The organism is Ruegeria sp. CE8, assembly GCF_056537465.1.
Genome location: NZ_JBQFRP010000015.1, coordinates 1 through 104,071, shown reverse-complemented (window position 1 = coordinate 104,071; position 104,071 = coordinate 1). Strand labels below are relative to the sequence as shown.

The following is a 104,071-nucleotide window of genomic DNA, read 5'->3' as shown; positions in this document are numbered from 1 at the left end:
CGGCATACCGAATGTCGATTGGCTACTCGGAGCTCGCGGATACGATGCCGATTGGTTCCGAGAAGCGTTACAAGACAAAGGGATACGCGCTTGTATCCCCGGCCGGAAGCAGCGCAAGACAACGGTGAAGTACGACAAGCGCCGATACAAACGCCGCAACCGGATCGAGATCATGTTTGGCAGGCTCAAGGATTGGCGCCGTGTGGCAACCCGGTACGACAGGTGCCCGAAGGTCTTCCTCTTAGCAATCGCCCTCGCAGCTCTCGTCATCTATTGGCTATGTGTCCTGACCCTAGAAATGGGCGTTCATCACTTGCAAGACGCGTTTCAAGCTGGGCCAGTGCTTCAAAGTAATTTTTGAACGCTTTGGCATATATTGCCTGATCTGAAGAAAAACCTGCTTTGTAAGCGCCATTGTTAATATTGATGTATATCAGCTCGTTCAATTCGTCGATTTCACTCCGAAGCTCCGGCTCGTCGGGGTACAACTTTTGCTGTTCAGGAACGCTGCGCGAACTACCCAGTTCCGCTGCGTGTTGGTCGAGCATCCGAATGATCTCTGCGCTTTCGTTGTTAACGATGCGGTTCGTCTTTTTATCGTAGAGTACAGGCACCGATCGTTCGTCCGCTCCTTCGGCCCGATAGATTTCCCGCACCAGTTTAAAGCCCTGACCCGTGCCGGTTTCAGCCGTACACTCCGATAAGGGATTGCCAGTCAGCGATGCCACTTGTTCGGGCGCAAACTGCCAGTGATTGGGGCCGTCAGGATGGTCTTCGCCCGTACGGTTTGGAAAGGCCACGTCCATCGAGATGCTACCCTGCAACCCCAACAAATTGCGTGCCAAAATTACACGATGGCACCAAGGACAGTTCAAGGCGACAAACAAGTGATAACGGTTTGGTTCAGCCGGGAAATCCGGATCGCCAATCGAATGCCGAAAACCGCTGACGCCGCGCACGAATTCTCCTCGTGCGCGGCGAGTTTCCGCGTTTGACTGATCTTCCTGTTTAGAATGGTCGGTCATTCGGGTGGCCTTACCCTCTCAGGCGGTGATGGAGGATGATCGGAACGGCAAGTTCCTCTTCATCGCTCAGGTGGCGTTGTAGAAAGGCCTCGATGGCCTCAGAGGTATCGCGCAATGCCCCCACTTCCGAGCGGGCCTGAGACTCGTCCAGATGAATGAGCTTTATCACACGATTGGCCGTCCGGGTGTATTGGTCAAGCACCAGATCCAGATCAGCGTGGTCCTTTTCCAACACTTCTAACCCGGCATCAAAGCGGGAATCCGCGGCAGAAAGCTCGGGGAAGTAGCTGCGATCTTCCCACCCATGATGTCCATGCAGATTCCCGACGAGGGCGTTGCCATAATAGGACAGGCGCGCTGCGTACTCATCTGGCGACACGTCCTTTTCCAGGTAATCCTCTGCATCCGCCCGAACCAGTTCGGCAAGGCGCCGGAACATCTGGTGCGCACCCAGCCAGTGACGCGTTTTCTCCTTGAAGCCGGGGTGAGCGTCCCAGCTGTCACGAGGATACTTGTCGAGCAAGATCTGCATCTCACTCGGCATGTCTGCGGTGCGGATATTGTAAGTATCAAGCATGAGCTTACTCCTTTCCGCAGTAATTTGTGTGCCGTGATTTCAATCTGTTAGGCACAGGAATGCACAGGTGATGTCCATCTTTGCACACCATCAGAACCGCGGCCAATCAGTTCAACTCCAACTCCTTGTCAGGGCCTGAAGCAAGCAACAAAAAATTTTCCTTTCGGTCACCTGTGGCGGGCAGTCGACCATTAAGGTGAGGTGCTGAACGCTGTGGTGACCAAAGGCCTAAAGGACAGCGTCATTGGCCAAACAGAGACGAGTTCGAATTCGTCTGACGGCACCGCCACTCACACCATTTTCGACACATCTGCGTTTTCATCTTGTCCATAAACTGCGGCGCAGTTCCGTGGGGTTGATACATCCGGAACCCGTCAATCAATTACTCCGGATTGAGGAAGATTGCGTCAAATCGAATGCGTCGGATCTTTCCGCAGTCCCCGGCGATTTCAAGATAATCACCGTTCAGGCTTAGCGATTGAATGGCAGACCCTGTCGGCCACGTTATTGCGCCGATGGCATGTGTGACGATGGAAGGGGCGTCTAGCGAAAGGTTCAGAGCACCCGGACCGGAGAGTTCTGCATCGCGATTTGATCCCAGAACATGCGCGGCCGCGCCTTCTTCGATGCCCAGGCATCCGAAATGGCGACCGGACCAGGGCGGATAATCTCGACCTCCGTTGGAATGCCACAACATCGTCATGGGTAGTGAGGCAGACTGCTTCAGCGACAGAAAAAGGTCGCCCTCGACCGGTCGGGTCACGGCGGTCCACCCTAGTCGGTATCCTGGGGCATCGATTCCGACTACGAAATCCTCGTGCTTGGGAAACCAGGGGTAACGTGTCAGGTCCGTGGTTCCGTCAATCGATGGGAACCGCGTCGGATCGCTGCTGGATGCTGGATAGATCAATCCTGACCGGCCTCGGGCAGGATCGCTCTCTAGGGGCATCGGCGAGGTCTGCCAACCGGATTTGGGCGATGTCCGAATGATGCCGCCGTTCGGCAGAGACAGGTTTGCATGGTTGGCGACAGGGATTTGTCCGTTGCCGCCGTTGAATGTATGCCGCTGATAGACAAACGGGTGCTCAGGGCAAAGCCAAAGCTCTTTGACCAACTCAGCGTTGTTCACGCGACGGTCCAGCCGCGCGGACAGGTAGCCGGTTGAGGTGCTGGTGACAGACCATGGCGCGTTTGCCGGCCAACCATGCAGCGGAGCGCCGTCTTTTTCCTGCCCGAATGGGGCACAGAAAAAATCTCCGCCGAGTGTATACATGTGCGGTGCAAGACCTTTGGGAAGGACTTCGTCCGTTCCAACCCACGGTGCCCGATGCATAGGAGAAATCTCTGTGTCGCCGTCAGCGACGGTGAAGCTTTCGATCAGGCCGGTTTGGGGGTCGAACGACAGTTGGATGCCGTCTGCTGACAGGTGGAACATGTTTTCTGGCCTTCCGTCAACGAGAGCGCGCTTTCAAGGTTACAGATTTGTGGCAGCGCAGGATAGGCTTCTCAAGGAATCAGAACGAAAACGCGCCCGTCCTCTGACTTTGTCTGATAACTTCCGAGGCTGTCGCAGGCCGGTGCGCGCAACGCTTCACCAGACCGGTAATCGAAAAGCCCGTTATGCCGTGGGCATTCGATCTCATGATCCATGACCAAGCCATCAGCTAAATGCACCTTTTCGTGCGTGCACAGCCCGTCTGTGCAGAAGAAGGCACCTTCCGGACTGCGGACTATGGCGAAGGTCTGGCCATTGTGATCCCACCGAAGGACGTCTTCTTCGTCAACGTCGTCGACAGCGATTGCATCGATCCAGGGCATTCCAGCCTCCTTTCCTTTATTGGTCGGATCAACTCGAGCGGCGATCCGGCACATGCGAATGCAAGTGTTCCTTGTACGGTCTTGCGGTCGACGGAAGCTTTTTCCTCAACGCATAGCCGGGATCTTTTCGCTGCCGCATCACAGCGCCCAACATTTCCTTGTAACCATCCCAAATGGACGTGTTGGGTGCCGGCAGATCATCCTTGATCTCTTCGTGCAAAGCCGGAAGCGCGTAATACGGGACCATCGGGAACATGTGATGTTCAATGTGGTAGTTCATGTTCCAGTAAAGCCAGCGACTGACCGGGTTCATGTACAACGTGCGCGAGTTCAGGCGGTGATCAATGACGTCTTCGGGCAAACCGCCGTGTTGCAGCAAGCCTGTCATTACAAAATGCCAGCATCCGTAAACTCGGGGGGCGCCGATCAAAAGGACCGGAATTGCCGATTTCCAACCCATTCCGTTCACCAGCATCAAGACTGTGCTTAGCAATACCGCGGCGTAGATCAGCATATGAACGCGAGCCCAAAACACGGCTCTGGGCCACTCGGTCTCGGGAATGTAGTCCTTTTCGTCGGGTGATAACTGACCCAAGGCGTTGCGGAACAGACCGCGCAACGACAGCCAGGTCTCATAGATGCCAACAAAGGCAAGGGCCTTCAGCGTAAGGTTTATCGGGTGCATCCAGGCGATCTCTGGATCGCGGCCGACAATCAGCGTGTCGGTGTGGTGGCGCGCGTGACTCCATCGCCAGTTCACCGGGTTTCGCATGATCTGAAACGACGCGATTTGGTACACGACATCGTTCATCCAGCGGGTGCGAAAGGCCGTCCCGTGTCCGCATTCGTGCCAGCGGCTGTCGCAGGCAGAGCCATAGATTACCCCATACGCCATCCAGAACGGCAGCGAGAGCCATGTTCCCCAGAAATAGATGGCGCCTGTCGCGAAGATGATATGAAGCGCAATCCACAATGCGGTGTCGCGCAGGGCGGGGGCATCACGGCGTTTCATCAGGGACTTCATCCTCTTTCGCGGTACGTCGCTGTGATACCACTCGGCTGCGGCAAGCCCGATCTCTTGGGCTTGCCGCCCAGATGCACCAGTCAGAGAATAATCCCGGTCTGCTTTGGGCGGTGCCATTTTATGCTCGGCGTCGTTCATTGGTCGAAGTGCTCCTGTGCAAGTCCCCGTACTTGGACGTGTGAGTGACTTGCTTTCTGTTGAAACAGCTTCGACGGGATGAGCCCCTGCTTCAAGCTGGGTTGCCATCAGATCACATCAGATTTGGTTCAACACTTCCTCTTTGTAGAAAAAAGACCTTGTTTCAGGGGCTACTTTTGAAGCCAGTACAACTCAGCTGATGTAAACTGATGTGCCATGAACAGGACTAAACTCGCGGATCGCGCTACAATCGTGCGGAAACTTGCATCATCGGGAACACACTGCGCATGGCACACGTGACCATAGCTGATATTTCGAAACGGGCAGGGGTCTCGACGGCTACTGTTGACCGGGCCCTCAATGGGCGCAAAGGCGTCAGCGCGGCCAACCGGCAACGTGTGATGCGGGCGGCACGGCTGCTTGGTTACCTCCCGTCCGAGGGCATTGTTGCGCTGCCGTCCCGGCCCGCGCGTCTGAGTTTTCTTATCCCGTACGGCGGAAACGCGTTCTTGCAAGAACTCGCAGACAAGATTGCCCAGTTCGCCCAAACGCAACCGTTGGTCGAGAACTGCAATATCGTTGCCCTCAAAGGCATTGGACCCGACCCGCTCGAAGAGGCCCTGGATGATTTGCCGCCAGATACCGAAGGGATCGGGGTGGTCGCTATGGATGATCCGCGAAGCCGCGACGCTCTGCGTCGGGTTTGCGAGGCCGGCATTCGCGTGATTACCCTTGCGTCTGACGTGTTGGCCACGCCCAGATCGGGGTACGTGGGTGTCGACAACTTGGTTGCCGGGCGTACGGCCGCACAAATTCTCGGGATGTTTGCAGGGGGCCGTGCCGGAGACGTTGCCGTGTTCTCCGGGAGTCATTTCTATCATGGCCATAGCGAGCGTGAGGCCGGATTTCGAACCTGCCTGTCAACTTACTATCCGTCGCTGCAGGCCCTGCCGTCGATTGAGACCGGCGAGAATGGCGAGCGGTTGTATCAGGAACTGACCCGGTTGTTTCGGTCACAGCCCAATCTGCTTGGGGTCTATTGCGTCGGTGCCGGTCGGAAAGGTCTCGTGCAGGCCCTGGAAACCATTCCCCAGACCTCTTGGCCATATGTCGTGATGCATGACCTGATCGAAGATACGCGGCGGTGGCTTGCCGAAGGCATGATCCATGCGGTGATCGACCAGAACGCCCGTCTGATCGGCGAACAAGCCGTCATCCGGTTGCTAGGTGCCATCGCGTCTGGTCCGGTCCAATTGCCGCTTGAACAAATCGATCCAAGGATCATCCTGCGAGAGAACATTCCGGCCGGTCGGGTGTCGGCGTGACAATTCGGCTTGAACATATGGCCCTTATCGTCACGGGCGCGGCTCGGGGTATCGGTCGGGCGATTGCGCAAGAGGCCGCCGCGCAGGGTGTCCGGAGTATTCTTGCGACGGACAGGGATCAGGTTGGTCTCGAAAGCCTTGCGCGCGACCTGTCGGACCATGCTCGGGTTGAGATCACCGTCGCAGACTTGTCTGAGGCCAAAGCGTGCGTCGACGTTGCAACGGTCGCGCAGTCGGCTTTCGGCCGGATTGATGGGCTGGTCAATGCGGCCGGAATAACGAACCGAGCCAGTTTTCTGGATGGTACCGCCAGCGGCTTCGATCAGGTTTTTTCCATCAATGCTCGCGCACCATTTCTATTGATGAGCGCGGCAATCCGGGACATGCAGGCCCGTGGCGAAGGCGGTGGGATCGTGAACATCCAGTCCGTGAATGCGCATTGTGGCGCGCCGGACCTGGCCATCTACGCGGCCTCCAAAGGTGCGTTGCAGACGCTGACAAAGAATGCGGCCAATGCGCATCTGCGCGACGGAATTCGGGTGAACGGCATCAACCTTGGCTGGGTGAACACGGAATCCGAGCACGAAATGCAGACCGAGAGGTTGGGAGGGCACCCGGACTGGGCCGAGCGGGCGGGGCGCGGCCTGCCCCTTGGCCGCCTGATCACTCCGGAAGAAGCGGCGCGGGTCACCGTCTTTCTGCTTAGCCCCGCGTCCTTCCCGATGACAGGAGTGAGTGTCGATCTGGAGCAATCGATACTTGGTGCGCCGCCCTAGACTGTCCTCCTCAGGGTTTCGGGGCTGCAGTGCTCGCGCGGTCGATCAATTCGACCGGTACCGGTGTTTCGGGTTCACTTGCAAACCGGCCTCGGGAAAGTCTGCCAAGCAGCAGTTCGGCAGCTCTTTGCCCCAGTAGGTGCCTGTCCTGTCGTATCGTGGTCAGTGCCGGAACGTAGTATTCCGACATTTCAATGTCGTCGAATCCGACAACCGACATGTCCTCAGGTACGCGAATGCCGCCTGCCTGCAGTCCAGCGATCAAACCAAATGCAACCATATCCGCCGAGCAAAAGACCGCTGTGGGCTTATCCTGCATGGCGAGAATGCGTGAGGCGGCCTCGAACCCGGATTCAAGCGAAAAATCACCGCGGATTATCCATTCGGTCGGGGCAGGCAGTCCAAGACGCGTTCGTTCCGCGACCATCCCTTCACGTCGTGCCGTTGTCAGAACATTTCCCTCAGGGCCGGTTACATGCGCGATTTTCCGATGGCCAAGATCATGTAGGTGACGGATTGCAAGCCGCGCGCCTTCGACGTTGTCGCTCTTGATAACCGGGAATGACTGGTCTTCTACCCACTCGCACAGAAACACGATTTTATTGCCAGCACCGGCTTGAACGCATTCTCTGAGAACCGTCTCGGAAAGCTGTCCGTCAAGTGAGATGGCTCCGTCAATTCGACCGTCAAGAAAGTAACCAGCCAGCGCGGAATCATGTATAGGATTGCTTTCTGTATCGGTGATCAGAACGGCATATCCGGTATTCGAAAAGGCTTCGCTGATGCCTGCAAGAATGCCCGAGTAGAACGGTTTCCCCAAGTTTGGAACAAGAACTAATACTGCGTTCGCCCGCTGCATCCTAAGGTTTCTGGCCGCCTGATTGACCCGGTAACCAGTGCTCTGGATGGCCTGCAAAACGGCGTCTTTCGTGGATTTTTTGACCAGATCAGGGTTGGACAAGACCCGGCTGACCGTGGCGGTTGAGACCTTGGCCACACGTGCGACATCCTGGATTGTTGCGGTTTTTTGAATCATGAGCCTTGGTTGCAAAGTGAGATTCCAGTTGACTCGAATCCCTGACGCTGCCGATTATGTAATCGATTTCATTTGTTGAAAAGGTCGAATTTTCGAAAATGTAATCGATTGCAATGCGCGGATCGCGCAAAATGGGGGAGAGTAATGATCGCTGCAATAAGCAACGCATCGACCGGAGAGAACCTTTGACTGCCACAGCAGAGTTCGATTTCTCCGGTGCGCGGGTCACCGTGATCGGAGCAAGCCGTGGCGGTATCGGTGCGGCCATCGCGCGCGCGTTCAAGGACGCTGGCGCCAATGTCGAGATCACGGGCGCCGAGCCCGAATGTCTGCCCGAGGACGCGACGCGTTTTCCCTACACGCAACTCAACGTCACTGAAACTGAGGCCGTGCAGGCTTTTGGTCGCGAACGGGATGAGTTGGACGTGCTGGTCAATTGCGCGGCGATAACGCGACGCGATGAAGAGATGGAGCCGGGGTTCTTCAGCCACGTGTTGGATGTGAACCTGGTTGGGACACTGCGGTGTGCACAGGCCCTGCATTCCGCCTTGCTGGCCCGCCGGGGTCGGGTGATCAACATTGCATCAATGTATGCCCGCTTCGGATCGCCGCGGAACCCGGCTTACGGGTCATCCAAGGCTGGTGTCGAGCAATTGACGAAATCCCTTGCGATTGCATGGGCGTCGGACGGCATCCGCGTGAACGCCATCGCACCGGGTTTCATCGTTACCGAGCAATCCGCCCGGGCCAGACGGGACCCCGAATTTGTCGACGCTATCGAGGCGCGAACACCGATGGTGCGCTGGGGTGTGCCAGCAGACATTGTCGGCGCCGCTCTGTTTTTGGCGTCCGACGCGGCGGCCTTTGTCACCGGCATCTGTATGCCCGTCGACGGAGGGTATTCGGTTGTCTGAGGGAGGGGATCATGTCTGACGTTTCGCAGGTGCGCGCTGCAGTTATCGGTACGGGTTTCATCGGGACGGTGCATGTTCAGGCTCTGCGTCGTCTTGGGGTCAAGGTGGCTGGTGTTCTTGGCTCCTCCGCAGAAAGAGGGGCGGCCCGTGCGGCAGAAATCGGTGTGGCGCAGGCCTATGCATCGCTGGACGCGCTGCTGGCGGATCAGAGCGTCGACGTGGTTCACGTCACATCGCCGAACCACGCGCATTATCCGCAGGTGATGGCGATTCTAAAGGCGGGAAAACATGTGATTTGTGAAAAGCCGCTGGCGATGACTAGTCAGCAATCTGCCGAAATGGCCGAGATGTCGGTGGCTTCGGGAAAGGTATGCGCCGTTTGCTACAACATCCGGTTCTACCCCTTGAACCAGCAGGCGCACGAAATGGTCGCGAAAGGAGAGCTGGGTGATATCCGGTTTGTGACAGGTCACTACCATCAGGACTGGCTTGCGAAACCGACCGATTGGAACTGGAGGCTACAAGCCGAAGCCGGAGGCTCACTGCGATCAGTCGGGGATATTGGTACGCATTGGGTTGATCTGACCAGTTTCATAACCGGGCTGAAGGCCAAGTCTGTTTTTGCCGATCTGACCACGTTCATACCAGAACGGCAGCGCCCCAAGGGTCCTGTCGAAACCTTTTCCAATGCACAGGGCGCAACGGAAACCGTGGAAATAGATACAGATGATGCCTCGGCGATCATGATCCGATACGACGGCGGGGCGAAAGGCGTAATGACCACCTCGCAGATCAACATCGGGCGCAAGAACTCGTTGATCTGGGATATCGCAGGAAGCCGTGCCAGCGCGGCGTGGAACAGCGAAACTCCAGATCATTTGTTTGTCGGGCATCGCGATGCGGCCAATCAGATTTTGATGCGTGATTTCACACTGATGAATGAGACCGGAACAAGGGCTGCGTGCTTGCCACCGGGCCATGTGGAAGGGTTCGCAGACAGTTTTTTCGGCTTCTTTCGCGCCGTGTACGCCGACATTTGCGCAGGTGCCCGGGGGCAAGACAGCACATGGGCGACGTTTGAAGACGGCCACTATGAAATGCGCTTTTGCGACGCCGTCGTGAAATCGGCCCGCGAAAGTCGCTGGGTCGATCTGGACGAGGTTTGAGGGGAACGCAATGAAACTTGGACTACTGACCGCGCCGTTCGAAGATACCGAATTGATGGAGGTTGCCACTTGGGCGGCGGGCAATGGGTTCTCGGCGCTAGAAATCGCGTGCTGGCCGTCCTCTGGCGGTGAAAAGCGGCGTTATGCCGGTACGAGCCACATCAATGTGGATGGGCTGACCGAGGCGCAGGGCAGGGACATCGTTGAGGGGCTGAAGGACAAGGGCATCGAAATTTCCGGACTGGGGTATTATCCCAATCCGCTCCACGCCGATGGGTCGCACCGGGACGAAGTGATCGAACATCTTAAAAAGGTGATAACGGCGGCCGGGGCAATGGGCCTGTCAGTGGTCAACACGTTTGTCGGGGGCGACAGGTCTCTGACCGTAGACGAGAACTGGGCGCGGGCGCGGAATATAATCTCACCCATCGTGGACCACGCCCGTGGGCATGGTGTTCGTTTGTGCTTTGAGAACTGTCCGATGATCTTCAGCTATGATGAATGGCCCGGTGGTCATAACATTGCCTACTCACCAAGAATCTGGCGCAGAATTTTCGAAGAGTGGGGCGACGATGTCGGCATGAATTTCGACCCGTCTCATCTGATCTGGCAGTTCATCGACCAAACCCGCTTCATAAAAGAGTTCGGCCCCAACATTGCCCATGTGCACGCCAAGGATCTGATGGTGGATCGCGACGGGCTTTACGAGCACGGGATCATGTCGGCGGGCATGGGGTGGCAGGTTCCCCGCCTGTGCGGGCTGGGCGACGTCGACTGGTCCGGTTTCTTCTCGGGCCTTTATCACGCGGAGTACGACGGACCAATCATTATCGAGCATGAAGACAGGCTGTTTGAAGGAACCGACGAAAAGGTAAAGCGCGGGTTTTTGCTGGCACGCGACGTGCTGCAACCCTTCATCAAATAGAAGAGCGAACAGCTCCGGTCACATCAAAGATTGATCAACTGGGAGGAACCAGAAATGAAAAAACTACTAACGGGTGCGGCTGCCCTGGCTGTTGCGGCGGCGTTTTCACCGGCAGCGTTTGCCGCTGATTATACAATCGGCGTGTCCAACACTGTGCAGGGCAATGGATGGCGCGAGCAAATGATCTGCGCGATGCGGGCACAGGCCTTGGTGGAAGGCGATGTGTCCAACCTGATCGTGGCCCACCGAAATACCGACTCCGCCGGTCAATTGGAGGACATCAACAACCTGATTGAAGCCGGTGTCGATGCGATTGTCTTGAACCCGTCGAACCCAGATGCGCTGAATTCGGCGCTGGACGCGGCGATGGAGAAGGGCATCGTCGTGGTTGCTGTCGATGCGGGTGTGACGGCGGACGGCGCGTACATCCTGTCAAACAATCAGGAAGAATACGCTTATCTCGGCGCCAAATGGCTGTTTGAGCAGTTGGGCGGGTCTGGCGATGTGGTCTATATGCGCGGCATTGCCGGGGTCTCGGCGGATACCGACCGCGACAATGGATTCAAGCGCGCCTTGGCAGAGTATGACGGCATCAACGTTGTGCACGAAGTATTCACGGGCTGGCAGCAGGACCAGGGTAAACAGCAGATTTTTGATTTTCTGGCCACCGGCGTTCCGTTCGACGGCGTCTGGACCAGCGGGATCGACAATGTGATCGTTGATGCGTTTGTGGAATCCGGAGCACCGCTTGTACCGATCGTCGGTGCGGACAACGCCGGGTTCGTGCAGTATCTGACCGAGGTCGACGGGCTGCAGGGCGCGGCGGTGACGAACCCGGGATCGGTCGGTGGGGCAGGGATTGCTCTGGCGGTCGATATTCTGAATGGCAACGCCCCGGCAGATAAGACCGTTCTGGTTGACCCGGTGCTTTGGGAAAACGCCACCGACGAAGGCGTCGCGACAATAACTGCCGCGCAAAACCCGAACCTTGATCCGGAATGGCCGGTTTCTGTCACCGTTCCCGGTTGGACGGACTACACGATGGATCAGATCATCGAATGCAAAGGACCGGGCGATAGTTAAGATCGCAAGGAACCCGCGGGCACTCCCCCCGTCCAAACGGGTGGGGGGACGGCAATACGTTGGAAATGCAGGCATATATGACGAAAACGTATCTTCTTGACGCCTCAGGGATCGCCAAAAACTTTGGCGCGGTTCGTGCTTTGACAGAGGCCAGTCTCTGCGTTTCACCTCGCGAAGTTGTCGCGTTGATGGGCGCGAACGGGGCGGGGAAATCTACATTCGTAAAAATCATCACGGGCGCCTTGCAGCCGGACAGCGGGCAGGTGTTGATCCGTGGCCGCCAGGCGCGTGTCGGTAACCCGTCCGAGGCGCGCAAATCCGGGCTGGTACCGGTCTATCAGGAGCCGTCGCTCATTCCTGATCTGGACGTGAAGGACAACCTGCGCCTGACGGACACAGCGGTCCAGCCTTTCCGTCATTGGGTCAGTGAGCTTGGGGTCGGTGACCTGAAACTCTCAGACATGATCGGAGACCTGCCGCTGGCTACGCTGCGCATTTTAGATCTTGCGCGCGCGCTGGCTTCAAAGCCCGACGTGCTGTTGCTTGACGAGATGACGGCGGCACTGCCGACGGACCTAGTTGAGAGGGTGCTCAAGGTCGTACGCGAGCAGGCGGATGAGGGGATGGGCGTCATCTACGTGTCCCATCGATTCAGCGAAATCTCCGAACTCTGTGACAGGGCTTCGGTCCTGAGGGATGGGACGACGGTGGGTGATCTGGCCATTGAGCCCGGTGTGGAAGAACGTGCGGTTGAGCTTATGCTGGGGCAGAAACTGGACCTTGGGCGCCGCGCCGCGCAAGGAATGCGTACTGTCATACGCGATGAACCGCGCCTGCATGTCAGGGATATCGCCATTACACCAAAAGTTTCGAATATCTCGTTCTCCCTTTTTCCGAGAGAAGTGCTCGGCGTCGTCGCGCTGGAGGGGCAGGGACAGGACGAATTGTTCGAATGCCTGGCAGGTTTCATGCCGCCTACCGAGGGGGCGATCGAGGTAAACGGAAAACATGTTGCGTTCGGGCATCCGGCGGATGCGATCTCGGCGGGTTTGACATTTGTGCCGGGGGACCGGGCTGAGGCTTTGCTGGCGCAGAGGTCGGTGAAGGAGAACATCGCACTTCCATTCTCGGCTCGCATTCGCGATTGGGGGAGCCTGAAGCTGCGGCGCGAGCGCGAACGCGTGGATTACGCTATCGAAAAACTGCAGATCGACACGCGCGCGCAGGGAGAGGTTCAGCGTCTGTCCGGCGGGAACCAGCAGAAGGTGACAATAGGCAGGTGGCTTGCCACGGGGGTCGAAACGCTTTTGCTTTTTGACCCCACGCGGGGAATCGACGTGCGGACCAAGCGACAGATCTATCCGCTCGTTCGCGAATTGGCCGAAAACGGGGCCTCTGTTCTGTTTTATACATCCGAGCTGGAGGAGATCCCTCTTGCTTGCGACCGTGCGCTGGTCATTTTCAGCGGCAGGGTCGTCGATGTCATCGACGCGCAGGATGCCGATGAGCAGACGCTTTTGCGGGCGGCATATGGGTTGACGGAAAACGAGAGTGCGGCGTGACAGGGATTTTACGCAAACACTCCTGGCTCCTTGGGCTCGTTGCGCTGCTTCTGGTTCTGTTGATCATCACCAAAGCCATTCAGCCAACGTTTGGAACATCCGGTCTGGAAAGTATCGCGCGCGCCGCGTTGCCATTTGCCTTTGCAACTGCGGGTATGGCGGTGGTGGTCATCGTCGGTGGGATCGATCTGTCGGTCGCGTCCATGATGGCGGTGTGCGCAGTCTCGGCGGCCGTGTTGATGGAGAGAATGGCGGGGTTGCCTGCCATCCTGATTGTACTCGCTTTGGGGTTGGGCATGGGGCTGATCAATGGCGGTCTCATCGTCCTGACGCGCGTGCCGGACATCGTCGTGACGTTGGCGATGCTGTTCGTCTGGGAAGGGGTTGCACTGTTGATCCTTGAAACCCCGGGTGGTGCAACGACGGGTTGGGTGCAGCAGATCATTCGAGGCAGCATTTTCCCCGGTTTGCCCAGTGCTTTAGCGATCATTGTTGTTTGTATTGCCGCAATATGGCTGCCCGTTCGCCGGTCCAAACTGGGTGTCTCTATCTATGCGACGGGATCCGACGAGCGTGCAGCTTTTCGTTCGGGCGTCGCCGTTGGGCGGGTGAAAGTTGCGGCTTATGGCATTTGCGGCGTGTTCTGTGCCTTTGGGGGGCTGAGTCTGGCGGCCCTGACCGGGATCGGCGAACCGGTGCCAGGACCCTATCTGATGGCGTCCGTGGCCGCTGTGGTGCTGGGAGGGGTCGTTTTGGGCGGCGGCCGAGGAGGCCTGCTGGGGCCGATAATTGCTGTGTTCATTCTGCGGATCGTCCGAACGATCCTGACTCTGTTAGCTGTTGATCCCAACGTCACGACGATCATTGAGGGCACGATCATGGTGGCTGTCGTCTTGCTTGGCACTGCGGCAACACTGCGAGGGGCAAGATCATGAGCATGGCCGTGAACGACCCACCCATTGTCCGATTTGGTAGGTACCTGCGGGATAACCCCGTGATCCCGCTATTGGCGTTTCTGGTTTTGCTGATCGCGATACTCGAGGTGATGCGCCCCGGTATCGTGACGCCGTTCCGCGCTGGGCGAGACGGGATAATCTCGACCTTCTGGGTTGGAAACCTGATCAAGTTCGCGATCCCCCTTGCGATGCTAGCCGCTTGCCAAGTGTTGACGATGCTGACCGCCGGGATCGACCTTTCGGCTGGAATCGTAGCCACGGTCGCGGCATTCGTTTGCGCGACACTGAGCGCGCTTTGGGGCGTCACACCGGCGGTTCTGGTCGCTCTGGCGTCCGGCGTTGTTGTCGGGGTCGTCAACGGCCTTGGGGTCGGGTTGGTGCGGGTGCATCCGTTGATCATGACGCTGGGTACAGGCCTGATCGCCACCGGATGTCTTCAGGTGTATCAGCGCATGGTGATCAGCGCTGGTTCCCAGATTCCGACCTTTCTGACCTGGCTTGGGACTGGGCGCACATTGTCCTTGCCCAATGGCCTGTTTCTGTTCGTTCCGTTTGCCTTGTTTGTCTTCTGGCTGATGCGGTTCACGGGGTTCGGCAGGCTGCTTTTCGCGCTGGGGTCCAACGAAAATGCGGCCAAACTTTCGGGCGTCAAATCCTGGCAGGTGTATCTTGCGCTTTATGCCCTGTCCGGGTTGATCGCAGCCGTGGCCGGGTTGCTCTATCTTGGTATGATCCGCCAAACCTCATTGAGCTTGGCGAACCCGCTGTTGCTGCCATCCGTGGCCGCCGCAGTGATTGGCGGAACGTCAATTTTCGGCGGTCGTGGAAGCTTTGCGGGGGCCATCGTCGGTGCGCTGATCATCAGGGTTCTCGATACCATGCTGACATTGCTGCAGATGCCCGAAGGCGCAAGAACCGCCTTGTTTGGCCTGATCATCCTCGCCGTTACGGCAATTTACGTCAGGATCACCGGAAACCGCTAAAGGGAGGACACCCTATGCCCAGGTTTCGTATTGTTGGAATCAGTTTTGACCATATGCATATGGGCGACTTGCTCAGGATGGTGCATGATCACCCAGATGCGGAAATTGCGGGACTCTTTGACCCCGACCGGCAGAAAATGACGTCGGCAATCAATAACTTCGGTGTACCTGAAAACTGCGTTTTTACCGATCTCGATGACTGCATGGCCGCCGGGCCTTATGATATGGCCATTCTTTGCGTGGCCACGGCGCACCACGCCGAGTACACGGAAAAACTGGCGGCACATAACCTGCATGTGTTTGTAGAAAAGCCCTTCGCAGCCTCGGCGGATGACGCACGCCGCATGATTGCTGCCATGGAGGGCACCGGCCGGCAATTGGTCATCAACTGGCCGCTGAGATGGGTCGAAAGCCACGTCACTGCCAAGCGTCTGATCGACGAGGGAATGATCGGTGAGTTGCGGGAAGTGCATTTCTACGACGGCAACCGTGGTCCGCTTTTTCACCTTGCCGACAAGGTTGAAGTCAGCCCGGAAGAAGTTGAAAGCCAAAAGCCCACCTCTTGGTGGTATAAGAAGTCCTCGGGGGGCGGATCGCTTTTGGATTATTTCGGGTATGGGGCGACACTGGGAACCTGGTACATGAATGGTGAAGCCCCGCTCGAAGTGACCTGCGCCGTTGATGAAACGCCCGGAATCGAAGTCGATCAGCACGCAATTGCCGTCTGTCGGTATGCGAGCGGGTTGTCCAAGATGGAAACGCGCTGGGGAACGTTTACAGACCCGTGGACCACGCAACCGCAACCAACCTGTGGGTTTGTATTCGTCGGCGCCGATGGAACGATCGCTTCGCCTGATTACGCCGATCACCTTACTGTTCAGACGCGCGCCAGACCCGAACGACACAAGATTGCTGTCGATCCGCTACCCGAGGGGCAGAAGAATGCGATCGAATATGTGCTGGGGTGTATCGGGAACGGGCAGCCGGTGACGGGGCCATTGGACCCGCATCTGTGTCTGACGGCCCAACGGATCGTCGATACGGCGGTTCAGTCTGCCGCTCAAAAACGCACATTGGAGTTGTTGCCGTGAGTGATGATGCCGCCGACACAGATACATACGCTTTGAAGTCCAACAAGTTGCCGGAAATTGCCGCCCCGAAAGTTGCCTATCGTCCGCCGACCCCAAGGTCTTATCGCCCTCGGATTGGGATGATCGGGACCGGAGGCATTTCCAACAGCCATTTGGACGCGTATCGCACAGCGGAGTGGGAGGTTGCGGCTGTCTGGAACCGAACACGGGAAAAAGCGGAAGAGAAAGTTGCAGAATTCTGTCCGGACGCGCGGATCGACGACGATTTTCTGGACCTTCTGGCGGACAGTGAAATCGACGTGGTGGACATTACCCTGCCGACCGAACTGCGGGCCCCGGTGATCGAAGCGGCGTTGAAGGCGGGCAAGCACGTGCTCAGTCAAAAGCCGTTTGTGTCCGATCTGGCAACCGGTGAGGCACTGGTTCGGTTGGCCGATGATCAAGGGGTGCATCTTGCCGTCAATCAGAACGGTCGATGGTCTCCGCACATGGCCTGGATGCGCGAAGCCTGCCGGTCGGGTCTCATCGGAGAGGTCCAATCCGTGCACGCCGCTGTTCACTGGAACCATGGTTGGACCGCCGGAACCGCGTTCGATGAGATCGAAGACCTGATCCTTTATGACTTTGGCATCCACTGGTTCGATTTTGTATCCTCCATCGTCGGAGCCCGAGCCGAGGCGGTTTTTGCCACCGCGTCTCATGCCCGCGGGCAGGGCAACAAGGTTCCGCTTCTGGCTCAGGCGGTGATCAGGCTGGAGGGTGGGCAAGCCAGCCTCGTATTCGACGGCAATACGCAACACGGACCACAAGACACGACGTATATTTCCGGCACCACTGGCAGCATCGTTTCCATGGGTCCCGATCTTGGGCTGCAAACTATCACGCTGACGACCGCAGATGGGTTTTCCCGCCCTCAGTTGCAGGGCAAATGGTTCAACGATGGGTTTCGCGGAGCAATGGGAGAATTGCTTTGCGCGATTGAGGAAGACCGATCGCCGGATAACGCGGCCCGGAATAATCTAAGGTCGCTAGAGCTTACCTTCGCCGCGATCCGATCACGGAGCAGCGGCCAGGAAATTGCGCTCGGCAGGCAGTCCTGAAATGTTGGGGCCGGGCAAAGCATGCCCGCTGCGCGCGACAAGGATCGGTCGTTTGACCCCCGCCACTTTCACCGATGACGCAGCCTTATCACGCCAAAAAAGATCGGTCGAAGTTACTGGTCGAAAATTGTTCGAAAACACTCAGTTTTGCCTGAAATCGCATACTGGCATACAGTGCGGGCAATAAATTGTACGATTACGGCGTTTGAGTTTTGACCTATGAAAGCTGTTCTGGCCTGAAATGCTGAGGTGCATGCGGACCCATAAGATGTGGCGGCAGGCCCAAAAACCTTGCGGCAACACAGACAGGACAAGAGGGCGGGCAACCGCGCGACAGGTCGGCTCAACCAATCCTACATCCAGCTTGAACAGGTGCGTTTCTGATGCGTTAAATTGACAATATCAATAGGGTGGCTGAGCCACTGATTGAGGCGCAAACGCAGCCTGTGCAGTGGATCGAGCACGCAGAAGAAATTCACAAAAACGTGGTGCTGGTCGACTGGATGCTCGGCAATCGCTGCAACTACGCGTGCATCTACTGCCCGCCAGCACTGCATGACGGCACGAAGGGCTGGCAAAGGCTTGAAGATGTCGTGGGCATGATCGAGGCCTTGCATGAACATTATCAGGTCGGAATGGGAAGTCGTGTGTGGCTGCAACTGACTGGCGGCGAACCGACATTTCACCCAAAAATCAAAGATATTCTGGGTACTGCCCGCGCGCACGATATGAAGGTTAGCCTGATTTCAAACGGTTCACGGACCGAGCGGTTCTGGCAGGCCATTCGTGACAAGCTGGATTCTCTGATCCTGACGTTTCATCTCGAAGAAGCCGAGTTTGCACATGTACATCGGGTTATCGAAATTCTGTCCGAAGTCATTCACGTTCAGGTCAACATCACGATGCTGCCGGATCGGTTTGACGAAAGCTATGATGCCGCCCAAAAGCTTGGCTCGGATTTTCCGCGTATTGCAATCGTGATGAAGCCTTTGCGCGTTGGGTTTGGCAGTGCGCTGTACCCTTATAGCGAAGCGCAGATTGCCAAGATGCAAGAAAGGATGTCCAAGCCTTCGCGTTCAAAGGGATAGCTGCGGAATCCGCGCTGGATCATGGCCCGCGAGAACCCGGACGGAACCCGCGAGATCATTCGCCTCAACGAGTTTATTCTCAGGGGCGAGAACCGTTGGCGGGGTTGGACCTGCAACTCGGGGATCGTATCCCTGCGGATTGCCGGTGACGGCGCTGTGTACCGTGCGGTGTGTGGCGTAGGCGGTTGCATTGGTGAAATCGGTCGCGACATCAGGCTGCCGGAGGGGTCGGTAGTCTGCGATCGCGATGCCTGTTCCTGCGTCGCGGACATACTGATTTCGAAGGCAAGGTGGCAGTAACAAGCACCGCACCAAATTGCATGTACCGAACAGTGATTTTACGGAGCAAATTGAGGCTATCCGCGCGATGATTGCCCTTAGGAGAAGACGGTTCCCTGGCTAAAAACAGGCGACCTACCATCCAACTAAAACAGTAAGAGGTGCCGGTTTACTTGTTTTCGAGTGGTCAATTTTTTATACTCGATAGCGTATTTATTTTGGAATTTACGATGTTCACGAGTGTATTTGGTTTGCCCGAGTTGCAACAGCGTAGAGCGTGTTTCGGCGACCAGTTCGGGGGTATTAATGACAAAGGCCAGCGGTCCAAGAGCTCGACCTGAAGTTGCCAAAAAAGACGCTAATCGAGTGTCGGATCTCTATGATTTTGTGCAGTCTCCTGAATGGCAGGAGGTGCTTGAAAACGCTCGGAAAAAGCAGGAAATCAACCAGGCGGCGCTTAAGAAAAAGGCGCAGGCGGCGCAGCAGCCGGAAGAAGGCCGTAGTAAGGCGGGTCAATCAACTGCTAGAGCAAATTCACCAGAAGGACCAAACAAGGGGCCGGCCCAGGCAGAAGTGGCCAGCAAGCAAGGTGACGCAACAGGTGCCGGGCGTACCGGTGAGTCGGTGCAAAAGCCCACTCAAGCGCAGAATGGCGCCCAGAATGTGAAAACCAGCGGCAAAGTGGCCGGAACAGCCAGCACTTCTTTTGATGCCCAGAACCAGAACAGAGAACCCAACCCCGCGGATCAGAGTAACCGCGAGCACCCGCAACAAGAACCGGGTCAGGATACGGCTCAAGAGATTCAGGAAAGCCAAAGCGATCAGGCGTCCTCAGAGCCCAGATTGAAACTGTCCGCAGAGGAGGTAGCTGATCGCCTGCGCAAAAACGAGCTTGAAAGACTGGCGGATCAGAAAAGTACCCGCCGCAAAATGAAGTTGGGTCTGGTTGCTGTTGGATGTGCCATCGGAGTGGCGGCTTCGTCTTCGGTGTTTCTTGTTCTTTCCGAATGGACGTCGTCTGGTCCGGTCGAAAGTGCAGGATCGGCGATTGAAAGCACCGAAGTGACCAGTATCGCGTCACTGCAAGATTCAGAGATAGGTCCGTCCGATGGGCCGCAATCTGATCTATCTGGGGGCGCGGAGGATCAAACTGTTCTGTCCGCAACCATTTTTGATACGTCATCACGCTCGGTGCCGCCTGACGCCAAGTTAGCCGAGCCTGAGGAAACGGAAAGTCTTGCTTCCTTGACACTACCTTTGCCCGGATCTGCGGAAGGTGAGGGTGTTGTCGAGCCGAAACTGTTACGATTGGCCCCCAACGTTCAGTCATTTGTGCCGACACTTGCTCAACCACCGCTACCGATAAACCTGATAAGCTATCGTCCGAGGACAGAGTTGAATTTAGGATTTGTGCGGTTTCAATCCACGCCAGAGATTTTCGGTACGTCCGTCGCATTGCTCGAAGAGGCTGCGGCTGTTCCATTAAATCGCGCAGCTGAATTGACCGTTACGCCACGGCGCGCGCCTATCGTTCCAACGCAGCCTGGCGCGATGGTTTACGCGAGGCCCAGAATGAGTGGAGAAGTGGTCGCTGCACTTCCGAAACAAGCCAGCGCCTATCAGCCAGAAATACGCGGTTCAAATGTCCGCGAGATCAGCGCAGCGCTTTCGCTGCCCGAAATCATGGCTGCTCTTGAAATCGAAGAGCCGCCTGCGGTGCGCGTTTTGATCGACCCAAACGCAAGCGGATTGAAGACCGTGGCACTGGAGCCGATGGCACAACCGGACGAAACAGACCTTCCCCCGGTGATTACGCAACCTGAAAAAGCTGAGCCGGTGCCAGAACAACCAGATCTATCGGTCTTGTGGGCAACACCGGAGCCGCTGGAAACGTCCGCGCCATCCTATACTTCGGAACCATTAGAGGCACTGGTGCCAGATACGCCCGCGCCATCGGAGCCATCTGATCCCATCGAGCGCACGGCATTGCTTGATGATGCGATTGAGCCTCCGGAACCAGCTTCGGTTAGGGGGCAGGTGGCATTCCGGCTGTATGCGCCCCGCAGCCTGTCCGAGGATGCGGTCAACTCCGTCGTCACAAATCTGACGACAACCGGGCATGAGCTCAGCGGGACGGCGAGGGTTGGGTTCGGGATAAGCCAATCCAACGTCCGGTTTTATCATAAGCAGGACGAGGCGACAGCTGCAGCTCTTGCTCAAGATGCCGGTGCCTTGTTGCGGGACTTCACCGGTGCGGCAACCAAAACTCCAAGTGGGATCATAGAGTTATGGTTGGCTGGCGAAGGGTCCGGCGCGCTTGCGGTTAAGCGTACCGCGAAACGAAGCCGCGCCAAAGCACCGGCCACCAACCGTGTAAACCGACTGAGAAGTCAGGTTCTGAGCAAACTTAAGAAAGCGACGAACTAATGATCGTGTTTTTGGAGTATAATACGAAGGACTGAGTCTTTTCTGTGTAGCGTTAACAATTATAACCGGGTTTCCAAAGATGACTGATAGACGACTTATTGGAATAGTTACTGCCCTTTTGTTTTTATCTTCAACGCAGAGCGCGCGTGCCGAAATTACGCTTGAGCATCTGCTCGTTATAGATCAATTGCTGTCGACCAATGACATTCAGGCGCTTTATTCATACCTTGAGAAGAACCCGGATTTGTTAACGGGTGAGGACGAATTGTCGCTTGAGCTCAGAAGTTTTCACGAGGCCGCATCGGTTGGCGATGTGGATTTCAGCTATTCCACCAGTGCGCCAGCCAACACGGATGGCACCCTCAATGAAAACTCATCCTTCGCAAACTCGTTGCAGCACTGACACCAATGTCCGGAATGTATGCATTCAGGCGGTCGAGTTCTCCAAAGATCGCCTACGTCATTGAGCCGCGGTTTTCAGGAGGAACATCAGCAGCGGTGGCCGCAGAGTTGCCGGTGGCTGCGGAATTTGGGCAGGTCGTTGTTCACGCGATCACGTCCAGAACATTTGGCGATAACCAGTGTGTCGCGCCGGTTTTGCGCAAGGTGCTGGACGATTTGCAAATTCCACTGGTTTGGGACGCACCCTTTATAAGTGCGGATTTCGTGTTTTTGCACAATCCGTCCTTTTTGAAGTTTCAGGATACGTTGGGCACAAAGATCATTGCCCGTGATCTGTTCGTGATCACGCACGAGAATTTCCTGCGTCCGGGCGGTGAAGAGGGGTTCGACGTCTCAACCTGTTTGAGCCAGATCGAGGTCTCAACGATTTCTCTGAGGAAAACGCTTGCGCCGATTTCACCGTATAATCGAAAGGGCGTCGTCAACTGGCTGGCCACGTCTCGAATGGCGCGGCGTTGGAATGTGCTCGACTGCGACTGGTTCAACATTTGTCAGATCGAATTGAATACTCCGTGCGAAACTCCCCAAGATCGTCGGGGGCGGCATTCACGACCCGGGTTCGAAAAGTTTCCTGCGATTGCCGAACTGGACAGCTGTTTTCCAAAGCATTCTCAGTGCAATGTTATTCTCGGGGCGGATGCTTTGTTAGAGGCGCGCGTACTTCGCGCACATTGGAACCTGCTTCCCTTTGACGCCATAAGTGTGGAAGAGTTCTTTGGAATGATTGACTTTTTCGTATATTTTACAGCGCCGACCTGGCAAGAAAGCTTTGGGCGCGTTGTCGCCGAGGCACTTGCCGCCGGAAAAGTGGTTCTGGCGAACCCCGACACAGGTGCGACGTTCGGCGATGCCGTCCTGACCTGCCGTCCGGCAGAGGTTGACGCAATCATATCCGACCTCGTCGCCCATCCGCACAGATATCATGAACAGGTGTCCAAGGCCCAATCGGCGCTGGATCGCTATTCTGCAGAGAATTTCAGGACGATGCTGTCCGGCATTCTATCCGCTGACAGCGGGGTACTTAAATGATCTACATTGAGGCTGGCACGCGCTCGTTACGTTCGTTTGATGCGCAGTTGATCTTTGCCGAACAACTCTCGGCGCGCGGATACAGTGTTTGCATTGATGCCGAGTATTTGCCGGAAAATGCGGGCCGGGGCAGAATTTATGAAGCGGCCAAATATCTTGTTGATCCGGCGGAACATGCAGCCGAAACCGTTTTTGCCCTGGGTGCCGAGGAAATCGACGACTCGCTTCTTGCATCGATCCGGAAAAAGCAACTCGGCCCGGGCGTTCCTGTGATTGCGACGGGTCGCTTCGTGACCCAGCAAAGCTATATAGGCGCCAAGGCGCGGCTGGCTTATGCGCTTGGACGCGAAGCCATGGTCATCGACCTGACCGATTTTCAGCCACGGACTTTGATGCCGTCCAGCGTAAGCCCTTTGGTCGCGGATATTCGAACTGTTTCGCGGCGGCCTCAGAGGGAAATGCCGAACGTAACCGTTGTTCTGGGGTCAATGGAGTTGGACAACCCCGAGACGCTTTCCTGCTTTTCACGGATGAGCAACCAAGGTGGCTATAACCTGAAGCTGATTGTAAGCGGGGCACAGAACGACGCGATCAAAGCGTCGCCATTCCATGATTTGCCCACCTATCTTTATACCGGGCTTTCTCCTCTAACCTTGGCGAACACGACGGATATTCTTGCGATGTTCGGCCATGGTATCGCCGGTGTGCGTATGGCCGCGTTCGCAGTCGAACTGATTGCGGCAGGAGGAGTTGCAATTGACTGCACCGAGGATGAGATCCTCATGTCGTCGGGCGCGCCCGCCTTGCTGGGGCCAAAGACCCCTTTTGCCCTGGATGGGTATTTGATTGGCAAGGTTATTGGAAACACGCCGCAAATCGCGGAGCAGGCGTCAAAATCTCAGTGGCTGCATACGGTGGACATATCGCGGCTGGAAACCGCGGCAGGTCTAAAGCCCAAAAGGCGCGGACCGGCGCGAACTACGCCAAGAACCTTGTTTTTCCCGACGAACGGAGTGGGGCTCGGCCACGCGCAGCGGTGCGCTATCATCGCCAAGGAATTGCCGGACACGGTCTCTACGATGTTCGCAGCATTCCCCACTTGTGTCCCGCTTGTCCGCCGCGAAGGCATCGACTGCATTCCCTTGGTGCAGCGAACCGACACAAAGTCCAATTCCGACGGCAATGACATTCTGACCTATCGACGACTTGGCGCCACCCTTCAGGAAAACGACACGTTGGTCTTTGACGGCGGCTATGTCTTTGATTCCGTTTACCGGGTGATCCGCGAACGCAAATTGTCGGCTGTGTGGGTTCGGCGGGGTCTGTGGCCCGAGGGCCGGTCGAGGCAAACCATGCTCCGCCGCGAGGGCGTTTTTGATCAGGTCATCGTGCCCTCCGAGGCGTTTGAAGAACTGAACGACGCATACAGCTACGGCGATCACGTGCATTATGTCGGCCCGATCGTGCGCCAGGTAGAACAGTCTGCAGAAGAGAACGAACAGCTCAGAGCCCGACTGTCAGAACGGTTCGGGCGCGAGTTCAGGCAGTTGGTGGTCAGTATGCTGGGCGGCGGTGTGGCCTCTGATCGATCCGCCCAATTGCAGGCAATCTCCGGCATGCTCGAGGCGCGGCCCGACTGTCTGCATTTGGTCGTGACCTGGCCCGGAAGCACGGTTCAACCCGCCGCGTTTGGCTGGAAAAATACCCATGTCGTACAAACGCTGGAAGCCACAAAGCTTTGTATGGCTGCGGATCTGGTCATTTCTGCTGCGGGATACAATTCCGTGCTTGAAATGCTTTACCACAAGATCCCGGCGATCTTCATCCCGCAATCGGCGCCTTATCTGGACGACCAGACTCGGCGCGCAATGGCTTTGGCCGAACGCGACCTGTGCGCCATGATCACCGAAAAGGAATTCATGAAGTTGGAGCGTACAGTATCGGAATGGCTGGATCACGATTGTGCAGAGGTCTACCGCTCAGCGTTAAGCAAGATTGAACTGCCTGAAACGGGGGCTTCCAGAGCAGCTGAACTGTTGACAAAGGCTGGGTCCAGAAAATGACAGGTAACGTATGGTTCGACATCTTAAGCCGCGCGTCGCCAAATCGGCCTGAGCCCTTGGACGATTTGGTCAATGATAACCGCGCCTCGCAACCGCGCGGGAAAGTCATATTCCCCCAAATGGATCTGACGCCGTCTGTCGCCCTTTGGGAACGTGAACCGGGCGGTCCCATACATATCGGCGTCCGGATTTTTGAACCGCCAGAGGCCCCCTATAGCGTGGCCAGGCTTCTTGCTGCCGCCGCAATGGAGCGGGACGTGTTTCCGGTTCTTCTAAGCCGGGTCGACTACTGCGGGTTCGAACGGTTTGGCTTTCGTGTCGAACGCATCCCGGACGAGCCGACAGCGGCCGAAGCTGCTGAAGAAGAGATCAGAAAGTACTGGGATCTCGCAATTATCATCGACGGGCATGAAATTGGCCTACTAAGTTAGCAATTTCCCCAGACGTGCGACTGCCGCATGTCTCAAGTGTTGCCCGGACCGCAGTTGACCAAAAAAGGTCCCGGCCGGTTCACTGTTCGAGGCGCCACTTGAGGTTAGCCTTCACCGTTGGCCATTCGCACTGAATGATCGAGTAGACTGCGGTATCGCGAACCGTGCCGTTTGCCATGATCATGTTGGATCGCAATATCCCGTCAAGCTTGGCCCCAAGCCTTTCAATTGCGCGACGGCTTTGCGTATTTAGAAAATGTGTTCTGAACTCGACGCAGATGCAGCCGAGTTCTTCGAAGGCGTGCTGGAGCAACAACAGTTTGCACTCGGTATTCAGCGGAGTTCTTTGAACCGATTTTCGATACCAGGTCGATCCTATTTCCAGACGGCGATTCGGGGCATCTATGTTCATATAGGTCGTCATCCCGACGGCCCGCCCTGAGGCGGGTTCGATCACCGTGAATGGGAACATCGAACCCGCCTCTCGCAGGGCCAGTCGGCGTATGATTTCTGCGGGTACGTCTTCGGGTTTTGGGACCGTTGTGTACCAAAGGCGGTGAAGCGCGCCGTCAGCGGCGGCCTTGGACAGATCGGAATGATGCTCTTCGGCCAGAGGTTCGAGCAAGACATGTTGCCCCTGTGCGGAAAACGGTTCTACCCAGCCAGTTTTGTTCATCAGATCTCGTATCCTCATTAGTTTCAGCCGAACGTGGGGGCCACCTCAATCACTCTAAAGCGAAACGCTGAGAGAGCCAGATGCTGAGGCCGGAAGTCACGGGTTGGGCATGGCAGTTGCTAAATCGTTTCGGTAATTTTGAAAATCCGACGTTTGCCAATAGGATGCGCACATATCTTCTAACGAAATTTTTTGTGGGGAATGTGTTATGACCTCAGGACATTGGACGGTTGGCTCGTATTTGGCGAAGCGACTGCATGAGGCGGGGATCGCGGATTATTTTGTGGTACCCGGAGATTACAATCTGGTGTTGTTGGACGAATTGCTTGGCAACACGGACATGCGAATGATCAGTTGCTGTAATGAGCTGAATGCCGGATACGCCGCGGACGGCTATGCGCGCGCAACCGGGGGGCCTTCGGCGGCGGTTGTCACTTATTCGGTCGGAGGATTGAGCCTGCTGAACGCAGTGGCAGGGGCTTATGCCGAAGACCTTCCATTGATAGCGATTTCGGGTGGGCCAAACACCAACTCTGAGGCCGAATGGGAATACCTGCACCACACATTGGGCGAGGTCGACTATGGTTATCAACGTGACATGTTCGCGCGCGTTACGGCCGAAGCAGTCATAATTCACCACCCTTCGTTGGCACCCGTGGCGATTGATCGGGCCATCGACACAGCCATGTTGCGCCGAAAGCCAGTCTATATCGAAATAGCCTCGAACATTGCCGGCGCGCCCACATCCGCGCCCATTTCCCGAAGCTTTGCCAGACAATCGGCTAGCGACCCCAATTCATTGGCGGCTGCGGTTGAGCAAACCTCGGCCTTTCTGAACGCCGCGGAGCGGCCGGTGCTGGTCGCCGGTAGCAAGATCCGCGCGGGTCAGGCCGAAAAGTCGCTGCGCGGTCTGGCCAAGGCGTGCGAATATGCGCAGGCGTCGATGCCCAATGCGAAAAGCTTCCTGTCCGAAGAAGACGACAACTTTATGGGCATCTATTGGGGTCCTGTCAGCACACCGGGCTGTGGTGAGATCGTGGATGCCGCAGACGGGTTGCTGTTCGTCGGTCCCGTTTTCACCGACTACACAACGACCGGTCATCAGTTGAGCTTCGACCCCGGCAAGGCGGTCATGGTTCACCCGACGTCGGTTCAATTGGGCGAGACACATTTCAGCAATGTCCGCATGGACGAGTTTCTGGAAGCGCTGACCGATAAGCTTACGCCGAACAACAGTGCGATTACGGCCTTTGAGAGAGTCAGAACCGAACAAAGCGCGCCCGAGCCCGGCGCGGCAGAAACGCCCGTTACGGTTCGACAGTTGTTCGCCCGAATTCAGGGGATGTTGGATGGCAACAGTACACTGCTCGTGGAAACAGGGGATTCCTGGTTTAACGGGATGGAGACCAACTTGCCCGATGGCGCGCGTTTCGAGATTCAGATGCAGTACGGGTCTATCGGCTGGTCTGTTGGTGCTTCGCTGGGTTACGCGCTGGGCAGAGGTAATCGCCGGTTGATATCGTGCATCGGCGATGGGTCGTTTCAGCTAACGGCTCAGGAAATCTCGACAATGATCCGGTATGACGCAAAGCCGATTATTTTCCTGATCAACAACGGCGGTTACACGATCGAAGTGGAAATCCACGACGGCCCGTACAACACGATCAAGAATTGGGATTACGCAGGCCTGATCGAAGTGTTCGGCGCTGGCGAAGGCAATGCCTGGGGATGTCGCGTCGTGACCGAAGGCGAGTTGGACGCAGCCATCAAAAAGGCTGAGGGCCATGACGGTTTGTGCCTGATCGAGGTGTTGATCGACCGCGACGATTGCAACGTCAACCTTCTGCGGTGGGGCAATCAGGTCGCGCGGAACAACGGTCGGGCCAATCGATGCAGGTAAGGAGCGTTTTGTGAAGATCATGACAGGCGGACAGACCGGCGTCGATCTGGCTTCGTTGCAATTTGCGCTTGAGAACGACATTCCTTACGGCGGTTGGGTGCCCAAAGGACGCACGAACGAGGACGGCCTAATCCCAGAGCGGTTCACAGGGTTGGTCGAAACGTCGTCTGAGGATGTGAGTGAGCGGACAAAGCTGAATGTCCGAGACAGTGGTGCTTTGCTGGTGTTTCAGGACGGGGCGATCAGCCCGGGAACTCAGTTGACTATCGACTTTGCTCAAGAGGTCGGAAAACCGCACCTGGTCGTTGACCTTCGGAATGGGATAGATGCCTGCGCGCGTCAGGTGCGATCGTGGATCATGTCCCGCCCGGACGTGGTGTTGAACATTGCGGGGCCAAGGAATTCCGAAGCACCCCAAATCGGAGCAAAAGTGACGGCTGTTCTAAAGCGGTCTTTCGAAATCAAGGGCAGGTCAATCTAGGGTGGTGTGTGATCTGCGCTTACGACTTTCCGCCAGTAGGCGCAGTTCCATTCGGTTGCTAGGATTGGTTAGGGTGTGGCAACTTGATTGCAAAGGCCAGATTTCATGCACGCAAAAACTGCCGGACAAAGCGAATTCGACAAGGTTTTGATCGTCGATGATCATCCTCTGTTCTGTGACGCGTTGTCGATGACGCTGCAAAGCGTGGCCGATATTGGCGAAATCCACACCGCCGACAGGCTTGAAAACGCGATTGCGCTGATTGCCGACGGGCTCAAGCCTGACGCGGTTATGCTGGATCTGAACTTGCCGGATGTGGACGGGCTTGAGGGGTTGGTTAGGCTGAAGTCTGCGACCAACGCGCCGGTCATCGTGGTGTCATCGATTTCCGAAAACCGCGTGGTCAGCCAGGTGATCCATGCCGGAGCTTCGGGCTACGTGCCAAAACACAGTCAACGCGACGTGTTTCGTATCGCCATTGAGACGGTGCATTCCGGCGACGTTTTCGTGCCTGAGGGTTGCGTACTGATCAAAGCTGACGGAGACAACGAACACAACGACGCGGTCAATCGCCTTGCCACTTTGACAAATCAGCAATCGCGCATCCTGCAACTGATCTGTGAGGGCAAGCTGAACAAACAAATCGCGTTCGACTTGTCCATCGCAGAAACCACAGTAAAGGCGCATGTGACCGCGATTATGCGCAAGCTTGGCGTGCAGAGCCGAACCCAGGCTGTGCTGATCGCCAAGAAAGCGTCCCTTGCAAGCGTCTTGCAAGAGTAAGCCTTGGCACCATATCCTATGAAGACGTCGCGCTTTTTAGGGAGGAAGGCACGATGAACCAAGCAATCGGGTGGGCAACAGCCACCGCCCGTACGTCAGGTATCGTCAAAACAGGATTTGTACATTGTAAGACGGATCAGGCGATAGCAAAGCTAGCCGGATCCTTGGGCGAAGACGCCTTGTCATTTGTCATTCTGTTTGTAAGCCCCAGCGCGGACGCTGCGGCCGTTATTGCCGAGGCTAAGTCAATCTTTGCGCCAACGCCCGTGATCGGATGTACGACGGCGGGTGAGCTTGCGGATTGCGGTTACAGTGAAGATCAGATCGTTGCCATCGGTTTTCCGAGCTCGCATTTCGAGACGCGGACCCTGCTGGTTCCCGACCTTGGGGATTTTTCGGCGCAGGAAATTATCGATCAGATGATCCGCAATCGTAATGACATGACGGTGACGACACCGGATTGGAGGCACGAGTTCACTTTTTTGATGATCGACGGGATGTCTACGAAAGAGGATGTTCTGACGTCGGAGCTGGCCATCGGTTTGGGGCCGGTGCCCCTGTTCGGCGGATCCGCCGGGGACGGGACCCGATTTGGCAGGACCTATGTGCTGAATGACGGTCAGGCCATGCAGAATGCGGCGATCCTTACGCAGGTGCGTACGCGCTGTCCGATCAAGGTGTTCAAGACAGATCACTTGATTCCGACAGCCCGGCGCATGGTGGTGACCAAGGCCGACCCAGCGCGACGCATTGTGCAGGAAATCAACGCAGAGCCTGCCGCCCGTGAGTATGCCCGAATCCTCGGCAAAGACCCCGACCAACTGACGACGTTCACCTTCGCGGCGCACCCTGTCGTGGTGCAGATCGGCGGGCAGCATCACGTGCGGGCCATACAGCGGGTCGCTGGAAACGGTGATCTGGTGTTTTTCTCAGCGATCGATGAGGGGTTGGTTCTGACGCTGGCGGAACCACGGGACATGGCAACGCATCTCGAGGAAGAAATAGCGGCCCTGACACAGGATGTGCATCCGGACACGATCCTTGGTTGCGATTGCATCCTGCGTCGTCTGGAAGCGCAGGAAAAGCAAAAGACCGGCGAGATATCCCGCCTTCTGTCCGCAAATCACGTGGTTGGTTTTTCGACATATGGTGAGCAATACAACTCGATCCATGTGAATCAGACGCTGACCGGAGTGGCGATCTATCCGCCGGAAGAGGTTTAGGCGATGATAGAATCCCTTACCGATCCGAGTGACCCTCTGGATCGCCAGAATGAGAAGCTGCTGAAAATCGTGGCGGCATTGATGCGCCGGGTCGAGGAATCCACCGATGCCTCTGGTGCGGCCTACGCTCAGTTCCAGCGGGCCGCGATGCTGGAACAGGAAGTAAGGGCGCGCACGGATGAACTTGAGCGCGCACTGGAGTTGCTAAACGACTCGAACGCCCGTCTGGCCAAGGCCAATCAGGAAACCGAAGCGGCGCGGGCAGACCTCACGAACGCAATCGAGGCCGTGCAAGAGGGGTTTGCGCTATTCAATCTCGATGAAGAGTTGGTGCTGTGCAACAGCCGTTTCGGCCTGCATATGCCGGACATCCAGAACCAGCTTACCCCCGATTTGCGCTTTACCGAATATGTAGAGCTGGTCAGCCAGTCCAAATTCCTGTCGCTTCCTGATGCGGTTGAACCACAAGATTGGGTGCGGCGTCGGATGGCACGCCATGCCGACGATCACGTGGTCTTCAACGTCCGCCTAAGCTGCAACCGTTGGATGCAAGTGTCCGAGCACCGCACGCCAAACGGCGGCACCGTTATCCTGCAGACGGATATCTCTGACATCATGCGGCTTGAGCGTCAGGAAAGGGACCGCATCCTTGACGACAAGGCCCGACTGATCCGCGCGACGCTGGAACATATCGATCAGGGGGTTTGCATATTCGACAGCAAGCTACGTCTGGTCGGGTGGAACAACCGGGCCAGCGAATTGCTGGCCATTCCCAATTCTCAGTTCCAGATGGGGGCGCAGTTTCGAACTCTGTTCAATCGTCTCAGCACAACCATTCGCTTTGAGGGCGGCGTGACGGATGCTGATCTGCTTGCCTGGGTCAATTGCTCCACCGAGCGTCCGCCGTTGCAGTTTCAGATGCACAGCGGTCGAACCAAGATATTGTCAGTCTTTGCGCAGGAGATGCCGGACCGGGGTTTCGTGATTTCGTTCACCGATATCACGGCCGAACGTCAATCGGCGCAGGCCCTGTATGAGGCCAAGGAACTCTTGGAACAGCGCGTTGCGTCCCGCACGATAGAACTGGCAGATGCATTGAACGAGGCGGAACGCGCCAACGCATCGAAATCGCGATTTGTCGCGGCGGCCAGCCATGATCTGCTTCAGCCGCTTTCAGCAGCTAAACTTTACGTTGCGACACTCGGCGGTGGATTGGATGAGGCCCAAGCAAGCGCGGTCGCAGCAAAAGCGGAAAGCGCGCTCAATAGTGTAGAGCACATTCTTGAAGCGCTGCTTGATATCTCGAAACTGGATTCCGGACGGGCATCCGTTCATTTGTCGTCAATCTCGGTCGGAGAGCTTTTTTCACAGCTCGAAGACGCGTTCAGACCGGTTGCGCAAGCCAAGGGGCTTGAGCTGCGATTTGTCGGTACCGAGGCCGTGGTCAGAAGTGATGCAAGCTATTTGCGACGCATTCTTCAGAATCTGTTGTCGAATGCGATCCGATATACGGAAACCGGAAAGGTTCTAGTTGGAGTGAGACACCGGAAGAACACTTTTGCAATTCAGGTTTGGGATACCGGAATCGGCATCGCCGCCGAGCAACAAGACATTGTTTTTCAGGAGTTTAAGCGCCTCCACTCAGATGCTAGTGCGGCTGAGGGCATGGGGCTGGGTCTTGCCATTGTGGAACGGGCCTGCGGTTTGCTGAAACACCCCATTCAACTGCAGTCGCAGTTGGGTTGCGGATCCGGATTTTCGATTGAAGTCCCTTCGGCTGAGGAGACAGGTGCCGAACAAAACAATGACATCGCGGCGAAGAAATCAAACTCGGAAGTGCTGACCACAACTATCGCTTTGTTGATCGAAAACGATGACAACTTGCGGGCGGCACTGAGCATGACCATGGAGGCATGGGGCGTTCAGGTGCTTGAAGCAGCAAGCACAGAAGTGGCGGCCGACCTTCTGCACGAGATCGGGATTTTGCCGGATGTCGTGATCGCCGACTACCAGCTTAGCGACGGAAAGACAGGAACCGATGCCATTGCGGACCTAACGCGACAGTTTGGACACCTGCCTGGGTGCATCATTTCAGCAAATCGATCGCCTGAGTTGGCCGCATACTGCAAGACGGCGAACCTTCCGCTTTTGCATAAGCCGATTGACGCACAGATGCTGAAATCAGCGCTTGAGGCAGCAGTCGGTTGACGGTTTTAGGCACCGCAAAGGGTCAGGAGGATCGCCTCTTGCCAACCGTACGCATCATCTGCCGAAAATAGAAATCCGGGGCCAGACGGTTAAGAAGGTTGGCAATGCGCGCGACGCGGCCGACAGGGATGTAATCCTTGCCACGCTGGAACCCACGCAGAATTACCTGAGCCGCGGCTTCGGGTTCCATGTAATCAATGCCGTCCGAGGCGGAACCGGGGCGAACAAACCCGTTGCCTGCCGCATCGGGGCGGCCAATATTCGTTGCCACAAAAGAGGGGGTGGCGATGGATACACGAACCCCATGTACGGTTTCCTCGGCCCTAAGGGATTTGAAGAACCCCTCCATCGCATGCTTGCTGGCTGCATAGGCTGTGCGATGGACCAAAGGCGCAAAGCCCGCAACGGATGATATCGCCAGATGCGTTCCCTTGGATTTTCTGATCGGCGCCAGAAAATGCCGGGCGCAGCTTACAGCCGCGAAATAGTTGATCTCGAACAGGTTTCGATGTGAATCCATGTCGCTATCGGAAAATGCGGTGATCTGAGAAACTCCTGCATTGTAGATGACGAGGTCTATTGAGTCTCTTGAGCTTATGATCCGGGAACAGGTTTCTTCGCACTGATCACGGTCAGTCAGATCACAGGCATAGACGCTCACCTCACCAAGATCTGCAAGCGCGTCAAGTTCCGGACCCGGCAGGTCCATCAACGCCGTGTGCCAGCCCTGATCCCGCAGCGCGCCGGACAGGGCGCGGCCCAGACCGCCGGCTCCGCCAGTGATGACAGCAGTTGGTCTCATCGGGCGGCCTCCCACCAGCGTTTGAATGCTTCGGCGCTTGTGAATTTGGGGTGATAGCCGAACACGCCTTTTAGCGCAGCGTTGTTCAGAACCGGGCGGTACAGAAGAAAGCGCACCTGTTCCGGGCCATACCGGGACAGTCCGAGAGGGTGCGCAATCGACAATACTGCGCGCACCAACGCTGGCGGCAGCCAACGAACGGTTTTGCCCATCTGCGACGCGATCTGGGACACCGTCAGTGCGCCATCACCTGCAACATTGAAAACACCTGCGGGGCCGTCGGTGGCGGCGCGAACCAGAATATCGGCCAGATCCTCGTCCCAAATGAATACAAATGGGCTGTCTGAGCCTTTCAGACCAAGCAGGCGGGGTTTGTGAAACAGGGCCGTGATCTGGTTTTCGACGTTGGTCCCCAAAACCGTACCAACCCGCAGAACGACCTGTTCCAGATCGGGTGCCGTGGTCCTTGCGTCAGCCAACATCTCTTCGACCAGACGTTTGTGCCAGGAATAGGCGAATTCCTGATTGCCCCGTATCGCATCCGTCTCGCGCAGGGGGGTCGGGTTGTCGGCATGGTAACCATAGGCCGCGCCGGAAGACGTGACGATCAGACGTTGCACTCCGGCCGCGATCGCCGCATCCAGCACATTTCGTGTGCCTTCGACATCGACCTGATACTCGGACGCTCTGGTCGATTTCGGCCCGGGCGTCACGATAGACGCAAGATGTACGATAGTGTCCGGAGCCTCAGCCAGGATGACGTTCAGAGGATCGTTGCCTGTAACGTCCATTTTCAGGAAACGGGTGTTATCTGGCAAGCTATCGGGTTCGCGAATGTCCGTCGCGATGACTTTGATGTCGGCGTGTTCACCCAGTCGTTGCAGCAGGGCGGTCCCTACGGCACCGGCGGCACCGGTAATCAGGATGTTGCGCATTCCGGCACCTCCCGTCTTGCGAAAAAGGCGGCAAGCGCCAGGCCTGAGATTGCGTGCCAGATACCCCAAAGAGCTGCAGCAATTGCCATTCCGCCAAGCCCTCCGAAAAAGGCAAAGATCAGGATCAGCCCTAGGCCGGAATTCTGTATTCCGGTCTCAATAGTGACCGACCGGCGATCCCGTTCCGACAGATTTGCGGCTGTCGCGGTCAGATACCCGCCCATGAACGCCAGAGCATTGTGGAGAATAACGATCCCGATGATCGCGGTGGCAAAGCGCTGGAAGTTCTCCCAATTCGCTGCGAACGCCACAATGATAAAGGTCACGAAGATCGCCATCGATAGCCATTGCAAGGGACGACGGATTTTGTCCGCGAAAGGCGTAAACCGGGCGTTGACCAACATGCCAAGGATCAGGGGCAAAATCAGCATAAAGCCAACCGTGATGGCCACTGCTACCGGATCGATTTCGGTTCGCTGGAGGATTTCGCGCGTCGGGCCATATAGGTTCCCCCAAAGCGCAATATTGGCCGGGGTTACGGCAATTGCGGCAACAGTCGCAAAGCCGGTCATAGAAACAGATAGGGCAACGTTGCCGCCCGCGCGATGTGTCATGAAATTCGAGATGTTCCCACCCGGACAGGCGGCAACAAGGATTAGACCCATAGCAACAGATGGCATTGGGTTGACTGCAAGAAGCATCAGGAAAGTTATGGCCGGAAGAACCAGGAACTGGGACGCAAGACCCACCAGCAATGGTTTCGGGCCGCGTAGAATACGGCGGAAATCATCAACTCGCAGATCCAGCGCGATCGAGAACATAACGATGGCAAGGATGGCATTGAGGAGCCGCAAGTTTCCCGCGTCGAAGTTCAGCACAACTTCATCAATACCGCTCATGGCTGTGCGGCCTTCAGCGCGGCGATCTGCCCCGTGACTTCACCCCGGTAGGTCGCTTTGTCGACATAGTAGGCCATGCGGGGCAGGTCGATATAGTTCATGCCTCCCGTCGCGCGTTCGTAGCCTTCGGATTTGGTTTCACGGATGGCTTTCGCTGCCGTGTTCCCCGACTTCAGACCGGCGATATAGCGCGCAACCATCTCAGCCTGCTCATGGCGCCCTTGCCAGCCGAGGCCAGATGCTTCGACCATTCCCAGAACGAACAAGTCATCACGATCAGGATGAATGCAATTGAGGTAAAGGTGCGGCGCATCGCCTTGCCAATTCAGCAGCGCCTTGTCGATGAAGGGATAATGCAGCTTGTATCCCGTTGCAGCCAGGACCATGTCGTATTCGGCACTGGTGCCATCACGGAAGTGCACCGTCTTGCCGTCGAACCGTTCAACGTCGGATCGCACTTTTAAATCGCCATGCCCTGCGTGGAACAGGATCAAGGAATTGACCACGGGGTGGGATTCGTAAAGTGCGTAGTCCGGCTTTGGGAACCCGTACTTTTGTGGATCGCCTACGAACCATTTCAGGATTGTGCCGTCAACCTTCCGCTTAAGCCACATGGGCAGTTTGATTTTACCGCCCATGGTGTCAGCGGGCATGCCGAAGACGTATTTGGGAACGAAATAGTACCCCCTACGCATCGAGATATCGCAGGACTGCCCGTGGTGAATGGCGTCAACGGCAATGTCACAGCCCGAGTTTCCGGCCCCGATGACCAGTACACGCTTGCCGGTAAACTGCGTCGGGTAACGGTAGTCCGAGGCATGGATGAGCTCGCCTGTGAACTCACCCTCAAATTCAGGCATGTTAGGTTCGGACAAAGTACCGTTGGCGATCAGAACGCCTGCAAACGTCTGGCAGTGTTCGGTGCCGGTCTTGTCGCGCCACTTTATCTTCCAACCACCGTCGTCCAGAGGTGTCGTGCTCAGAACTTCTGCACCAAAGTGAAAGTGTTGATACAGGTCGAAGGCGTTTGCGAAATCCCGAAAGTATGTCTTCAATTCGCGGTGCGATGGATATTCCGCCGTTTCTTCCAGCATCGGAAAATCGGCGAATTCAGTCATCTTCTTTGAAGAAATGAGGTGGGCGGTCTCGTACATCGTAGACCGAGGGGCATCGATATTCCACAAACCACCCACATCATCTGCCAGTTCAAATCCCTGAAATGGCACCCCCTGCTCGACAAGTGTTTTAGCCATCGCCAGCCCCATGGGCCCGGCGCCGATCAGAGCAAAACACTCTTCTGGGCGGGCCTTCACCGTGACCGGTTGGCCCGCTCCTACCTGAACCTGTTCCATGCGCCTCTCCTCCTGCGACACTATTTATCTTGAACGATCGTTCGAAATAAGGCAAATTAGTTTTTGAAATGGCACAACACGCTGTAAAAGAAAGAAAAAGGGCGCCATCCCAGCGATCCATAGCCGCGCGAGAGCGTATACTTGACGCGGCGGAACTGGTCTTCGCCGAGCGGGGATTCGAGGGCGCATCGATTCGGGATATTGCTGAGCGCGCGCAGGTCCAGAAGGCCAATGTGAACTTCCACGGTGGCCCAAAAGACGAGCTGTTCGAACGCATCGTTGCGCGTCGCGCCAGTGAGCTGTCGCAAGAACGTCTTGAGGCAATCGCCCGACTGGATGAGCAGGGGGGATGGGATGCCGGGGACCTGATCGCGGCTTTCATGATGCCTTTGTTGAGCCGTGCATTCGGTGGGAACTCGCAGTGGCTTGCCTACGCGCGGATCGTTGCCATTGTGTCGGCCGATGTGCGCTGGCACGCGTTGACAAAAACCCACTTTGACCCTGTCGCCTCGTTGGTCGTGCAAAAACTGTGTGCACGATACCCCAAGGCTGATCCTGCGCGCGTGGCAGGTGCTTTGGTGTTTTCTGTATCGTCCATGCTGGCCCTTTGTGCTTCCGAATGGCGGATTTCGGCTTTGGCCGGTCCCCGCAGTGAACCAGCCTCAGATGGGATGATTCAGAACTTGCTGGAGTTTTGTGAGGCTGGCCTGGTTGGCAGTCTGAAAACGTCCCGGTAGCAATTCGAGTAAGATCGATTTCGGACAGTTCGTCAGCTGATAAGGGTTCATAAACTAAGCACCGCAACGGTTGCACAAGTCCAGCCAAGCCCCTCAACTTGAAGTTACGGGTCGCACCATACCAATTGCGCCTGTGCGCTATTATCTTGTGATTAACCAAGATTAACGATTTGGAGCGTGGGGTGACATGACAGAGAAAAGGGACCGCCTGACCGCCGAAGAGGCGAGGGGGCTGCGGACGGCCAAGGAACTCGAAGGGCATCTGGCATGGTTAGACACGTTCACACCCGCCGCTCTGGGCGTGCTGGCGATTGCATCGGGGATTTACACTTATTTGGGGGTCTCGTCGCTTCTGGAAGACAATGGCGCAGTGTCGTTCTTTGCTGCCGTCGCCTATTCAATCGCGGTTTCCGTCGGCATCTTTGTGTTCTGGAGCTACATGCTGCGGCTACTACCGTCGATGCGCACCGCCAGCGGCTTCATTGGATTGACGATCTCAACTATTGTCGGCTCGGTTGCCATCATTGCCATGTCCAGTTGGCTGAACGCAGCGGCTCTGGCCGGGGCGGCTGCGGTTGAGCAGCATCTGGAAAACACGGTGCGCGACTATCAGGCGGCTCTGGAGCAGGCCCATGACATTGCTCTCAGTGGGCAGGCGCTCGGCCGCGAAGTTGAACGTGCGCGCCAAAGTTTTGAGGAACTGGCTGAGCTTGAACAGTCCGGTGATCTCTCTGGAACCGCTGGGCGCGGCGCGGTGTTTCGGGTGCTGACGCAAAAGGCTGAGGAACTTCGAAATCTGGAAGAACAGATCGCCAACCAGCAACCTTTGATCGAGGACGCATTTCAACAGGGCAACGAAATTCTGGCCAGAATGCGCGAACTCACGGTCGCGCCCGGACCGGTTGACCGACGTTCCGTCCAGTTTTCCGAAGAAAGCGTCAAGCTGGCTGGGGTGATCTCACGCCTGAACCAGTACAACGTAGCGCCACTTGTTGCGCGGGCGGCGCAGGATTTGCCGTCTTCGGTGGTGCTACCTGAACTGGATGGGCGCAGTTCGGAAGTTCGTGACGCTCAGTCGTCGACCATCAACTCGGTCCTGAATGCGTTGGATCAGCGCGGTCAAACCCTCAGGAACGCGGCTGAGGAGGTCTTGGAGGCCGAGCCACCAATCGAGACGGCTTACAATCCGATTTCCAGCGCGGATGCGGTTATCAAGTATGCCCACAACTTTGTGCCATCGTGGGCCGGAGCCATCGCTATCGATCTTCTTCCTGCGGTTCTCGTGTTCGTTTTGGCGATTACGCAGGCCGCCATTCGGAGCGGCAAGGACGGTATGAGTATCGAGGATACCCTAACCCTGTCCGATCTGCGCGCGGCGATGAACGCTATGAAGGATGTCGAAGCGACAATGGGGGTTGCAGATGCTGCAATCCTTGATCGTACAACGCCGAAAAAAGACGAAACGTGATGGGCTACCTGTCCAAAGTGGAACTGCGAAATGGGCTGCGATATGTGCTGGTGCTGCAATTGGTCATCGCAGGTGTCCTTGTCCTGACGGACGTGTCAGAAGCGGTGCAAAACCCGTTCAGGCAACGGGTTGAGCTGCCGACAGGTCCCGTTTCACCAGGCGATCAGCGCCGTGAGTACCGGACCGACCGCACCGACCCAACGTTGCTGCCCCAATATCAGCCACTGGACGTACCCGTGCCCGAGAACTTCCCGACCCGGTTGGATTTTTCCGAGCAGATGGTCGACGATCTTGGCAGGGTACTCCTTGTGACTGGCCAGATCGAAAAGGGTGACGCGGATCGGTTCGAAACCTACCTGTCAGAGATGCAGGACCGACCCGATCTGGTAGCGTTGCACAGCCCCGGTGGCACCGTTTCCGAAGCATTGTTGATCGGAAGACAGATCCGCGCGGCTGGACTGTCTTCGGCAGTCCTGACCGGCTCAGTTTGCATGTCCGCTTGTCCTTACGTTCTGGCAGGCGGGGTGGAGCGCGTTGTGTCCCTGCAAGGTGTCGTCGGTATGCACCAACACTATTATGAGCAACCGCGCCTAATCCCAGTCGTCTTTGCCGTCGAAAACATCCAGAAAGGGCAGGGCGAGACAATGCAGCATTTGATCGATATGGATGTCGACCCATCGCTGTTGCTGTATTCGTTGAACACACCGCCCGACCAAATCTATGCCTTGGTTGAGGAAGAGCTGGTAGATACCCGTATCGCAACGCAAATCGTGGACTGATAGAAAAGCCCGCCTAACGGGCCCTTCAATCGCGACGCCTTAGTTCCTGAAGGCTGCAATAAGCTCTTTGGCCATTGGAAGCGACGAGTACCCGTGCTTTGATGGGGTCAAGCCCAGCCGCACCAACACCATGTCATGAGATGGGAAGACTCCGATAAACTGACCATCATGCCCCTGCAGCCAGACGGCATCTTCGAACGGTGGAAGTCCACCTGGAGACTCGAGCCACAGGTGGCCCTTGCCGTACATTCCATCCGACGCGGCAACCGGTTCAAACATCCAGTCCGTAAAGCCTTGGGGAAGTATCTGCTGACCGTCCCATTCCCCTTTCTGCAGCAGCAATTGGCCAAAGCGGGCCCAATCACGCGCAGTTGCATACATGTAGCTGGACCCGACAAACGTGTTTGCGGCGTCAGTCTCCAAAACAACGGATGTCATCCCAAGCGGTTCGAACAGGGCTTCTTGAGGATAGGTCAGACCGCCATCACTCAGCAGATCCTGCCAGACGCGTGACAGCGCGGTGGTCGTTCCGGAAGAGTAGTTGAAGTCCGTCCCTATCTCACTTTCCGCTGGTTGACCCGAGACAAATTCTGCCATGTCATCCGTGAGATACAGCATCCTGGTGACGTCCGAGACGTCTCCGTACCCCTCATTCCATTGCAGGCCGCTGGACATGGCCAGCATGTCGCTGACGGTGATGTCTTTGCGCCCGTCCTGTTCCCAGCCGGGGTAGCTGGCCGTCAGCGAGTCTTCCAGCGAAATCTGGCCGGACTCGATAAGGGTGCCGATCAATCCTGCGGTCACGGTCTTGGTCATCGACCAACCAAGCAGAGGGGTGTTTTCGTCAAAACCCTCGCCATAGCTTTCGCCGACTATGCGCCCATTGCGAACGACGACCACGGCGCGATGACCTTCACCAAGCAGCGTCTCATCCGACAGAATGCGGGCAATTTCAGGGTCCTGGGATCGTTCGACCTCATTTCCGGCCGGCCAAATCCCATCAGGCAAAGGTTCCAGCGCGGCCAGTGTCGTGTCGCTGAGCGTGGCATCGTGGATATTGGTGCATCCAAGCCCCTCGCGATACTGCGATGTCGCAGGCGCGAAGAACCGGAAAATCCGCGCTGTCACAGTTTGCTTATCCGCGTCCACATCAAGCGTGATTTGCTTAAGCAACGGATGGCCCGGAGCCTGCACGTCGACGGCCAAAACCTCATCCGGATCGCGTCCGGCGATGAAGACGTTGGAACAGACGATCTTGGCCGAATAGTTTGTTCCGACTTTCAACAGGTCAGGAGGGGATACAAACAGGTACCCCACTGCCCCGACAACACCCAGAGCAAGGGTTCCCGCGACGATTTTCAGCGTTTTTGCAATCACTCGATATCCAAACCGGTTGTACCGGCCCCTCACTTGCCCCGGATTCAAATCGAGTTAAGTGCGATCCGCGTTTCGTTGCTACAGTTCCGTTACGTTCGCTCTGATCATTTGTCTTGGGCGCTGGGCCATGTTGTTGGACGATCGCTCATGTTCTCAGCGCGAAAATCTGCAAAGTTGTTTTGGCAAGCTGAACACTTGACCAAAGCCGCGGGGTCGTCCTTCATGGAGCGTAGTCTGGTTGGAGAATGTGGTAACTTCACCACATTCTAGTAGTTGCTGAAATGAACGGGTCCCTTCACTCTGCAGCACCCTGTTTCTGGTTTGAGGCAAATGAAACGATCGCATGTCTGAAATCGAGATCTGGCTTGAAAGGCACGGCCTGTCAAAATACGCCGAGGCCTTCGCCCAACATGAAATAGAAGTGGGTGATCTGTCCGAGTTGACGGATAATGATCTTGTCACAATCGGCTTGCCGCTTGGGCCACGGCGGCGATTTGCAAAAGCCGTTCGAGAGCAAACTTTGCATGGCGCCCAGCCGGTCAATCCGGCACTAGGTCCCACAATCGTTGCGGAACGACGGCAACTGACCGTTATGTTCATCGACCTGGTCGGATCTACCGAAATCGCTCAGCGGCTAGACCCGGAAGATTTGGCCGAGGTGCTGCGGCTTTTCAAAGAGACCTGCGCCGCGGCCGTGGCGGCATTTGACGGGCATATCGCCAGTTACTACGGCGATGGCATCATGGTGTTCTTCGGGTTTCCGCAAGCGCATGAGGACGATCCCGAGCGGGCAATTCGTGCAGGTCTGCGCATCATTCAGGAGACACCGGAAATTCATACCCATGCGCGGCTTGAGGTGCGTATAGGTATTGCAACAGGTCTGGTGGTTGTTGGCGATCTGCGCGGCGAGAACATGTTTGAGGACGGCACCGCCATGGGCGAAACGCCGAATCTGGCCGCGCGTCTTCAGGCAATGGCCGACCCCGGTACTCTGATCGTGGCGCCCACTACGCACCAACTGGCAGGGGACGCTTTCGAGTATGTTCTGCGCGGTGCATTCAAGCTCAAGGGCTTCGCGAAAGAGGTCGAAGCTTGGCAGGTGACGGGAACGCGGCGGACCCTCAGCCGGTTTATGGCCGCTGACAGTGGCCCGATGAATTCTCTGATTGGTCGGGAGCACGAGTACAAGACCCTGCACAGCAAGTGGACGCAGGCCAGCGTCGGGCAGGGGCAGGTCGTCCTGGTGTCCGGCGAAGCTGGGATCGGAAAATCCCGATTGATCGAAGAGCTTCGCCTCAAAGTTGGCGACGCACGCTCTGGGCATTTGCGGTTCCAGTGTTCGCCCTATCACGAGACGAGCGCTTTCTATCCGGTTATCCGTCAACTTGAAAACGCCTCAGATCTGCGTGCCGACGACGCTAACGACGTCAAGCTTGAAAAAGTGGCTAAAACTCTGGGCGCCCCGTCCGATGACGCGTTGAAACTGGCGGCGGCGCTGTTGTCCATCCCGTTTGAAGATCAGTTGGGTCAACTTGATCTAACGCCTCAGCAAGTCATGGACCAGACGCTGGACATGTTGGTCGAACACTTTGTCGCCGAGGCCGGGCAACGCCCTGTTTTGTTTCTGTTTGAAGATGCGCATTGGATCGACCCGACAACAAAAACACTGCTGGATCGGATCGTTGATAAAGTTCAGGATACGTCGGTTTTGGTTGTGATGACACATCGGACCGGGTTCGACGCAGGTTGGGATATGAAGCCGCATGTTACCCATGTCCGTCTGAAGCAACTGGATTTCCCGCAAGTCAGAGAGATCGTTCACGAAGTTGCGGGAGGTAAGCCGATCCCGCCTGAGATGTTCGGCGTGATTGCCGGCAGATCCAACGGCGTACCGCTTTATGTGGAAGAGGTGACCAAGGATCTGTTGGAATCCGGCGTTTTGGCGGATCGCGCGAATGCAGTCACGCTGGATGGTGCCTCTAATCCTGCGCCTTCAGTACCCAGCACTTTGCATGACGCATTGATGGCGCGTCTCGACCGCCTGAGCTCGGCCAAGGAAGTGGCCCAGATCGGCGCTGTGATCGGGCCGCATTTCACCTATCCTCTGATCTCCAGCGTGTCTGGATTTGGCAACAAGGCGTTGCGGGCTGGTCTGGATCTGTTGGTCGATGCCGGTATTGTCACAGTTGCGGAAGCCGAGCCCGAAGAGACGTTCGTGTATCGTCACGCGCTTATTCGGGACACAGCCTACAACAGCCTTCTGAAAAGCGAACGGCGCAGCCTACACGCACGCGTTGCCGGGGCTCTTGGCAACGAAACATCGAGCAACGCAGGCACGGGCCCGGAGATTCTAGCGCATCACTACACCATGGCCGAAATGACCGCAGAGGCCATCGAGCAGTGGCACCTCGCTGGTCAGCGCGCAGCCGAGCGATCAGCAAATGTCGAAGCTGTGACCCAGCTTGGAAATGCGATTAAGCAGTTAAGCGAGCTGGAAAAAACCGCTGAACGCGACCGCAAGGAGGTCGAGATTCAGGTTCTTCGCGCGGGCGTGCTCCGATCCACGGAGGGCATTGCGGCTGACGAAACCGGTGCGGCTTACGCCCGAATTCGAAAGCTGTGCAACCGTCTGGACGAGACAGAGAACCTGTTTCCCGTCCTGAACGGCCTTTACGCATTCCATCTGGTGCGGGCCGAATATGATCTGGCGAAAGAGGTGGCCGAACAAATTCTTGAACTCGCGAGCCAGTCCGACGAAACGCATCATGTCATGATCGCCCATCGCGCGATGGGGGCTGTGCTGTTGCATATTGGTGATCTGGACGCCGCGCACGAGCATCTTGAGCAGGCGTTGCAGTTGTACGACGCGGATCAGCATGGGCGCCTCGCTTACGTCTATGGTTCCGATCATGCCGCGATAACTTCCTGCTTTCTGAGCATAGCAGTGTGGCTAATGGGAGAGCCCGACCGTGCGCTTGATATCCAGCGCACGGCTGTCAGCGCCGCGCAGGGTCTCAAACATGCGCATAGTATTGCCCAAGCGCTGACCTATCTTTGCATGCTGCACATTTTGCGCCGCGAACCCGACGAGGTGTTAGAGGTGGTGCAACAATTGGAAGAGCTGTCGGACAAGCATTCCTTCACTTTCATGACAATAACGGCCAATTTCTGGCGCAGTTGGGCGACCGCGTATAACTCGCCTACACCTGAGACGATCCGTGCACTGCAGCAGGCAGCTGAAGCCTGGTGGGACAGTGGCGCAGGAAACTACAAACCGTTCTTTCTGACGCTTATTGCCGAGCTGAACTTGAAAATTGGAGATCCGCAGAGCGCGCAGAGCTTGTTGGCCGAAGCGCGCCACTATCAGAAACTGACAAACGAAGGCTGGGCGCAGGCTCAGATGGATCGGGTGCATGCGCTCTTGCCACAGTTAGAGGCGCCTTAATTTGGTGAACGAGCAAGTCAAAACCCACTGACACGTTCGACCAACCAGTACATCGACACGCAGCCGATGGCATAACCGGTCACTGGTACGGCAACAGCGTCGGCTTTGGACATCACCGACGGTGCCAACAAACGCCAGATTATAATCAGGGCCGACAGAGCGGCGATGAACAGAAGCTGACCGGCCTCGACCCCAACATTAAACGCAAACAGAGCGGCAAATATGTCTTCTGGCGGCACACCGATCTCGGCCAGCGCACCTGCAAAACCGAGCCCGTGTAGCAATCCGAAGCAAAAGCAGACGATCCAGGGATACTGTTCGGACAGGCGCAGCTTGCCGTCTTTTCGGTAGAGGATTTCCAGCGCCAGAAACACGATGGACAGGGCAATCACGGCCTCGACTGGCGGGGCGGGGACGCGCAGCACTCCCAAGGTGGCGAGGGCCAGCGTAATCGAATGCGCCACTGTGAAAGCTGTTACCGCACCGACCAATCGCCACGGATCGCGTACCAGAACGAACAGGGCGAAGACAAATAGCAGGTGGTCCCAGCCCTCAAGAATGTGTTCGAACCCAAGAAGGAAGTAGCTGGCCAACACAGTCGAGGTCGTAGGTTGTTCAGGTATTGTCAGAACCGGCATATCGGGTGTGAACCGAAGAGTTGTAGGTTCGGACGAAAGTGGCTGAATGCGCATCAGAACGTCATTGCGTTGCCGCTCCAGACCCTCGATTGCGATGGTTTGACCGGCGAAACCCTCATCGCATTGAACGACCCAGGTTGCGATCCACGCAGCGCCATCCGATTTTGGTTCCGGGCCTCGAGGCTGGTCGCATTGGCTGGGCAAAAGGGCGTTGATGTCCATGGGGCGGCCGGTGACATCGGGTTTGCGCCACAACACCTGCCACGTATCGGACGCCAATTGGCGCAGATCCAGATATCCGGGGTCAAGCGCGTGCGCGTGGGCGGCTTTACCCGACATCAACACCCAGCCGACAAGCAGTAGACAAAGGATCTGCCTCATTCGGGAACCTGGTTTATCTCAGGGGTCTCGATCCGGTAGCTCGACGCGAGGTTTTCATATTGCGCTTGCGCCAGATCCGCGCCAGTTTCGCGCCGCCATTCCAGTAGAACGGAATCACGGACTTCATCCAATTTCGGCCGCTCAGGTGCTCGTTTGTCGGTGATGCGAACAAGGTGAATGCCGAATGCAGACTGAACCGGGCCGGACCAGATACCCGGTTCTAACGTGCCCAGAGATGACGAAAATCCAATGCCAAAGTTCGAGTCCACCACACGGGCCGTCGACAAAGGCATGGACTTTGGCAGTAAAGTCGTTTGCCCGAAACTGTCCCAATCATCCAGCCCATTTACCGACGCAATTGCATTCTTGATAATTTCGGGCTCAACCGTCTGCCCCAGATAGACCTGATCAAATGCAATCTGCGGGCGCGTCGCGAAACGCTCAGGATTTTCTTCAAGATAGGTCTGCAATACGTCGTCTTCCGGCTCGACGGATGCAGCAATCGCATCGGTCAGGAAATCCATCTTTTGCGCAAGCCGCGCGCGGATGACCTGATCTCCTTGATCCAGTCCCAGCTTGCGGGCTTCGCGCACCAGAACTTCTTCTCGGACCGTTGCTTCAATCAGAGCCCGCAACTCGTCCTGCGTGGGGGGGCGGTTCCAACTGGTTTCGAAGCGTGTGGTCAAAAGAGCGACATCGTTGCCGTCGATTGTGATCGTGTCAGTTTCTTCGACGATGTCTTGCCGGGGAGAAACCCATGCAAACCAGAAGAAAATGGCGATCCCTATCAAAATGAAGTGGAACAGAGGTTCTTTCAAAATTCGCATGCGCGGTCCCGAGGTCGTGTCGAAAAATCTCCGGGCAGGGTAAGCCACCCGGAGAAACTGTAAATCAAATTATCCCGTTATTCGCTGGGCGTATACCAAATGGGTGAGGAATACGCCCGTTCCTGATGGACCAGCTGAGCCTCTTCCGGCAGGTCCAGACCAAAACGGAGCTTGTCGTATAGGACCCAGCGTGGCGTCGGGATCTCAAGAACCCGAACGTAGTAGAAGGCGCGTTGGCCGGGGTCGAACTCAGGGTCGGTCCAAACAGTCACCAGTTCGGAGGCGCCGATTGTATTGCTCCAACTGGCGGTTTCCAGATCTACGGTGTTGCCGACCTCGGGCAGATTGCCATCGGCGTCCAGCGCGCGGTCATCGGACCAGGCGACATTAAACACTTTCTCGTGCATTTCCCCTTCGGTGTCCAACCAACCCTTTACGACCTGAACACGGTCCAGATTGGCTCCGATCGGGTCGCGCAGGGCGCCAATCAGGAAATTCGGTGCTCCGTCACCTTCGCGGGGGCGCAAGTCGCTGCCCATGGGAACGCCCTTAGTGTAACCGACATCCGCCACCAGACGCGTCAGCAGGTCCTCATCCTGAAAGTCCCAGCCGCCAAAGAAACGAAGACCGATCCTCGGGCCGGTTGTGGCGTAGGTCTCACGCCGTTTGAATGCATCGAAAATGGCCGAACGGGTGTTTTCCGATGCCCAAACCGCTGTGTACCCCGAGGCGACCAGCGTATGGCCTTCAAACGCCCCCAGGTCGCTTTCGACAAACGGGTGCAGAACGCGTGTGGCAGAGGGTTCGGCGCTCACGGACTTGCCGAAATAGTTTTCCTCTTCAGCTGTGGCAAGGGACGTGTGGCTGTCTGTCGCCCCACCCATGCCGAATTTATAGGGGTTCACGCCGAACTTTTCTTCCAGCGCCAAACCGCGTTTCAGCGCCTCGCGCGCGTATTCACCGGCCAGCATGTCATCGGTTTTCAGCTCGGTGATATCGAGGTTTCCGACGTCCCAGTTTTCATAATCGGCAAATGGGTCATCAGGGCTGAGGTACGGATGCGCCTCGCCGTCGCCCTTGATTTGAGTGACTTCGTAGTGCGGTTCCCACTTGGCGCGGTTCTGTACGTATTCCTCGTCCACCTGGCCACCGTGATAGGTGTCTTCGGTCGGGAACATCCAGCCATTGGACAGGTTCCCGTTGTGGGCAAAGGCCACGGCGCGGCCACCGGTTTTGGCCTCGTATTCCTCAAGCCAGGAATACAACGCTTTGGGGTCGGTATCGCCGTAGGGCGGCTGCGTCACCGGAGGCACGACTTGCAGCGCCCGGATCGGGCCGTCGCGCAGCATGACATTACGATGCAGATTGAAACCCTTGGGCACCGAGGTCCACTCGAACCCGATAAACGCGGTGAAGTTACCGGGATCATTATGGCGTTCGGCGGCCAGCACGATCTGTTCCCAAGTAAACGCAAACGCATCCGCACCCGGGCTGTAGGATTCCAGCAAAATCTCGGGCAGGGTCATTTGCGAGAAGTTGGTGATAATATCAAAGGCTGCCTTGGCCGCATCCTCACCGCCAGCTTTGTACCCTTCGTACCATTCCAGACCCTTTGGGTCGGAAAGCACTCCGGGTTTTCCGGCCTGCAGGTCAGGCGCGAACCCCATGAGATCTGTGTGATCCGTCAGAACCATCCAATCCAGCGGGCGCGCGAGTCTGACGGGTTGACCGGTGGACGAAGTAACCTGCTCGCCCTTCGCAAACCGCCACGCTTCATCCGGAAGCAAAGTGTTCCCGAAGGCGCCGGCATCCAGCGAAAGTCCGGTGTGCAGGTGCGTGTCGCCCCAGAGTGGCCGTTCGGGAAAGGACCGGTTGGCATAAGGTGAAAACGGGCGGTCCGCAAAGGTGCCCTCGGCCGCCTGCTTGCTGGGCACGGCGTCTGCCCAAGCGAATGTTGGCAAAACAAACAAAGAGATCAAACAGGTTGAAAGTCGAAGCATTGAAACCTCCCCAGGCATTCGAACCAAGACATTATGTGCATTAGAGCTTTCGAATATTCGGTTTTTATAATGTATGAGGGGCGAGTTTTGTACTAGTTTTTTACTGGAGTGACCTTCGTCGCGGCGCGAGGGTCTCGTTCTTGGTACTGCTTAGGTGCCGTCGGAAAGCCAGGTCATGAACATATCGACCTCTGATTTCGCCCCCCCGGTTTTCGTTGCCGAACAGAAATAGCCCCGGTTCGTTGCGGGCTCGTGCTTGCAGGCCTGAACCAACGATCCGTTCAACAGGAATTCGTCGATCATCGGGCGCCAGCCGATGCCGACCCCAAGCCCGTTTTGAATGGCGCGCAAATAGACCATGTAGCTGAGAAATCGGTCGTGTGTTGCCGGGCGGGGTACTTGCTGGCCGCTGCCTGAAAAATACCTGTTCCAATCATCCGCATGCGCTGGGCCGGACATATGCAACAGACGTTGTTGCGCAAGCTCGTCCAACGAAAGTGGCGAGGAAGAATTCAAATAGTCCGGGTGGCATATGGCGACCATGCGCTCGGGGAAGACTCTCATGCTGTTCAAACCTGGCACACCCTGTTCGCCAAACACCACCACCGCGTCGCATCGGTTCAAGTCGTAGTCCGGATTTTGATCGCGCGTGACGATTTGAACTTTGATATCAGGGTGGGACATCTGAAAAACGGCCAGCCTTGGCAGCAGGTACAAGCTGGTAAACCCGATGGCCGCGCTGACAACAATGCGGCTTTCCTTTTGCCGGCTGCGAATGTTGTCCATATCGGCACGGATCGCGTCAAAACCCCGGGACACGCTTGATGCCAGTTGCTCGCCTTCTTCGGTCAGCGTCAGACGCGGCTTGCTGCGGACAAATAGTGGTGTATCAAGCGCCGCTTCAAGGGCCGCGACCTGTCGGCTGACAGCAGGTTGCTGCACATTCAGCTCTTTGGCTGCGGCCGAAAAACTCAGATGCCGCGCAGCGGCCTCGAATGCGTTTATCTGTGCCAGAGGTAAGGGTTTAACCACTCATACTATTCCTTCCGGGAATGATCGGCATTCATCATTTCCGTCTTTTTCGATGCGGGCAAGGGGTTAGTCTGATCATGAACGCTGAAAAAGGAATGTTGCTGATGCACGTCAAACTGCTCGCTTTGGGAGGGGATGGCATCGGCCCGGAGATCCTTGCCGAGGGGTTGCGGGTCGCCGATGCATTGGCGGCAAAGGCTGGTCTGACCCTGAATGTCGAGCATGATCTGCTGCATGGTGCATCGTGGGATGCGCACGGAACGTTTTGTCGACCGGAAGTGTTGGAAAAAGCCCGGCAGGCAAATGCAGTTCTGGTGGGTGCGGTTGGTGGTTCGAAATGGGACAACATCCGCGTCCCCGGTGGGGCAGAGTGTCAGGACGGGCTGATGTATCTGCGGCACCGTCTGCAAACTTACCTGGGCCTGCGCCCGGCGCGTGCCTGGCAGCCATTGTTGCACCATACCCCATTCCGGCGCGGGCTCGCCGATCGCGCAAACGTTCTTATCCTGCGGGAGATGTGTGGCGGCGCTATGTTTGCGCGCGAAAGGGGGCAGCGGCAGGTGAATGGCGTGCGGCAGGGCTATGACCTGACCGCTTACAACGCGAACGAGATTACCAGATTTGCCCATGGCGGTTTTCAACTCGCGCGCCGCCGTCGCAGCAAACTGGTCAGCTGTGACAAGTCCAACGTGATGGAAAGCTACAAGCTTTGGCGCGAAGTGGTGAGCGAGGTTGCCACTCAATACCCGGACGTCGCCTTTGAGAACATGTTCGCGGATAACTGTGCCTATCAACTGATGTGCCGACCCGCGGATTTTGACGTTGTTCTATCGTGCAACCAGTTGGGCGACATCCTGAGCGATCTGACGGCCGTCTACTCCGGGTCGCTGGGGATGCTTTCCTCGGCCTGTCTGTCCGCCAATCCTAAGGGTGGTCCTGTTTTTGGAATGTATGAAAGTACGTCCGGCTCCGCACCGGATATCGCAGGGCAGGGTATCGCCAATCCGATAGGCATGATCCTGTCCGTCGGCATGATGTTTGAATACTCACTGGCCCGCCCGGATCTGGCAAAAGCGTTAGAGCAGGCTGCCGAGCAGGCTCTGGCAGACGGTATCATGACGCGCGACCTTGGCGGCACCGCTGACAGCAGTTCGATAACCGATGCCATTCTGGAAAGGCTCTCGGGATGACGGTCTTTGATTACGTTATTGCCGGAGGTGGATCGGCCGGATGTGCGCTGGCCGCGCGTCTTGCGGAAGATCCTGATGTCTCGGTCTGTTTGATTGAAGCGGGCGGGAAGGGGCGCGATCTGTTCATCCGAATGCCCGCCGGAAATGGATTTGTCTTCGGCAACCCACGCCTCGACTGGGGTTACGAGTCCGTTCCTCAGCCGGCTCTGAACGGGCGCAAAATCTATTTCGCAAGGGGGAAGGCGCTGGGCGGCACGTCGATTGTCAACGGCATGATCTACATGCGCGGCGTACCAGCCGACTATGATGCCTGGCGGCAAATGGGACTAAAGGGGTGGGGCTATTCCGACCTTCTTCCTTACTTTCGCCGATCAGAAGGATCGCGGGATCGGCGCGACGGGTATCATGGCGTTGCGGGACCTTTGAAAACGGAACCCGCAGCGAACTTCGGTACGCTGGATCAGGCCTTTGTAGAGGCCGCGGTTGCGGAGGGCCATACCAGATTGCCCGATTTCAACGGGCCGCACAGGACCGGAGTTGCACGAAACGACAGTACGGTCTGTCGCGGGACTCGCCAATCATCGGCCATCGCCTATTTAAAATCCCCGCCTGAAAACCTGACTGTGCTGACAGGCAAGCACATTGCCCGCATCCTGTTCGAAAACAAACGCGCCGTCGGTGTCGAAACCCTTGGCGGCGAACGGTTTCGCGCCAACCGTGAAGTCATTGCATGCCAGGGCGCTTTCGGCACACCGCATCTTTTGATGTTGTCAGGTGTTGGTCCGGCCGAGCATCTCGAGGAACATGGGATTGCGCCCATTGTCGATCTGCCTGGGGTAGGGCGAAATCTGGCGGACCATGTTGACGTTTCGATGCAATGGGCTTCGGACCGACTGGACCTTTCGCATGCGCGCCACCAGAGGTTGGACAAGGCCGCGATGCTTATGGCGCGCTGGCTGCTGAATGGGACCGGTCCGGGCGGCGGGGCAATGTTTTCGACCGTTCTGTTTCATGCAATTGATGACCCCGCACTGCCAGAGCTTGAGGTTTACATGACCCCCATGATTATCGAAGAAAACTTGGGCAATGGTGAAACAGAGGCCGCGCCGTTACTGCAGAGACTCGGTCGCAAGCTTTTGGTCCGGGGCCGCAAAGTGGCCCGCGCCGGGGTGCAGATCGACATCAATCAAGAGCGTCCCAGGTCCCTTGGCACTGTGCGCCTGAACAGTGCAAACCCTATTGTGTATCCCCAGATCGATCCGAATTACTTCGCAGACCCGCGCGATCTCGATGAACTTGTGCGCGGTGTCAAAGCCATGCGCGAAGTCATGGCCCAGCCGCAGATTGCCAAATACGTGACCGGAGAGCTCGGCCCCTGGGCTACGGCGCGCACGGACGCGGAAATCGTCTCGGCTATCCGCGAAACGGCTTACACCGGGCACCACCCGTGCAGCACGGTTAGAATGGGCGGCGATGGGGACCCTATGGCTGTACTTGACGATCAGTTAAGGGTGCGGGGGATCGATGGGCTGCGCGTTGTGGATGCGAGTGCGATGCCCACGCAGATCACGGGCAACCTCTATGCTACCGTTGTCGCAATGGCAGAAAAAGCTGCCGATATGATACTTGGGCGCCCGGCGCTCCCTTCAGAAAACCCTTCGGAGACCTGAATGGCTGATATCCGCACGTTCCAGTATTTCGCGAATAGTCAATGGCATGATCCGGCAGACGGTGTCTGGTTCGACAGTGAAAACCCGGCAAATGGCGAGGTGTGGGCACGGGTTCCGGATTGCCGCGAGGCCGATGTTGATCGCGCAGTGGCAGCCGCGCGAGAGGCGTTCTACTACGGTCCATGGGGGCGAATGTTGTCGGCGGAACGGGGGCGGGTTTTGCGCCGTATCGGCGACGTGATCTCAAAACATGCCGAACGGCTTGGGGCAATTGAGACGCAGGACAACGGTAAGCTGCCCCACATGATCACGCCGGGGTTGAAAGAGGGGCATTGGCTGGTCGACAGCTGGCACTACTACGCTGGCATGTGTGACAAGTTCGAAGGCCGGGTCATCCCGGCCGAGACCCCCAACATGCACAATTACATGAAATGGGAACCCTTCGGTGTAGTCGCACAGATCCTTCCGTGGAATTCGCCTTTGGGGACTTTGATCTGGAAACTCGCCCCTTGTCTTGCTGCCGGAAACACAGTGGTGATGAAGCCTTCGGAACACTCCAGCTGTTCGACGCTTGAACTGATGGATGTGCTTTTGGAGGCTGACCTTCCGCCCGGCGTGCTCAATGTCGTCACAGGGTTTGGCAGCACGACCGGAGAGCCGTTGATCGACCACAAGGATGTTCGGATGGCGTCCTTTACAGGCGGAACCGCTGGCGGTCGCGCGGCTGCCGCTGTCGCTGCGCGTCAGGTGAAACCGATCATTATGGAGTTGGGCGGCAAATCCCCGCAGATCGTTTTGCCGGATGCCGATCTGGAACTTGCCGTGAATGGTGTTGCGGCAGGTATCTTCCCGCCCGGCGGGCAGTCTTGCATTGCCGGGTCGCGCTTTTTGGTGCATCGCAATGTCGTTGAAGAGTTCTCGGACCGGCTTGTCGATGTTGTCAAAAAGGCCCGCGTGGGGGAGCCTACCGATCCGGAAACCCAGATCGGTCCCATGGCCAACGGTCCGCATTATGAGAACGTTTTAGATCGTATCGCAGCGGCTGAAGAGGCAGGTCATAAATTGCTTTTGGACGGCCGAACTGTCTGTCGCGACAAAGGGTATTACATCGGCCCGACCATCTTTGCCGATGTGCCGAACGATGCGGATCTTGCGCAGAATGAGGTCTTCGGTCCTGTCGTCTCGATTGAAGCCTTCGACAACGAAGCCGAGGCGGTTCGGATCGCGAATGACACCATTTACGGACTGGCTGCTGGTATCTGGTCACGCGACGTTACCAAGGCCATGCGCATGGCCGACCGGATTGAGGCCGGTACGGTTTACATCAACAACTACTTCAACGCCGCCACACAAAGCCCTGTAGGTGGGTACAAACAGTCCGGATATGGTCGCGAAAACGGTTGGGAAGGCATGCGATGTTTCATGCAGACCAAGTCGGTCTGGCTGGCAACCGACCCCCATCAGCCTGATCCTTTTGGGTAATGACGGCGATCCGGTTTCTGGCCCAATTTGCCACTCAAGCCGATTTTGCGGACGACCTCCGTTCGATCATCGCTCCTGCGGTCGCTGACTGCTTTGGTTGCATTCTTGCCGGGGCTGACAGCGATGTGGCGGTTCGCGTCCGGGCCGCTTATGCGCCGATGGCTACGGGCTCCGCGCGCGTCTTCGGTGCGGATGAAACGTCCAGCCCACCAATTGCCGCCCTGATGAATGCGGTCGCGGGTCATGCGTGGGATCTAGACGATTGGGAAGAACCCGGAAATACCCATCCGAGTGTCGTTCTGGTGCCCGCGTTGCTGGCGGCGTCTCATGTCCGTGCAACGTCTGGCCGGGAATTGGCGTTGGCATATCTGGTGGGGACGGAAATCATCATGCGGCTGGGTGAGGCCGTTTCGCTGGATCACTACGCAAGGGGGTTTCACTCCACGGCAACGCTCGGAACGATTGGCGCGGCCGGGGCCGTCGCGCGTATCCTGAAGCTGTCCGAAGATCAATCCGCTCATGCCCTGAGCATCGCGACATCGCAGGCCGTCGGTTACACCGCACAGTTCGGTTCAAACGCCAAACCACTGCAGGCCGGTTTCGCCGCGCGAGCAGGCGTCGAAGCTGCCCTGTTGGCGAAAAGCAGTGTCACCGGGCAGCCGCAAGTTCTGGAAAATCGGCGCGGTTTCAGCGGGTTGTTGGGCTTACACGATGCGGACCGTTTCAAGGTAATGCTGGATAAGTTGGGTGCTCCGTGGGCTTTGCGTCAGTACGGATTGATTTTGAAGCCGTGGCCGTCCTGCGGTTATACACATCGGCTGATGACGGCGGCGCTGGAATTGCGGTCCCAAGTCTTGGGTCGTTTGAAGGATATCACCGCAATCGAGGCTTCGATGCCGGATTTTCACTTGGCCATCTTGCCTTTTGACAAGCCCCGATCCCGGAGCGAAGCCCTGTTCTCGGCCCCGGCCTGTCTTGCGCAGGCGCTTGTCACCGGTGGGCTGACGCTGGCAGATAGCGAGGATGAGTTTTGGCGTCAGCCGGAGGTCGCACGTTTGATCGATATCACCACGGTGTCGCCGGAACCTGCGCGCAACCCGGCTTTGAACTACGATCCCGATCAACCGGATACGCTGCGGATCTCGCTTTCAGACGGCTCTGTCCTCATGGCGGCTTGCACATATCCGCTCGGGGCTCCCCAGCGCCCAATGTCGACGGCGCAGCTTGCCGAAAAATACCGATCCATCTGCAACAGGCCTTCGCACAGGTTCCACGCGTTGCTCGACTGGTTCGACGCGCCGGATGTCGCGAAATTCTTTGAGGAGGCAGGCCAATGACCGGCACAAGACGAGGCGGCGGGCGCGCCGCGCGCATGGCGGAACGGCAGGGCGGCGCGGGCTCTGGCCCGACCGAGGCGATTTGGCCGGGCATCGAAGGTGGCCGGTATCAGCCCCTGACCTCAGCCGAGGTGGTGATGGTCGACGAGACAGCGATGCGCATTCTCGAAGAAATCGGATTGAGGGGCGCGACGGACGTTTGTGCTCGGACCGTTTGCGCGGCCGGTGGGCAGATGACAGAAGATGGCCGGCTGAAAATGCCCGAAAACATGGTGCGCGAAGTCCTGAAGACCGCGGGCCGTGGGTTCAAGCTTTATGGACAAAAGCCCGAGCATGACATCGACCCGTCCGGCAGCCGCATCCACTTTGGAACCTCAGGGGCAGCGGTGCACATCGTGGACAGCGCCACTCGCAAAATCCGCGACTCCACTCTGCGCGATCTCTACGATATGGCCCGACTGGCGGATGCACTTCCGAACATTCACATGTTTCAGCGCACGGTGGTGGCGCGGGACCTGACAGACCCAAGGGAGATGGATCTCAACACTGCCTATGCCTGCCTGAAGGGCACTGCCAAACCCACCGGAACTTCGTTTGGGTCAGCCGAGGTTATGGAAGAAGCCGTGAGCATGTTGAGCATTCTTATGGGAGGAGCAGAGGTGCTGCGGGCTCGGCCTCCGATTTGCGTGTCTACCTGTTTCATCATTCCGCCGCTTACTTTTGCCGAAGAGGCGCTGGGCGTCATTGAATGCGCGGCGCGACATGGCATACCGCTAAAGCTTGTCTCGGCTGGGCAGGCCGGTGCCACAAGTCCCGCGCCGCTGGCCGGGGCTGTCGCTCAGCAAACCGCTGAGGTGCTGGCTGGGATAGTTTACGCCAATTTGCTCAGCCCGGGTCATCCGGCCACTTTTGGCGCTTTGCCCTTCGTCAGCGATTTACGCACCGGTGCGATGTCAGGCGGCAGCGCCGAGCAAGGGCTGCTGATGGCCGCGTGTGCTCAGATGGCTCGGTTCTATGACATCCCCTGCGCGGTCAGTGCAGGTATGACGGACAGCAAGATGCCGGATTTTCAGGCTGGATACGAAAAAGGCTATACCGAGCTTTTGGCTGCATTGGCCGGGGCCAATCTGGTCTATGAAGCGGCCGGCATGTACGGTTCGCTTCTGGGCTGTTCGCTGGAGAGCTTTGTGCTGGATAACGACGTGATCGGGTCAGTCATGCGTGCCACGCGGGGTTTCGAGGTCAGCCGCGAGACACTGTCGCTGGAAACGATCCGCGAGATCTGTATCGGCGGCCCGGGGCACTTTCTTGGGCACGATCAGACGCTACAACGGATGCAAACCGATTACTACTACCCGGCCATGGCCGATCGCCGAACGCCGCAGGAATGGGATACCGCATCGGACAAGGATCTACTCGAGAGGGCGCGTATTCGGACGCGCGAACTTCTGTCGGCGCCCGAGCCCACACATATTGCGCCGGAGACGGACGCGGAAATCCGGGCGCGCTTTCCAATTCGGTTGAATTAGCGGCGGCGGGCGCAGTCAAGCAACGGAATACCCCTGAGCACCCAGCTGGTTTTGGCAGGTGTTTTGAAACGGGTCGAACAGCGCGACAAACTCCAGCGGTTTGCCTAGCTCGGTGGCCAGGATGACGTTCGTCGACGACGCAAATTTGTCCACAACGCTGTCGTTTATCTTGCCGAGCTTTTCGCTGACATACGGCAGGTCCTGCAGGCCGGCCCAATAGCCCACATCCAACATCTGGCCTTGAATGCCCTTTTCAAGAACGAACTCTTCGTAGGCCTGTGCGAACGCGTGTGCTGCCGGGTCATTCGCGATGTCTGGCCCGTACACGTCGCGGATAACTTCCAACGCATGCCGAGAAATACCGTGCCCCTTGATCGCCCTGTAAGCGACACCGGCACCAACGACGCCGACGCCCAATGCGATAACTTTGCGACGCGAAATCCTCATGACACTGCCTCCGATGCCCTGAGCGCAAGCGCTGAAACCGTCAGCGAAGGGTTGGCCGGTGGACAGGTTGGAAACGCTCCTGTGCCCAGCACAAAGACATTGGGCGCGGAATGAAGGCGCAGCCTGTCATCGACGACCGAGCCCTCAACAAAAAGACCCATACGATGTGTGCCTTGGATATGGGCGTCCGACGGTAAAAGACCGGTGACCGCAAGATTCTCGACTGTATCGGGAACGATGTCGGCCAAACCCGCTTTTGCCCTTTCTATGCCGCGCATGGCATAATCCGAATAGCCAGTCCATTCGATGGCGGGTTCGTCGTCTTCAAGCAGAACGCGGTTCTCGGCAAGTGGCAGATCTTCGACGGCGATGCGCATCTGGATGCGGTTGGCCCATTTCCCGCGCTCACGCCGGATTGATGCCGGGGCGTTTATGGTTTCGATCAGGGCCGCGCCGGCCGTGCTGCGATCAATGTCATGATAGAAATGATAGCCGTGACCGGTTTCTGAGGTGCCGCCAAAAAATCCTTTGATGTTGGCAGTGTCGACATGAACGTCCACGACCGCCTGTTCATGCAGATTTTTGCCCAGCGCATCGTTGCGTATATCCGAGCGCTGCAAAATGGCAGCATTGAAAATGCCATTGGTACCCAGCGCGACAGTGCCCGCACGCAGGCGTGCTTCGGTGCCGTCTGCGCCTTTGACCCGGACACCGCGCGCGCCTTCTATATCGACCGCCGGTCCTTCGGTGCCGAAGAGGTAATGAACACCGGTGTGAGTTAGTTTCTCCAACCCGTTCAACATTGTGAACTTCGCGTCGCTGAGACAAATCAACCGAGCCAAGGGAAACTGGTTTTGCAGGCTGACGAGTTCATCCTAAGCTGGTTTTCTCGAAATGGATTACCCGGTCGGTGACACCGGAATTTCGATGGCGGCAATTTGAGGTTGCTGATCGCGCTCATTCACAGTCAGATCGCCGTTACAACAAAGGGGCGGACCGGCCAATGAAACAACAAACCGCGGGAACAGCCGTCTTTTTGACCGGCAGCCTGATGCGGCATGTGACCCGCATGTCGCTGACCACCAGTATCGGGCTGATGGCGATCTTTGCCGTGGATTTCGTGGACATGGTCTTCATCTCGATGCTGGGTAATGACGCGCTGGCGGCCGCTGTCGGGTATGCCGGGACCCTTTTGTTTTTCACTAACGCGGTCAATGTCGGCCTCTCGATTGCGGCCGGAGCACTTGTTGCGCGTGAACTGGGTGCGGGGCGGCCTGAAAAGGCCAGGCAATTCGGAACCAGCGTCGCCTTGCTGGGCATTCTGATTGGATTAGTCGTGTCCACCATCGTCATGATTAACCTGAAATTTCTGCTGTCGTTGCTGGGGGCGCAGGGCGAGGTGCTGCAATTGGCGGTGCGATATGTGTCCATCATTTTGCCAACGATGTGGGTGATGGCTGTGGCGATGGCCGGCATGGCCGTGCTGCGCGCGTATGGCGACGCGCGTCGGTCCATGCTGGCAACGATTTACGGAGGGGTCGCAAACGCGGTGCTCGATCCCATCCTGATTTTCGCAGTGGGACTCGGTCTGGACGGAGCAGCCATCGCCTCAGTGATCGCGCGGATCTGTATGCTGGTCGCCGCCGTCAGGCCAGCCGTTCGCGTTCATCGCGGTTTTGCCCGACCGTCTATGAAGCAGTTGATCGAAGATATCCATCCAGTGCGGGCGATCGCCATCCCTGCGGTTCTGACCAATGTTGCCACGCCGGTCGGCAATGCCATCGTCATCCGCGAGGTCGCGCAGTTCGGCACTGATGCCGTAGCAGGCATGGCTGTGATTGGACGGTTGATACCGGTGGCGTTTTCGGTTGTGTTCGCCCTGTCCGGCGCAATCGGTCCAATAGTCGGGCAGAACTTTGGTGCAGGGCAGTATGACCGTGTGAAAGAGGCATTTCTGGCTGGGGTGAAGTTCACCGCCGTCTATGTAGTGCTGATGGCGGCGGTTCTGTTCCTTCTGCGTGCACCCATCGCCGATTTGTTTCAGGCACAAGGAGAGACGCGGGCGCTGATCTATCTATTCTGCGGTCCGTTGGCCCTGGCGTCCTTCTTTAATGGTGTAATCTTTGTTGCGAATGCCAGCTTTAACAACCTTGGTTACCCGATTTATTCGACCTGGGTAAACTGGGGCAGGCACACGTTGGGAACCTGGCCTTTTGCGGTCGCGGGTGCCTATCTGGCGGGTGCTCCGGGTGTGCTGTTGGGGCAGGCGCTAGGAGGTGTCATATTCGCCGTGCTCTGCTGGGTTTTGGTCAGGCGTGTGGTATCGGGTCTGACTGCGCCACAAGACGTTGACCCTTTCGCCGGGCAAAGTCGGTTGCAATCACTTTTCGGGCGGCGCGGGTGGTGAAGCGGACAGGGCAATTGGCACTTCGACCGAACTAATTGTGACAGCATCGCAGGCGCTTTCAACGGCCGCCAAAGTAGGTTGTGACAAAAGTTTCCGGCGAGGTTTTACCGACCCAAACATCCTCAGTTGCCAATTCATGAATTCGTTGTAAGCTGAACCTATGATTACAGAAAACGCGCAGTGATTTCGCCGCGCCGATTTCAAAAAACTCTTTAACGACTGAGGATGAGCAATGTCCCGAAGTCTTTTGAAGTACACGCGTGTTCTTGAGATTGTCGGGGATACGATCAAGGTCAGGGTGCCGCTGGACGGATCGACCGACGCCGCGGTGCGTTTCAATGATCTGGCCGTTATCGAAACTGTGGACGGCCACAAGACGCTGGCACAGGCGATCTTTATCGACCGGGACGTTGTCACCTTGCAGGTGTTTTCCGGCACCAAGGGGATATCGACCGAGGCCACGGCGACATTCCTTGGCCACCCGATGCAAACGCCGTATTCGCAAAACATCCTGGGGCGCGTATTTGACGGTGCGGGTGTGTCGATCGACGGTGGTCCGGACCTGTCGTCCGAGCCACGTGTGGACATCGGAGGCCCAACCGTCAACCCCGCGGAACGGGCCGTACCCAACAAGATGATCCGTACGGATGTTCCGATGATCGACGTGTTCAACACTCTGGTCGAAAGCCAGAAAATCCCGATCTTTTCGGTTTCCGGTGAGCCGTTCAACGCGTTCCTCAGCCGGATCGGCATTCAGGCAGATGCAGATATTGTGGTGTTCGGCGGATTGGGGCTGATCTTTGACGATTACTTCACGTTCCGTACATCGTTTGAAGATGCGGGTGTATTTTCCCGCACTGTGATGTTCGTCAATCAGGCGATGGACCCGCTGGTCGAACGGCTGCTTGTGCCGGACATGGCGCTGGCCGTGGCAGAGAAATTCGCGGTCGAAGAGGGCAAGCGCGTTCTTGTCCTGCTGACCGATATGACTGCCTATGCCGATGCGATGAAAGAGGTTGGGATCAGCCAGGAACGCGTGCCCTCGCAGCGCGGATATATGGGCGACCTGTACTCGCAATTGGCCCGCCGGTACGAGAAGGCCTGTGATTATGCAAAGGGCGGTTCGGTGACCGTTTTGACCGTGACCACGATGCCGGGCAACGACGTGACCCATCCGGTACCGGACAACACGGGCTATATCACTGAGGGGCAGTTTTATCTGCATTCCGGGGTGATCGACCCGTTCGGCAGCCTTTCCCGTCTCAAGCAGAACGTGATCGGCAAGACCACGCGCGAGGACCACAGCCAGATCATGAACACCATGATCCGGTTCTATTCGGAAAGCCGCGACGCCGCGCAGAAACAGGCAATGGCTTTTGATCTTTCGGATTACGATCATCAGTTGTTGAAGTTCGGCGGCCTTTTCAGAACCCGGTTCATGGACATCAACGTCTCGATTCCACTCGAGGAGGCGCTGGATCTGGGCTGGAAAACACTGGCTGAGTGTTTCGCGCCTGAACAGCTGCTGATGAAGCAGGAACTTATCGACAAGTATTTCCCGAAGGATGCCGATGGCGCGGTTGCAGCTGAATAAATCGTCACTCGCCCGCGAGCAGACCCAGCTGAAAGGCTATGAACGGTTCCTGCCGTCGCTTGACCTCAAACGTCAGCAATTGATGGCAGAACGTGCCAAGGCGCGAGAGGACGTTCATCGCCTGCAGGATGAAGTGCATGAGCTGGCGCAAAAGATCGGTGAGAAACTGCCGATGTTGGCGCAGAAGGGTGTCGATCTGGATGGTCTGGTTGAGTTGAAGGACTACAAGGTCAAAGAGGTCAACGTCGTCGGCGTCAAAATGCCAGCGCTGGATCGGATTGAGGTTGCGGTGCGCCCGTATTCTTTTCTTGCCAAGCCGCACTGGGTCGATGCGGCAGCCAGTCTTTTGCATGACATGATCGAGGCGCGATTGCGCGTTAAAGTGGCCGAAGAGAGGGTCAAGATATTTGACAAGGCCGTCGCCACAATCACCCAACGGGTCAATTTGTTCGAAAAGGTCCTGATCCCCCGCGCCAAGGCCAACATCAAGAAAATCCGCATCTACCTGAGTGATGAACAGATGCAGGCCGTGGTGCGTTCGAAGATCTCGAAACGCAAACATGCGCAGGAGGCTGTGTCATGAGTGTCGCGAGGCTCAAGAAGTTGTCGCTGGTAGGGCCAACTGCTCATAAAGGCGAGACGCTCGAAGCGTTGCAGGAACTTGGGTGCATGCATGTCCTGCCTCTGGCTCCACCGCCCAGCGAACCCGAGAAGATCAGTGAAAGAGGTGCTCGTAACGCCTATAAAGCCCTGCGGTTTCTGAATGATGTGGCCGAACCCCGTCGGCAGATACAGCGTGATCCGGAATTCGATATGGAGCAGTTCGTCAGAGATGTTCTGGATCTGATGCAGCGCACCCGCGATATGACGGACCGACGGGATTTTCTGGCGAACCGGATCGCTCAGGTCCGTCCCTGGGGCGATCTGGACTTTCCGCCAGGCGATGTGCTGGCTGGCAATAGGTTGTGGTTTTACCGGTTGCCATTGAAGCACCGTGATGCGCTGGAAGTTATGGAATTGCCCTGGGCCATTTTGCAGCAGGACAATCGGTTCATCTACGCAGTTCTGATTTCACCCGAAGAACCTGATGACGACATCCTTCCTGTACCCCGAACTCACACCGGTTCGCTTCCCATTCACGAGCTTGAGGCGCAGCTGGAAGAAGCGGAGATCGCCATAGAAGCGCTGGATGCAGAGAGGGTCGCGCAGACGCGGTATCTGACGCTGATGCGACGGAATTTGTCAGTTGCTGAAAGTGCGGCTGAATTGGCCCATGCAACGCAGAAGGTACGCGACGAAGAGGCCATGTTCGCCCTTCAAGGCTGGGTGCCCGAGGACCGCGTTGACGCGGTGCTGGACATGGCTGGCGCCAAGGACGCCGCGGTTCTGATCGAGGAGCCCGATCCTGATGACAACCCGCCCACTTTGCTGGAACAGCCGGAAAAACGCAGCGCTGCCGTAGACTTGGCGCTGTTTTATCAAGTGCCCGGATACAAAGATTGGGACCCTAGTGTCATCGTCGCGGCGTCATTTGCGATCTTCTTTGCGATGATCGTTGCTGACGCGGGATACGGAGCGATCATCCTACTGGGCCTTCTGGTGTTTTGGAAACGGCTCGACGGAACGCCAGGAGAGCGATCCTGGCGGAGGTTCGGGGTGATCATCTCGGGCGCGACGATCCTGTACGGCGTTCTCGTCGGCAGTTACTTCGGTGTTTCGCCGCCTGACGGATCGTTTTGGGCCAAACTCAAACTGCTCGACCTGAACAACTTCGGTGCCATGATGTTGGTTTCGATTGTTGTGGGTGTACTGCATCTGGTTTTGGCCAACGCCTTGGCGGCCCGCGCGGCGTGGGGGCAGCGCAAGGCGATCGCCAACCTAGGTTGGATTGCGGCGCTGATTGGCGGGTTTATTCTGTGGCTCGGCTATATGAAGGGCAGTTCACTGATCCCCGGCGCGGTCCTGGTGGGTATCGGGGTTCTGGCCATCGTCTGGTTCTCTAGCGGCCTGCCCATCAACAAGCCCATAGATTGGCTTTGGCGCTTGATTGAAGGGCTGCAAAGCCTTGCTGGCGCGATGGGAGCTTTCGGGGACGTGCTCAGCTATATGCGTCTGTTTGCGCTAGGGCTAGCCTCAGCCTCACTGGCGATCACCTTCAACGATCTGGCGGTTTCGGTGATGCAGTCCCTCAAGGGGCTGGGTATTCTATTGGCACTGCTGATCCTGATCATCGGCCATGTTCTTAACTTCGCCCTCGCCATGATGAGCGGCGTCGTCCACGGTTTACGTCTCAATTACATCGAATTCTTTAAATGGGGTCTGCCGGACGAAGGCATCGTCTTTCGCCCGTTTGCCCGCAAGGAGGTTCAGGAATGAATGAGCTTGTTTTGACTTTGGGTTGGCTGGGCATCTATGCGCCGATGGCGCTGGGTGCAGCTGCAAGCGCCATTGGCTGTGCCATTGCCGGGCAGGCCAGTATTGGGGCGATGACGGAAACCGATGGTGGATATGGCCGCTTTGTTGGCGTGTCGGCCTTCCCATCGACGATGGTCATCTATGGCATCGTCATCATGTTCACCCTGAACCGGGACGTGACGCCCGAAAACGCGGGCGGCTTGTTCGGGATCGGTATCCTGTCGGGGATCGCGCTGATGTACTGCGGTATTTGGCAGGGCAGGGCATGTGCTGCGGCGATTAATGCCACCAAGGAAAAGCCCGAGATCTTCGGCCTTGCACTGGCTCCGGCAGCGATCATCGAGGGGTTTGGTGTCTTTGCCTTCGTCTTTGCTCTGGTCATCAGCGCGGGGATCAGCTGATGGCACAGGATGGCATGATTTCTCATGGCGTAGATGCCCTGATCGACAAGCTGCGCAATGACGGCGTAGCGGCCGGTCAGGCAGACGCTGACAAGCTGCGCGCCGAGGCCAAGGCTGAAGCCGCCAAAATTCTGGCGGATGCAAAGCGTGAGGCGGACGACTATCAGAAAAAGGCCCGTACTGAATCCGACAATTACCGTTCGGCCGGTGAAGAAGCGTTGAACACCGCCATGCGGGATGCGGTCCTGACCATGAAGGGTGGATTGACGGATCGGTTCCGCGAAGATGTCGAGCGTCTGGTCACCAAGGAAATGGCCGACCCGGATCTTTTGAAACAGATGATCCTTGAAGTGGTTGGACGTGAATCCGATGGCGTCAACTTGGATGGCAAAGTGCAGGTCATTCTGCCGGCCAAGGTCGCGACGCAAGAGGACATCAAGCAAAACGCTGATGACATCCAGTCAGGCAAGCTGACCAAGTATGTCCTTGGATTGACGGCCGAGATGCTACGCGAACAGGTCGAACTGCACGCATCGGATGATACGCAAAGCGGCATCCGTGTGCGAGCCGAGGATCAGGGTGTGGTTCTTGACCTGACGGACAAGGCCGTCGCGTCGCTGCTAATGGAGCATCTGCAGCCGCGGTTCCGTGCCGTGCTGGAAGGTGTGATCCGCTGAGATGTCGGACCCTGACGCCTATATCGCCCTGATCAGCAGCCTTCCGGGCTCTGAGCGGTTATTCGTCGCCAAACAGCCTCCGTTGTCGCGGCTACGGTTGGATCGCCGCATGAAAGCGCTGACGCCTGAGGACGCCCGTGTCCTGAATGTCATGGAAAATGCCCTGAACTGGAGCGCGTATGATATGGACGTCACCGACGCGCAGGCCGTTCAGAGGTGCAAACAGGCTCTGGCCGAAATCCCGCAACCGACGCTGCGCGATGTGTTTCTTGAGCGCATGGACCTTCGGACCGTCGTCGCTGCGCTGCGCTTGCGCGGGCAGGGGGGAGATCCGCCAATGGGGTCTTATGGTTTTGGACGCTGGAGCCGTCACATCTGTGCCAACTGGGGCGACCCGGATTTCCGCCTTTCGGTGCCGATGCCATGGATCAAAGAAGCGCGTCAGTTGCTGGAGGTCGAGGACCCGTTGGGCCTGGAACGGTTGCTTTTGTCCGTCAGCCACAAGCAACTGAGACGCCACGCTGGCCGCCACCTGTTCGATTTCGAAGCGGTGGCAATCTACGTTCTGATCTGGAACATTTTTGACCGCTGGGCCCAAAGCAACGCTCAGGATGCAGCAGCCAGATTCGAGAAACTGGCCCAACAAGCCATGGCCAATGTCGCAGATTTCGATTTTGAGAGAGTAAGCGCATGACTGCCCAAACACCCCCGGTTCAAACCGCAACCGCCCGTGTCGTCTCGGTCCAGGAAGGGCTGGTGCAAATTCAGGCCAACCCGGATGCTGCCGGAGTTCCCGGGCAATTGGTCAAGAACGAGGTGGTCTTCATCCTTCCCACTCGGCCAGGCCCCGGTGGACGGCAGGAGCGGCTGAAGGCGGAGGTGCTGCGCGTGCGCGGCGATACGGCCGACGTTCAGGTTTATGAAAGCACCGACGGCGTGGCCGTTGGCGACCCGGTGGAGCAATCGGGGCAACTGCTCTCGGTAGAGCTTGGGCCGGGGCTGTTGGGTCAGGTGTTTGACGGTTTGCAGTCACCCTTGCCCAAGGTCGCAGCCGAGTTCGGGACGTTCCTGCCACGCGGTGCCGACGTTGCTCCGCTGGATGATCAAGCGAAGTGGTCGTTCACGCCATCGGTCAAGGTTGGGGATACGGTCACGGCGGGCGACAGCATCGGCACCGTGCCCGAGGGGCGGTTCACCCATAAGATCATGCTGCCATTCAATTGGGTCGGCGATTACAAGGTCGTCTGGGTTCAGAAAGGCGCCGCTTCGATCCACGAAATCGTTGCGCGCCTGGAGGATGAGCAGGGCGGTGAGCACACCCTGACCCTATGTCAGAAATGGCCGGTACGGCGACCTTTGCCCGAAAGCATCCTGAAACGTGCCTTGTCCGAGCGTTTGTATCCGACCGAACCAGTGCTGACTTCACAACGCCTGATCGACACGTTCTTTCCCATCGCGCGTGGCGGAACGGCCTGTATTCCTGGTCCGTTTGGTGCCGGTAAAACCGTGCTTCAAAACCTGATCGCGCGGAATTCGAAGGTCGATATCGTCATCGTTGTGGCCTGCGGGGAACGGGCCGGCGAAGTGGTGGAAACGATCCACGAATTCCCCAAGATGACCGACCCAACCTCGGGCGGCAGCCTTATGGACCGGACGATCATTATATGTAACACCTCCTCGATGCCCGTGGCGGCGCGCGAGGCGTCGATCTTCACCGGGATCACGCTTGGCGAGTATTACCGCCAGATGGGCTATGACGTGCTGCTGATCGCCGATAGCACCAGCCGTTGGGCGCAAGCCATGCGCGAGACATCGGGCAAGCTTGAGGAGATTCCCGGCGAGGAAGGTTTTCCAGCCTATCTGGAGAGCTCGATCAAGGGGCTATACGAGCGCGCAGGCGCACTGAAAACCAACGATGGCGATCTGGGCAGCCTGACGCTGATCGGCACAGTTTCACCCGCGGGTGGCAACTTTGACGAGCCGGTGACGCAGTCGACACTCTCCACAGTGAAGTGTTTCCTTGGCCTTTCTTCGGAGCGTGCCTACAAGCGGTTCTATCCGGCCGTCGACCCGATGCTCAGCTGGTCGCGATACACGGATCAGCTTTCGGATTGGTACGACAAGAATGCAGAACCCGGCTGGACCGGTAAGGTGCGTGATCTGCTGGCGCTGATTGAAAAGGGTGAGCAGGTGGACCAGATGATGCAGGTCACCGGCGAAGAGGGCGTCACTATTGAGGACTTCGTGACCCAACAAAAAGCACTGTTCGTGGACATGGTCTATTTGCAGCAGGACGCGTTCGACAAGGTGGATGCAACGGTTCCGCTGGAGCGTCAGAAGATGACGTTCAAACTGATCTACGATGTTACTCAATCAACCGCGAGCTTTACGGACAAGGCCGAGGTACGGCAGGTGTTCACTCAGCTCACCGGGTTGATGAAGAACTTTCACTATGCCGCAGAAAATACGCCGGAATTCAAATCCCTGTGGGGTCAGATACAAGACCTGTGTCGAGAAAAATTCGGAGTGTAGATGAGGAGAATTGGTAGCCCGTAGGGGAATCGAACCCCTCTTTCCAGGTTGAAAACCTGGCGTCCTAACCGATAGACGAACGGGCCATCTGAAATGGCGCAAGCACAAGTGGTAGCCCGTAGGGGAATCGAACCCCTCTTTCCAGGTTGAAAACCTGGCGTCCTAACCGATAGACGAACGGGCCACGCTGGCTTGTGGAGGGCCTTTTACGGTTTACCTCTGACCCCCGCAAGTCGAAAAATGCAGGGATGTGAAACTTTTTTGGCGCGGCCGGAAAAGAGCTCAGTTTGCCTCTGCCGCGTCCTCTAGCCTCAGTTGAACACTTTGCCGCCCGCCCCATGTGTTCACCTCAAGTCGCCCGGCGAAATGGAACCGGGCGCCACCGTGATTGGATAGCCGTTCACCCATCGGTCCGTCAAAAGCACCAAAGGCGATCGCGTCCAGTCCCGCGCCCATGCCGTCCGACAAAGACAGCTTCAGGTGCGATTCTCCCACGCGTTTGGCAAAGCGGACCTGTAAGTCGGATAGAGCGTAGCGCGGGGCAGGGGCACTTGCCCCAAATGGCCCTGCCTTTTCGATCTGTTCGATCAAGTCAACCGAGGCAGCGCCGGGCATCAGCGCACCGTCCAGCTTCAGGTCCGCCGGTCCGCCTTGACCCGCACCCTGCTTGGCCAGCAATTCGCTTAGGCGTTCCATGGCCGGCTCCAACTGGTCCCGCATTACGGTTAGCCCTGCCGCCATCTTGTGGCCGCCGCCTTTGACCAAAAGCCCCTCAGCCGCCAACCTCTGGATCGACGCTCCCAGATCAACGCCCGAAACCGAGCGGCCCGATCCTTTACCCTCATCCCCGTCAAAGCCGATTACGATGGCGGGTCTGTTCGCACTTTCCTTGAGACGGGACGCCACGATCCCGACGACTCCAGGATGCCAACCTTCGCCCGCAGCCCAGACCAGCGGCGCATCCAGCCCGCGCTCTTCGGCCTGTTCCAACGCTGCCGCGCGCACCGCATTCTCAATATCACGTCGTTCGGTGTTCAGTTCGTCCAGCCTGTTAGACAATGCCTCCGCCTCGGTCATCGAGTCGGTGCTCAGCAGGCGTGCCCCCAGATCCGCCTGACCGATCCGCCCACCCGCATTGACGCGCGGCCCCAGGAGGAAGCCCAGATGGTAGCTGTTGGGGGCCGAATCCATACGTGCCACATCCGACAACGCGACCAACCCCGGTCTTTGCCGTTGCGCCATGACTTTCAGACCTTGCCGGACCAGCGCCCGGTTCGCGTCAATCAAGGGGGCCACGTCTGCAACAGTCGCAAGGGCCACAAGATCCAGCAAACTGATCAGGTCCGGGCCTTTTACCCCGGCCTCGCGCAACTGTCGGCCAGCCTCAACCAACATCAGGAACACGACACCCGCTGCGCAGAGATAACCCAGATCGCCGTTTTCATCCTGCCGGTTAGGGTTCACCACAGCAACGCAGTCGGGCAGCGTCTCCCCCCCAAGGTGGTGGTCCAGCACGATGACGTCTGCGCCCTTCGCCGCCGCAACCGGTTCGTGGCTGAGCGTCCCACAGTCCACGCAGATGATCAGGTCATGCGCAGCTGCCAGTTCCTGCATCGCGGGTACGTTCGGCCCATAGCCCTCATCAATCCGGTCCGGTACATAGAGCGTCGCCTGCAGCCCCATCTGACGCAGCCAGACCAGCAGCAAGGCTGCCGAGCTGCCGCCATCCACATCGTAATCGGCAAAAACCGCAATCCGTTGCTTGTTCCGGACCGCTTCCAGAAAGCGCGTCGCGGCCTTCTCCATGTCCTTCATGGCCCGGGGATCAGGCAGCAGTTCCTTCAGCTTGGGGTCCAGAAAACTCTGCGCTTCCATGGGGGGCACGCCGCGCCGCGCCAGAACCTGACACACCGCACGTGGCAGGCCCGCCTGTTGCACCAGCATTTCCGTAGCCCGTTCGACCTCGGCCTCCGGTCCGACCCAACGCCGCCCTGTCAGTGACTGCTCAACCCCTAAGAAACTCATGCCTGCCCTCATATGCCAAGGCCGGACCCTCTCGGACCCGGCCTCTTCACCTATTTACAGATACTCTCGCCGAAGGCAGCGGCGCAAGCCGCTTATGCCTCGTTGTGCGGCCACATGGGGGTACGGTAGGACATACGGCGTACCGATCCGGTCTTGGACCGCATCAGCAGGGTAGTGGTTTCGACCCAACCCGGCTCGCGCTTGATGCGCGGCAGCAGAGAGCCACCTGTCACACCGGTTGCGGCAAAGATCACATCAGCCGTCACCATCTCATCGCGGGTATACACACGGTCCAGATCGGTGATGCCCGCCTTGGCGGCCCGACCACGTTCGTCGTCGTTGCGGAACAGCAGGCGGCCAAAGATCTGGCCACCCATACATTTCAGCGCAGCCGCTGCCAGAACGCCCTCGGGCGCACCACCTTGGCCCATATACATGTCGATGCCTGTCTCTTCGCTTTCGGCGCAGTGCATGACGCCCGCCACGTCACCATCGGTGATCAGACGGATCGAGGCACCGGTTTCGCGCACTTCGGCGATCATCGCCTCATGACGTGGGCGTTCCAGAATGCAGACGGTGATATCGGCCGGCTCACAGCCTTTGGCATTTGCCAGAGCTTCAACGCGTTCGCGCGGGCTCATGTCCAGATTCACGACGCCTTCGGGAAAGCCCGGACCGATGGCCAGCTTGTCCATGTAAACATCCGGCGCGTGCAGCATCGAGCCGCGTGGGCCCATTGCGATCACGGTCAGCGCGTTCGGCATATCCTTGGCGGTCAGCGTGGTGCCTTCCAGCGGGTCCAGAGCGATGTCCACACCGGGGCCGCTGCCCGTACCCACTTCTTCGCCGATGTACAGCATCGGCGCTTCGTCGCGCTCGCCTTCGCCGATGACGACAACACCGGCGATGTCCAGCAGGTTCAGTTGCTCGCGCATCGCGTTCACCGCCGCCTGATCCGCAGCTTTTTCGTCGCCACGTCCGACCAGCGAGGCCGAGGCCAGTGCAGCCTGTTCCGCGACCCGTGCTAGGCCCAGAGACAACAGGCGGTCGTTGAAATCGATTTTGGCAGCGCTCATTTTAGATATCCTCAGGTCAATAAAGGCGTTTCATCGGGCATAGCCTGCGTTTTGGGCAGGCTGCAAGGGTCAAACCTCTTCAATCCGCAGTGCAACGGGCTCACCCGATACAACATTGGTCGCGCGGAGGCCTTCCAAAGCAACGTCCAGTGTCGCGCGTGTGGTTTTGTGTGTGACGATCAGCACCGGCGCGGTGGCTTCTGTGTGCCCGTATTGGCGCATCCGATCAATTGAGACGCCGGCATCGCCCAGAATGGCGGCAACTTTGGCCAGCGCCCCCGGTTTGTCGAACAGCGCCAGACGCAGATAATAGGGGGCGGGCAGACCGGTGATTGCGGGCTTGGCATCTTGTAGCGTGGTCGCCGGACGGCCGAATGTCGGGATTTGCAGCCCGCGCGCCAGATCGCACACGTCGCCCATCACGGCACTGGCCGTTGGGCCTTCGCCTGCGCCGGGGCCGCGCAGGACAACCTGCTCAACCGCATCGCCTTCGATCACCACCATATTGGTGCCGCCTTCCAACTGCCCCAAGGGCGAGCCGCTGGGCACGAGGCATGGCTGCATCCGCTGTTCCAGTCCACGGGCCGAGCGTTGCGCAACGCCCAGCAGCTTGATGCGATAGCCCATGTCGTCGGCTTGGTGAATGTCATCCAGGCTGATCTGCTGAATGCCTTCGATCTGGATGCCGTCGAAATTCGGCTTGGTGCCAAATGCGATCGAAGACAGCAGCGCCAGTTTATGCGCCGCGTCGATACCACCCACGTCAAGGTTTGGGTCAGCCTCAAGGTAGCCCAGTTCGGCGCATTCCTCGAACAGAGCGTTATAGCCTAGCTCCTGTGACTGCATCCGGGTCAGGATATAGTTGCAGGTGCCATTCATCACGCCCATGACGCGAGTGATTTCGTTGCCTGCCAGACCTTCGGTGAGGGACTTAACTACCGGGATGCCGCCAGCGACGGCGGCCTCGAAACGGATTACGCGGCCTGCGGCCTCGGCCTTTTCGGCCAGCTCCTGACCATGGATTGCCAGGAGTGCCTTGTTTGCTGTCACAACATCTTTGCCAGCGGCCAGCGCCGCCTCGACCGATGCTTTGGCGGCACCGTTTTCGCCGCCCATCAGTTCAACAAAGACGTCAATATCATCGCGTTTTGCCAGAGCGACGGGATCAGTCTCCCACGCGTAATCCGACAGGCTCACGCCGCGGTCCTTGTTTGCATCGCGCGCGGAAACAGCGGTGATTTCGATCGCACGGCCTGTACGCGCCTGCAGCAGATCGGCATGGCGGCGCACGATCCGCACGACACCCACCCCAACTGTTCCCAAGCCCGCAATTCCCAGCCGCAGCGCCTGTGTCATCCCGTGGGTTCCTTTCCGCTCGAATTTCTGTGGTTTCGGGCTGCCCGCCCGTTCATCGGTGCCTTAACGGGTTCAGCGCCGGGGCGCAATCCGAGACAGTGGATACAGGCGTTTGAAATGATGAAGGCTAGTTTATTTCGGCATTTTGCAGCGCTTCGGCCTTTTTCACCAGCGCTTCGCTGCGCGCCGTCAGATCCTCTTCGACCTCAGCCGCTTCGCTCACGGGGTCCACTGGCGGGCCCAGAATGTCCTGAACCGGGATCAGCTTAGGGTACGCTGCCGAACGCACATTCGGCAGCTCGCGCCCTTCCAACTCCGGAAAGTCGGCGCACGCTGCGCAAGTCAGAAACAGAACCAGCAATGGCAGGGGTTTCATCCAGAACCCTTTCAATGGCGACTGACACCGTGATGCACCTTTTGCGGCGGTCGTTCAAGCGGGGTTCTATATGAACATGCGTTCATATACGGTGATGCAATGGCACGTACCCAAGGTTCACATTCAGACATCACCGGCCCGCGCATCCGCAAGGCTGCGCTGGGACTTTTTGCTCGGCATGGCTATGCCGCTGTGTCCATGCGACAGATCGCGAAGGAAGTCGGCGTGCAGGCCGGCGCGCTGTACAATTACACGCCGGATAAACAGAGCCTGTTGTTCCGTCTGATGCATGACCACATGCAAGACCTGTTGTCAGCCTACGCTGAACTGGGCAAACCGGGGGATGCAGAAGGTGCGTTGCGCCGTTTTGTGGGCTTTCACATTCGGTTTCACTTGCAGAGGCCGGATGAGGTGTTCATCGCCTATATGGAGTTACGCAATCTCACTCCCGAAAATTTCTCTGAAATCGAGGGATTGCGCAGGACTTATGAGGACTCGCTTGAGACCATTCTGAGGGATGGACAAGAGGCAGGGCTTTTCTCGGTTGCCGATACCAAGATCGCAACGCTGGCGGTGATTGCCATGTTGAACGGTGTGATGACCTGGTACCGGACAGGTGGACGATTGTCGCTGGACGAGGTCGAGCAGGTCTATTGGGATATGGTCAGGCGCGCCGTAACCGCCTGACCAAATTGCCTTTATCAGTGAGCGGCACGGATGAATGTGCCATTCCGCAACTCGCGGAACGCCTGCTCCAGTTCTGCTCGTGTATTCATGACGATCGGACCATGCCAGGCGACCGGCTCGTCAATTGGTGCGCCGGAAATCAGCAGAAAGCGAACACCTTCAGGCCCGGCTTGAACCGTGACTTCGTCGCCGGTTCCAAACCGTACGAGTGTTCGATCCCCAGACATGTCGCGAATGTTGACCTCTTGCCCGGCGACTTCTTTTTCCAGAAGTACACCAGTGGGTTGTGACGCGTCAGCGAATGCGGCTTGACCTTGGAAGACATAGGCAAATGCCCGGCGATATGTGTCGATGCGAAAGGTCTTCTTCACTCCGGCCGGGATCTGAACGTCCAGATATTGCGGATCTGCAGCGATGCCGTCCACGGGACCTGTCTTGCCCCAGAACTCGCCAACGATGACGCGCACTGTGGTGCCGTCGTCATCGGTGATCTCTGGTATGTCCTTGCTTTGAACGTCCTGATAGCGCGGCGCAGTCATTTTCTGGTCCGATGGCAGATTCCCCCAAAGCTGGAACCCGTGCATCTGGCCGACATCGTTCCCTTTGGGCATTTCCTGATGCAGGATCCCGGACCCTGCCGTCATCCACTGGACATCACCCGCGCCGAGCGTGCCCGTGTTGCCGAGGGAATCCGAGTGCTCGACGGTCCCAGACAGAACATAGGTGATCGTCTCGATGCCGCGATGAGGATGCCAGGGGAAACCCGCCTGATAGTCCTGCGGGCGCTCGTTTCGAAAGTCGTCGAACAACAGAAACGGGTCGAGCTCGGACGGGTCCTGAAACCCGAATGCCCGATGTAGCTTGACGCCTGCGCCTTCCATCGTCGGAACGGCTTTGCGGGTTTCCAGTGTCGGTCTAAGGGACATGTTGGCCTCCTGGTGTTGTGAGGATCATGTAACCTGTGCACGATCTGCGTCAATTCGCGTGCAAACACGCTGGCTGTGCAAAAATCGAGGGTAAGATGCCCTCTGTTTTTCGACCGTCAAAGCAGTTAAACCCGGGCGGAGCAGAGCAGGGGATGACAATGCAACAGGAAATACTGGCCACGGTCAAACCGTCAGCACCGAGGCGCTGGATTGGCGTGGGAATGCTGTCGATCGTGGGCGCGCTGGTGCTTTATGTCGCGCTCGCTACCCCGCCGGAACCGGCTTGGCTGGTCTTTTTGCTTGCGGTCGGAGCAGGCGCCTTTTGGTTGGCTTACCGCATGTGGCAAGCCACCAACGACTGGATCGAGCTGACCGAAACAGAGCTTCGAACTGGGGCAGGGCAACTCATTGCAAAGGTTGAGGATATCGAGACCGTCGAGCGCGGCGTCTTCGCCTTCAAACCCTCGAACGGGTTTTTGGTTTGCACGCGTAAAAAGGCGCCCAACACTTGGGCGCCAGGTTTATGGTGGCGTGTCGGTCACCGTATTGGCGTCGGTGGGATGACCTCTGCGGCAGAGACTAAGTTTATGTCTGAGGTGCTGACTACACTGTTGGTACAGTCTGCTGACAAAACTGATCCGACGCAGCCCAAGCGACCTTGTCGTTAAAGCGAGGCCGCGTGAAGACAAAATTGTCGAATGTGTAGTCGTCGGCCAGCCAGCTAATATTGAACGTCGGGACGTACCTGTTTCTTGTTTCAACAAGGATCAGCGTATCCTGATCAGGCATAGGCGGAAGGCTGTCTTTCAGTTGTCCGATGCTGCCGTTTTCCCAGTTTGCTGTAAAACCGCATCTGGTGTTCCCCATCACATAATGGCGTTTGTCTTCCTCATCATATCTGATCACCGTCACCCGCATTTCGAGTTGCGACTCATTACCAACCATCCGGTCCATCAGAATAAATAGCGATTTAAAATAAGTATCTGTGAGCGAGTAGGATTCCCGTGAGATCAGGTCACCGATTGTATAAGCTGCCTTCAGGTTGGCAGCACTTTGGCGGAAGCCGTCAAAAAAGCTGTAAGTGCCGGTTACCGTCCACACCAGCAGAGGGAAGATAAGGACATATTCAACCGTCAGCGATCCCCGCTCGTCACGCTTTGCGCGCCCCAGAAATCCACGAATCTTTGAAAAAATGGCCATGCCGTTCTCAAGGCTCCTGTACAAATGCAGTTGTGGCCGTGAGGGCAATCTGCCCGGTTTCGTCGACCAGAGCGCGCCTCATTTGGGTCGTTCGCAACAGAGGATCGACCTTGGCGCACGCCCGTAAGATCATCAGTTCGTTGGCTTGACCATTTTTGAAGCTCCGAACCGGTTTGACCTCTTCCGAGTTGTCGGTGCAATCTGGCTGTTCGGGCAGGTTTATTCCCTCATACGCGTTTTGAACGATCATTTCCAAGCGAAGGTTTTGATCACAATCGTTGACCATGAGAGTGCGATCGCAAATCGATTTTTTGATCTGGTCATGGGTAAATGCCTTTCCGGTACCCAGGCGAATATCGCGTACAACCAGATCGACCGACCTTTCCAGCATGGATTGTTGCATCGTCACAAAGGCATACTCCATTGCGCCGACAATAAAGAGGAGGAGCGATGGGAACAAAAGCACGAACTCGAGCGTAACATTGCCGTCTTCCGTGCGTTTGAAACGCACCACTTTTGCCAGTGTTTTCCGTATCATTGGGTCAGTCTCAGCTTTTTGATCGAAGACGCGATAGAAGCAAACGCTTCTTCCAAAGAGATGCCCTCGGGATCATTGAATTCATCAACGTTGTAGACATGGCTGTCTGAGCTAGCGCAGTTCTTGATCGTAGTCAGTCCGTGGCTGGGCGCTTCAAAAGCGATACCGTAGACGATTACGCCCTTGTTCTTCGCGGCAGTACAGATGTTTTTTGTTCGCGTGTCCTTTGTTGATCCACCGACCGAGGAACGTGCATCCCAATACCAATAGTTTTCGTGATTGTTCTGCCAGTAAAAATTGTTCTTAGCATTCCACCAAAGGGATGCCAGATTGAACAAGTCCGGATAGTTCAAGCGAACAGATGTTCCGACCTCTTCATTCGAAGAGTTCTCATTTTCGGGGTTTCCAAACGGGTGATCGGCAGTCACGTAGCTGCCACCGTTTTTTTCGGTATGCTGCATCCAGACCCAACGATCCGGGTCCCGGGAATAGCGAATGCTGTATTCGCCTGTCTTGCCGTTACCTCGATCGTATTCTGGGTTAAACCAAACTTCCGTTTCGCCGCTGCGGAATTCATCTTTCAAGAAGTACTGGCTCGTATTTTTCCCGTCCGTCATCACAATGACGATTTTCAGTACATCTGAATTGTATTCTTCCGGGCGATTATTGTACTTGGTCGGAACCGTTCCCTCTTGTGCCAATTTGCTTACAATACCCCTGAACTGGGGGTCCAACATCGCGCTGCCCCACTTCATACCCAGGTCAATCGACGTGTTGCCGCTGGCTGTCAGCTGATCAATCCGTTGGTGCAATACGTCGATATCATCTGTTACCGGGGTGATTTCACTGCCAGCACGAGTCGGGCAGACTCGGTATTTTGGATATTGCTCAGCCCCGTTCGAGTATCTCCACGGGTCAAAGTGCGCTGTCCGCTCGTGCACCGCATTAGGATCAATAGATGCGTCGCTGAACTGGCTGCCCGAGAAGTTAAGGCAGTGAGAATAGTCGTGTTCTGACGATACTTTCGTGAACTTTCCAAGGATCCCTTCGCCCGCGTTAACCTGAGTCGCATAGGGGATGATCGACATGGAAATTTTGCTTTCACCAGTCTTGTTGAGCATCAGCGTAACAAAGTCCTTGGCTGCAGAGCGAAGAACTTGAATCTTCGTCTTTCCCGCTTCGGCCGAAGGGTCGTTCATTGATCCTGACATATCAAGCACCAGCGAAATCTCGACCGAGCCAATGGATTCTTCAGCTGTGCTGGTGACGCGGGCCTTAAGTGTTTTCACACCTGAAAGCCTCATGAAATTGGTATTGACGAGGACGTCAGCGGTGGCCGTCACTTTACGTGACCCCAGACCCGAGACAACTATGGGTTCGCCTACGAGTGTACCGGGCGAACCCGACGTCGCCAGATAGGATTTCACAACATCCGAAGGAGGCAGTGTCTGGTCAAGGTCAGCTGCTGCAAGAACTGCACGGTCAAGTGTTGCCTGAAGATTAGCCCGATCACGCTCGAAGTTCATCATATCGACGCCCATTCCGGTCGTCGCGACGATCAACAAGAAGGTGAGAACCACGAAAACGATGAACGATCCGTCTTCGTTCCGGGCAAAGCGTCGGGCTTTCGATTCTTTTTCTTTAATGCCGTTCGAGACGTTTCTAAAAATTCGTCTTGCCATTTTGCAGTCCCCGCTGAGCAGACATACGACGCTGCTAAGGAAAAGTTAACGTTTGATAAATAACGGCGAAACGTGGCGTGAATTGGGCAAATTCGCCAGGTAATTGGCAAGTTTGCCCGTGGGCTAGGGATAATTGCTGATCTTTGGGCTCTCTGTTTTCGGTCGGGGGACAATTTCGCTGGTTCGGGCAGAAGACGCGACTCAACCCCGCTCAAAGATATTCACGATGATTTTGCCGTTTTATTTCTGCTTAAATATTGATCGTTTACCCAATGGGTGCGACAAAACGTCAGAACGCCAGTCGTTCGTTGGCACGGAGGATTAAATGACGGCCACTAATGAACCCAGCTTTCGCGAGAGTGTAGACCTGATGTTTAACAGGGCGGCGTCCCTGATGGATCTTCCGCCAGGGCTGGAAGAGAAAATCCGGGTCTGCAACGCCACCTACACGGTTCGCTTCGGTGTTCGACTGCGTGGCGATATTCACACGTTCACCGGATACCGCTCGGTCCATTCCGAGCATATGGAGCCCGTTAAAGGCGGGATACGCTATGCAACGGCCGTGAACCAGGATGAGGTCGAGGCGCTTGCTGCTCTGATGACCTATAAATGTGCTTTGGTCGAAACGCCTTTTGGCGGGTCCAAAGGTGGTTTGCGTATCGACCCGCGTAAGTACGAAGAGCACGAGTTGGAACAGATCACGCGCCGCTTTGCGTATGAACTGGCCAAGCGAGACCTTATCAACCCGTCGCAAAACGTGCCGGCCCCCGACATGGGGACGGGTGAGCGTGAGATGGCGTGGATGGCGGATCAGTATGCCCGGATGAACACCACGGACATTAACGCGCGCGCTTGTGTGACAGGTAAGCCGCTGAATGCCGGGGGTATCGCTGGCCGGGTCGAGGCAACGGGCCGGGGTATCCAGTATGCTCTGCGCGAGTTTTTCCGCCACCCGGAAGATATCAAGAAGGCAGGCCTGTCCGGTAAGCTGGACGGCAAGCGCATCATTGTTCAGGGGTTGGGCAACGTGGGATACCACGCTGCGAAATTCCTCAGCGAAGAGGATGGCTCACGAATCGTGGGCATCATCGAATGGGATGGCGCGCTTTATAATCCCGATGGAATTGACGTGGAATCGGTGCGTCAGTGGATCGTCAAACATGGCGGTGTCAGTGACTATCCGGATGCGACGCACTCGGCAGAGGGCGGTGCAGTTCTCGAGGAAGAGTGCGACATCCTTATTCCGGCCGCTTTGGAGGGCGTCATCAACCTCTCCAACGCTGACCGGATCAAAGCACCGTTGATCATCGAAGCTGCGAATGGTCCTGTTACCGCTGGTGCAGACGAGATCCTGCGTAAGAAAGGCACGGTCATCATTCCGGATATGTACGCAAATGCTGGTGGTGTGACGGTGTCCTATTTCGAATGGGTCAAGAACCTGAGCCACATTCGCTTCGGCCGCATGCAACGTCGTCAGGAAGAAGCGCGACACGAACTGATTGTCAGCGAACTTGAACGTTTGGATCGGTACCTTGGCGATGCCTGGTCGATGTCTCCGAACTTCAAGTCCAAGTACCTCAAGGGCGCGGACGAGTTGGAACTGGTGCGCTCGGGTCTCGATGACACCATGCGAATTGCTTACCAGTCGATGCGTGAGGTTTGGCACGATCGTGCGGACGTCGAGGATCTGCGGACCGCGGCCTATATCGTTGCGATCGACCGGGTCGCAAAAAGCTATCGCGCCAAAGGGTTGTAATGGTCTGAACTCAGGGGCAATCAGGCTTATGTCAGATTGCCCCAAAAACTTGACACCGGATCAGTCCGCCACAAATCGTACTTTGAAAACGGTCATGGCAGGCACCGCCAGCGGCGGGTAAGCTGCTGCGAAAGAATCGATTACCGGAGTACCCCATGTTGCGTATCGCGATCGCTGCTGCCTTGCTGGCCACACCATTGGCCGCAGAAGAGAGCAAAGAACAAAGCTGCCAATATCAAGCAGATGTTGTTAAGGCGATTCAGCAGGCTCGGCTGGACCGCGTCAAAGAACGCGATGTGCCCCAGGCCGTGGCTGACACCGGCCCGACCTGGCCCGAAAACTACAACGCGGCGATTCCCCTGATTACGCCTTGGGTCTATGAGCAAAAGATGCGCGATGTGCGCAAAAAGGATCTGGGTGCCGCATGGCTTGAGTTGTGTATGCAGCAATAATCCACAGCCTCATCATTTCCTTGTGGACAACCGCGCGTCATACCCTTGGCGCGCGTTTCCATTTCTGCCAAGCTTGACCCATGTCTTTGCCCCCCGGATTTCTGGATGAACTGCGCACCCGGTTGAGCCTGTCTCAGGTCGTCGGCCGAAAAGTCATGTGGGATCAGCGCAAGTCCAACCAGGGCAAAGGGGACATGTGGGCGCCGTGCCCGTTTCACCACGAAAAGACGGCGTCCTTTCATGTCGATGATCAGAAGGGCTTCTATTACTGCTTCGGATGTCACGCCAAGGGCGACGCGATCAGTTTTGTAAAAGAGACCGAGAATGTCTCCTTCATCGAGGCAGTGGAGATTCTGGCGCGTGAGGCTGGGATGCCGATGCCCGCGCGGGACCCCAAGGCACAAGAAAAACAGGATCGCCGGTCTCAACTGGCTGAAGTTATGGAGCAGGCGACGCAGTTCTTTCGCCTGCAGCTCAAAACTGGGGCAGGGGGCGCCGCGCGTGATTATCTGACGCGCCGGGGCTTGGACGCGCAAGCGCTGGACCGGTGGGAGATCGGATTTGCACCGGACAGTTGGCAAGCCCTTTGGGATCACCTGCGCGGTAAAAACGTGGCCGAGGATCTGATCCTTGGCGCAGGTCTGGCAAAACCTTCCAACAAAGGCAAGAAACCCTATGACACCTTCCGCAACCGGATCATGTACCCGATCCGCGATCCGCGTGGACGCTGCATTGCGTTTGGCGGGCGGGCAATGGACCCCAGTGACAATGCGAAGTATCTGAACTCGCCCGAGACCGAGCTTTTTGACAAAGGACGCAGCCTCTATAACCACGGACCTGCCCGACAGGCGGCGGGAAAGGGTCAGCCGCTGATTGTGGCCGAAGGGTACATGGACGTGATCGCACTGGCTGAGGCTGGGTTTGGAGCGTCGGTTGCACCGTTGGGCACTGCCATCACGGAAAATCAGCTACAACTCCTGTGGCGTATTTCGGATGAGCCGATTATCGCACTGGATGGTGACACGGCGGGTTTGCGCGCTGCGATGCGGGCGGTCGATCTGGCTCTGCCGTTGTTGGAGGCCGGCAAATCCCTGCGCTTTGCGCTGATGCCCGAGGGCAAAGACCCCGACGATTTGCTGCGCGCCGAAGGGCCGGGGGCCGTGCAGGCGGTGTTGGAAAGCGCGATTCCTATGGTCAAGCTGCTGTGGCAGCGTGAGACCGAAGGGAAAGTGTTCGATAGCCCCGAGCGTAAGGCGGCGCTGGATAAATCGCTGAAGGAAAAGATCAAGCTGATCCGAGACCCCTCGATCCGTTCTCACTACGGACAGGAGATTAAGGATCTGCGCTGGCAGCTGTTCCGCCCACAACGCCAACCGCAAAACCGCCAATGGCAACCGCGCGGCAAGTGGCAGCCACAAAAACAGGCCGCAACTCCGGGCGCGCGCGCTTCTTTTCTGGCGTCTTCGGAAAATGCAGACATCCGAATGCGCGAAGCCGCCATTCTGGCAATCGCTGTCCTGAACCCCACTGTTGTGATCCAATTCGAGCACCAGCTGGAAGAAATGGAATGCCATGATCCCGATCACGCTGCACTACGCGCTGCCATCCTAAGGCACGCCATCGACGATCCGGATCATCTGAAAGACCACATTATTGAAACTTTAGGCCCCGCAATCCTTGAAAACCTGCTGGCCCTTCGCCATGTCGCAGTAATCCCCTGTGTGTTCAAACCAGGCGACGTTGAAAAGGCCGAGATCACGCTGGCCGAGGAACTCGCAAAAATCAAAGCGCTCCGGGGGTTGGATGCCGAGATTGCCGAAGCTGCAGAGGAATTGTCCGATCTGGCCGATGAGGCGCTGACATATCGGCTGGCGCAAGCCGCCGAAGAGCGTAACCGCACGAGCCGCAGCCAGAATGAGGACAGGGCGGTTTTCGACATCGCCGACAATGGCGCGCGAATCAACCGCGACGAGAAAGACGCGTTTAAGGCGATCATGTCTGGCATCAATTTTGAACGGAAACGTCGTTAAAGTGATGTTTTCGTAAGGCACTGGAAAAGAAAAACGGGTAAACGGGTGGCCGAATCACTTCTACGCGCTAATGATTCGGTTCAAACGAATCACCCATCCCTGCAGGAGCATTGAATGGCCGCCAAAGACACGACCGAAGATCGCAAATCCGAAGAGCAGGAACAGGAAATCTCGCTGGACATGAGCCAGGCCCAGGTCAAGAAGATGATCGCTGAGGCTCGCGAGAAAGGCTACATCACCTACGATCAGCTCAATCAGGTTCTGCCGCCTGATCAGGTGAGCTCGGAACAGATCGAAGACGTTATGTCGATGCTGTCCGAGATGGGCATCAACATCATCGAAGATGAAGAGGCCGAAGAGGAAGAGAATAAAGGCTCGACCGAACTGACCACCACCGATAGCAATCGTGAGGTTGCGCTGGCCGGTGCCGCCACTGAAAAGCTGGATCGCACCGATGACCCTGTGCGCATGTATCTGCGCGAAATGGGCAGTGTCGAACTGCTGAGCCGTGAGGGCGAGATCGCCATCGCCAAGCGGATCGAAGCAGGGCGTAACACTATGATTGCTGGTCTGTGCGAAAGCCCGCTGACCTTCCAGGCGATCACCATCTGGCACGACGAATTGCTGTCGGAAGACATTCTGCTGCGCGACGTCATTGACCTGGAGGCCACGTTCGGCAACCAGTTGGATGAAGACGGCGGTGTTGAAGAGCCTGTTGTCGATACGTCTGCCGTTCAGGCGGCGAAGCCTGCCAAGGAAACCGGTCCCGAACTGGATGCCGATGGCAATCCGCTGAACAACGATGACGACGACGATGATGACGATCAGGCCAACATGTCGCTGGCCGCGATGGAAGCCGCGCTGAAGGATCAGGTTCTGACCACGCTGGAACGGATCTCGACCGACTTCGCCATGTTGTCGGAAATGCAGGACAGCCGGATTTCGGCTACCCTGAACGAAGACGGCACGTTCTCTGCGAAGGACGAAGAAACCTATCAGAAACTGCGTGCCGAGATTGTGGAGTTGGTGAACGGCCTGCATCTGCACAACAACCGGATCGAAGCTCTGATCGACCAGTTGTACGGTATCAACCGCCGGATCATGTCGCTGGACAGCGCGATGGTGAAGCTGGCTGACCAGGCTCGCATCAACCGTCGCGAGTTCATCGAGGCTTATCGTGGCCGCGAGCTGGATCCGAACTGGCTGGCCGAGATGGCCGACAAGCCGGGCCGGGGCTGGCAGATGTTTATCGAACGCTCGACCGCGAAGGTCGAGGAACTGCGCAACGATATGGCTCAGGTCGGTCAATATGTCGGTCTGGATATCAGCGAATTCCGCCGCATCGTACAGCAGGTTCAGAAGGGCGAAAAAGAGGCGCGTCAGGCCAAGAAGGAAATGGTCGAGGCCAACCTGCGTCTGGTGATCTCGATCGCCAAAAAGTACACGAACCGCGGCCTGCAATTCCTTGATCTTATTCAGGAAGGTAACATCGGCCTGATGAAGGCGGTGGACAAGTTCGAATACCGCCGGGGGTACAAGTTCTCGACCTACGCGACCTGGTGGATCCGTCAGGCGATCACGCGTTCCATCGCAGATCAGGCGCGAACCATCCGTATTCCGGTCCACATGATCGAAACGATCAACAAACTGGTTCGGACCGGTCGCCAGATGCTTCACGAGATTGGTCGCGAGCCGACGCCGGAAGAACTGGCTGAAAAGCTGCAGATGCCGCTTGAGAAGGTTCGCAAAGTGATGAAAATCGCCAAGGAACCGATCTCGCTCGAAACACCGATTGGCGACGAGGAAGACAGCCAGCTGGGCGATTTCATCGAGGACAAGAATGCCGTGCTGCCGCTGGACAGCGCCATTCAGGAGAACCTCAAGGAAACGACCACACGGGTTCTGGCCTCACTTACCCCGCGCGAAGAACGTGTTCTGCGGATGCGCTTTGGCATCGGTATGAACACCGACCATACGCTGGAAGAGGTTGGTCAGCAGTTTAGCGTGACACGCGAACGTATCCGTCAGATCGAAGCGAAAGCGCTGCGGAAGCTGAAGCATCCCAGCCGGTCGCGAAAGTTGCGGTCTTTCCTGGATCAGTAAAGTCAAAGGCGCCTTAATCGAGGCGCCTTTTTCTTTCCGGCTTACGTGATGATCACGATGTCCGGTTTGCAATTCAATTTGGCGAGAAGTCACAAGGCTGACGGCCGCAGGATCTCTATATCCTAAAGGTCCACTCATGGGACAGGCCGGGGCGAGGTGTTGCCGCTGGTGACCCCCGGCCACATACCCAATGTCAGGACTCCAGGCGGTTACGGAATGTGCTGGGGGCCTGACCGGTCCACCTCTTGAAAGCGTTCGAAAAGGCTGGCTGGTCGGCGTAGCCAAGCGAATAGGCAATTTCGGACAACGGAATCCCGTCCGTAAGAAAGGTCTGCGCAAGATCGCATCTCAGGTCTTCGACGATCTCGCGATAACTGGTGCCTTCTTCATTCAACCGCCGTGCAAAGGTGCGTGGGCTCATACCCAGATTGGCCGCCGCGTCGTCGGCCTGAATGATCGTTCCGGGCAGGGATCGCGTGATCAACCCTTCGACCTGTGCCCTGAGCTGTTGCGTTGGCTGCCTGCGTTCGGCCAAAATGCGGTCACCGTAAGCTAGGAGGTGTTCCCGTAAACTCGGGTCATAAGTCGGCACGGGCAAGTCCAGCGAGGACAAAGTGAGGACGATTTCCAGCCTTTCCGCTCCGAAGGTCACCGGAAAGCCCGCCAGTTTTTGGTAGCGCTTGCTGCTCGCACCGACCTCATGTTGGAACCTGATTTCGATAGGGAAGAAATTTGTCTGCGTCAGGGAACGAATACGCGCCAGCGCGGCAAACATCAGAAACTCGGTCCGTCGGTGATACCGGGCGAAACTGGCGTCCTTCCAGTCACCTTCGATTGCAGCGAAGTTTCCCGCGACCCGCAGGGTGAAGGACAATGCTGGGTCGATAAGACTGTGAAAACGCGACGTGTTTTCCACCACCTGCTTCAGGTCCCGCGAGTACTTACTGATATAGGCGGTCACGCTGGATGATGCGGTGAACGCCAACCCGGCCCGGGCTGAAAAAGTAACGTCGTTCAACGCGTCGCAAGCATAACGGGCGAAAAGAGCTTCTTTGTGCGCACTGAATGTCGTTACGGGCGGCGCTATGTGTTCGCGGCTGACGCCGCATTTGGCAAACACACGGTCAACAACTGCGGAATCCTCCGCGCATTGATCCAGCGTTCTGGCCAACACTTGAATGCGGGCAATATCGACGTCCATTTATTACGACCATTTAATCTGAGTGTTAAACTTTTATCTACTTTGGCTGTCTTTTCGGAGGGGCGCGTATCGTCTGTCACATATTCAAATTACATTGGCGGAATTACGCAAGACCGCAGTCGCCAGTATGACTATTTTCCGCGCGTTGTCGGGTTGGAACCTTTTAGGGGATGAGGTCAGAGCCCAGGAAACTTGTCGTGCAGACTGCCGGAGGCTCCCCGACACATTCAACCCACAATGATGCCCAGTGTCGCATTGCCCGACTGATGCGGCGGTGTAATGGTCTGATGCAACGGAATTATCAGGCGTATCTGACATGACCGAACGAGCAACTGAACTGGCGGATGGTCAGGATTTCATCGTCTTTGACGGAGAATGCGTTCTGTGTTCGGTTTTTTTTAAATTCATAGTGGCGCGGGACAAGGTGCAACGGTTCAGATTTGCGACCGCGCAGTCTCCTTTAGGTCAAAGGTTGTATTCTGAGCTTGGGTTGCCCACACTGGATTTGGAAACCAACCTCGTTGTCGCCGACGGCGTGGTTTACCAGCGGCTGGATGCGTTCGCAGCGGCCATGCGGCATTTACCGGGGATCTGGTCCGCTTTATCGGTCTGCAGGCTTCTGCCTGGGTTTGTTAAAGATCCTCTGTATCGTGCGATTGCCAAAAACCGGTACGCGATCTTTGGGCGTTCGGCCACGTGTATGGTCCCGGACCCTGCGTTGCGGTCCCGTTTCCTGCCCGAGGGGTTCTGATTGAAACCGGATCCCTTTTTGCAGGCCATTCCCGCGCGGGCGGAGCTGCCAAAGGCCATCGAAATGCTGCATGGCGGTTCTGGTCAGTATTCGGGCCGGTGCACGGTCGAAACGGGTTCGGGGCGGTTCATCGGATTGGCGTTGCGCCTTGGGCAAATGCCACCCGAGGGTAAGGATGTTGCGGTGCAGCTCAAGGTAGATCGAGACGGGCCTGTCTGGGTCTGGACACGCGATTTTGATGGTCACACAACTCGCTCCCGGCTTACCTATGACCATGACCTTGGCTGTGTCCGTGAACGATTTGGCCAGCTCTCAATTTGGCTCGTGCCGATATTTGAGGATGGGCGTTTGTCGATCCGGATCAAGCGTCTCAGCTTTTTGGGCATTCCTTGCCCTAAGTTCATGCTACCGCGTTCAAGGACCGTGGAATGGGAGGATGGCGAAGGCCGGTTCCGGTTCGACGTGTCTGCTGATATGCCGTTCCTCGGGGCTTTGATCCGATACCAGGGCTGGTTAACGTCCGATCACGCGCAGGTGGTCAAAGACTGAATTGATTGTGAACCGGCTTTGCCCGTTTAGGAAGTATACTATTTCAAAAATCACCTCGTAACAGGAAAGAGTATGATTATGAAAAAGGTTGTGACTTTAGCGGTTTCCGCCGCGTTCTTATTGAGTGTGCCCGTAACTGCATCCGCCGCGCGCAATGGATATCAGACGGTCGCGTTGAGCAGTACGGTATTCGAAGTAATTCCGCGAACGCGACGCGATGTTGACGGGTACTGGTGCGCGGCTGCGGATTTTGCTCGCAGAACACTGGGTGCCGGCTGGCAGCAGCGCATTTACGTTGTGCGTGGCTACGGGCCTAGTGAAGCAACGGGGCGGCGGACCTCCGTTAAGTTTTCGATAGCGCCGCCCAAAGGGGGGGTTGCCCAGCAAAGCAGCTCGATATCGTCCGGCTTTACCCCCGGCGAAAGCATGTCGGTTCAGGGCGCAAACGGTCGTTGCAACGTCCGCCCGTTCTTCAACTGATCCAGGACTGACAACCGAATGCAGACCGAGTTTATTGTTTCGACGAAAGGTCCGGGGCTGTACGAATTCACCTCGGACGTGCGCAACTGGCTCAACTCGGTCTCAGGCGACGGTTTGCTGACGTTGTTTGTGCGGCATACATCGTGCTCGCTGGCCATTCAGGAAAATGCCGATCCCGAAGTGCAAACGGATCTGCGCGCCTTTTTTGAAAGGCTGGTTCCGCCATCCGATCATCCCGCCATGGCATATTTGCGGCATACTTACGAAGGCCCTGACGATATGCCTGCCCATATCAAGGCCGCGCTATTGCCTGTGTCGCTGTCTGTTCCAGTGTCTTTAGGTCAAATGGTGCTGGGAACGTGGCAAGGCATCTATCTGTTCGAACACCGTAATGCGCCGCATGTCCGGCGGGTCGCAGCACATTTCGCCTGACCCCTTTATCTTGCGGTGAAAAATTCCGGCTACCCAAACCCTAGCGGCTGCCCTATAGTTGTGGATAAGTAAGCCATAGCACTTACAAAAAGAGGCGGAACAAGGGACGAGGAGACGGCGGATGCGCTGCCCGTTTTGCGGAAATATCGATACTCAGGTCAAAGATTCACGCCCGGCAGAGGATCACGTCGCGATCCGCAGGCGTCGGTTCTGCCCCGCTTGCGGTGGACGGTTTACCACATACGAACGCGTTCAACTGCGCGATCTGGTTGTCATCAAGACCAATGGCAAACGCGAGGATTTTGACCGCGACAAGCTGGAACGCTCGATCCGTATCTCGATGCAGAAACGCCCGATCGACCCGGAGCGGATCGATCAGATGATCTCGGGGATTGTGCGCCGTCTGGAAAGCATGGGCGAGACTGACATCCCGTCCAGCAAAATCGGCGAGATCGTCATGGAAGCTCTGGCGCGGATCGATACCGTCGCCTATGTTCGCTTTGCGAGCGTATACAAGAATTTCCAGGCGGCCGATGATTTCGAGGAGTTTGTCCACGAACTGCGCCCGCCGCAGCCTTCGACGGACGAGTGAGCGAAACAGATAAGCGATACATGGCGTTGGCCCTTTCCTTGGGTCGACGCGGTCAAGGGACGTGCTGGCCAAACCCTGCCGTCGGCTGTGTGATTGTGCGCCAAGGGCGCATTGTGGGGCGCGGCTGGACCCAACCGGGTGGCCGACCTCATGCAGAACCCCAAGCGTTGGCCCAGGCCGGAGAAGCGGCGCGCGGCGCAACGGCGTATGTTTCGTTAGAGCCTTGTTCTCATTTCGGAAAAACACCACCTTGTGCCGAGGCGCTGATCAATGCTGGCGTGTCGCGGGTCGTTTCAGCGATCGAAGACAGCGATCCTCGCGTGGCCGGGCAGGGCTTTGATATGTTGCGCGCGGCAGGGATTGAGGTCACTACCGGCGTTCTGGCCGAGCAGGCGGCGCGCGATCACGCGGGGTTCTTTCTGAAGACCGAGCAGGGCCGGCCGTTTGTCACTTTGAAACTCGCCAGCAGCTTTGACGGGCGGATTGCCACCGCCAGTGGCCACAGTCAGTGGATTACCGGCCCCAAGGCTCGAAGGGCCGTTCACGCGATGCGTGCGCGTCACGACGCAGTTATGGTCGGGGCAGGTACCGCCCGTGCCGACGACCCGTCTTTGACGGTTCGCGATCTCGGTGTTGAGGCGCAGCCGGTTCGGGTTGTCGTTTCGCGGCATTTGGACATTCCCCTGATGGGGCAACTTGCGCGCACCGCTTCCGAGGTTCCGGTATGGCTGTGTCATGGCCCATCTCCGGATGCCGAGCGCGCACGCGCCTGGGAAGGACTGGGGGCGCAATTGGTGCCCTGCGCCCTGAGCGATCATCAGATTGACGCGACAGACCTATTGCAACAGCTGGGGCAGGCGGGGTTGACGCGCGTGTTCTGCGAGGGCGGTGCGGCCCTGGCTGCGTCTCTGCTGGCCGCCGACCTTGTGGATGAGCTGGTGGGGTTCACTGCCGGGTTGACCATCGGTGCCGAGGGGCTGTCAGCCGTTGGCGCGCTTGGGTTGGACAAGCTGGACGCCGCGCCCCGTTTCAAACTGATCGAGTCCCATGCCATAGGGCCGGACGTGATGCATCGTTGGGCGCGGGCACTGCGTTAACGGCGCCATAGGTGCGTGTGGGTGGCAAATGCGCCTTGAAGTTTCGAGAGTATCCGAACGGCTGGGCCACCTTTAGGCTTAACGCCTTGTGACAGCCGCTCCACGGCAACTTCGACCGGGCAGGGGTCACCTGTAACTGGATCAAAATACCGGGGATAGTCCATCAGAGCCGCGTGGACCAATCCCCAGAGCGAAGGCCGTGCGCCACGGCGGACCGGAACGGTTCCAAGATCAGTTGTCAGACCCCAGCCCGCGTAAAACGGTGCCCCAAGCGTTGTTACGCGTACCCCTCGCATCAAGGCCTCGAACCCCAGCAGCGAGGTCATGGTCCAGACCTCGTGCACCTGCGGTAGTAACTCCGCCGGATCACATTGACTGGCGATAACGTCAGCCAGGCCTTGTGCGTCGATGGCCCCATCGCGCAAGCGGGCTTCGACATCTGGGTGTGGTTTGTAGATTAATACGGCATTCGGGTTTGCTTCGCGTACCGCGCGCAACAGCTCGGTATTGGTACGCACATTGCTGGTTCCGAGCAGGATCGAGGCATCGTCCTCGACCTGGCCAGGCACAAGTATCCGGTGTCCTTCAGGTAAATCGGGAGCGCTGCCGCCGATGTTGTACTTGCTGATCTGCGCGGAAACGATCTGTGCGACAAGCCTTTCTGCGCGCATTTCCTGATCGTGCCTTAGAGTTTCGCGGGTGGCTATGAACTCTTCCAACTGGCTCGGATGTGTCGGGTCGTAATAGATGCCCTGATCGTCGGTTGCCAATGAAAGAGGCGGCACCAATTCGGCACCCAACCCGCGTGAACGCAGGAAGCCATCCTCGACGCGGACCGCGTTTTCCACGCCGCGGGCCTGACTGGCCCAGACCATGTGCGGCCGGTCCGATTTCTCAGGGACACCGTCGGTAAATCTGATCTTCTTCTCGCGCCCAAAAATCTGTTGCAGGTGTTTCCGCTTCCACAGGCGCATGCCAGAAGCTGTCCACCCCTTGTGATCCTGCCGCCACGCGCGCGTTCGGGCTTCTAACGTGTCCAGAACGGTTTCCAGCTCGCATAGTTGGTCCCTGTATGGGTCGTACCAAGTCGGATAGAGGATCATCGCGGCGGCAAACAGTTGCGCCCGCGTCAGGTTGCGCTGGCGGCGCGGCAGGTGGCCTTCATCCTGTGTCAGGCCCCAGCCTGCATAGAATGGCTGACCGAACACGCGGGGCTTGTGTCCGGCCAAAATCGCCTCGAACCCCATCTGCGAGGACAGGGTGTAGACACCGACGGCACCTTCCAGCAACGACCAGGGGCTGATGGGGGTATTGATGACGGACACCCAGTCATTTTGATCAGCCTCCGAGTAGTATCCGGCCCGATGTCCGGCAATAGTATCGGGGTGTGTCTTGATCAGTATTCTGGCACCGGGGTTTTCCTCTTGCGCCATGACCAGCATTTCCCGAAACCGGGCGTGATCACCTCCACTAGCGGTAACGGCTGCGTCGTCGCGTGCCTGATCCACAACCAGCACGTATCCGGGGTCCGGTGGCTGAACGGACAGATCGAAAGCGGAGTACTTGCTGAGGTGCAGGTCGCGCATCCGCTCAATCCCGCCGCGCGCTCGGTTCAGCAGGGCGGTATCGTCCAGCGGGTGGGTCGCCAGCAGGGCTTCCAGATCAGACGCTTGCGCTGGGTCGAAATGCATCCCGGACCGGTCAAGCAGTAAACCCATAGGAGGTTCGCCGCTGCGGCCCGGATGCAAAGATCGCAGGAAGGCGTCTTCGACGCGCAAGACCGGGGTGTTGTGTCGGGCCGCCATGCTCAGGCCGCGATGGGCGGTTGGACTGTTACCCCAGACCCCTATGACGTCGCTTTCTTTGGGCAAGCCAAGGCGAACATCATAGCCGGCAAGAGACAGAATGCGGTGTATTCGGCGGGATGTCAGGAAGCCGCCGTTATAGACAAGCAGCCGGGTACGCTGGGACCCGGCTGTTGTTTCCAGAGACATCAGTTGCCCGTCAGTGTGGCGACGTTTGCAAGCGGCGTCAGGCCGCCCGCGATCAGAGAAATGGACTTGGTCCACTGTGCATACGGGGCCTCGGTTACGTAAATCGTATCGTCGTCGCGGATCACGAAGTCCCGAGCAATGAACAGCCCGTTTGGCGCGGTCAGGTTCAGCAGATAGATCATGCGCTGGTCGCCCTGCAGGTCCTGACGGCCCATGACAGAACGGGCGATATCCTGACGTTCCTTGCGCAAAACGAAAATCCCGGTTGGATCCGAGGACAACGACAGCAATCCGCCGACCTGAGCCAACGCCTCAAGCGCCGATAGGTCCTGACTGTCAAATGCAACGCGCGATTGGCCGCCCGTTGCGCCGAGGGCGATGTAGGACCGGCTGTCGGCTTCTACCAGAATCCGGTCACCGCCGCGCAAAGCCACGTCCAGCTTGGGATTGCTGAACAGGTCTTCGTACCAGACAGTCCCCTTTTCATTGCCCCGCATCAACGTCACGAGAGCAATATCTGAGCCGACTGCGACGCCACCGGCTCGCGAGAGCATTCCCGACAGGGTGCGCGTGGGCCGTTCTATCGGGTAGATACCCGGTGCGCCAATGGTGCCGGTCAGCGAAACGGTCGAGCCATCGCCCGCAACCCGGCGCACTTCGACCTGAGGATCAGGAGTCTGATCCCGCAGCTTGTCGGTAATAACCTGGCGCAGCTGCTCCGGTGTGTTTCCCGCGGCGCGCACGCGCCCGGCGTAGGGCACAAAGATAAAACCTGCGCTGTCCACCTGGACTTCATTCAGCAAAGTTGACGAGCCCACTTCGCCCGATAGCAGACCATCGTCGACATTCTCCCAGATCGTCAATCCCAAAACATCGCCGGGGCGAACGGTGTCCGCCGTCAGGTTCTGGGCGCTGGTGAATGTAGACGAGAACCCGAATTGTGGAATCGCGGATGTGGCGCGTGTGACGCGGTCGTCCACTTCAACGACAAAGGCGTTACCACCGTTTTCCACGGCACCCGCCAAAATCTCGTTCTTGTTGGGGCCTGATTTGGGAAGTTGGCACGCGGCCAGCAGGCCGAATACGGCCACAAGAGATGCCCCTCGCACCCAGCGAAATGGAAAGCAATTCACTGCCGTAAATCCTCAGTCGTCTTTTGTTTGCGACACGTTAGCTTGGTTGCGCTTTAACATCCAGCACCAAGCGGCGCGTTCTACTCGACGAGTTTCAACTGTGGCGTTGGTGCCTCTTTGCTGGAAAGCACGGTCTGGTATGGATCCTGCGAGCACAACATCATGTCAGCCGCGCGGCGCAGCAATTGCCGGCGGCCGCGAAGTGAATAAAAGCCGCCCGGTAACTGGCTGGTATTCAACAGAAATTGCCTATAAGCTCTATAGGCCTTGTGGTCCGGCGCCTGGGGCGTCGCAAAGAACTCTGTGATAGCCTGCCGCGAAACAAATTCGGGTTTGTCATAGACGGATCGCCCGAAAATGCGCAAGGGAATACCCCGCCACAACACTTGCTGGCCTGCAGTGGAATTTATTGTGACGGCCGAGTTCGCATCGTCCAGCAAACGGGCCAGCTTGCCCCCGGGAACATAGTGTACGCGATCTGCCACCCCATGCGCGCGGGCAATCTGACGGGCCCTGCACCGCAAAGGCTCACGGTGGTTTTCAAGCGGATGCTCTTTGAGCACAAGTTGGTGGTGCGTCGGCGCGCCTTTGGCAAACCCGGCAATCACATGCTCCAGAAAATCTGACATGCAGGAATAGCTGGAATGGGATTGCACGGAACTGTCATGCCCCAATTGCAATAAAGCAAGGTGATAGGGAGAGCCGCTTTTCCGAACGCGCGCTGTGGCCCAGCGGCGTCGAATTCTGTGAAACGGCATGAGAGCCAACCGTTTGAAATAGAGGCGGAACTCTTTTGAGACCGGTAGTTCCCGATGGGGTTTGAAGTTGCGATAGCGTTGATTCAGGAAGAGCACGAACCAGTGATACAGCGCGCCGTAAAAGATGTGCTGCCGCATGTCGCCCCAATGGGATGGCGGAGGTGGAACCTGAATGTCGGATTGGTCCAGCGCGTGCTGCATCTGCTCGACGTCCAGTGACATCAGGCGCGAGTTTCCGTTTGATCCCGTGCGTTCGTATGTGACCCACCAGGGCCTCAAGTATCCTTCCTCGAACACGTGGACAATTATGCCCATAGTTCGCGCAACGGCCACAGCATGTGCATGTACCGGCCGTGTGTCACCGTAAAGCACGATATCCGTTACGTCGTAAGTTTGGATCAGCTCGGACAGCTTTTCGGGCCACTGTTCAGAATGGTCCAGGAACGGGATATAGCTGTTGCGATCAAACCAGAATGCCTGATCCCCCGCGTTGAAGCCCACGCGCAGCACATCGGAACCGGCGGCGCGGAGTGCGCGGGCCAAGGCGCTGAAAAACGGGCCATGTGGTCCCTGCAAGAACAGGAACACCCGGCGTTGCGAGCGCGTGGTGAGTGGTGGCATCCGTGCTGCTCATTAGTGTTTGGTGCCAAATTTATGCCTGTTTACATCAATCACGGCAAGGCGGGGCTTGCCCGCAGCGCTGCTTAGGCTTACCTCGGCGTGGACAATTGGGCACAGGTTAAAAGCTAAGGATAAACGCAATGTTCACAGGGATCGTCACCGATATCGGCACTGTCACCGAGTTGGATCAGCAGGGAGATCTGCGAGCGCGGATCAAAACGGGCTACGACACCGCTGGCATCGATATCGGCGCCTCCATTGCAAGCGATGGCGTCTGTCTGACCGTGATCGCCCTTGGGGATGACTGGTACGACGTTCAGATCAGCGCTGAGACGGTGTCAAAAACCAATCTCGACAACTGGAAATTGGGCAAGCGTGTGAACCTAGAGCGGGCCCTCAAGGTCGGGGATGAACTGGGGGGACATATCGTGTCGGGCCACGTCGACGGTGTGGCCGATGTGGTTGCCGTTCAGGATGAAGGGGACAGTACTCGCGTGACGTTGCGCGCCCCCAGGGAATTAGCCCGTTTCATTGCTCCAAAGGGATCCGTTGCCCTGAATGGAACCTCGCTGACGGTCAACGACGTGGATGGCTGCGATTTCGGCATCAACTTCATCCCCCACACCAAGGAAGTGACCACTTGGGGCGAAGTCGCGGTTGGTGACCGGGTGAACCTCGAGATTGACACACTGGCCCGGTACGTTGCCCGTTTGGCCGAAATGTCCTGAGGCAACGGATTAGACGCCGTGTTTCGGCGATGCGTAGCCGCAAGCGCTCTGGTCTTTGAGCGCTTGGTGGTCTATCCAGCCGTTCAAACATGCTCTTGTGAAAGGCTGCCCCATGAGCTTTGAAACCCCCGGCCCGGTCGAGGCCCAGCTGCGTGACGCGATCAGCCCGATCGAAGATATCATCGAAGAGGCGCGCAAGGGCCGGATGTACATTCTGGTCGATCACGAAGATCGCGAAAACGAGGGTGATCTGGTCATCGCCGCCGAATTCGCGGATGCCGAGGCGATCAACTTTATGGCCACTCATGGGCGTGGCCTGATTTGCTTGCCGATGACCGCTGAGCGCGTTGACTCTCTTGGTTTACCAATGATGGCGGTGAACAATTCATCCCGTCACGAAACGGCGTTCACCGTGTCAATCGAAGCGCGCGAGGGTGTCTCGACCGGGATTTCCGCAGCTGACCGTGCCCTGACCGTGGCGACGGCGATCAACGAACAGAACACGATGGCGCATATCGCGACGCCGGGCCACATCTTCCCCCTGCGTGCCAAACGGGGTGGGGTGCTGGTGCGTGCAGGCCATACCGAGGCTGCCGTGGATATCTCGCGCCTTGCCGGTCTAAACCCATCGGGTGTGATCTGTGAGATCATGAAGCCTGATGGCACCATGGCCCGTCTGCCCGATCTGGTCGCGTTCGCCAAAGAACACGACATGAAGATCGGCACGATCAGCGATCTGATCACGTACCGGTCCCGTAACGACAATCTGGTCGTTGAAACCTCACGCAAGACGGTGACGTCTGAATTCGGCGGCGAATGGGAAATGCGTCTGTTCACCGATCAGACCCATGGCATCGAGCATGTGGTCATGGTCAAAGGCGACATCACCACACCCGAGCCGGTTTTGACCCGAACCCATGCGCTACATGAAGCGCCCGATGTTCTGGGGCTGGGACCAAAATCACCGCAGGAATTGCCCCGGGCGATGGAAAAGATCGCAGCCGAAGGGCGCGGCGTGGTTTGCCTGTTCCGTGAACCGCGCAACTCGCTTTACGCAACCGAGGACGAAGGTCCACGCACCATTAAGCAAACCGGTTTGGGTGCGCAGATCCTGTCAAAGATGGGCATCCAAGAATTGGTGTTGCTAACCGATACGCCGGAAACGAAATATCTGGGGCTCGACGCATTTGGCATCTCCATCGTTGGCACCCGTTCCATTCTCAAGGATAATTGATCGTGGCTGAACAAGACAAACACGGCGTATTGCCGACACCGACCTTTGATAAACCGGTGAAACTGCTGGTCGTGGTGGCACCGTTCTATCGTGCCATTGCAGATAATCTGGTTGCTGGCGCAAAGGCCGAGATCGAAGGGGCAGGTGGGACTTGCGACGTGGTTGAAGTCCCCGGCGCGCTGGAAATTCCCACTGCGATCGCGATGGCGGATCGTCAGTGCAACTATGACGGCTACGTGGCGTTGGGTTGCGTTATCCGTGGCGAGACCACGCATTACGAAACCGTCTGCAACGACTCAAGCCGCGCCATTCAGTTGATGGGCCTGCAGGGCCTGATGATCGGCAACGGTATCCTGACCGTCGAAAATGACGATCAGGCCGAAGTCCGCGCAAATCCCGAAAAGATGAATAAAGGCGGCGGAGCAGCCGCTGCGGCCTTGCATCTGATTGCACTCAGCCGTAAGTGGGGCTCTTCCAAAAAGGGCGTCGGGTTCAAACCCCCGTCCGAGTCCATCCTAGTGGCGGGCGATAGCAACGGACCCACGACAGCATGACCCAGACAGACGCGCCGAAACCGGCCAACCAGAAACGCCTGATGAAATCCGCCGCCCGGCTGTATGCCGTGCAGGCGTTGTTCCAGATGGAGCAATCGGGACAGACGACCGAGCAGGTCGTGAACGAGTTTCTGGATCACCGGTTTGGCGCTGTCTACGAAGGTGAGGAAATGCTGGACGGCGATATCTCGGTCTTCCGCAAGCTGGTCGAAAACGCCGTGAATTATCAGGCGTCGATTGATCAGATGACGGACCGGGCACTGGTCGCAAAATGGCCAATCGCACGTATCGATCCCACCTTACGCGCCACGTTCCGAGCGGCGGGCGCCGAACTGACGCAAAGCGATACGCCGCCGAAGGTGGTCATCACTGAATTCGTCGATGTGGCACGTGCGTTCTTCCCTGAAGGCAAAGAGCCCAAATTCGTCAACGCCGTGTTGGACCACATGGCGCGCGAAGCTCAGCCCGAGGCGTTCTGAGCCAAGTTATCCGGTGAAAAGAATAAGGCGCAGCCACGAGTTTAGCTGCGCCTGAACTTTAAAAATACCTCGTTCAAAAAAGCCTTCGGCCTCCACCACTCACAGTTTTATCCCAAGACACCAAAACTTTAGCGGAACGCCGTCGGCGTAACAGCTATCGATTCCGATAGCCCTGCGGGTCGATCAGCCCAAGTTGCATTGCACGGACCAGCGCCGATTCGCGTGTCGGAGCCCGCAACTTGTCGCGCGCGCTTTTCAGGTGAGTGCGCACGGTGATTTCAGACAAACCCAGCAGCTCGGCAATCCTGTCATTGCGATGCCCCAGTGCGAGCAGGTTCATGACCTGCAGTTCGCGCGGCGAAAGGTCCGGCGCAGTTGGTGCGATACTGGTGATGTCGTAGACGCGGCCATGATTGCTGGGAATATCCGACCCGAGGTTGGTGGCCAGAACGGTGGCCAAAACACGCATTTCTCGCTGTTGATCCGTCATCATATCCTGCGCCTCTGGTTGGGCAGAAGACAGAACCACCAGTTTAGCCTCATTGTCTGGGCAGGGCACGACCAGAGAATAAAGATGGATATAGCCGGCCTTTTGCAAGTCGTGGTTCAGGGCCATCGCTTTGTTCGAGTGACCATCCGCCGATTTCAAGCTTGCAGCCTGCACGTAAAGACTGTCTTTTCCGTTCTGAACTTGCGCCAACATGGGGTCCGCTTCTGCGTATCCTTCAGCGTCATAGCGATTCAGCCAACCTTTGGACATTGAGCTGCGCACCCAATGAATTGCGCCCGTCTCGGGCGTAAAGCAAAGCATGTTCAGGGCGTTGAACCCAATCTCTGCCAGCCGGTCTAATGTGAATTCCCAACGCTCCTGATCGTCGTGACGCAGAGAGAGCTCTTCAAGCAGGTCAAGCGTGAACAGGCTGAGGGCGTTCATGGAAACTCCGAATACAGTGTCGCACCCCTTGGGGCAGCAGTTTACTCTGCCTGACCATGCGCTATCATCACCGTATCAGACAAGGAGCTTTGTCATGCCCAAACTGATCCGCCTATATATCACGCAAGTTGCATGGGGATTTGTTATCTCGGCTGTTTTTGTTGGGGTGCTGCTGGCATTGAACGTCGCCAATCTGCGCGGTCTGATCTTTGGCTCTGACGTTGGCCTGATTGCGCTGGCCATGATCTGGTTCATGAACGGCATCGTGTTTGCAGGGGTTCAGTTCGCCTATGCGATTATGAGCATGGCGGAAAAGCCTAAAGGCCCCAAGGGTGGTACACCCGTAGTCGCCAAGTTCGAACCCGTTCGCGTTGTGGCTGACAAAACCTGACTTTCAACTTCCACCGTTTAAGTAAGGCAATTGTCTGAAACACCGGCTACCAGCCGAAAAAGCAGGTGTTGTGCGTGCAAAACGCACCTGAAGGGCACGCCACTCGAAACGACCAGTGAACAGCTTTTTTCCTTGAGTAATATTTCTTACGAAGACCTTTTGAACTCCCCGGCTTTCCGGGAAGACCTATCCCAGTTGAACCATGTGATCGCCCAAAGTCTGATCGACGCGGGCGAGCCCGTCGCCATTAATGGAACTGTTTGTTACGGGCACATGCAGAAGGACTTTCATCTCGGTGACATGGCACCTGGAATGGAGCCAAAACGTCGGGTGCTGCAGCAATTGGCGCAAGAAGTCGATTGCTTTGCCGAGGTCGGCGTGGCCGGTGGGCATGCGGCGCTGGTCGCCCTTCATTCGAACCCGTCCCTTAAGTTCATCGGTATTGATCTGGGACAACGCTTGAGACAATCCTGGCCGCCGGTTGATGTCTATGTGCCGGTTGTGTTCGAATGGCTAAGATCCAAGTTTCCTGACCGCGTGAGGGTTTACACCGCCCAGGCTGTGCAGGGATTAAAGCTGGCGGTTTCCGAAAACCCCTTTGGGCCAATTGGCCTGTTGCATCTGGATGCGCAGAAAAACAACCGGATCGCCGAGCTTGAAGCCGCGTGGCCCGGATTGGCAGATTGCTGCTACCTAATGCAGGGCGACAACAAAAACGGCAAAGTGAAAGAGAGCTCGGCCCATTTGATCGCCGACGGACGTGCGCGCCCGGTCAGGTCGGCAAAGTACAAAGACCTGATCGTTGACAACTTTGACGTTTTGGAGACCGGCCCGGGCGTATCCACTGGCCGTTTAAACCTGGACAGCTTACACAACGATCGCATTCTGGTGTGTGTGTGCCATCAGGATGACGAAACCCTGTTCTGCGGGTCGACTTTGTCCCAGTTAAAAGGGCGCGCCGATGTTACAGTCGCAAGCTTCTTTCGGCCTGCTCCGAACCGCCGCGACACCGACACGCGTGAAGCGGCGATGCAGCGCGTTTGTGAAGCATTGGGGGCGAAGTATGTTCAGTTCCCCTTTGCGGTCGAGCGCGATCACCGCCGACTGCGGCGGTTCATCAGAATGCCCTCGAACCTGGCAGAGAGCAGCCCCGAACTGACGCGACCCATCCACCGTCACGCATTGTTCGGGCTGTTGGCTGGTTCTGCATTCGCCTTGATGGAGCAAATCAAGCCGTCCACCATCATCACACATAATAGCGTGGGGGAGTATGGTCATATTGAGCACGTCTTGCTGCATCATGCCGTTCTGGACGCGGCGCGGCGTCATGGGGCAGGGCACGTACTCGCTTTTGGCGTTAATATGCCGAATGCGGATTTGGTTGTCCCAACCCGGCCAGAAGAAAAAAACCGGTTGTTTGACGAATACATGCCCCAATGGAATGGGCGGAAACCTTACGACTTTGCGCTTGCGGATGAGACATTTGTCAAAGTTGATCTGACCGCGGACGAGGCCTGAGATCATTGTATGTGGCGGGACCACCAGTCAACCGTGCGGTGTGATTCCCGAGGACCTGTATGTACAGGTGGGTGCCAGGTAATCAGGCCAGGACCTGAACAGAGCCAGCCCCCTCGGAATTGCTTAAGGCCACCAGAATGCTACCAATCACAAGAAGGGCAGAACCCGCCACGGGCCTAAGTAGGGTGTGCGGCGGGTTTGCGCAAGGGGTCAGGCATCAACAGTTTCGTGCAGCGCTTTGCGCATCTTGCCAAAGTGTTCGTCCCAGCCATCATCAAGCGACAGGATCAAGCCAAACGCCTCGGCATTCTGCGGCAGCCCTTCATGCACCAAACCCAACCGCGTGCCGCCCGGAACAGGATCCAGCGTCCATTTGACGACACTGACGGTGTCGCCCAGTGGTTTGATGGTAAACGTGTATTCCAGATACTCGGGTGCGCGCGCGGCGCGCACATCTCCCCAGATCAGAAGATCTCCGCTGGTTGTACCATACATCTCAAGATTCTGGCCTTCCGCCAACGGGCGTTCGGGCTTGTGAAACCATTCGGCCAGTCGGTCGGGCTCGGTTAGGTATGCCCAGACAGTTTCCGGCTCGGCGCGCAGGAATATCGTCTTTTGCAGAACTGATTTGGTCATTGTTTATTCCTTTCAATAGCTTCCTTGAGATTGCTCAGGCGGTCTTCCCAGAACTGGTCGAAATAGCTGAACCAGTCGAGGATGGGGGCCATTCCTTTCGGCTCCAGCCGGTTTATGCGTTCGCGCCCTCGGGCTTCGACCGTAATGAGGCCACCGTCTGACAAAACAGTCAGGTGTTTCTTGACGGCTGCGCGGGTCATGTCGAACCGATCCGTCAGTTGGGCGATCGTCATGTCCTGAGACGCGAGGATCTGCACAATTTCCCGACGGGTAGGGTCAGCAAGGGCACGGAACGCGTTTTGAGTTTGGGACTGCATTTGTCACCCCTCAATAATGATACCTTTTGGTGTTATATTAAATGCAATACCAAAAGGTATCATGTCAAGGTCTATTAGGTCGCTTGATTTTTGTTCACGAATTGTTCACATTCTACTCATGACACTGGAATTGCAGCCTGGACAAAAACTGGCCCGTGGGGTTTCCCGCCACCTGTTGGCGCATGGCTTTGTATCTGTTGAGGAATTTGTCCCGACGCGCGGATTGCGCGTTGACGTCATGGGCCTGGGTCCCAAGGGGGAGCTGTGGGTGATCGAATGCAAATCCAGCCGGGCCGATTACCTGTCGGATTCCAAATGGCAGGGGTATCTGGACTGGTGTGACCGCTTTTTCTGGGCAGTGGGTACCGATTTCCCGACCGAACTTTTGCCGCAGGAAACCGGCCTGATAATCGCGGATGCCTATGATGCCGAGATTGTGCGGATGGCACCCGAGGACAAACTCGCACCAGCGCGGCGGAAGAAGATGATTCAGAAGTTCGCAACCGACACGGCCCGCAGGTTGCAGGCGCTGCGCGATCCAAAAATCTGAGGGTCAGTCCTTAACGGCCCGGGCTGCTTGCGCAGCGGCGCGGATTTCATCCGCAATTTCCTCGGCTTCCTCAGGGTCGAAGTCCATCGGAATCTCGATGTTGTCTGCCTCGATGAACAGGCGCACCATTCCATGGTCGGTCGGGCCGATCTGTAGGTTTGCCTGAATGTCACGTTCGGTGTTGATGCCCATTTGCGCCTCCGGGACTGAGCACTCCTGCTAGCGCGCAAAGGGTTGAGAATCAAGCCGCCTTTGCGGTCAGGTAGGGTATGGAAGACATTCTGATCAGACAGTTCCGTGCTGATGACACGCCTTGGCTGGTTGAACAGCACGGCCGTCTTTACCAGCGGGACGAAGGGTTTGACGACACGTTCGCGCCCCTCGTTGGACGTATCCTTATGGACTTCAACGCATCGCATGATCCATCACGCGAGCGGGGCTGGATTGCGGAACTCGAGGGCGCCCGGATCGGCAGTATTTTCTGTGTCACCCTGGATGATCACACGGCAAAGCTAAGGTTGTTTCTGTTGCTGCCAGAGGTGCGGGGGCAGGGGCTGGGTAAACGGATGTTGCACACCTGTATGGCCTTTGCACGCAGCGCTGGTTACCGCGAAATGGCCCTATGGACGCACGAAAGCCATCGGGCTGCGTGTGCGCTCTACAGGGCGTCAGGATGGCAACTGACGGGCAGCAGAAAGGTTCATTCCTTTGGGCTCGATCTTGTCGAACAAAGCTGGAAAATTCCTCTTTAATCCTCTTGCATTCCCCCGACGCGTTCGGTACATCGCCCCTGACGAGTGCCGCCTTAGCTCAGTTGGTTAGAGCGCTGGATTGTGGATCCAGAGGTCCCCTGTTCAAGCCAGGGAGGCGGTACCATCTCCCAAAACTGATTATTTTAGTCTTCGTAGAGGCTTAGACGGCATTGCTTCGTGAACTTTGGATAAGTTGGTTTTGGAACAAAAGGAGCTCAAGAGCATGATTTGCCCAAAGACTGCCCAAAAAAGTAAGCTTAACTCACAAAAAGGGCGCTGATCCGAGGTCAGAAAAGCTTGTTTTTCTAACTGTGTTTTGCGGCTCAGAAAGGATATCGAGTACGCACTATGGGGCACTTAGTGCGATGAAGTTCTAACTCGTTTTTTGTGCTGTATAGCTTTGCGAACAGTAATAGAAAGTAACCCGCGCTTCGAGGGTCAGGACCCACAAAGTGGTAGAGACCTCAATGGTGGCTTCTACCACACAGCGAACGTTCGTGAGATTTGAGCGATTGACTGAGGTGCGGACAAAGCAGACCTTGGTTCGATAGACTCCAACTTCATCGAATGGTCCATTTCGGGCGTTCCTGAAGCACTTAGTAAAAGTCAGCTCTGTCTCTGATGGAGCATTTGCAGAACAGCACAGCGAATTGCTGCGGGCCGTCTTTGGCAAGAAATAACCTGATACTTTTTCGTAGCGAGTTTACTGCACAAAGTTCGCGAGAGGCGTCATTGGGTCCCATATGGCCGTCCATGGCACGGACGCCTTCTCATCAAACTTGATATTAGCTTGTGCGTACTGGCTGAACGAATTGTCATTCGGTACGTAGGCGTCGTTCCAGAGAGTTACATTGAAAGACTGAAATGCCGGGTCACGCTGATCCAAGGGCAGGTCGAGTTCTCGCTTCAGGGCAAACCTACTTAGAGACACCTTGCAGAAGCGCTCGTTCACATGTGGCGCTGAGTAACCTCGAACCACAAAGTTCAACTCGAATTCCGTGGACCAACTCCAGAAGCGATCTTCAAGCGCGATCGGCTGTCCGGTGCCGTTATCCCCCGTGTCCGTGAATCCCCCAAACGCATCGGTTAGATCCGCGTTTTCAGAAAAGTGGTCACCGGTCAAGACCAATGCAGTCTCGCAGACATTTCGGATACCGCGCCAAGTAATCTCCGGCATGGGCACGTTCCGCACTCCTACTTCGGCGAAAATTGCCTTTGCGATCGTATCTATTTCGTACATGGCTTCCGGTGGTGTAGCCAAGGTGTGTGCGTACAGGAAATCGGACATGCCCCGAGCACCATGTTCCTCCATACGTGACATCAGGAAAAGCTGGGATGCTCCCCAAATAGCCTTGTCATAGGCGGCCTTTACAGTCCCCGGCGAAAACTGATTGCTGTCAGGGAGCACCAGCGTTGGTGCGTGATATCCCAGCCGGGCCCCAGGCTCGATGGAGGCAAACTTGCCCCTGATTAGACCGCTGCCAACAACCCGCGAACCGCCTTGGAAAGCAAGCGCGCATGCAGAGAAACAAGAATCGCGGTTACGAACCCGTGTTTCGATCGAGTCCTTGTTCCAGATCGCATAGAACATCCGAATGCCTTCGATATAGCTTCCGCCAGGACTGTCGAGACATAACGTAACGCCCTCAGCCGAGGGTCGAATGACGGAAACGATCTGCTCGGCGTCCCCACCCTCGACTATTCCGGTAAAATGGTAGTCGCAGCCTGGAATTTCCGGTGCGGCACGAAGATCACCGGCGGAGGCAACAGATACCTGAAAAAAAGCCAAAAGTCCGAATGCCAATACGCCCCTGATCACGAATAGTCTCCATACAATACAATGCCTGAGCGGACGCTATCATGTCAGGCCGCGGATGCCACTGTCTTCATGGCGCGAAAGTCAGAGTTGGGCTCGGAGCGGTCATCTGAGTCGTTCTATCGGATGACCGCGAAGGAGTGGATAGAGCACATTGCTTGGTAACTTCCATTAACGGCTACCAAGTGACTCGGCCACAACAGCAGAATTGCCCATGTCGCATCGCGCTCGGCGTTGTTGACGGCGATGGCAACAATCCTGCATCACCGACGTTGCAGGATAACAGCAGTGCACAAGGCGATGGTCAAGCTTTCAGGAGCCTATTGATAATGAGCCAGCTTGCTCAAACAATTAGGTTTTGTGCGACAATCTTCGTGACCTCATCCAAGGTCTGCTGATCGCCGGGAATTAGGTGACCATAGTGGTCGAGCGTTAAGGCTACAGAACTATGACCGGCTAGTACCGAGGCCTCTTTAATTCGTCCTGCCCTGACCAGCACCGAAACAAAGAAATGCCGCAAGCCGTGGAGACCATGATCCGTTATTGGCGGTTTGAGTTGTTGCCTGCGTTGATCATTTACGCGCTTTAGCAATGGTTTCCAGAACTTGTTTTTTACGTTGTTGTAGTCCAATGGCTGACCTGTTCTGGTTGGAAACACCCAACCCTCATTAGTTGCGGGGCAGGCAAGTCGCCATTCGGCGAGTGCTGGGCGAACAGATTGTGGAATAGGAATTGCGCGCCGGGCGTTTCTTGTTTTTGTCTTACCGACTCGTTCTTTCAGTGATTTGTTTTTGCGTACACGATCGACTTTTCGTTTTACAGTAACCGCCGAAAAGCCCACACCGAAATCGCTCCATTGCAATCCAAGGCATTGCGAAATTCTAACGCCGGTCATCCGAAGAATGAGAAACAGCGGATAGTACCTGCGATAGGTTCGCGCGATACGGATGTCATCGGACCTGTAGAGACTACGGGCCATTTCATCTAGATCCGCAATCTCTTGGTCGGAGGGGATGCGAATAGTTTTCATGTCTTCTTGCTCGCTCCAGTCTAATTTTATTTTCACTCCCTGAGCAGGGTTTGAGAACACGGCATCGAGTAATACCGCATATCCTAGGATAGCTTTCGCAACGTTTAGAGCGTGCTTGGCGGTGCTGCGGCTCGGACAGTTAGCAATCAAGTAGTTTCGAAATTCCCGCATTCTTGCTTTGTCTATGTCGCAAAGTGAAATCGGGCCAAGTTGTGGGTTGATCCAGCAGCGAAGATAAGACTCGTACCCGTCGATTGTCGACGACGCCAAGGCTGTATCGCCATCGTGACCCACAGAACTGTCACTAGGGTCAGGATTCATAACCAATAGATGACGGTTGCTGCGAGCGCGATGGCAGAAAGGAGTACTTTGGGACAGCGGTCATAGCGGGTTGCGACGCGTCTCCAGTCCTTGA

The 104,071-nt window shown here is 57.0% G+C and carries 96 protein-coding genes, 3 tRNA genes and 2 pseudogenes; 62 read left to right on the top strand and 39 right to left on the bottom strand.

Translation table 11 applies throughout. The features are described 5' to 3' along the window. Positions 1–280, top strand: a pseudogene (locus ACR0AA_RS20780) (transposase); the annotation flags it as partial. On the opposite strand, the gene ACR0AA_RS20775 reads toward ACR0AA_RS20780, so the two are convergent. The 5 genes from ACR0AA_RS20775 to ACR0AA_RS20755 form a co-directional block, all read right to left on the bottom strand. Beyond that, positions 267–1,025 carry a glutathione S-transferase family protein gene (locus tag ACR0AA_RS20775; RefSeq protein ID WP_480757150.1) on the bottom strand — a complete coding sequence of 253 codons (759 nt, stop codon included), beginning with the start codon at positions 1,023–1,025 and terminating at the stop codon, positions 267–269. The pseudogene ACR0AA_RS20780 and the gene ACR0AA_RS20775 sit on opposite strands and share 14 nt — an antisense overlap. Positions 1,026–1,035: 10 nt before the next feature. Continuing rightward, the gene (locus ACR0AA_RS20770; protein WP_480663591.1) at positions 1,036–1,602 is read right to left on the bottom strand and encodes a hemerythrin domain-containing protein; all 567 of its coding nucleotides are present in this window, start codon (positions 1,600–1,602) and stop codon (positions 1,036–1,038) included. A 382-nt stretch (positions 1,603–1,984) separates the two neighbouring features. After that, positions 1,985–3,037 (bottom strand): hypothetical protein, encoded by a 1,053-nt coding sequence (locus ACR0AA_RS20765; RefSeq protein WP_480663590.1) that lies wholly within the window; start codon positions 3,035–3,037, stop codon positions 1,985–1,987. Between the two features lie 71 nt (positions 3,038–3,108). Further along, complete coding sequence (locus tag ACR0AA_RS20760; protein WP_480663589.1) at positions 3,109–3,420, bottom strand: MocE family 2Fe-2S type ferredoxin; 312 nt, start codon at positions 3,418–3,420, stop codon at positions 3,109–3,111. Positions 3,421–3,448: 28 nt separating this feature from the next. Beyond that, positions 3,449–4,582, bottom strand: a complete 1,134-nt coding sequence (locus tag ACR0AA_RS20755) for a fatty acid desaturase family protein (protein WP_480757146.1) — start codon at positions 4,580–4,582, stop codon at positions 3,449–3,451. Between the two features lie 287 nt (positions 4,583–4,869). Between ACR0AA_RS20755 and ACR0AA_RS20750 the strand changes: the two genes are divergently transcribed. Together ACR0AA_RS20750 and ACR0AA_RS20745 are read left to right on the top strand one after the other, a co-directional pair. Further along, positions 4,870–5,907 (top strand): LacI family DNA-binding transcriptional regulator, encoded by a 1,038-nt coding sequence (locus ACR0AA_RS20750; protein WP_480757143.1) that lies wholly within the window; start codon positions 4,870–4,872, stop codon positions 5,905–5,907. Next, entirely contained in the window at positions 5,904–6,683 is a 780-nt protein-coding gene (locus ACR0AA_RS20745; RefSeq protein ID WP_480757141.1) for an oxidoreductase, read from the top strand. The genes ACR0AA_RS20750 and ACR0AA_RS20745 overlap by 4 nt, the downstream gene beginning before the upstream one ends. A gap of 10 nt (positions 6,684–6,693) precedes the next feature. Here the strand turns inward: ACR0AA_RS20745 and ACR0AA_RS20740 are convergent, their stop codons facing one another. Then, entirely contained in the window at positions 6,694–7,719 is a 1,026-nt protein-coding gene (locus ACR0AA_RS20740; protein ID WP_480663581.1) for a LacI family DNA-binding transcriptional regulator, read from the bottom strand. A gap of 185 nt (positions 7,720–7,904) precedes the next feature. Here ACR0AA_RS20740 and ACR0AA_RS20735 point away from each other — a divergent pair, with 185 nt between their 5' ends. From ACR0AA_RS20735 to ACR0AA_RS20660, 16 genes are all read left to right on the top strand, one after another. Further along, a complete protein-coding gene (locus ACR0AA_RS20735) occupies positions 7,905–8,633 on the top strand; it encodes an SDR family NAD(P)-dependent oxidoreductase (RefSeq protein ID WP_480663579.1) in 729 nt (242 codons plus the stop codon). Positions 8,634–8,644: 11 nt separating this feature from the next. Further along, on the top strand, positions 8,645–9,799 hold the full coding sequence (locus tag ACR0AA_RS20730) for a Gfo/Idh/MocA family protein (RefSeq protein WP_480663577.1): 1,155 nt from the start codon (positions 8,645–8,647) through the stop codon (positions 9,797–9,799). Positions 9,800–9,809: 10 nt separating this feature from the next. Next, the gene (locus tag ACR0AA_RS20725; protein ID WP_480757134.1) at positions 9,810–10,724 is read left to right on the top strand and encodes a sugar phosphate isomerase/epimerase family protein; all 915 of its coding nucleotides are present in this window, start codon (positions 9,810–9,812) and stop codon (positions 10,722–10,724) included. A gap of 54 nt (positions 10,725–10,778) precedes the next feature. After that, positions 10,779–11,807, top strand: coding sequence for an ABC transporter substrate-binding protein (locus ACR0AA_RS20720; RefSeq protein ID WP_480663573.1), 1,029 nt, complete (start codon positions 10,779–10,781; stop codon positions 11,805–11,807). A gap of 77 nt (positions 11,808–11,884) precedes the next feature. After that, the gene (locus ACR0AA_RS20715) at positions 11,885–13,369 is read left to right on the top strand and encodes a sugar ABC transporter ATP-binding protein (protein ID WP_480757132.1); all 1,485 of its coding nucleotides are present in this window, start codon (positions 11,885–11,887) and stop codon (positions 13,367–13,369) included. Next, positions 13,366–14,304: an ABC transporter permease gene (locus tag ACR0AA_RS20710; protein WP_480663569.1), complete on the top strand. Its 939-nt coding sequence runs from the start codon at positions 13,366–13,368 to the stop codon at positions 14,302–14,304. Before ACR0AA_RS20715 ends, ACR0AA_RS20710 begins: the two co-directional genes overlap by 4 nt. After that, positions 14,301–15,308, top strand: coding sequence for an ABC transporter permease (locus ACR0AA_RS20705; RefSeq protein ID WP_480663567.1), 1,008 nt, complete (start codon positions 14,301–14,303; stop codon positions 15,306–15,308). The genes ACR0AA_RS20710 and ACR0AA_RS20705 overlap by 4 nt, the downstream gene beginning before the upstream one ends. A 14-nt stretch (positions 15,309–15,322) precedes the next feature. Beyond that, positions 15,323–16,399, top strand: a complete 1,077-nt coding sequence (locus ACR0AA_RS20700; protein WP_480757129.1) for a Gfo/Idh/MocA family protein — start codon at positions 15,323–15,325, stop codon at positions 16,397–16,399. After that, positions 16,396–17,499: a Gfo/Idh/MocA family protein gene (locus ACR0AA_RS20695; protein WP_480663563.1), complete on the top strand. Its 1,104-nt coding sequence runs from the start codon at positions 16,396–16,398 to the stop codon at positions 17,497–17,499. Before ACR0AA_RS20700 ends, ACR0AA_RS20695 begins: the two co-directional genes overlap by 4 nt. Before the next feature lie 410 nt (positions 17,500–17,909). Further along, positions 17,910–18,587, top strand: coding sequence for a radical SAM protein (locus tag ACR0AA_RS20690; RefSeq protein WP_480663561.1), 678 nt, complete (start codon positions 17,910–17,912; stop codon positions 18,585–18,587). Between the two features lie 21 nt (positions 18,588–18,608). Next, positions 18,609–18,887 (top strand): hypothetical protein, encoded by a 279-nt coding sequence (locus ACR0AA_RS20685; RefSeq protein WP_480757125.1) that lies wholly within the window; start codon positions 18,609–18,611, stop codon positions 18,885–18,887. A 285-nt stretch (positions 18,888–19,172) separates the two neighbouring features. Next, the gene (locus tag ACR0AA_RS20680; RefSeq protein ID WP_480757123.1) at positions 19,173–21,293 is read left to right on the top strand and encodes a hypothetical protein; all 2,121 of its coding nucleotides are present in this window, start codon (positions 19,173–19,175) and stop codon (positions 21,291–21,293) included. Positions 21,294–21,372: 79 nt separating this feature from the next. Then, positions 21,373–21,696, top strand: coding sequence for a hypothetical protein (locus tag ACR0AA_RS20675; RefSeq protein ID WP_480757120.1), 324 nt, complete (start codon positions 21,373–21,375; stop codon positions 21,694–21,696). A 113-nt stretch (positions 21,697–21,809) separates the two neighbouring features. Continuing rightward, positions 21,810–22,784: a glycosyltransferase gene (locus ACR0AA_RS20670; RefSeq protein ID WP_480757118.1), complete on the top strand. Its 975-nt coding sequence runs from the start codon at positions 21,810–21,812 to the stop codon at positions 22,782–22,784. Next, complete coding sequence (locus ACR0AA_RS20665; protein WP_480663551.1) at positions 22,781–24,847, top strand: glycosyltransferase; 2,067 nt, start codon at positions 22,781–22,783, stop codon at positions 24,845–24,847. The genes ACR0AA_RS20670 and ACR0AA_RS20665 overlap by 4 nt, the downstream gene beginning before the upstream one ends. Then, on the top strand, positions 24,844–25,278 hold the full coding sequence (locus tag ACR0AA_RS20660) for a hypothetical protein (protein WP_480663549.1): 435 nt from the start codon (positions 24,844–24,846) through the stop codon (positions 25,276–25,278). The genes ACR0AA_RS20665 and ACR0AA_RS20660 overlap by 4 nt, the downstream gene beginning before the upstream one ends. A gap of 79 nt (positions 25,279–25,357) precedes the next feature. On the opposite strand, the gene ACR0AA_RS20655 is transcribed toward ACR0AA_RS20660, so the two are convergent. Beyond that, positions 25,358–25,954 carry a GNAT family N-acetyltransferase gene (locus ACR0AA_RS20655; protein WP_480663547.1) on the bottom strand — a complete coding sequence of 199 codons (597 nt, stop codon included), beginning with the start codon at positions 25,952–25,954 and terminating at the stop codon, positions 25,358–25,360. Between the two features lie 208 nt (positions 25,955–26,162). On the opposite strand from ACR0AA_RS20655, the gene ACR0AA_RS20650 reads away from it, so the two are divergent. The 5 genes from ACR0AA_RS20650 to ACR0AA_RS20630 all read left to right on the top strand — a co-directional run bounded on the left by ACR0AA_RS20650 (position 26,163) and on the right by ACR0AA_RS20630 (position 32,549). Beyond that, on the top strand, positions 26,163–27,854 hold the full coding sequence (locus ACR0AA_RS20650; RefSeq protein ID WP_480663545.1) for a thiamine pyrophosphate-binding protein: 1,692 nt from the start codon (positions 26,163–26,165) through the stop codon (positions 27,852–27,854). Positions 27,855–27,873: 19 nt separating this feature from the next. After that, on the top strand, positions 27,874–28,335 hold the full coding sequence (locus tag ACR0AA_RS20645; protein ID WP_480663872.1) for a putative molybdenum carrier protein: 462 nt from the start codon (positions 27,874–27,876) through the stop codon (positions 28,333–28,335). A 105-nt stretch (positions 28,336–28,440) separates the two neighbouring features. Beyond that, positions 28,441–29,118, top strand: a complete 678-nt coding sequence (locus ACR0AA_RS20640) for a response regulator (RefSeq protein WP_480757114.1) — start codon at positions 28,441–28,443, stop codon at positions 29,116–29,118. 53 nt (positions 29,119–29,171) lie between these two features. Next, complete coding sequence (locus ACR0AA_RS20635) at positions 29,172–30,341, top strand: FIST N-terminal domain-containing protein (RefSeq protein ID WP_480757111.1); 1,170 nt, start codon at positions 29,172–29,174, stop codon at positions 30,339–30,341. Between the two features lie 3 nt (positions 30,342–30,344). Then, entirely contained in the window at positions 30,345–32,549 is a 2,205-nt protein-coding gene (locus ACR0AA_RS20630; RefSeq protein WP_480663539.1) for a hybrid sensor histidine kinase/response regulator, read from the top strand. 22 nt (positions 32,550–32,571) lie between these two features. Here ACR0AA_RS20630 and ACR0AA_RS20625 read toward each other — a convergent pair whose 3' ends face one another. From ACR0AA_RS20625 to ACR0AA_RS20610, 4 genes are read right to left on the bottom strand one after another with little or no spacing between them, the layout of a single operon-like run. Then, positions 32,572–33,351: an SDR family NAD(P)-dependent oxidoreductase gene (locus ACR0AA_RS20625; protein WP_480663537.1), complete on the bottom strand. Its 780-nt coding sequence runs from the start codon at positions 33,349–33,351 to the stop codon at positions 32,572–32,574. Then, positions 33,348–34,286 carry an SDR family oxidoreductase gene (locus ACR0AA_RS20620; RefSeq protein ID WP_480663535.1) on the bottom strand — a complete coding sequence of 313 codons (939 nt, stop codon included), beginning with the start codon at positions 34,284–34,286 and terminating at the stop codon, positions 33,348–33,350. The genes ACR0AA_RS20625 and ACR0AA_RS20620 overlap by 4 nt, the downstream gene beginning before the upstream one ends. Then, positions 34,271–35,185 carry a bile acid:sodium symporter family protein gene (locus ACR0AA_RS20615; protein WP_480663533.1) on the bottom strand — a complete coding sequence of 305 codons (915 nt, stop codon included), beginning with the start codon at positions 35,183–35,185 and terminating at the stop codon, positions 34,271–34,273. Before ACR0AA_RS20615 ends, ACR0AA_RS20620 begins: the two co-directional genes overlap by 16 nt. After that, entirely contained in the window at positions 35,182–36,537 is a 1,356-nt protein-coding gene (locus ACR0AA_RS20610) for a flavin-containing monooxygenase (RefSeq protein ID WP_480663531.1), read from the bottom strand. The genes ACR0AA_RS20615 and ACR0AA_RS20610 overlap by 4 nt, the downstream gene beginning before the upstream one ends. A gap of 68 nt (positions 36,538–36,605) precedes the next feature. On the opposite strand from ACR0AA_RS20610, the gene ACR0AA_RS20605 reads away from it, so the two are divergent. The 3 genes from ACR0AA_RS20605 (at position 36,606) to ACR0AA_RS20595 (ending at position 39,521) form a co-directional block, all read left to right on the top strand. Next, positions 36,606–37,274: a TetR/AcrR family transcriptional regulator gene (locus tag ACR0AA_RS20605; RefSeq protein ID WP_480757105.1), complete on the top strand. Its 669-nt coding sequence runs from the start codon at positions 36,606–36,608 to the stop codon at positions 37,272–37,274. Positions 37,275–37,461: 187 nt separating this feature from the next. Next, a complete protein-coding gene (locus tag ACR0AA_RS20600; RefSeq protein ID WP_480663527.1) occupies positions 37,462–38,742 on the top strand; it encodes a hypothetical protein in 1,281 nt (426 codons plus the stop codon). Then, positions 38,742–39,521 (top strand): COG3904 family protein, encoded by a 780-nt coding sequence (locus tag ACR0AA_RS20595; RefSeq protein WP_480757102.1) that lies wholly within the window; start codon positions 38,742–38,744, stop codon positions 39,519–39,521. Before ACR0AA_RS20600 ends, ACR0AA_RS20595 begins: the two co-directional genes overlap by 1 nt. 39 nt (positions 39,522–39,560) lie before the next feature. On the opposite strand, the gene ACR0AA_RS20590 is transcribed toward ACR0AA_RS20595, so the two are convergent. Continuing rightward, positions 39,561–40,898 (bottom strand): serine hydrolase domain-containing protein, encoded by a 1,338-nt coding sequence (locus tag ACR0AA_RS20590; protein WP_480663523.1) that lies wholly within the window; start codon positions 40,896–40,898, stop codon positions 39,561–39,563. A gap of 343 nt (positions 40,899–41,241) precedes the next feature. Between ACR0AA_RS20590 and ACR0AA_RS20585 the strand changes: the two genes are divergently transcribed. Then, positions 41,242–44,343 (top strand): AAA family ATPase, encoded by a 3,102-nt coding sequence (locus tag ACR0AA_RS20585; protein ID WP_480663522.1) that lies wholly within the window; start codon positions 41,242–41,244, stop codon positions 44,341–44,343. A gap of 17 nt (positions 44,344–44,360) precedes the next feature. Here the strand turns inward: ACR0AA_RS20585 and ACR0AA_RS20580 are convergent, their stop codons facing one another. From ACR0AA_RS20580 to ACR0AA_RS20565, 4 genes are all read right to left on the bottom strand, one after another. Further along, positions 44,361–45,362, bottom strand: a complete 1,002-nt coding sequence (locus ACR0AA_RS20580) for a HupE/UreJ family protein (protein WP_480663520.1) — start codon at positions 45,360–45,362, stop codon at positions 44,361–44,363. Beyond that, positions 45,359–46,189 carry a peptidyl-prolyl cis-trans isomerase gene (locus tag ACR0AA_RS20575; RefSeq protein ID WP_480757099.1) on the bottom strand — a complete coding sequence of 277 codons (831 nt, stop codon included), beginning with the start codon at positions 46,187–46,189 and terminating at the stop codon, positions 45,359–45,361. Before ACR0AA_RS20575 ends, ACR0AA_RS20580 begins: the two co-directional genes overlap by 4 nt. A gap of 77 nt (positions 46,190–46,266) precedes the next feature. After that, positions 46,267–48,189, bottom strand: coding sequence for a DUF3604 domain-containing protein (locus ACR0AA_RS20570; RefSeq protein WP_480757095.1), 1,923 nt, complete (start codon positions 48,187–48,189; stop codon positions 46,267–46,269). A gap of 150 nt (positions 48,190–48,339) precedes the next feature. Continuing rightward, positions 48,340–49,221 (bottom strand): LysR substrate-binding domain-containing protein, encoded by an 882-nt coding sequence (locus tag ACR0AA_RS20565; RefSeq protein ID WP_480757093.1) that lies wholly within the window; start codon positions 49,219–49,221, stop codon positions 48,340–48,342. A 77-nt stretch (positions 49,222–49,298) separates the two neighbouring features. Here ACR0AA_RS20565 and leuB point away from each other — a divergent pair, with 77 nt between their 5' ends. Genes leuB through ACR0AA_RS20540 form a run of 5 tightly spaced genes read left to right on the top strand, consistent with a single transcriptional unit; the run spans position 49,299 to position 56,429 of the window. Next, complete coding sequence (gene leuB, locus ACR0AA_RS20560; protein WP_480757090.1) at positions 49,299–50,411, top strand: 3-isopropylmalate dehydrogenase; 1,113 nt, start codon at positions 49,299–49,301, stop codon at positions 50,409–50,411. After that, positions 50,408–52,081, top strand: coding sequence for a GMC family oxidoreductase (locus ACR0AA_RS20555; protein WP_480757088.1), 1,674 nt, complete (start codon positions 50,408–50,410; stop codon positions 52,079–52,081). The genes leuB and ACR0AA_RS20555 overlap by 4 nt, the downstream gene beginning before the upstream one ends. Next, complete coding sequence (locus tag ACR0AA_RS20550; RefSeq protein ID WP_480757086.1) at positions 52,082–53,563, top strand: aldehyde dehydrogenase family protein; 1,482 nt, start codon at positions 52,082–52,084, stop codon at positions 53,561–53,563. After that, positions 53,563–54,900, top strand: a complete 1,338-nt coding sequence (locus tag ACR0AA_RS20545) for an MmgE/PrpD family protein (protein WP_480757084.1) — start codon at positions 53,563–53,565, stop codon at positions 54,898–54,900. Before ACR0AA_RS20550 ends, ACR0AA_RS20545 begins: the two co-directional genes overlap by 1 nt. Further along, positions 54,897–56,429: a trimethylamine methyltransferase family protein gene (locus ACR0AA_RS20540; RefSeq protein ID WP_480757081.1), complete on the top strand. Its 1,533-nt coding sequence runs from the start codon at positions 54,897–54,899 to the stop codon at positions 56,427–56,429. The genes ACR0AA_RS20545 and ACR0AA_RS20540 overlap by 4 nt, the downstream gene beginning before the upstream one ends. Positions 56,430–56,444: 15 nt before the next feature. Here ACR0AA_RS20540 and ACR0AA_RS20535 read toward each other — a convergent pair whose 3' ends face one another. Both ACR0AA_RS20535 and ACR0AA_RS20530 read right to left on the bottom strand, forming a co-directional pair. Continuing rightward, on the bottom strand, positions 56,445–56,876 hold the full coding sequence (locus tag ACR0AA_RS20535) for a hypothetical protein (protein WP_480663504.1): 432 nt from the start codon (positions 56,874–56,876) through the stop codon (positions 56,445–56,447). After that, on the bottom strand, positions 56,873–57,679 hold the full coding sequence (locus ACR0AA_RS20530; RefSeq protein WP_480757079.1) for a GMC oxidoreductase: 807 nt from the start codon (positions 57,677–57,679) through the stop codon (positions 56,873–56,875). The genes ACR0AA_RS20535 and ACR0AA_RS20530 overlap by 4 nt, the downstream gene beginning before the upstream one ends. Before the next feature lie 200 nt (positions 57,680–57,879). Between ACR0AA_RS20530 and ACR0AA_RS20525 the strand changes: the two genes are divergently transcribed. The 8 genes from ACR0AA_RS20525 (at position 57,880) to ACR0AA_RS20490 (ending at position 66,902) form a co-directional block, all read left to right on the top strand. After that, complete coding sequence (locus tag ACR0AA_RS20525; protein WP_480663500.1) at positions 57,880–59,283, top strand: MATE family efflux transporter; 1,404 nt, start codon at positions 57,880–57,882, stop codon at positions 59,281–59,283. A 232-nt stretch (positions 59,284–59,515) separates the two neighbouring features. After that, on the top strand, positions 59,516–60,877 hold the full coding sequence (locus ACR0AA_RS20520) for a V-type ATP synthase subunit B (protein ID WP_480663498.1): 1,362 nt from the start codon (positions 59,516–59,518) through the stop codon (positions 60,875–60,877). Beyond that, entirely contained in the window at positions 60,855–61,460 is a 606-nt protein-coding gene (locus tag ACR0AA_RS20515) for a V-type ATP synthase subunit D (protein ID WP_480663496.1), read from the top strand. Before ACR0AA_RS20520 ends, ACR0AA_RS20515 begins: the two co-directional genes overlap by 23 nt. Then, on the top strand, positions 61,457–63,253 hold the full coding sequence (locus ACR0AA_RS20510) for a V-type ATP synthase subunit I (protein ID WP_480663494.1): 1,797 nt from the start codon (positions 61,457–61,459) through the stop codon (positions 63,251–63,253). Before ACR0AA_RS20515 ends, ACR0AA_RS20510 begins: the two co-directional genes overlap by 4 nt. Then, positions 63,250–63,693, top strand: a complete 444-nt coding sequence (locus tag ACR0AA_RS20505; RefSeq protein WP_170476012.1) for an ATP synthase subunit C — start codon at positions 63,250–63,252, stop codon at positions 63,691–63,693. The genes ACR0AA_RS20510 and ACR0AA_RS20505 overlap by 4 nt, the downstream gene beginning before the upstream one ends. Continuing rightward, positions 63,693–64,370: a hypothetical protein gene (locus ACR0AA_RS20500; protein WP_480663491.1), complete on the top strand. Its 678-nt coding sequence runs from the start codon at positions 63,693–63,695 to the stop codon at positions 64,368–64,370. Before ACR0AA_RS20505 ends, ACR0AA_RS20500 begins: the two co-directional genes overlap by 1 nt. A gap of 1 nt (position 64,371) precedes the next feature. Then, positions 64,372–65,064 carry a hypothetical protein gene (locus ACR0AA_RS20495; protein WP_480663489.1) on the top strand — a complete coding sequence of 231 codons (693 nt, stop codon included), beginning with the start codon at positions 64,372–64,374 and terminating at the stop codon, positions 65,062–65,064. Next, positions 65,061–66,902 (top strand): V-type ATP synthase subunit A, encoded by a 1,842-nt coding sequence (locus ACR0AA_RS20490; protein WP_480663487.1) that lies wholly within the window; start codon positions 65,061–65,063, stop codon positions 66,900–66,902. The genes ACR0AA_RS20495 and ACR0AA_RS20490 overlap by 4 nt, the downstream gene beginning before the upstream one ends. 11 nt (positions 66,903–66,913) lie before the next feature. On the opposite strand, the gene ACR0AA_RS20485 is transcribed toward ACR0AA_RS20490, so the two are convergent. The 6 genes from ACR0AA_RS20485 to ACR0AA_RS20460 form a co-directional block, all read right to left on the bottom strand. Continuing rightward, positions 66,914–66,988: transfer RNA gene (locus tag ACR0AA_RS20485), tRNA-Glu, on the bottom strand. A 23-nt stretch (positions 66,989–67,011) separates the two neighbouring features. Then, a tRNA-Glu gene (locus ACR0AA_RS20480) sits at positions 67,012–67,086 on the bottom strand. A 98-nt stretch (positions 67,087–67,184) separates the two neighbouring features. After that, positions 67,185–68,927, bottom strand: a complete 1,743-nt coding sequence (gene recJ / locus ACR0AA_RS20475) for a single-stranded-DNA-specific exonuclease RecJ (RefSeq protein ID WP_480757074.1) — start codon at positions 68,925–68,927, stop codon at positions 67,185–67,187. Positions 68,928–69,019: 92 nt separating this feature from the next. Continuing rightward, positions 69,020–70,003: a class II fructose-bisphosphatase gene (gene glpX / locus ACR0AA_RS20470; RefSeq protein WP_480663483.1), complete on the bottom strand. Its 984-nt coding sequence runs from the start codon at positions 70,001–70,003 to the stop codon at positions 69,020–69,022. Between the two features lie 69 nt (positions 70,004–70,072). Next, positions 70,073–71,359: a homoserine dehydrogenase gene (locus ACR0AA_RS20465; protein WP_480757072.1), complete on the bottom strand. Its 1,287-nt coding sequence runs from the start codon at positions 71,357–71,359 to the stop codon at positions 70,073–70,075. A 127-nt stretch (positions 71,360–71,486) separates the two neighbouring features. Beyond that, positions 71,487–71,735, bottom strand: coding sequence for a hypothetical protein (locus ACR0AA_RS20460; protein WP_480757070.1), 249 nt, complete (start codon positions 71,733–71,735; stop codon positions 71,487–71,489). 99 nt (positions 71,736–71,834) lie between these two features. Here ACR0AA_RS20460 and ACR0AA_RS20455 point away from each other — a divergent pair, with 99 nt between their 5' ends. Continuing rightward, entirely contained in the window at positions 71,835–72,422 is a 588-nt protein-coding gene (locus ACR0AA_RS20455) for a TetR/AcrR family transcriptional regulator (protein ID WP_480757068.1), read from the top strand. Between the two features lie 14 nt (positions 72,423–72,436). Here the strand turns inward: ACR0AA_RS20455 and ACR0AA_RS20450 are convergent, their stop codons facing one another. Continuing rightward, positions 72,437–73,348 (bottom strand): pirin family protein, encoded by a 912-nt coding sequence (locus ACR0AA_RS20450; RefSeq protein WP_480663475.1) that lies wholly within the window; start codon positions 73,346–73,348, stop codon positions 72,437–72,439. A 158-nt stretch (positions 73,349–73,506) separates the two neighbouring features. Between ACR0AA_RS20450 and ACR0AA_RS20445 the strand changes: the two genes are divergently transcribed. Beyond that, positions 73,507–74,016 (top strand): hypothetical protein, encoded by a 510-nt coding sequence (locus tag ACR0AA_RS20445; protein WP_480663473.1) that lies wholly within the window; start codon positions 73,507–73,509, stop codon positions 74,014–74,016. On the opposite strand, the gene ACR0AA_RS20440 is transcribed toward ACR0AA_RS20445, so the two are convergent. Genes ACR0AA_RS20440 through ACR0AA_RS20430 form a run of 3 tightly spaced genes read right to left on the bottom strand, consistent with a single transcriptional unit; the run spans position 73,952 to position 76,768 of the window. Then, positions 73,952–74,548, bottom strand: a complete 597-nt coding sequence (locus ACR0AA_RS20440; RefSeq protein ID WP_480663472.1) for a TadE/TadG family type IV pilus assembly protein — start codon at positions 74,546–74,548, stop codon at positions 73,952–73,954. The genes ACR0AA_RS20445 and ACR0AA_RS20440 overlap by 65 nt on opposite strands. 7 nt (positions 74,549–74,555) lie before the next feature. Continuing rightward, on the bottom strand, positions 74,556–75,086 hold the full coding sequence (locus tag ACR0AA_RS20435; RefSeq protein WP_480757065.1) for a TadE/TadG family type IV pilus assembly protein: 531 nt from the start codon (positions 75,084–75,086) through the stop codon (positions 74,556–74,558). After that, on the bottom strand, positions 75,083–76,768 hold the full coding sequence (locus ACR0AA_RS20430; protein ID WP_480757063.1) for a TadE/TadG family type IV pilus assembly protein: 1,686 nt from the start codon (positions 76,766–76,768) through the stop codon (positions 75,083–75,085). Before ACR0AA_RS20430 ends, ACR0AA_RS20435 begins: the two co-directional genes overlap by 4 nt. Before the next feature lie 325 nt (positions 76,769–77,093). Between ACR0AA_RS20430 and ACR0AA_RS20425 the strand changes: the two genes are divergently transcribed. The 4 genes from ACR0AA_RS20425 to rpoD all read left to right on the top strand — a co-directional run bounded on the left by ACR0AA_RS20425 (position 77,094) and on the right by rpoD (position 83,109). After that, complete coding sequence (locus tag ACR0AA_RS20425) at positions 77,094–78,524, top strand: Glu/Leu/Phe/Val family dehydrogenase (RefSeq protein WP_480663466.1); 1,431 nt, start codon at positions 77,094–77,096, stop codon at positions 78,522–78,524. A gap of 155 nt (positions 78,525–78,679) precedes the next feature. Next, on the top strand, positions 78,680–78,976 hold the full coding sequence (locus ACR0AA_RS20420; protein WP_480663464.1) for a hypothetical protein: 297 nt from the start codon (positions 78,680–78,682) through the stop codon (positions 78,974–78,976). A gap of 80 nt (positions 78,977–79,056) precedes the next feature. After that, positions 79,057–81,006 (top strand): DNA primase, encoded by a 1,950-nt coding sequence (gene dnaG / locus ACR0AA_RS20415; RefSeq protein WP_480757059.1) that lies wholly within the window; start codon positions 79,057–79,059, stop codon positions 81,004–81,006. Positions 81,007–81,120: 114 nt separating this feature from the next. Beyond that, complete coding sequence (gene rpoD, locus ACR0AA_RS20410) at positions 81,121–83,109, top strand: RNA polymerase sigma factor RpoD (RefSeq protein ID WP_480663460.1); 1,989 nt, start codon at positions 81,121–81,123, stop codon at positions 83,107–83,109. 193 nt (positions 83,110–83,302) lie between these two features. Here rpoD and ACR0AA_RS20405 read toward each other — a convergent pair whose 3' ends face one another. Beyond that, the gene (locus ACR0AA_RS20405; RefSeq protein WP_480663458.1) at positions 83,303–84,310 is read right to left on the bottom strand and encodes a helix-turn-helix domain-containing protein; all 1,008 of its coding nucleotides are present in this window, start codon (positions 84,308–84,310) and stop codon (positions 83,303–83,305) included. Between the two features lie 316 nt (positions 84,311–84,626). Here ACR0AA_RS20405 and ACR0AA_RS20400 point away from each other — a divergent pair, with 316 nt between their 5' ends. The 6 genes from ACR0AA_RS20400 (at position 84,627) to ribD (ending at position 88,211) form a co-directional block, all read left to right on the top strand. Continuing rightward, positions 84,627–85,061 carry a thiol-disulfide oxidoreductase DCC family protein gene (locus tag ACR0AA_RS20400; RefSeq protein ID WP_480757056.1) on the top strand — a complete coding sequence of 145 codons (435 nt, stop codon included), beginning with the start codon at positions 84,627–84,629 and terminating at the stop codon, positions 85,059–85,061. Beyond that, positions 85,062–85,610, top strand: a complete 549-nt coding sequence (locus ACR0AA_RS20395; protein ID WP_480663454.1) for a DUF4166 domain-containing protein — start codon at positions 85,062–85,064, stop codon at positions 85,608–85,610. It begins immediately after the preceding gene. A 72-nt stretch (positions 85,611–85,682) separates the two neighbouring features. After that, entirely contained in the window at positions 85,683–86,090 is a 408-nt protein-coding gene (locus tag ACR0AA_RS20390) for a hypothetical protein (protein ID WP_480663452.1), read from the top strand. An 18-nt stretch (positions 86,091–86,108) separates the two neighbouring features. Next, entirely contained in the window at positions 86,109–86,522 is a 414-nt protein-coding gene (locus ACR0AA_RS20385) for a secondary thiamine-phosphate synthase enzyme YjbQ (RefSeq protein ID WP_480757054.1), read from the top strand. A gap of 121 nt (positions 86,523–86,643) precedes the next feature. After that, a complete protein-coding gene (gene nrdR / locus ACR0AA_RS20380) occupies positions 86,644–87,114 on the top strand; it encodes a transcriptional regulator NrdR (protein ID WP_037307671.1) in 471 nt (156 codons plus the stop codon). Continuing rightward, positions 87,111–88,211, top strand: a complete 1,101-nt coding sequence (gene ribD, locus ACR0AA_RS20375) for a bifunctional diaminohydroxyphosphoribosylaminopyrimidine deaminase/5-amino-6-(5-phosphoribosylamino)uracil reductase RibD (RefSeq protein ID WP_480757052.1) — start codon at positions 87,111–87,113, stop codon at positions 88,209–88,211. Before nrdR ends, ribD begins: the two co-directional genes overlap by 4 nt. Here the strand turns inward: ribD and ACR0AA_RS20370 are convergent. The 3 genes from ACR0AA_RS20370 to ACR0AA_RS20360 form a co-directional block, all read right to left on the bottom strand. Further along, on the bottom strand, positions 88,208–90,205 hold the full coding sequence (locus tag ACR0AA_RS20370; protein WP_480757049.1) for a capsular polysaccharide biosynthesis protein: 1,998 nt from the start codon (positions 90,203–90,205) through the stop codon (positions 88,208–88,210). The genes ribD and ACR0AA_RS20370 overlap by 4 nt on opposite strands. Beyond that, positions 90,205–91,338, bottom strand: coding sequence for a polysaccharide biosynthesis/export family protein (locus ACR0AA_RS20365; protein ID WP_480663446.1), 1,134 nt, complete (start codon positions 91,336–91,338; stop codon positions 90,205–90,207). Before ACR0AA_RS20365 ends, ACR0AA_RS20370 begins: the two co-directional genes overlap by 1 nt. A gap of 80 nt (positions 91,339–91,418) precedes the next feature. Continuing rightward, the gene (locus ACR0AA_RS20360; RefSeq protein ID WP_480663444.1) at positions 91,419–92,717 is read right to left on the bottom strand and encodes a capsule biosynthesis protein; all 1,299 of its coding nucleotides are present in this window, start codon (positions 92,715–92,717) and stop codon (positions 91,419–91,421) included. Positions 92,718–92,857: 140 nt separating this feature from the next. Between ACR0AA_RS20360 and ACR0AA_RS20355 the strand changes: the two genes are divergently transcribed. The 4 genes from ACR0AA_RS20355 to nusB all read left to right on the top strand — a co-directional run bounded on the left by ACR0AA_RS20355 (position 92,858) and on the right by nusB (position 95,712). After that, positions 92,858–93,445 (top strand): riboflavin synthase, encoded by a 588-nt coding sequence (locus tag ACR0AA_RS20355; RefSeq protein WP_480663442.1) that lies wholly within the window; start codon positions 92,858–92,860, stop codon positions 93,443–93,445. A gap of 112 nt (positions 93,446–93,557) precedes the next feature. Then, the gene (gene ribB / locus ACR0AA_RS20350) at positions 93,558–94,679 is read left to right on the top strand and encodes a 3,4-dihydroxy-2-butanone-4-phosphate synthase (RefSeq protein ID WP_480663440.1); all 1,122 of its coding nucleotides are present in this window, start codon (positions 93,558–93,560) and stop codon (positions 94,677–94,679) included. Between the two features lie 2 nt (positions 94,680–94,681). Further along, the gene (locus ACR0AA_RS20345) at positions 94,682–95,233 is read left to right on the top strand and encodes a 6,7-dimethyl-8-ribityllumazine synthase (protein ID WP_480663438.1); all 552 of its coding nucleotides are present in this window, start codon (positions 94,682–94,684) and stop codon (positions 95,231–95,233) included. Then, complete coding sequence (gene nusB / locus ACR0AA_RS20340; protein ID WP_480663436.1) at positions 95,230–95,712, top strand: transcription antitermination factor NusB; 483 nt, start codon at positions 95,230–95,232, stop codon at positions 95,710–95,712. Before ACR0AA_RS20345 ends, nusB begins: the two co-directional genes overlap by 4 nt. A 154-nt stretch (positions 95,713–95,866) precedes the next feature. Here the strand turns inward: nusB and ACR0AA_RS20335 are convergent, their stop codons facing one another. Beyond that, complete coding sequence (locus ACR0AA_RS20335) at positions 95,867–96,646, bottom strand: helix-turn-helix transcriptional regulator (RefSeq protein ID WP_480663434.1); 780 nt, start codon at positions 96,644–96,646, stop codon at positions 95,867–95,869. A 94-nt stretch (positions 96,647–96,740) separates the two neighbouring features. On the opposite strand from ACR0AA_RS20335, the gene ACR0AA_RS20330 reads away from it, so the two are divergent. Next, positions 96,741–97,037 carry a hypothetical protein gene (locus ACR0AA_RS20330; protein ID WP_480663432.1) on the top strand — a complete coding sequence of 99 codons (297 nt, stop codon included), beginning with the start codon at positions 96,741–96,743 and terminating at the stop codon, positions 97,035–97,037. A gap of 132 nt (positions 97,038–97,169) precedes the next feature. Beyond that, the gene (locus ACR0AA_RS20325; RefSeq protein ID WP_480663430.1) at positions 97,170–98,555 is read left to right on the top strand and encodes a PIG-L deacetylase family protein; all 1,386 of its coding nucleotides are present in this window, start codon (positions 97,170–97,172) and stop codon (positions 98,553–98,555) included. 210 nt (positions 98,556–98,765) lie between these two features. On the opposite strand, the gene ACR0AA_RS20320 is transcribed toward ACR0AA_RS20325, so the two are convergent. Beyond that, the gene (locus ACR0AA_RS20320) at positions 98,766–99,191 is read right to left on the bottom strand and encodes an SRPBCC family protein (RefSeq protein ID WP_480663428.1); all 426 of its coding nucleotides are present in this window, start codon (positions 99,189–99,191) and stop codon (positions 98,766–98,768) included. Further along, complete coding sequence (locus ACR0AA_RS20315) at positions 99,188–99,508, bottom strand: ArsR/SmtB family transcription factor (RefSeq protein WP_480663426.1); 321 nt, start codon at positions 99,506–99,508, stop codon at positions 99,188–99,190. The genes ACR0AA_RS20320 and ACR0AA_RS20315 overlap by 4 nt, the downstream gene beginning before the upstream one ends. A 118-nt stretch (positions 99,509–99,626) precedes the next feature. Between ACR0AA_RS20315 and ACR0AA_RS20310 the strand changes: the two genes are divergently transcribed. Then, a complete protein-coding gene (locus tag ACR0AA_RS20310; RefSeq protein ID WP_480663424.1) occupies positions 99,627–100,058 on the top strand; it encodes an MmcB family DNA repair protein in 432 nt (143 codons plus the stop codon). A 3-nt stretch (positions 100,059–100,061) separates the two neighbouring features. Here the strand turns inward: ACR0AA_RS20310 and ACR0AA_RS20305 are convergent, their stop codons facing one another. Next, positions 100,062–100,250, bottom strand: a complete 189-nt coding sequence (locus ACR0AA_RS20305) for a DUF6324 family protein (RefSeq protein WP_239338014.1) — start codon at positions 100,248–100,250, stop codon at positions 100,062–100,064. A gap of 77 nt (positions 100,251–100,327) precedes the next feature. Here ACR0AA_RS20305 and ACR0AA_RS20300 point away from each other — a divergent pair, with 77 nt between their 5' ends. Next, positions 100,328–100,810, top strand: a complete 483-nt coding sequence (locus tag ACR0AA_RS20300) for a GNAT family N-acetyltransferase (RefSeq protein WP_480663422.1) — start codon at positions 100,328–100,330, stop codon at positions 100,808–100,810. A 47-nt stretch (positions 100,811–100,857) separates the two neighbouring features. Further along, positions 100,858–100,934: transfer RNA gene (locus tag ACR0AA_RS20295), tRNA-His, on the top strand. A gap of 579 nt (positions 100,935–101,513) precedes the next feature. Here the strand turns inward: ACR0AA_RS20295 and ACR0AA_RS20290 are convergent. The 3 genes and pseudogenes from ACR0AA_RS20290 to ACR0AA_RS20280 all read right to left on the bottom strand — a co-directional run. Next, complete coding sequence (locus tag ACR0AA_RS20290; protein WP_480757035.1) at positions 101,514–102,629, bottom strand: hypothetical protein; 1,116 nt, start codon at positions 102,627–102,629, stop codon at positions 101,514–101,516. A 340-nt stretch (positions 102,630–102,969) separates the two neighbouring features. Continuing rightward, positions 102,970–103,977, bottom strand: a complete 1,008-nt coding sequence (locus ACR0AA_RS20285; protein WP_480757033.1) for a tyrosine-type recombinase/integrase — start codon at positions 103,975–103,977, stop codon at positions 102,970–102,972. Further along, a pseudogene (locus ACR0AA_RS20280) lies at positions 103,974–104,071 on the bottom strand (IS5/IS1182 family transposase); the annotation flags it as partial. The gene ACR0AA_RS20285 and the pseudogene ACR0AA_RS20280, both read right to left, overlap by 4 nt.

Excerpts from the sequence above, each read along its gene's own strand:
- ACR0AA_RS20610 (WP_480663531.1), bottom strand. The coding sequence starts at position 36,537 with ATGGAACAGGTTCAGGTAGGAGCGGGCCAACCGGTCACGGTGAAGGCC.
- ACR0AA_RS20330 (WP_480663432.1), top strand. The coding sequence starts at position 96,741 with ATGCCCAAACTGATCCGCCTATATATCACGCAAGTTGCATGGGGATTT.
- ACR0AA_RS20660 (WP_480663549.1), top strand. The coding sequence starts at position 24,844 with ATGACAGGTAACGTATGGTTCGACATCTTAAGCCGCGCGTCGCCAAAT.
- ACR0AA_RS20505 (WP_170476012.1), top strand. The coding sequence starts at position 63,250 with ATGAATGAGCTTGTTTTGACTTTGGGTTGGCTGGGCATCTATGCGCCG.
- ACR0AA_RS20655 (WP_480663547.1), bottom strand. The coding sequence starts at position 25,954 with ATGAACAAAACTGGCTGGGTAGAACCGTTTTCCGCACAGGGGCAACAT.
- ACR0AA_RS20530 (WP_480757079.1), bottom strand. The coding sequence starts at position 57,679 with ATGTTGAACGGGTTGGAGAAACTAACTCACACCGGTGTTCATTACCTC.
- ACR0AA_RS20625 (WP_480663537.1), bottom strand. The coding sequence starts at position 33,351 with ATGAGACCAACTGCTGTCATCACTGGCGGAGCCGGCGGTCTGGGCCGC.
- ACR0AA_RS20360 (WP_480663444.1), bottom strand. The coding sequence starts at position 92,717 with ATGCCACCACTCACCACGCGCTCGCAACGCCGGGTGTTCCTGTTCTTG.
- ACR0AA_RS20445 (WP_480663473.1), top strand. The coding sequence starts at position 73,507 with ATGCAACAGGAAATACTGGCCACGGTCAAACCGTCAGCACCGAGGCGC.
- ACR0AA_RS20675 (WP_480757120.1), top strand. The coding sequence starts at position 21,373 with ATGACTGATAGACGACTTATTGGAATAGTTACTGCCCTTTTGTTTTTA.
- ACR0AA_RS20555 (WP_480757088.1), top strand. The coding sequence starts at position 50,408 with ATGACGGTCTTTGATTACGTTATTGCCGGAGGTGGATCGGCCGGATGT.
- glpX (WP_480663483.1), bottom strand. The coding sequence starts at position 70,003 with ATGAGCGCTGCCAAAATCGATTTCAACGACCGCCTGTTGTCTCTGGGC.
- ACR0AA_RS20765 (WP_480663590.1), bottom strand. The coding sequence starts at position 3,037 with ATGTTCCACCTGTCAGCAGACGGCATCCAACTGTCGTTCGACCCCCAA.
- ACR0AA_RS20575 (WP_480757099.1), bottom strand. The coding sequence starts at position 46,189 with ATGCGAATTTTGAAAGAACCTCTGTTCCACTTCATTTTGATAGGGATC.
- ACR0AA_RS20525 (WP_480663500.1), top strand. The coding sequence starts at position 57,880 with ATGAAACAACAAACCGCGGGAACAGCCGTCTTTTTGACCGGCAGCCTG.
- ACR0AA_RS20400 (WP_480757056.1), top strand. The coding sequence starts at position 84,627 with ATGACCGAACGAGCAACTGAACTGGCGGATGGTCAGGATTTCATCGTC.
- ACR0AA_RS20650 (WP_480663545.1), top strand. The coding sequence starts at position 26,163 with ATGACCTCAGGACATTGGACGGTTGGCTCGTATTTGGCGAAGCGACTG.
- ACR0AA_RS20635 (WP_480757111.1), top strand. The coding sequence starts at position 29,172 with ATGAACCAAGCAATCGGGTGGGCAACAGCCACCGCCCGTACGTCAGGT.
- ACR0AA_RS20315 (WP_480663426.1), bottom strand. The coding sequence starts at position 99,508 with ATGCAGTCCCAAACTCAAAACGCGTTCCGTGCCCTTGCTGACCCTACC.
- nrdR (WP_037307671.1), top strand. The coding sequence starts at position 86,644 with ATGCGCTGCCCGTTTTGCGGAAATATCGATACTCAGGTCAAAGATTCA.
- ACR0AA_RS20310 (WP_480663424.1), top strand. The coding sequence starts at position 99,627 with ATGACACTGGAATTGCAGCCTGGACAAAAACTGGCCCGTGGGGTTTCC.
- dnaG (WP_480757059.1), top strand. The coding sequence starts at position 79,057 with ATGTCTTTGCCCCCCGGATTTCTGGATGAACTGCGCACCCGGTTGAGC.
- ACR0AA_RS20535 (WP_480663504.1), bottom strand. The coding sequence starts at position 56,876 with ATGAGGATTTCGCGTCGCAAAGTTATCGCATTGGGCGTCGGCGTCGTT.
- ACR0AA_RS20465 (WP_480757072.1), bottom strand. The coding sequence starts at position 71,359 with ATGACACAGGCGCTGCGGCTGGGAATTGCGGGCTTGGGAACAGTTGGG.
- ACR0AA_RS20580 (WP_480663520.1), bottom strand. The coding sequence starts at position 45,362 with ATGAGGCAGATCCTTTGTCTACTGCTTGTCGGCTGGGTGTTGATGTCG.
- ACR0AA_RS20630 (WP_480663539.1), top strand. The coding sequence starts at position 30,345 with ATGATAGAATCCCTTACCGATCCGAGTGACCCTCTGGATCGCCAGAAT.
- ACR0AA_RS20405 (WP_480663458.1), bottom strand. The coding sequence starts at position 84,310 with ATGGACGTCGATATTGCCCGCATTCAAGTGTTGGCCAGAACGCTGGAT.
- ACR0AA_RS20305 (WP_239338014.1), bottom strand. The coding sequence starts at position 100,250 with ATGGGCATCAACACCGAACGTGACATTCAGGCAAACCTACAGATCGGC.
- ribB (WP_480663440.1), top strand. The coding sequence starts at position 93,558 with ATGAGCTTTGAAACCCCCGGCCCGGTCGAGGCCCAGCTGCGTGACGCG.
- ACR0AA_RS20435 (WP_480757065.1), bottom strand. The coding sequence starts at position 75,086 with ATGATACGGAAAACACTGGCAAAAGTGGTGCGTTTCAAACGCACGGAA.
- ACR0AA_RS20645 (WP_480663872.1), top strand. The coding sequence starts at position 27,874 with ATGACAGGCGGACAGACCGGCGTCGATCTGGCTTCGTTGCAATTTGCG.
- ACR0AA_RS20620 (WP_480663535.1), bottom strand. The coding sequence starts at position 34,286 with ATGCGCAACATCCTGATTACCGGTGCCGCCGGTGCCGTAGGGACCGCC.
- ACR0AA_RS20615 (WP_480663533.1), bottom strand. The coding sequence starts at position 35,185 with ATGAGCGGTATTGATGAAGTTGTGCTGAACTTCGACGCGGGAAACTTG.
- ACR0AA_RS20495 (WP_480663489.1), top strand. The coding sequence starts at position 64,372 with ATGTCGGACCCTGACGCCTATATCGCCCTGATCAGCAGCCTTCCGGGC.
- ACR0AA_RS20500 (WP_480663491.1), top strand. The coding sequence starts at position 63,693 with ATGGCACAGGATGGCATGATTTCTCATGGCGTAGATGCCCTGATCGAC.
- ACR0AA_RS20385 (WP_480757054.1), top strand. The coding sequence starts at position 86,109 with ATGCAGACCGAGTTTATTGTTTCGACGAAAGGTCCGGGGCTGTACGAA.
- nusB (WP_480663436.1), top strand. The coding sequence starts at position 95,230 with ATGACCCAGACAGACGCGCCGAAACCGGCCAACCAGAAACGCCTGATG.
- ACR0AA_RS20515 (WP_480663496.1), top strand. The coding sequence starts at position 60,855 with ATGGCGCGGTTGCAGCTGAATAAATCGTCACTCGCCCGCGAGCAGACC.
- ACR0AA_RS20455 (WP_480757068.1), top strand. The coding sequence starts at position 71,835 with ATGGCACGTACCCAAGGTTCACATTCAGACATCACCGGCCCGCGCATC.
- ACR0AA_RS20440 (WP_480663472.1), bottom strand. The coding sequence starts at position 74,548 with ATGGCCATTTTTTCAAAGATTCGTGGATTTCTGGGGCGCGCAAAGCGT.
- ACR0AA_RS20770 (WP_480663591.1), bottom strand. The coding sequence starts at position 1,602 with ATGCTTGATACTTACAATATCCGCACCGCAGACATGCCGAGTGAGATG.
- ACR0AA_RS20720 (WP_480663573.1), top strand. The coding sequence starts at position 10,779 with ATGAAAAAACTACTAACGGGTGCGGCTGCCCTGGCTGTTGCGGCGGCG.
- ACR0AA_RS20570 (WP_480757095.1), bottom strand. The coding sequence starts at position 48,189 with ATGCTTCGACTTTCAACCTGTTTGATCTCTTTGTTTGTTTTGCCAACA.
- ACR0AA_RS20680 (WP_480757123.1), top strand. The coding sequence starts at position 19,173 with ATGACAAAGGCCAGCGGTCCAAGAGCTCGACCTGAAGTTGCCAAAAAA.
- ACR0AA_RS20600 (WP_480663527.1), top strand. The coding sequence starts at position 37,462 with ATGACAGAGAAAAGGGACCGCCTGACCGCCGAAGAGGCGAGGGGGCTG.
- ACR0AA_RS20640 (WP_480757114.1), top strand. The coding sequence starts at position 28,441 with ATGCACGCAAAAACTGCCGGACAAAGCGAATTCGACAAGGTTTTGATC.
- ACR0AA_RS20285 (WP_480757033.1), bottom strand. The coding sequence starts at position 103,977 with ATGAATCCTGACCCTAGTGACAGTTCTGTGGGTCACGATGGCGATACA.
- ACR0AA_RS20430 (WP_480757063.1), bottom strand. The coding sequence starts at position 76,768 with ATGGCAAGACGAATTTTTAGAAACGTCTCGAACGGCATTAAAGAAAAA.
- ACR0AA_RS20490 (WP_480663487.1), top strand. The coding sequence starts at position 65,061 with ATGACTGCCCAAACACCCCCGGTTCAAACCGCAACCGCCCGTGTCGTC.
- ACR0AA_RS20450 (WP_480663475.1), bottom strand. The coding sequence starts at position 73,348 with ATGTCCCTTAGACCGACACTGGAAACCCGCAAAGCCGTTCCGACGATG.
- ACR0AA_RS20750 (WP_480757143.1), top strand. The coding sequence starts at position 4,870 with ATGGCACACGTGACCATAGCTGATATTTCGAAACGGGCAGGGGTCTCG.
- ACR0AA_RS20550 (WP_480757086.1), top strand. The coding sequence starts at position 52,082 with ATGGCTGATATCCGCACGTTCCAGTATTTCGCGAATAGTCAATGGCAT.
- ACR0AA_RS20520 (WP_480663498.1), top strand. The coding sequence starts at position 59,516 with ATGTCCCGAAGTCTTTTGAAGTACACGCGTGTTCTTGAGATTGTCGGG.
- ACR0AA_RS20335 (WP_480663434.1), bottom strand. The coding sequence starts at position 96,646 with ATGAACGCCCTCAGCCTGTTCACGCTTGACCTGCTTGAAGAGCTCTCT.
- leuB (WP_480757090.1), top strand. The coding sequence starts at position 49,299 with ATGAACGCTGAAAAAGGAATGTTGCTGATGCACGTCAAACTGCTCGCT.
- ACR0AA_RS20320 (WP_480663428.1), bottom strand. The coding sequence starts at position 99,191 with ATGACCAAATCAGTTCTGCAAAAGACGATATTCCTGCGCGCCGAGCCG.
- ACR0AA_RS20460 (WP_480757070.1), bottom strand. The coding sequence starts at position 71,735 with ATGAAACCCCTGCCATTGCTGGTTCTGTTTCTGACTTGCGCAGCGTGC.
- ACR0AA_RS20545 (WP_480757084.1), top strand. The coding sequence starts at position 53,563 with ATGACGGCGATCCGGTTTCTGGCCCAATTTGCCACTCAAGCCGATTTT.
- ACR0AA_RS20370 (WP_480757049.1), bottom strand. The coding sequence starts at position 90,205 with ATGTCTCTGGAAACAACAGCCGGGTCCCAGCGTACCCGGCTGCTTGTC.
- ACR0AA_RS20700 (WP_480757129.1), top strand. The coding sequence starts at position 15,323 with ATGCCCAGGTTTCGTATTGTTGGAATCAGTTTTGACCATATGCATATG.
- ACR0AA_RS20665 (WP_480663551.1), top strand. The coding sequence starts at position 22,781 with ATGATCTACATTGAGGCTGGCACGCGCTCGTTACGTTCGTTTGATGCG.
- ACR0AA_RS20685 (WP_480757125.1), top strand. The coding sequence starts at position 18,609 with ATGGCCCGCGAGAACCCGGACGGAACCCGCGAGATCATTCGCCTCAAC.
- ACR0AA_RS20595 (WP_480757102.1), top strand. The coding sequence starts at position 38,742 with ATGGGCTACCTGTCCAAAGTGGAACTGCGAAATGGGCTGCGATATGTG.
- ACR0AA_RS20420 (WP_480663464.1), top strand. The coding sequence starts at position 78,680 with ATGTTGCGTATCGCGATCGCTGCTGCCTTGCTGGCCACACCATTGGCC.
- ACR0AA_RS20300 (WP_480663422.1), top strand. The coding sequence starts at position 100,328 with ATGGAAGACATTCTGATCAGACAGTTCCGTGCTGATGACACGCCTTGG.
- ACR0AA_RS20730 (WP_480663577.1), top strand. The coding sequence starts at position 8,645 with ATGTCTGACGTTTCGCAGGTGCGCGCTGCAGTTATCGGTACGGGTTTC.
- ACR0AA_RS20425 (WP_480663466.1), top strand. The coding sequence starts at position 77,094 with ATGACGGCCACTAATGAACCCAGCTTTCGCGAGAGTGTAGACCTGATG.
- ACR0AA_RS20605 (WP_480757105.1), top strand. The coding sequence starts at position 36,606 with ATGGCACAACACGCTGTAAAAGAAAGAAAAAGGGCGCCATCCCAGCGA.
- ACR0AA_RS20355 (WP_480663442.1), top strand. The coding sequence starts at position 92,858 with ATGTTCACAGGGATCGTCACCGATATCGGCACTGTCACCGAGTTGGAT.
- ACR0AA_RS20585 (WP_480663522.1), top strand. The coding sequence starts at position 41,242 with ATGTCTGAAATCGAGATCTGGCTTGAAAGGCACGGCCTGTCAAAATAC.
- ACR0AA_RS20775 (WP_480757150.1), bottom strand. The coding sequence starts at position 1,025 with ATGACCGACCATTCTAAACAGGAAGATCAGTCAAACGCGGAAACTCGC.
- ACR0AA_RS20510 (WP_480663494.1), top strand. The coding sequence starts at position 61,457 with ATGAGTGTCGCGAGGCTCAAGAAGTTGTCGCTGGTAGGGCCAACTGCT.
- ACR0AA_RS20755 (WP_480757146.1), bottom strand. The coding sequence starts at position 4,582 with ATGAACGACGCCGAGCATAAAATGGCACCGCCCAAAGCAGACCGGGAT.
- ACR0AA_RS20390 (WP_480663452.1), top strand. The coding sequence starts at position 85,683 with ATGATTATGAAAAAGGTTGTGACTTTAGCGGTTTCCGCCGCGTTCTTA.
- ACR0AA_RS20705 (WP_480663567.1), top strand. The coding sequence starts at position 14,301 with ATGAGCATGGCCGTGAACGACCCACCCATTGTCCGATTTGGTAGGTAC.
- ACR0AA_RS20740 (WP_480663581.1), bottom strand. The coding sequence starts at position 7,719 with ATGATTCAAAAAACCGCAACAATCCAGGATGTCGCACGTGTGGCCAAG.
- ACR0AA_RS20540 (WP_480757081.1), top strand. The coding sequence starts at position 54,897 with ATGACCGGCACAAGACGAGGCGGCGGGCGCGCCGCGCGCATGGCGGAA.
- rpoD (WP_480663460.1), top strand. The coding sequence starts at position 81,121 with ATGGCCGCCAAAGACACGACCGAAGATCGCAAATCCGAAGAGCAGGAA.
- ACR0AA_RS20715 (WP_480757132.1), top strand. The coding sequence starts at position 11,885 with ATGACGAAAACGTATCTTCTTGACGCCTCAGGGATCGCCAAAAACTTT.
- ACR0AA_RS20725 (WP_480757134.1), top strand. The coding sequence starts at position 9,810 with ATGAAACTTGGACTACTGACCGCGCCGTTCGAAGATACCGAATTGATG.
- recJ (WP_480757074.1), bottom strand. The coding sequence starts at position 68,927 with ATGAGTTTCTTAGGGGTTGAGCAGTCACTGACAGGGCGGCGTTGGGTC.
- ACR0AA_RS20760 (WP_480663589.1), bottom strand. The coding sequence starts at position 3,420 with ATGCCCTGGATCGATGCAATCGCTGTCGACGACGTTGACGAAGAAGAC.